Source organism: Lysobacter sp. K5869 (assembly GCF_018847975.1).
Lineage (GTDB): Bacteria > Pseudomonadota > Gammaproteobacteria > Xanthomonadales > Xanthomonadaceae > Lysobacter.
The window spans coordinates 2783938-2896876 of record NZ_CP072597.1; the positions used below are offsets into that span (position 1 = coordinate 2783938).

General features: G+C 69.2%; 105 protein-coding genes and 4 tRNA genes (2 of these 109 running past the window's edge). 69 read left to right on the forward strand and 40 right to left on the reverse strand.

Going from position 1 to position 112939, the window contains the following annotated elements; translation table 11 throughout:
* Both J5226_RS11935 and J5226_RS11940 read right to left on the reverse strand, forming a co-directional pair.
* On the reverse strand, window positions 1-961 hold the beginning of the coding sequence (locus tag J5226_RS11935; RefSeq protein ID WP_215840089.1) for an alpha/beta fold hydrolase. It extends 1175 nt beyond the left edge of the window; 961 of the gene's 2136 nt are visible here — the first part of the coding sequence; it begins with the start codon at window positions 959-961; the stop codon falls past the left edge of the window.
* Window positions 962-1213: 252 nt separating this feature from the next.
* Window positions 1214-1792 carry a Fe-Mn family superoxide dismutase gene (locus J5226_RS11940; protein WP_215840090.1) on the reverse strand — a complete coding sequence of 193 codons (579 nt, stop codon included), beginning with the start codon at window positions 1790-1792 and terminating at the stop codon, window positions 1214-1216.
* A gap of 206 nt (window positions 1793-1998) precedes the next feature.
* On the opposite strand from J5226_RS11940, the gene grxD reads away from it, so the two are divergent.
* From grxD to J5226_RS11970, 6 genes are all read left to right on the forward strand, one after another.
* A complete protein-coding gene (gene grxD / locus J5226_RS11945; RefSeq protein WP_215840091.1) occupies window positions 1999-2319 on the forward strand; it encodes a Grx4 family monothiol glutaredoxin in 321 nt (106 codons plus the stop codon).
* A complete protein-coding gene (locus J5226_RS11950) occupies window positions 2316-3074 on the forward strand; it encodes an SDR family NAD(P)-dependent oxidoreductase (RefSeq protein WP_255323064.1) in 759 nt (252 codons plus the stop codon). Before grxD ends, J5226_RS11950 begins: the two co-directional genes overlap by 4 nt.
* Window positions 3075-3084: 10 nt before the next feature.
* Window positions 3085-3678 carry a YhgN family NAAT transporter gene (locus tag J5226_RS11955; RefSeq protein ID WP_074872405.1) on the forward strand — a complete coding sequence of 198 codons (594 nt, stop codon included), beginning with the start codon at window positions 3085-3087 and terminating at the stop codon, window positions 3676-3678.
* 466 nt (window positions 3679-4144) lie between these two features.
* Complete coding sequence (locus J5226_RS11960; RefSeq protein WP_215840092.1) at window positions 4145-7369, forward strand: TonB-dependent receptor; 3225 nt, start codon at window positions 4145-4147, stop codon at window positions 7367-7369.
* A 209-nt stretch (window positions 7370-7578) separates the two neighbouring features.
* A complete protein-coding gene (ppnN, locus tag J5226_RS11965) occupies window positions 7579-8961 on the forward strand; it encodes a nucleotide 5'-monophosphate nucleosidase PpnN (RefSeq protein ID WP_215840093.1) in 1383 nt (460 codons plus the stop codon).
* An 89-nt stretch (window positions 8962-9050) separates the two neighbouring features.
* Window positions 9051-9127: transfer RNA gene (locus J5226_RS11970), tRNA-Asn, on the forward strand.
* On the opposite strand, the gene J5226_RS11975 is transcribed toward J5226_RS11970, so the two are convergent.
* On the reverse strand, window positions 9090-9803 hold the full coding sequence (locus J5226_RS11975) for a GspH/FimT family protein (RefSeq protein WP_215840094.1): 714 nt from the start codon (window positions 9801-9803) through the stop codon (window positions 9090-9092). The two genes, J5226_RS11970 and J5226_RS11975, sit on opposite strands and share 38 nt — an antisense overlap.
* Before the next feature lie 240 nt (window positions 9804-10043).
* Here J5226_RS11975 and J5226_RS11980 point away from each other — a divergent pair, with 240 nt between their 5' ends.
* The 9 genes from J5226_RS11980 (at window position 10044) to J5226_RS12020 (ending at window position 20098) form a co-directional block, all read left to right on the forward strand.
* Window positions 10044-10562: a GspH/FimT family pseudopilin gene (locus J5226_RS11980; RefSeq protein WP_215840095.1), complete on the forward strand. Its 519-nt coding sequence runs from the start codon at window positions 10044-10046 to the stop codon at window positions 10560-10562.
* A complete protein-coding gene (pilV, locus tag J5226_RS11985) occupies window positions 10559-11047 on the forward strand; it encodes a type IV pilus modification protein PilV (RefSeq protein ID WP_215840096.1) in 489 nt (162 codons plus the stop codon). Before J5226_RS11980 ends, pilV begins: the two co-directional genes overlap by 4 nt.
* Window positions 11044-12273, forward strand: a complete 1230-nt coding sequence (locus J5226_RS11990; RefSeq protein ID WP_215840097.1) for a PilW family protein — start codon at window positions 11044-11046, stop codon at window positions 12271-12273. The genes pilV and J5226_RS11990 overlap by 4 nt, the downstream gene beginning before the upstream one ends.
* A 32-nt stretch (window positions 12274-12305) precedes the next feature.
* Window positions 12306-12794, forward strand: coding sequence for a PilX N-terminal domain-containing pilus assembly protein (locus J5226_RS11995; protein WP_255323065.1), 489 nt, complete (start codon window positions 12306-12308; stop codon window positions 12792-12794).
* A 10-nt stretch (window positions 12795-12804) separates the two neighbouring features.
* The gene (locus tag J5226_RS12000) at window positions 12805-16683 is read left to right on the forward strand and encodes a PilC/PilY family type IV pilus protein (protein ID WP_215840099.1); all 3879 of its coding nucleotides are present in this window, start codon (window positions 12805-12807) and stop codon (window positions 16681-16683) included.
* A 12-nt stretch (window positions 16684-16695) separates the two neighbouring features.
* Complete coding sequence (locus tag J5226_RS12005; RefSeq protein WP_215840100.1) at window positions 16696-17148, forward strand: type IV pilin protein; 453 nt, start codon at window positions 16696-16698, stop codon at window positions 17146-17148.
* A gap of 125 nt (window positions 17149-17273) precedes the next feature.
* Window positions 17274-19304, forward strand: a complete 2031-nt coding sequence (uvrB, locus tag J5226_RS12010) for an excinuclease ABC subunit UvrB (protein ID WP_215840101.1) — start codon at window positions 17274-17276, stop codon at window positions 19302-19304.
* 136 nt (window positions 19305-19440) lie between these two features.
* A tRNA-Val gene (locus tag J5226_RS12015) sits at window positions 19441-19515 on the forward strand.
* Window positions 19516-19936: 421 nt separating this feature from the next.
* Window positions 19937-20098 carry a hypothetical protein gene (locus J5226_RS12020; RefSeq protein ID WP_215840102.1) on the forward strand — a complete coding sequence of 54 codons (162 nt, stop codon included), beginning with the start codon at window positions 19937-19939 and terminating at the stop codon, window positions 20096-20098.
* Window positions 20099-20294: 196 nt separating this feature from the next.
* Here the strand turns inward: J5226_RS12020 and J5226_RS12025 are convergent, their stop codons facing one another.
* On the reverse strand, window positions 20295-21416 hold the full coding sequence (locus J5226_RS12025) for an MvdC/MvdD family ATP grasp protein (protein WP_215840103.1): 1122 nt from the start codon (window positions 21414-21416) through the stop codon (window positions 20295-20297).
* A gap of 11 nt (window positions 21417-21427) precedes the next feature.
* Window positions 21428-23293 (reverse strand): ABC transporter ATP-binding protein/permease, encoded by a 1866-nt coding sequence (locus J5226_RS12030; RefSeq protein WP_255323066.1) that lies wholly within the window; start codon window positions 23291-23293, stop codon window positions 21428-21430.
* A 702-nt stretch (window positions 23294-23995) separates the two neighbouring features.
* Between J5226_RS12030 and thrS the strand changes: the two genes are divergently transcribed.
* The 13 genes from thrS (at window position 23996) to J5226_RS12095 (ending at window position 36314) form a co-directional block, all read left to right on the forward strand.
* A complete protein-coding gene (gene thrS / locus J5226_RS12035) occupies window positions 23996-25894 on the forward strand; it encodes a threonine--tRNA ligase (protein ID WP_215840105.1) in 1899 nt (632 codons plus the stop codon).
* Between the two features lie 102 nt (window positions 25895-25996).
* Window positions 25997-26521 (forward strand): translation initiation factor IF-3, encoded by a 525-nt coding sequence (infC, locus tag J5226_RS12040; protein ID WP_304414081.1) that lies wholly within the window; start codon window positions 25997-25999, stop codon window positions 26519-26521.
* 291 nt (window positions 26522-26812) lie between these two features.
* Window positions 26813-27010 (forward strand): 50S ribosomal protein L35, encoded by a 198-nt coding sequence (gene rpmI, locus J5226_RS12045; RefSeq protein WP_027083463.1) that lies wholly within the window; start codon window positions 26813-26815, stop codon window positions 27008-27010.
* Between the two features lie 12 nt (window positions 27011-27022).
* On the forward strand, window positions 27023-27382 hold the full coding sequence (rplT, locus tag J5226_RS12050; RefSeq protein WP_057948387.1) for a 50S ribosomal protein L20: 360 nt from the start codon (window positions 27023-27025) through the stop codon (window positions 27380-27382).
* A 195-nt stretch (window positions 27383-27577) separates the two neighbouring features.
* Window positions 27578-27967 (forward strand): hypothetical protein, encoded by a 390-nt coding sequence (locus J5226_RS12055; protein ID WP_215840107.1) that lies wholly within the window; start codon window positions 27578-27580, stop codon window positions 27965-27967.
* 16 nt (window positions 27968-27983) lie between these two features.
* Window positions 27984-28994, forward strand: a complete 1011-nt coding sequence (pheS, locus tag J5226_RS12060) for a phenylalanine--tRNA ligase subunit alpha (RefSeq protein WP_215840108.1) — start codon at window positions 27984-27986, stop codon at window positions 28992-28994.
* Window positions 28995-29139: 145 nt separating this feature from the next.
* Entirely contained in the window at window positions 29140-31536 is a 2397-nt protein-coding gene (gene pheT / locus J5226_RS12065) for a phenylalanine--tRNA ligase subunit beta (RefSeq protein ID WP_215840109.1), read from the forward strand.
* 45 nt (window positions 31537-31581) lie between these two features.
* Window positions 31582-31896, forward strand: coding sequence for an integration host factor subunit alpha (locus J5226_RS12070; RefSeq protein ID WP_036101930.1), 315 nt, complete (start codon window positions 31582-31584; stop codon window positions 31894-31896).
* A complete protein-coding gene (locus J5226_RS12075; protein WP_057948383.1) occupies window positions 31877-32233 on the forward strand; it encodes a MerR family transcriptional regulator in 357 nt (118 codons plus the stop codon). The genes J5226_RS12070 and J5226_RS12075 overlap by 20 nt, the downstream gene beginning before the upstream one ends.
* Before the next feature lie 131 nt (window positions 32234-32364).
* Window positions 32365-32441, forward strand: a tRNA-Pro gene (locus J5226_RS12080).
* 293 nt (window positions 32442-32734) lie between these two features.
* Entirely contained in the window at window positions 32735-32926 is a 192-nt protein-coding gene (locus tag J5226_RS12085) for a hypothetical protein (RefSeq protein WP_215840110.1), read from the forward strand.
* A gap of 185 nt (window positions 32927-33111) precedes the next feature.
* The gene (locus tag J5226_RS12090) at window positions 33112-33768 is read left to right on the forward strand and encodes a TetR/AcrR family transcriptional regulator (protein WP_215840111.1); all 657 of its coding nucleotides are present in this window, start codon (window positions 33112-33114) and stop codon (window positions 33766-33768) included.
* The gene (locus J5226_RS12095; RefSeq protein ID WP_215840112.1) at window positions 33765-36314 is read left to right on the forward strand and encodes a PEP/pyruvate-binding domain-containing protein; all 2550 of its coding nucleotides are present in this window, start codon (window positions 33765-33767) and stop codon (window positions 36312-36314) included. The genes J5226_RS12090 and J5226_RS12095 overlap by 4 nt, the downstream gene beginning before the upstream one ends.
* Before the next feature lie 110 nt (window positions 36315-36424).
* Here the strand turns inward: J5226_RS12095 and J5226_RS12100 are convergent, their stop codons facing one another.
* On the reverse strand, window positions 36425-37435 hold the full coding sequence (locus tag J5226_RS12100; RefSeq protein WP_215840113.1) for a TraB/GumN family protein: 1011 nt from the start codon (window positions 37433-37435) through the stop codon (window positions 36425-36427).
* Between the two features lie 326 nt (window positions 37436-37761).
* Here J5226_RS12100 and J5226_RS12105 point away from each other — a divergent pair, with 326 nt between their 5' ends.
* The 3 genes from J5226_RS12105 to J5226_RS12115 are packed head-to-tail and all read left to right on the forward strand — an operon-like array spanning window position 37762 to window position 40087.
* Entirely contained in the window at window positions 37762-38151 is a 390-nt protein-coding gene (locus tag J5226_RS12105; protein WP_215840114.1) for a hypothetical protein, read from the forward strand.
* A 12-nt stretch (window positions 38152-38163) separates the two neighbouring features.
* Window positions 38164-39741 carry a PepSY-associated TM helix domain-containing protein gene (locus J5226_RS12110; protein WP_215840115.1) on the forward strand — a complete coding sequence of 526 codons (1578 nt, stop codon included), beginning with the start codon at window positions 38164-38166 and terminating at the stop codon, window positions 39739-39741.
* Between the two features lie 13 nt (window positions 39742-39754).
* Window positions 39755-40087 carry a DUF3325 domain-containing protein gene (locus J5226_RS12115; RefSeq protein ID WP_215840116.1) on the forward strand — a complete coding sequence of 111 codons (333 nt, stop codon included), beginning with the start codon at window positions 39755-39757 and terminating at the stop codon, window positions 40085-40087.
* 211 nt (window positions 40088-40298) lie between these two features.
* Here the strand turns inward: J5226_RS12115 and dxs are convergent, their stop codons facing one another.
* From dxs to J5226_RS12170, 11 genes are all read right to left on the reverse strand, one after another.
* On the reverse strand, window positions 40299-42206 hold the full coding sequence (dxs, locus tag J5226_RS12120; RefSeq protein ID WP_215840117.1) for a 1-deoxy-D-xylulose-5-phosphate synthase: 1908 nt from the start codon (window positions 42204-42206) through the stop codon (window positions 40299-40301).
* Window positions 42207-42444: 238 nt separating this feature from the next.
* On the reverse strand, window positions 42445-43671 hold the full coding sequence (locus J5226_RS12125; protein ID WP_215840118.1) for a hypothetical protein: 1227 nt from the start codon (window positions 43669-43671) through the stop codon (window positions 42445-42447).
* A gap of 142 nt (window positions 43672-43813) precedes the next feature.
* Window positions 43814-44326 carry an HNH endonuclease gene (locus tag J5226_RS12130; protein WP_345778205.1) on the reverse strand — a complete coding sequence of 171 codons (513 nt, stop codon included), beginning with the start codon at window positions 44324-44326 and terminating at the stop codon, window positions 43814-43816.
* 302 nt (window positions 44327-44628) lie between these two features.
* Complete coding sequence (locus J5226_RS12135) at window positions 44629-45069, reverse strand: hypothetical protein (protein ID WP_215840120.1); 441 nt, start codon at window positions 45067-45069, stop codon at window positions 44629-44631.
* Complete coding sequence (locus J5226_RS12140) at window positions 45066-46856, reverse strand: acyl-CoA dehydrogenase C-terminal domain-containing protein (protein ID WP_215840121.1); 1791 nt, start codon at window positions 46854-46856, stop codon at window positions 45066-45068. Before J5226_RS12140 ends, J5226_RS12135 begins: the two co-directional genes overlap by 4 nt.
* A 150-nt stretch (window positions 46857-47006) precedes the next feature.
* Window positions 47007-47489, reverse strand: coding sequence for an LEA type 2 family protein (locus J5226_RS12145; protein WP_215840122.1), 483 nt, complete (start codon window positions 47487-47489; stop codon window positions 47007-47009).
* Between the two features lie 517 nt (window positions 47490-48006).
* Window positions 48007-48654: a response regulator transcription factor gene (locus J5226_RS12150; RefSeq protein WP_215840123.1), complete on the reverse strand. Its 648-nt coding sequence runs from the start codon at window positions 48652-48654 to the stop codon at window positions 48007-48009.
* A 48-nt stretch (window positions 48655-48702) separates the two neighbouring features.
* The gene (locus J5226_RS12155; RefSeq protein WP_215840124.1) at window positions 48703-49419 is read right to left on the reverse strand and encodes a sensor histidine kinase; all 717 of its coding nucleotides are present in this window, start codon (window positions 49417-49419) and stop codon (window positions 48703-48705) included.
* Window positions 49416-52781 (reverse strand): serine/threonine-protein kinase, encoded by a 3366-nt coding sequence (locus tag J5226_RS12160; RefSeq protein ID WP_215840125.1) that lies wholly within the window; start codon window positions 52779-52781, stop codon window positions 49416-49418. The genes J5226_RS12155 and J5226_RS12160 overlap by 4 nt, the downstream gene beginning before the upstream one ends.
* On the reverse strand, window positions 52778-53695 hold the full coding sequence (locus tag J5226_RS12165) for an FHA domain-containing protein (RefSeq protein ID WP_215840126.1): 918 nt from the start codon (window positions 53693-53695) through the stop codon (window positions 52778-52780). Before J5226_RS12165 ends, J5226_RS12160 begins: the two co-directional genes overlap by 4 nt.
* A gap of 70 nt (window positions 53696-53765) precedes the next feature.
* The gene (locus J5226_RS12170; protein ID WP_215840127.1) at window positions 53766-54659 is read right to left on the reverse strand and encodes a DUF6689 family protein; all 894 of its coding nucleotides are present in this window, start codon (window positions 54657-54659) and stop codon (window positions 53766-53768) included.
* Window positions 54660-55010: 351 nt separating this feature from the next.
* Between J5226_RS12170 and J5226_RS12175 the strand changes: the two genes are divergently transcribed.
* Window positions 55011-56402: a S8 family serine peptidase gene (locus J5226_RS12175; RefSeq protein ID WP_215840128.1), complete on the forward strand. Its 1392-nt coding sequence runs from the start codon at window positions 55011-55013 to the stop codon at window positions 56400-56402.
* Between the two features lie 534 nt (window positions 56403-56936).
* Here the strand turns inward: J5226_RS12175 and J5226_RS12180 are convergent.
* Both J5226_RS12180 and J5226_RS12185 read right to left on the reverse strand, forming a co-directional pair.
* Window positions 56937-57263: a hypothetical protein gene (locus J5226_RS12180; RefSeq protein ID WP_215840129.1), complete on the reverse strand. Its 327-nt coding sequence runs from the start codon at window positions 57261-57263 to the stop codon at window positions 56937-56939.
* 415 nt (window positions 57264-57678) lie between these two features.
* Entirely contained in the window at window positions 57679-58164 is a 486-nt protein-coding gene (locus J5226_RS12185; protein ID WP_215840407.1) for a DUF6491 family protein, read from the reverse strand.
* A gap of 198 nt (window positions 58165-58362) precedes the next feature.
* On the opposite strand from J5226_RS12185, the gene J5226_RS12190 reads away from it, so the two are divergent.
* A tRNA-Phe gene (locus J5226_RS12190) sits at window positions 58363-58438 on the forward strand.
* A 407-nt stretch (window positions 58439-58845) separates the two neighbouring features.
* Here J5226_RS12190 and J5226_RS12195 read toward each other — a convergent pair.
* From J5226_RS12195 to J5226_RS12205, 3 genes are all read right to left on the reverse strand, one after another.
* Window positions 58846-59412, reverse strand: a complete 567-nt coding sequence (locus tag J5226_RS12195) for a hypothetical protein (RefSeq protein ID WP_215840130.1) — start codon at window positions 59410-59412, stop codon at window positions 58846-58848.
* A gap of 252 nt (window positions 59413-59664) precedes the next feature.
* On the reverse strand, window positions 59665-60108 hold the full coding sequence (locus J5226_RS12200) for a hypothetical protein (RefSeq protein WP_215840131.1): 444 nt from the start codon (window positions 60106-60108) through the stop codon (window positions 59665-59667).
* A 135-nt stretch (window positions 60109-60243) separates the two neighbouring features.
* Complete coding sequence (locus tag J5226_RS12205; protein WP_215840132.1) at window positions 60244-61443, reverse strand: acyltransferase; 1200 nt, start codon at window positions 61441-61443, stop codon at window positions 60244-60246.
* Between the two features lie 606 nt (window positions 61444-62049).
* On the opposite strand from J5226_RS12205, the gene J5226_RS12210 reads away from it, so the two are divergent.
* The 4 genes from J5226_RS12210 to J5226_RS12225 all read left to right on the forward strand — a co-directional run bounded on the left by J5226_RS12210 (window position 62050) and on the right by J5226_RS12225 (window position 63926).
* Window positions 62050-62346, forward strand: coding sequence for a hypothetical protein (locus J5226_RS12210; protein ID WP_215840133.1), 297 nt, complete (start codon window positions 62050-62052; stop codon window positions 62344-62346).
* A gap of 8 nt (window positions 62347-62354) precedes the next feature.
* Entirely contained in the window at window positions 62355-62726 is a 372-nt protein-coding gene (locus tag J5226_RS12215; protein ID WP_215840134.1) for a hypothetical protein, read from the forward strand.
* A gap of 358 nt (window positions 62727-63084) precedes the next feature.
* Window positions 63085-63345: a YjhX family toxin gene (locus J5226_RS12220; RefSeq protein WP_215840135.1), complete on the forward strand. Its 261-nt coding sequence runs from the start codon at window positions 63085-63087 to the stop codon at window positions 63343-63345.
* 71 nt (window positions 63346-63416) lie between these two features.
* Window positions 63417-63926, forward strand: coding sequence for an N-acetyltransferase (locus J5226_RS12225; RefSeq protein WP_215840136.1), 510 nt, complete (start codon window positions 63417-63419; stop codon window positions 63924-63926).
* Between the two features lie 67 nt (window positions 63927-63993).
* On the opposite strand, the gene J5226_RS12230 is transcribed toward J5226_RS12225, so the two are convergent.
* The 5 genes from J5226_RS12230 to ftsY all read right to left on the reverse strand — a co-directional run bounded on the left by J5226_RS12230 (window position 63994) and on the right by ftsY (window position 68642).
* Window positions 63994-64239, reverse strand: coding sequence for a hypothetical protein (locus J5226_RS12230; RefSeq protein ID WP_215840137.1), 246 nt, complete (start codon window positions 64237-64239; stop codon window positions 63994-63996).
* 257 nt (window positions 64240-64496) lie between these two features.
* Window positions 64497-64766, reverse strand: a complete 270-nt coding sequence (locus tag J5226_RS12235) for an oxidative damage protection protein (protein WP_215840138.1) — start codon at window positions 64764-64766, stop codon at window positions 64497-64499.
* 39 nt (window positions 64767-64805) lie between these two features.
* Window positions 64806-65924, reverse strand: coding sequence for an A/G-specific adenine glycosylase (gene mutY, locus J5226_RS12240; RefSeq protein WP_215840139.1), 1119 nt, complete (start codon window positions 65922-65924; stop codon window positions 64806-64808).
* A gap of 7 nt (window positions 65925-65931) precedes the next feature.
* Window positions 65932-67221 (reverse strand): hypothetical protein, encoded by a 1290-nt coding sequence (locus J5226_RS12245; protein ID WP_215840140.1) that lies wholly within the window; start codon window positions 67219-67221, stop codon window positions 65932-65934.
* Between the two features lie 5 nt (window positions 67222-67226).
* Complete coding sequence (gene ftsY / locus J5226_RS12250) at window positions 67227-68642, reverse strand: signal recognition particle-docking protein FtsY (RefSeq protein ID WP_215840141.1); 1416 nt, start codon at window positions 68640-68642, stop codon at window positions 67227-67229.
* A gap of 82 nt (window positions 68643-68724) precedes the next feature.
* Between ftsY and rsmD the strand changes: the two genes are divergently transcribed.
* From rsmD to J5226_RS12290, 8 genes are all read left to right on the forward strand, one after another.
* Entirely contained in the window at window positions 68725-69417 is a 693-nt protein-coding gene (gene rsmD, locus J5226_RS12255) for a 16S rRNA (guanine(966)-N(2))-methyltransferase RsmD (RefSeq protein WP_255323068.1), read from the forward strand.
* A gap of 167 nt (window positions 69418-69584) precedes the next feature.
* Window positions 69585-70088 carry a pantetheine-phosphate adenylyltransferase gene (coaD, locus tag J5226_RS12260; protein WP_215840142.1) on the forward strand — a complete coding sequence of 168 codons (504 nt, stop codon included), beginning with the start codon at window positions 69585-69587 and terminating at the stop codon, window positions 70086-70088.
* Window positions 70089-70134: 46 nt separating this feature from the next.
* Entirely contained in the window at window positions 70135-70629 is a 495-nt protein-coding gene (locus J5226_RS12265) for a hypothetical protein (RefSeq protein ID WP_215840143.1), read from the forward strand.
* Window positions 70630-71039: 410 nt separating this feature from the next.
* The gene (locus J5226_RS12270) at window positions 71040-71288 is read left to right on the forward strand and encodes a YfhL family 4Fe-4S dicluster ferredoxin (RefSeq protein WP_074865699.1); all 249 of its coding nucleotides are present in this window, start codon (window positions 71040-71042) and stop codon (window positions 71286-71288) included.
* 38 nt (window positions 71289-71326) lie between these two features.
* Window positions 71327-73048, forward strand: coding sequence for a gamma-glutamyltransferase (gene ggt, locus J5226_RS12275; RefSeq protein ID WP_215840144.1), 1722 nt, complete (start codon window positions 71327-71329; stop codon window positions 73046-73048).
* A gap of 169 nt (window positions 73049-73217) precedes the next feature.
* Window positions 73218-73808 (forward strand): hypothetical protein, encoded by a 591-nt coding sequence (locus J5226_RS12280; protein WP_215840145.1) that lies wholly within the window; start codon window positions 73218-73220, stop codon window positions 73806-73808.
* Between the two features lie 214 nt (window positions 73809-74022).
* Complete coding sequence (locus tag J5226_RS12285; RefSeq protein WP_215840146.1) at window positions 74023-74913, forward strand: MBL fold metallo-hydrolase; 891 nt, start codon at window positions 74023-74025, stop codon at window positions 74911-74913.
* Window positions 74910-75698 (forward strand): TMEM43 family protein, encoded by a 789-nt coding sequence (locus J5226_RS12290; RefSeq protein ID WP_215840147.1) that lies wholly within the window; start codon window positions 74910-74912, stop codon window positions 75696-75698. The genes J5226_RS12285 and J5226_RS12290 overlap by 4 nt, the downstream gene beginning before the upstream one ends.
* Window positions 75699-76126: 428 nt before the next feature.
* On the opposite strand, the gene upp is transcribed toward J5226_RS12290, so the two are convergent.
* The 5 genes from upp to J5226_RS12315 form a co-directional block, all read right to left on the reverse strand.
* Window positions 76127-76762: a uracil phosphoribosyltransferase gene (upp, locus tag J5226_RS12295; protein ID WP_215840148.1), complete on the reverse strand. Its 636-nt coding sequence runs from the start codon at window positions 76760-76762 to the stop codon at window positions 76127-76129.
* Window positions 76763-76859: 97 nt separating this feature from the next.
* On the reverse strand, window positions 76860-77288 hold the full coding sequence (locus J5226_RS12300; protein ID WP_215840149.1) for a hypothetical protein: 429 nt from the start codon (window positions 77286-77288) through the stop codon (window positions 76860-76862).
* A gap of 233 nt (window positions 77289-77521) precedes the next feature.
* Complete coding sequence (locus J5226_RS12305) at window positions 77522-77833, reverse strand: hypothetical protein (protein ID WP_215840150.1); 312 nt, start codon at window positions 77831-77833, stop codon at window positions 77522-77524.
* A gap of 54 nt (window positions 77834-77887) precedes the next feature.
* A complete protein-coding gene (locus J5226_RS12310; RefSeq protein WP_215840151.1) occupies window positions 77888-78130 on the reverse strand; it encodes a hypothetical protein in 243 nt (80 codons plus the stop codon).
* A 111-nt stretch (window positions 78131-78241) separates the two neighbouring features.
* The gene (locus J5226_RS12315; RefSeq protein WP_215840152.1) at window positions 78242-79741 is read right to left on the reverse strand and encodes an aminotransferase class III-fold pyridoxal phosphate-dependent enzyme; all 1500 of its coding nucleotides are present in this window, start codon (window positions 79739-79741) and stop codon (window positions 78242-78244) included.
* Between the two features lie 437 nt (window positions 79742-80178).
* Here J5226_RS12315 and J5226_RS12320 point away from each other — a divergent pair, with 437 nt between their 5' ends.
* From J5226_RS12320 to J5226_RS12365, 10 genes are all read left to right on the forward strand, one after another.
* Window positions 80179-80394 carry a hypothetical protein gene (locus tag J5226_RS12320; RefSeq protein WP_215840153.1) on the forward strand — a complete coding sequence of 72 codons (216 nt, stop codon included), beginning with the start codon at window positions 80179-80181 and terminating at the stop codon, window positions 80392-80394.
* A 176-nt stretch (window positions 80395-80570) separates the two neighbouring features.
* The gene (locus tag J5226_RS12325; protein ID WP_215840154.1) at window positions 80571-81755 is read left to right on the forward strand and encodes a sensor histidine kinase; all 1185 of its coding nucleotides are present in this window, start codon (window positions 80571-80573) and stop codon (window positions 81753-81755) included.
* Window positions 81752-82354, forward strand: a complete 603-nt coding sequence (locus J5226_RS12330; protein ID WP_215840155.1) for a response regulator transcription factor — start codon at window positions 81752-81754, stop codon at window positions 82352-82354. The genes J5226_RS12325 and J5226_RS12330 overlap by 4 nt, the downstream gene beginning before the upstream one ends.
* A gap of 499 nt (window positions 82355-82853) precedes the next feature.
* Window positions 82854-83894 (forward strand): tRNA preQ1(34) S-adenosylmethionine ribosyltransferase-isomerase QueA, encoded by a 1041-nt coding sequence (queA, locus tag J5226_RS12335; RefSeq protein ID WP_215840156.1) that lies wholly within the window; start codon window positions 82854-82856, stop codon window positions 83892-83894.
* Between the two features lie 235 nt (window positions 83895-84129).
* A complete protein-coding gene (gene tgt / locus J5226_RS12340; protein ID WP_215840157.1) occupies window positions 84130-85236 on the forward strand; it encodes a tRNA guanosine(34) transglycosylase Tgt in 1107 nt (368 codons plus the stop codon).
* A gap of 268 nt (window positions 85237-85504) precedes the next feature.
* A complete protein-coding gene (gene yajC, locus J5226_RS12345) occupies window positions 85505-85843 on the forward strand; it encodes a preprotein translocase subunit YajC (RefSeq protein ID WP_215840158.1) in 339 nt (112 codons plus the stop codon).
* 58 nt (window positions 85844-85901) lie between these two features.
* Window positions 85902-87761: a protein translocase subunit SecD gene (secD, locus tag J5226_RS12350; protein WP_215840159.1), complete on the forward strand. Its 1860-nt coding sequence runs from the start codon at window positions 85902-85904 to the stop codon at window positions 87759-87761.
* A 15-nt stretch (window positions 87762-87776) separates the two neighbouring features.
* Complete coding sequence (gene secF, locus J5226_RS12355) at window positions 87777-88742, forward strand: protein translocase subunit SecF (RefSeq protein WP_215840160.1); 966 nt, start codon at window positions 87777-87779, stop codon at window positions 88740-88742.
* 223 nt (window positions 88743-88965) lie between these two features.
* A complete protein-coding gene (locus tag J5226_RS12360; RefSeq protein WP_215840161.1) occupies window positions 88966-89406 on the forward strand; it encodes a hypothetical protein in 441 nt (146 codons plus the stop codon).
* Window positions 89407-89427: 21 nt separating this feature from the next.
* On the forward strand, window positions 89428-90303 hold the full coding sequence (locus tag J5226_RS12365; protein ID WP_215840162.1) for a class I SAM-dependent methyltransferase: 876 nt from the start codon (window positions 89428-89430) through the stop codon (window positions 90301-90303).
* A gap of 84 nt (window positions 90304-90387) precedes the next feature.
* On the opposite strand, the gene J5226_RS12370 is transcribed toward J5226_RS12365, so the two are convergent.
* Window positions 90388-91236 (reverse strand): hypothetical protein, encoded by an 849-nt coding sequence (locus J5226_RS12370; RefSeq protein ID WP_215840163.1) that lies wholly within the window; start codon window positions 91234-91236, stop codon window positions 90388-90390.
* A 256-nt stretch (window positions 91237-91492) separates the two neighbouring features.
* A complete protein-coding gene (locus J5226_RS12375; RefSeq protein ID WP_215840164.1) occupies window positions 91493-92311 on the reverse strand; it encodes an inositol monophosphatase family protein in 819 nt (272 codons plus the stop codon).
* 96 nt (window positions 92312-92407) lie between these two features.
* Here J5226_RS12375 and J5226_RS12380 point away from each other — a divergent pair, with 96 nt between their 5' ends.
* The 3 genes from J5226_RS12380 (at window position 92408) to J5226_RS12390 (ending at window position 96670) form a co-directional block, all read left to right on the forward strand.
* Window positions 92408-93256, forward strand: coding sequence for an RNA methyltransferase (locus tag J5226_RS12380; protein ID WP_215840165.1), 849 nt, complete (start codon window positions 92408-92410; stop codon window positions 93254-93256).
* Between the two features lie 287 nt (window positions 93257-93543).
* A complete protein-coding gene (locus tag J5226_RS12385; protein ID WP_215840166.1) occupies window positions 93544-94521 on the forward strand; it encodes a phosphate/phosphite/phosphonate ABC transporter substrate-binding protein in 978 nt (325 codons plus the stop codon).
* A 10-nt stretch (window positions 94522-94531) separates the two neighbouring features.
* Window positions 94532-96670: an EAL domain-containing protein gene (locus tag J5226_RS12390; protein ID WP_215840167.1), complete on the forward strand. Its 2139-nt coding sequence runs from the start codon at window positions 94532-94534 to the stop codon at window positions 96668-96670.
* Window positions 96671-96748: 78 nt separating this feature from the next.
* Here the strand turns inward: J5226_RS12390 and J5226_RS12395 are convergent, their stop codons facing one another.
* Together J5226_RS12395 and J5226_RS12400 are read right to left on the reverse strand one after the other, a co-directional pair.
* The gene (locus tag J5226_RS12395; protein ID WP_215840168.1) at window positions 96749-97441 is read right to left on the reverse strand and encodes an exopolysaccharide biosynthesis protein; all 693 of its coding nucleotides are present in this window, start codon (window positions 97439-97441) and stop codon (window positions 96749-96751) included.
* On the reverse strand, window positions 97422-98756 hold the full coding sequence (locus tag J5226_RS12400) for a hemolysin family protein (RefSeq protein ID WP_215840169.1): 1335 nt from the start codon (window positions 98754-98756) through the stop codon (window positions 97422-97424). The genes J5226_RS12395 and J5226_RS12400 overlap by 20 nt, the downstream gene beginning before the upstream one ends.
* Window positions 98757-99200: 444 nt before the next feature.
* Between J5226_RS12400 and J5226_RS12405 the strand changes: the two genes are divergently transcribed.
* Entirely contained in the window at window positions 99201-99827 is a 627-nt protein-coding gene (locus tag J5226_RS12405; RefSeq protein ID WP_215840170.1) for a DUF47 family protein, read from the forward strand.
* 10 nt (window positions 99828-99837) lie between these two features.
* The gene (locus tag J5226_RS12410) at window positions 99838-100965 is read left to right on the forward strand and encodes an inorganic phosphate transporter (RefSeq protein WP_215840171.1); all 1128 of its coding nucleotides are present in this window, start codon (window positions 99838-99840) and stop codon (window positions 100963-100965) included.
* A gap of 205 nt (window positions 100966-101170) precedes the next feature.
* Here the strand turns inward: J5226_RS12410 and J5226_RS12415 are convergent, their stop codons facing one another.
* A complete protein-coding gene (locus tag J5226_RS12415; RefSeq protein WP_215840172.1) occupies window positions 101171-101575 on the reverse strand; it encodes a hypothetical protein in 405 nt (134 codons plus the stop codon).
* 40 nt (window positions 101576-101615) lie between these two features.
* On the opposite strand from J5226_RS12415, the gene J5226_RS12420 reads away from it, so the two are divergent.
* The 5 genes from J5226_RS12420 (at window position 101616) to J5226_RS12440 (ending at window position 105036) form a co-directional block, all read left to right on the forward strand.
* Window positions 101616-101951, forward strand: coding sequence for an MGMT family protein (locus tag J5226_RS12420; protein ID WP_215840173.1), 336 nt, complete (start codon window positions 101616-101618; stop codon window positions 101949-101951).
* 248 nt (window positions 101952-102199) lie between these two features.
* The gene (locus J5226_RS12425; RefSeq protein WP_215840174.1) at window positions 102200-102913 is read left to right on the forward strand and encodes a rhomboid family intramembrane serine protease; all 714 of its coding nucleotides are present in this window, start codon (window positions 102200-102202) and stop codon (window positions 102911-102913) included.
* A gap of 181 nt (window positions 102914-103094) precedes the next feature.
* Window positions 103095-104027 carry an RHS repeat-associated core domain-containing protein gene (locus tag J5226_RS12430; RefSeq protein WP_255323069.1) on the forward strand — a complete coding sequence of 311 codons (933 nt, stop codon included), beginning with the start codon at window positions 103095-103097 and terminating at the stop codon, window positions 104025-104027.
* A 179-nt stretch (window positions 104028-104206) separates the two neighbouring features.
* Entirely contained in the window at window positions 104207-104533 is a 327-nt protein-coding gene (locus J5226_RS12435; protein ID WP_215840176.1) for an OmpA family protein, read from the forward strand.
* Window positions 104534-104541: 8 nt separating this feature from the next.
* Window positions 104542-105036, forward strand: a complete 495-nt coding sequence (locus tag J5226_RS12440) for an OmpA family protein (RefSeq protein ID WP_215840177.1) — start codon at window positions 104542-104544, stop codon at window positions 105034-105036.
* A gap of 164 nt (window positions 105037-105200) precedes the next feature.
* Here the strand turns inward: J5226_RS12440 and J5226_RS12445 are convergent, their stop codons facing one another.
* From J5226_RS12445 to J5226_RS12455, 3 genes are read right to left on the reverse strand one after another with little or no spacing between them, the layout of a single operon-like run.
* Window positions 105201-106133 (reverse strand): tetratricopeptide repeat protein, encoded by a 933-nt coding sequence (locus J5226_RS12445; RefSeq protein ID WP_215840178.1) that lies wholly within the window; start codon window positions 106131-106133, stop codon window positions 105201-105203.
* On the reverse strand, window positions 106130-106609 hold the full coding sequence (locus J5226_RS12450) for a hypothetical protein (RefSeq protein WP_215840179.1): 480 nt from the start codon (window positions 106607-106609) through the stop codon (window positions 106130-106132). The genes J5226_RS12445 and J5226_RS12450 overlap by 4 nt, the downstream gene beginning before the upstream one ends.
* Window positions 106609-107973, reverse strand: coding sequence for an ATP-binding protein (locus J5226_RS12455; protein WP_215840180.1), 1365 nt, complete (start codon window positions 107971-107973; stop codon window positions 106609-106611). The genes J5226_RS12450 and J5226_RS12455 overlap by 1 nt, the downstream gene beginning before the upstream one ends.
* 273 nt (window positions 107974-108246) lie before the next feature.
* On the opposite strand from J5226_RS12455, the gene J5226_RS12460 reads away from it, so the two are divergent.
* The 4 genes in view from J5226_RS12460 to J5226_RS12475 are tightly spaced (at most 4 nt apart) and all read left to right on the forward strand, a layout consistent with a single transcriptional unit that may run on beyond the window.
* Window positions 108247-109410 carry an AAA family ATPase gene (locus J5226_RS12460; RefSeq protein WP_215840181.1) on the forward strand — a complete coding sequence of 388 codons (1164 nt, stop codon included), beginning with the start codon at window positions 108247-108249 and terminating at the stop codon, window positions 109408-109410.
* On the forward strand, window positions 109407-109826 hold the full coding sequence (locus tag J5226_RS12465; protein WP_215840182.1) for a hypothetical protein: 420 nt from the start codon (window positions 109407-109409) through the stop codon (window positions 109824-109826). The genes J5226_RS12460 and J5226_RS12465 overlap by 4 nt, the downstream gene beginning before the upstream one ends.
* A 4-nt stretch (window positions 109827-109830) precedes the next feature.
* Window positions 109831-111687 carry a hypothetical protein gene (locus J5226_RS12470; RefSeq protein ID WP_215840183.1) on the forward strand — a complete coding sequence of 619 codons (1857 nt, stop codon included), beginning with the start codon at window positions 109831-109833 and terminating at the stop codon, window positions 111685-111687.
* Window positions 111680-112939, forward strand: partial view of a bpX6 domain-containing protein gene (locus tag J5226_RS12475; RefSeq protein WP_215840184.1) — the start only. It continues 1512 nt past the right edge of the window; the window shows 1260 of its 2772 coding nt (coding positions 1-1260); it begins with the start codon at window positions 111680-111682; its stop codon lies beyond the right edge, outside the window. Before J5226_RS12470 ends, J5226_RS12475 begins: the two co-directional genes overlap by 8 nt.

Here is a 112939-nt window from a genome sequence, read left to right on the forward strand (position 1 = left end):
CGGGCACGAATTCCGGGGTTTCCCAACTCGCGTCCTGGATCCGCGGCAACGCGTACTTGCGCAGCGCCACCACCAGCTTGACCACCGACTCGTGTTCCTGGCGGTCGGGTTTGACGATGCTGATGTGGTCGGCGTCGGCGATGCCCGGCGGCGCTTCGTCGCAGAACCGGGTGGCGCTGCTCCACGGCACGATCAACTCGCCGTGGGTCTTCATCGTCTCGTACGCGCAGATCACCTTCGGCGCCTGGCCGCTGTTGCGCAGGTTCGCCCAACGGTCGCTGAGGTCCTTGAGGAAGTCGTTGCCGTCGGCCGGCAGCATCTGCCGGATCGCGTTGTTGGCGACCACGTAGCGGGCGATGCGGGTGATGTCCGAGCCTTCCTGCGGCGTGGCGAAGAACACCATCAGCGGCACCTTGGCGCTGAGCTCGGGGTATTCGGTCAGCGTGCGCATCGCCACCAGCCCGCCCATGCTGTGGCCGACGAACACGATCGTGTCGTATTGGGACACGCCGTGATAGTCGAGGTAATCGTGCAGCTTGATCGAGGCCTCGCGGATGTCCTGCGAGCCTTGGCCGAACATGCGCGAGGTGAAACCGAAGGCGTAGATGTCGACTTTGTCGCCGACGCCCGGCGCGCTGGCGAGGTAGTCGAAGAAGCTCTTGCCGTTGGCGTGGGTCCAGGTGCCGAGGGTGTCGCCGAAGATGCCGTGGATGAAGACCACGGCGATGCGCGCGTGCGGCTGCGATTGGCGGACCCAGCGCGGATCGGTCTGATTGACGCCGACGTCGGTCGAAGCCGCCGGCGTCTTGCCGTTGTCGTCCGCGCCATCGGGCTTCGCGCCGTCGCCGGTCGGCCGCTCGCAGCCGGCCAGCAAGGCCAGCGCCACGATCAGCGCGGCGATGCCCGCGCCCATCCACCCCAGGCGCCGGCTCCCGCCCGCGCCCGCCTGCCGCCTGTTCATGCCCGCGCCTCCGCTGCGTCGAATGTCCGTACTTCGGGCAACGCAATGCGGGCGTGGGACCGGACCGCGTAGCGCAGGGCGGCAACGAAAAACAGCCGGGTTTCCTCGACCGGCCGCTCAAACGGAAACGGCCGGGTTTCCCCGGCCGGCCGCTCAAACAGAAACGGCCGGGTTTCCCCGGCCGGCCGCTCAAATAGAAACGGCCGGGTTTCCCCGGCCGTTTCGGCATCGTCCTGAAAACCGCGCAGCGGCTTACTTCAGGTTCGAGGCCACGAAGTCCCAGTTGACCAGGTTCCAGAACGCCTCGACGTACTTCGGGCGGGCGTTGCGGTAGTCGATGTAGTAGGCGTGTTCCCACACGTCGCAGGTCAGCAGCGCGGTGTCTTCGCCGGTCAGCGGGGTGGCGGCGTTGGGGGTGCTGACCAGAGCCAGCGAACCGTCCGGACGCTGCACCAGCCAGCCCCAGCCCGAGCCGAAGGTGCCGACCGCGGTCTTGGTGAACTCTTCCTTGAACTTGGCGAAGTCGCCGAAGGCCTTGTTGATGAGTTCGGCCAGCTTGCCGGTCGGCTCGCCGCCGCCCTTGGGCGACAGGCAGTTCCAGTAGAAGGTGTGGTTCCAGATCTGGGCGGCGTTGTTGAACATGCCGCCCTGCGACTTCTTGATGATCTCTTCCAGCGACAGCGAGGCGAACTCGGTGCCTTCGATCATCTTGTTGAGGTTGTCGACGTAGGCCTTGTGATGCTTGCCGTAGTGGAAGTCGATGGTTTCGGCCGAGATGGTCGGTTCCAGCGCGGTGCGGTCGTACGGCAGGGCAGGCAATTCGATGGCCATTGGCGGGCTCCTGAAGATTCGAGGGGGCTGGCGAGCGGAGGGCGCCGCGGCCGGCGTGCCGGCCCGGGACCGCGCGGTCGTGGACCGTTGGGTTCCGGGAGCGGACGCGTCGGCGACGCCGCGAAGGCTTACAATTCATATTCTATCCCCACCCAAGGTTGCCGAACCGTCAAACTCGGCAACAAACCTTGTCAGGAGCAGTACCCATGTCGGTTATCGAACGGATCCAGACCGAGGTCGAGTCCCATCCGATCGTGTTGTTCATGAAGGGCACCGCGCAGTTCCCGATGTGCGGCTTTTCCAGCCGCGCGGTGCAGGCGCTCAAGGCCGCCGGCGCGACCTCGCTGCACACGGTCAACGTGCTCGAAGATCCGGAAATCCGCGCCAACCTGCCGCGCTATTCCAACTGGCCGACCTTCCCGCAGCTCTTCATCCACGGCGAGCTGATCGGCGGTTGCGACATCACCCTGGAGTTGTACGAGTCCGGCGAACTGGCGCGCATGATCAGCGAGACCCAGTCGCAGTGACTTCGGCCGCCGCCCGTTCCGACGACTCCGAGGCCGGCGCGCAGGCGCTGGCCGGGCGCGTGGTGCTGATCAGCGGCGCCGCCGGCGGGCTCGGTTCGGCCGCCAGCGTGGCGTGCGCCGCCGCCGGCGCCACCGTGGTCCTGCTCGGGCGCAAGCTGCCGAAATTGAACCGGGTCTACGACGCCGCGGCCCAGGCCGGGCCCGAGCCGTTGCTGTATCCGCTCGACCTGGAAGGCGCGCAGCCCGACGACTACGCCGAGATGGCGCAGCGGATCGAATCCGAACTCGGCCGTCTCGACGGCGTGCTGCATTGCGCCGCCGATTTCCCCGGCCTGACCCCGTTGATGCAGACCGATCCGGCCGCGTTCGCGCGCGCCGTGCACGTCAATCTGACCGCGCCGTGGTGGCTGTCGCAGGCGTGCCTGCCGCTGCTGGCCAAGGCCAGCGACGCGGCGCTGGTGTTCGCATTGGACGATCCCAAGCGGGTGGGGCAGGCGTACTGGGGCGGCTACGGCGCCGCGCAGCACGGCCTCGCCGCGCTGGTCGGGATCCTGCATGCCGAACTGGGCAATTCCAGCGTGCGCGTGTCCGGCCTGCGTCCCGGCCCCATGCGCACGCCGCTGCGCGCGCGCGCCTACGTCGAGGAAAGCGACCGCAGCGCGCGCGATCCGGCCGCCTATGCGGGCGCCTGCGTGACCTTGCTGTCGGCCGCCGGCGCCGCCCACCGCGGCGCGGTGTGGACGCCGGACGCCTGAGGCCGCCGCCATGACCATCGCTTCGGCCGCGCTGCTGCTCTTCATCATCCTCGACCCGCTCGGCAACATTCCGGTGTTCCTGAGCCTGCTGCGCGGGCTGCCGCCCAAGCGCCAGCGCATCGTGCTCGCGCGCGAGCTGCTGATCGCGCTGGGCGTGCTGATGCTGTTCCTGTGGGGCGGCAAGTACGCGCTGGAGCTGATGCACCTGCGCCAGGAGTCGGTGTCGATCGCCGGCGGCATCGTGCTGTTCCTGATCGGCATCCGCATGATCTTCCCGCCGCCGGAAGGGCTGATGGGCGAGATCCCCGACGGCGAGCCCTTCATCGTGCCGATGGCGATCCCGCTGGTCGCCGGCCCCTCGGGCATGGCCGCGGTGATGCTGATGGGCAGCAACGACCCCTCGCGCTTGGGCGACTGGAGCCTGGCGCTGATGATCGCCTGGGGCGCGACCGCGGCGATCCTGTTCTCGGCGACCATTCTTTATAAGTTGCTCGGCCGGCGCGCGCTGATCGCGATCGAGCGCCTGATGGGCATGCTGCTGGTGGCGATTTCGGTGCAGATGATCCTCGACGGCCTGGGCGCGTACCTGCCGGGGCCGCCGTAACGGCCGGGCGCGGTGGCACGGGCGCGAGGTCCGCGCCGGAGCCCGAGGTGTCTTGACGGCGCGGCGGGGAACCGCGCCGGTTCCGACGAACGGTTGCGCGAGCGCCGGCCCGGGCGGGCGAGGGCGGGGCGCTCGTTCGCGATTTCGAGTGGCGTTCCGGTGGACTGGCTGTGCTGGCCGACTTCCATTCGTACCCGCATGGCGAAAGGCCCGGACGCGGGTTTATACAACTTTGCGCTGCATGGCAGTTCATGTGTGGACGCAGTCACCGTGTGACAAGGCTTGATGCCGGTCACGTCTCTGTCACACACCCTCCCTAGCCTGTTAAACTGCTGTTAACCCCGGCGGCCAAGACGCCGCGCGGGTTCAGGGGCTAGCTAATAACGCAGGTCGGGACCGGCTGTGGCGCGAAGCCGCGCCGGTCGACCCACTCCGCCACGCATTCCACTGTACCGAGGCCATCGTAATGACCTATCAGAACCGCGTCCGCATGTCCAAGCTCACGCTTGGCCTGCTCGCCGTATTCGCCACCGCTCCGGTCTTCGCCCAGAGCAACGCCGCCGGTATCGCCGGCCGCGTCGTCGGTGCCGACGGCCAGCCGGTCGCCAATGCCGAAGTGACGATCACCCACACGGAATCGGGCACCGTCAGCCGCGCCACCACCGACGCCGACGGCCGCTACAACGCCCGCGGCCTGCGCGTGGGCGGCCCGTACACGGTCAACATCAACAAGGAAGGCGCCGGTACCGGTAGCCAGGATGGGGTCTACCTCAATCTGGATAAGGTCAACAACGTCGACCTCTCGCTGAACAACTCGGTCACCACCCTGGGCGCCGTCCAGGCGGTCGCCGCGGCGACCTCGGAAGTCTTCTCGGCCAACAAGATGGGCGCCGGTTCGGTCGTGACCCGTCAGCAGCTCGAGCAGATGCCGACGATCAACCGCAACCTGCAGGACTTCGTCCGCCTCGACCCGCGCGTGGTCCAGACCGACAAGTCGCGCAACGAAATCTCGGTCGGCGGCCAGAACCCGCGCTACAACGTGATCCGCGTCGACGGCGTCAGCACCAACGACTCCTTCGGCCTCGGCGGCAACGGCCTGCCGACCCCGAAGCAGCCGTTCTCGATGGACGTCATCGACGAAGTCTCCATCGACGTCGCCAACTACGACGTCACCATCGCCGGCGGCACCGGCGGCGTGATCAACGCCGTCACCAAGTCGGGCACCAACGAGTTCCACGGCTCGGTCTACGGCATCTATCGCGACAACGACTGGTCGGGCAAGAATTCGGCCAACGTGCGTCCGAAGCTGTTCGACACCGAAAGCACCTACGGCGGCACCTTCGGCGGCCCGCTGATCAAGGACAAGCTGTTCTTCTTCGCCAACTACGAGAAGTACACCGGCAAGGAACTGTTCACCGGCAACTCCAGCTTCGGTCCTCCGGGCTCGGGCGCCAACAACATCGTCAACATCACCCAGGCGCAGATCAACGAGATCATCGACATCTCCAAGAACGTCTGGGGCTTCGATCCGGGCGGCCTGGGCCTGCCGTCGCTCGACACCAAGAGCGAGGAATACGGCCTGAAGATCGACTGGAACATCAGCGATCGCCACCGCGCCAACTTCCGCTACGCGCAGAGCAAGCAGAGCACCGCGTTCCTGCAGGGCTTCGGCAGCAACTCGCTGGCGCTGAGCTCGTACCACTACGTGCAGGACTTCGAGTTCAAGACCTACACCGCGCAGCTGTTCAGCGACTGGACCGACAACTTCTCCACCGAAGCCAAGGTCTCGTACCGCGACTACTCCGCCGTGCGCAACCCGCAGTTCGACCTGCCGGCCATCGGCGTGCGCGTGGGCAGCAACACCCTGAACTTCGGCACCGAAGAGAACACCCAGGCCAACATCCTCGAGACCAAGACCTGGAACGGCTTCTTCGCCGGCAACCTGTTCCTGGGCGAGCACACCGTCAAGTTCGGCGCCGACTACGAGTCGAACGAGGTCTACAATCTGTTCGGCCGCCGCATCAACGGCGTCTACACCTTCAACTCGATCGCCGACTACCGCGCCGGCCGTTCGGGCCGTTACCAGTTGTTCGCCCCGCGCGGCGGCGACCTGGACAACATGGCCGCCGGTTTCACCCAGAAGAACCTCGGCCTGTTCGCGCAGGACACCTGGGCGCTCACCGACCGTTTGACCCTGACCTTCGGCGTGCGCTACGACCGCGCCATGGTCGACGACAAGCCGACCTACAACGCGGCCGCGTCGAACCTGTTCGGCGTGCGCAACGACAACACCATCGACGGCAGCGACCTGTGGCAGCCGCGCTTCGGCTTCAACTACACCTTCGACAGCGAGCGTCCGACCCAGCTGCGCGGCGGCATCGGTCTGTTCAAGGGCGGTTCGCCGACCGTTTGGCTGGCCAACCCGTACTCGAATAACGGCATCTCGTACACCGATTACCTGTTCACCAACGGCATCACCCGCTTCAGCCCGGATCCGGACGCCCAGTTGGGTCTGTTCAACCCGGGTACTGGCGGCCAGCAGTCGGTCGACTTCATCGAGAAGGACCTGAGCCTGCCGTCGGTGTGGAAGGCCAACCTGGCGTTCGATACCGAACTGCCGTGGTACGGCATCGTCGCCGCGGTGGAAGGCGTGGTGACCAAGGTCAACGACGCCCTGTACTACCAGCAGCTCAACCTCGGCGACGTGCAGCGCGTCGGTCAGGACGGCCGCAACATTTACTGGGACGCCGCCGGCCGTAGCCCGCTGAGCTGGAATCGCGACGGTTCCGCGTGCTTGAACGAAACCGGCCTCGTCGGCGGTCCGGCCTGCGTCAGCAGCCGCACCAACGCGCGCGCCGCCCGTTCCACCGCGTACAACGACGCGATCATCGCCCGCAACACCTCCAAGGGCGAAAGCCAGCAGTTCACGGTGTCGTTGAACAAGCCGTTCAACAACAGCGACTGGGCGTGGGGCGTTGCCTACACCTACACCCACGCCACCGAAGTCAGCCCGCTGACCAGCTCGACCTCGAGCTCGCAGCTGGGCAACGTCGGCGTGTTCCAGGCCAACGAAGAAGTCGCCGCGCGTTCGGCGTACGAAATCCGCGACCGCTTCACCGCCAACGTCAACTGGAAGCACGCCTTCTTCGGCGACTACAACACCATCGTCTCGCTGGTGTACGAAGGCCGCTCGGGCCGTCCGTACAGCTACGCGTTCGACAACGACGCCAACGGCGACGGCCGTCTGAACGACCTGCTGTACATCCCGAAGAGCATGGGCGACGTGCTGTTCCGCAACCCGGCCGAAGAGCAGGCGTTCTGGAACTACGTCAACGGCAACGAGTACCTGCGCAGCCATCTGGGCCAGGTCGCTCGCCGCAACGACGTGCGCGGCAAGTGGGTCAACCAGTTCGACCTGCACATCGCCCAGGAACTGCCGGGCTTCATGACCGGCCACAAGGCCGAGCTGGCCGTCGACATCATGAACGTCGGCAACCTGCTCAATAAGAAGTGGGGCCGCGTCGAAGAAGTGGCGTTCCCGGGCATGCGCGGCGTGGTCGAGTACGGCGGCGTCGATCCGGCGACCGGCAAGTACGTCTACCGCTTCAACACCCCGGATCCCGAGCAGATCTACGACGAGAAGGGCATCTCGCGTTGGGCGGCTCAGGTGAGCTTCCGCTACCGCTTCTGATGGCGGCGCGCTAGGATCCAAGACGACGGCCGGGGCTTCCCCGGCCGTTTTCTTTTTGTGGGGCCCGCGCTCGGCCGGGACGGTGTGCCGATCCTGCCGGCGACCGCGCGCGGACCCGGTGCGGCCCGTCTCAGCCTGCGCCGCAGCCTTGCGTCAAGCTGCTAGAGTCGTCCCCCTACGAATCGATGAAGAAGACAGAGAAAACCGCGATGACCGCAACCCCCACCGCGACCGTCCTGCCGACGGTCAACGCACGCATCTACCCCAAGGGCGGGCTCGACGTCCTGTCCCGCGACGAGGTCGCGCGCCTGCGCGACGCCTCCACCGGCATGCACGACCTGCTGCGCCGCTGCGCCCTGGCGGTGCTGACCAGCGGCAGCGCCTCCGACGACCCGCGCGCCGCGCGCGAGCTGTATCCGGACTTCGACATCGAAGTGCATCAGCAAGACCGCGGCATGCGCATCGACCTGACCCACGCCCCGGCGATGGCCTTCGTCGACGGCGAAATCATCCGCGGCGTGGCCGAGCTGCTGTTCGCCGTGGTCCGCGATCTGGCCTACACCGCGATCGAGCTCGGCAAGGGCGGCGGCCGCGACCTGGATTCCAGCGACGGCCTCACCGACTCGGTGTTCGGCCTGCTGCGCAACGCCCGCATCCTGCACCCGGCCGATCCGAATCTGGTGGTGTGCTGGGGCGGCCACTCGATCTCGCGCGACGAGTACATCTACACCAAGCAGGTCGGCTACGAGCTGGGCCTGCGCGGCCTGGACATCTGCACCGGCTGCGGCCCGGGCGCGATGAAGGGCCCGATGAAGGGCGCGACCATCGCCCACGCCAAGCAGCGCCGCCGCGCCATGCGCTACATCGGCATCACCGAGCCGGGCATCATCGCCGCCGAATCGCCGAACCCGATCGTCAACCACCTGGTGATCATGCCGGACATCGAGAAGCGCCTGGAGGCCTTCGTCCGCATGGGTCACGGCATCATCGTGTTCCCGGGCGGCGTCGGCACCGCCGAGGAGATCCTGTACCTGCTCGGCATCCTGCTGCGCGAGGAGAACGCCGGCCTGCCGTTCCCGCTGATCCTGACCGGCCCGACCGCGTCGGCGCCGTACTTCGAGCAGATCGACAAGTTCCTGCGCCTGACCCTGGGCGAGGTCGCGACCCAGCGCTACGAGATCATTGTCGGCGATCCCGAGCGCGTCGCCCGCGCGATGTCGCACGGCATCCGCAAGGTGCGCGAGTACCGCATCGAGCATAAGGACTCGTTCTTCTTCAACTGGTCGATCGACATTCCGCTGACGTTCCAAAAGCCGTTCGTGCCGACCCACGAGGCCATGGCCTCGCTGGATCTGCACCACGGCCGCAAGCCGCACGAGTTGGCCGCGGACTTGCGCCGCGCGTTCTCGGGCATCGTCGCCGGCAACGTCAAGGAGGACGGAATGCGCCGGATCGAGCAGTTCGGCCCGTTCGAAATCCACGGCGACCCGGACATGATGCAGTCGCTGGACGCGCTGCTGCGCGCCTTCGTCGAGCAGCGCCGCATGAAGATCGCCGGCGAATACCGTCCCTGCTATCGCGTGGTGACCTGAACGGGTATGATGGCGGGCTCCGGCGGCAACGCTAGTTCTTCACACAAGTGTTGACGCCGGGGCGCTGAATCAGCATCATATGCAGCCCCGCCCGAATAGCTCAGCCGGTTAGAGCACTTGACTGTTAATCAGGGGGTCGTTGGTTCGAGTCCAACTTCGGGCGCCATATTCGAGAAGGCCGCGAGCGATCGCGGCCTTCTTTTTTGCGCTTTCGCGATGAGCGCGCGGCGATAGCCGACGGTTTGATTGCGCCGGGCATTCGCCTTGGATGGCGGAAGGCAGTGGTGGATGTCGGTCGATGGGCGGCACGCGCTGGGGTCGCATCGCGCGAGCTCGGCCGCTTCCGCATCGCGCACATCGAACCCGCCCGTGTTGCGATAACGCAGGACCCAGGCGCGCGGCCCGCGCAGATCGCACAGCAGCAACGGGGCGTTGTAGCCGACGCGGCCGGTGCCGGGCTCGAAGCGGATCGGCCGGGGTTCGCCCAGCAATCGCAGGCGCAGATGCGAGGGCAGGGGAAGGTGCCGTCGCAGCAGGAAGTCGCCTTCGTTGAAGCGGCGGCCGCGGTCGTTGTCGGCGAAGCCCATCAAGCCCTGGCTCCAGTCGACGCTTTCGTCGCATTGGAAGTAGGTCCAGCGCACCGGGCACAACACCACCGGCACGGCGCGGCGGGCGGCGTGGTTCGCGGCTTGCGCGTACAGGCCGCCCAGGCCCTGCGCCAGGAAGTCGGCCGGCGATCCGTCGAAGCTGGCTTGCGGCGCTGGACTAACCAGCAGACTGAGCAGGTTCGCCAGCAGGAACGCGGCGAAGAATTCGTAAGCGTCCAACCTCTTGATTCGCATGGGGCCATCCTTGGCGGGCGTGCGAGAACTCGGGAGGCACAGCTTGGCCGGCCGCGGGTTTCGGCGACCAGCGGCGCAGGCAGCGACCGCCGGTAAGACTAAGTCGTGACGCCTGTCGGACTATTCCTAGGCTCAAAAACCACTGACCGACTCCGCCTGACCGCTCGTCGGTATGGCACCTTTTCTAGGTAATTCCGACTGTTAGCATCCCCAGCGTCTTCTATGGGGAAGAGATCGCTCATGATCAGGCGGCGCTCTGCCGGTTTCACGTTGATCGAGCTGCTGGTGACGATCGGGATCGGCGCGATCCTGGTCATGCTGGCGCTGCCTTCGTTCACCGAGGCCATCCGTTCCAACCGCGTCACCACTGCGGCCAATCAAATGCTGGCGACGGTCAACCTCGCCCGTGGCGAAGCCCTGCGCAGCAAGAGCAGCGCGCACGTGTGTCCGCGCAACGACACCGGTACCGCCTGCGGTTCGGACTGGACCAAGGGCATGCTGGTTTGGACCGACGAGAACGGCAACGGCAAGTTCGAGGAAGCCGAGGTCAAGCGCGTCGTCGAACCGCAGCAAGGCATCCAACTCAAGTTCGGCAATTTCACCGACATCGCTTTCGACGAGCGCGGCCGCCCGCAGCCGCTGAAGGCCTTCGCCTTCTCGATGCAGGCGAGCGTGTGCAAGACCAACGCGGAAACGCGGCGCGACTTCGCGATCAACCGCATGGGCCAAGTTTCCATGACCAGGGCCAAGTGCCAATGAGCGCCTTCCGAACCGTCCGCCGTTCCGCTCCGCGCGCGCCGGCGCGCCAGCGCGGCCTGAGCCTGATCGAAGTGTTGGTCAGCGTGCTGGTGCTGGGCATGGGCCTGCTCGGCCTGGCGATGCTGCAGGCGACCAACCTGCGCCTGGCGCAAAGCAGCAACCAGCGCACGATCGCGACCAATCTGGCCAGCGATCTGCTCGACGACATCCGCTCCAACCGCTTGTTGGCCGCGCAGTACGACGGCACCTATACCGCCTCGTCGGTCGCCGCCAACACCAATTGCGCGCAGCTCAACACCCTCACGCCGGCGCAGCGCAAGACCGCGTTCACCTGCCGCATGCGCGAAGCTTTGGGCGAAGGCGCCACCGCGACGGTGACCGTCAGCGCCAACCGCAACGTGAACATCGTCATCCAATGGGGCGACGCCCAGCGTTGGAACGCTCTCGCCGAACCGACCAAATTCCAGACGGACAGCGCGCTATGAATCGCAGGCAGCAAGCGGGTCTTTCGTTGATCGAACTGATGGTGGCGCTGCTGCTCAGCGGCCTGCTGATTCTCGGTCTGGTGCAGATCTTCTCGTCCTCGCGCGCTTCCTACCTGATGGCGCAGGGCTTGGCGCGCGCGCAGGAAAGCTCGCGCTTCGCCATCGACGCGCTGCAGCGCGACGCGCGCATGAGCGGCCATTTCGGTTGCGTGTCCGACCAGGGCCACTTCTTCGCCGGCAACGGCTTGTTCGGCGAGTTGTTCCTGTCCGACCGCAACGATTACGGCTCGATCCCCGCCGCGAACGAAGCGCTGCGTTTCGACTATTCGATCCGCGGTTACGAGGCCAACGGTACGGCTCCGGCCAGCACCTTGAATCTGACGACGGCGGCGGTGCCCGGCTCGGCGGGCGATTGGTCGCCGAACCTGCCCGCTGCCTTCGTCAATACCCTGAAGCCCACGCCGATCCGCGGCAGCGACATCCTGATGCTGCGCTTCCTGTCGCCGGAAAGCGCCGAGGTCAAGAAGTTCTCCGTCGTTCCCAGCGGCAGCATCGAAGTCGACAGCGATCAATGGAAGCGCGTGGCCGGCAGCGAAGCGCCGACCGAAAATCCCGGCTTGTTCGGTATCGCCGATTGCCGTTCGGTGGTGATGTTCCAGGCCAAGAGCGTGACGACGGCCGGTGCGGTCACCAAGCTCGCGGTCGCTCAGTCGGGCGTCAATAAGAGCGCCTTCGACGGCTCCGATACCTTCGCTTCCGGTCAGGCGCGCGTGTACCGCGCCGAGAGCTTCGTCTACTACGTGGGCATCAATCCCACCAGCAAGGAACCGACCCTGTACCGCGCCCGCTACACCGCCGCGCCGGACGTGGGGGCGGTGTCGCTGGACACCGGCGCCTCGGAAGAACTGGTGGAAGGCGTGGAGAACATGCAGTTGCTGTTCGCCCAGGACACGGTCACCGACCCGGCGCAGCCGCCGACCGGCGTCATCAACGGCGTGCGCACCGCCGCCGGCGTGTTGCCCGACAGCGCCAGCCAGGGCGGCTGGCAGCGCGTGGGCGGCATGCAGGTCGGTCTGCTGATCCGCAGCACCGAGCGCGCCACGGCCACGCCGCGCGCGAACTCGCCGCGTTCGCTGGGCACGACGCTGACTCTGCCGAACGACGGCCGCTACCGCTCCGTCTACGAAACCAACATCGCGCTGCGCAACCGGCTGTTCGGGAATTGAGGTCCGCCATGAGAAGCAAGGGTTTCCGTCCCGTGAGCTCCGCGCGCAAGCAGCGCGGCGCCGTCTTGTATGTGGCCCTGATGATGCTGGTGCTGCTGGCGCTGATCGGCATCACCGCGCTGCAGGTCACCGGCTTGCAGGAACGCATGACCGCGAGCTACCGCTCCACCAACCTCGCGTTCCAGAACGCCGAGGGCCGCGCCCGCGGCAAGGAAGCGGATCTGCAGCGGCAGGTGCAGAGCGGCGGCGGCGAAGCGATCGACATCGACGAGGCGTTTTGCGCTAACAGCTTCGATCCCTCGGCGTGGGCGAAGACGCTTAAGTACGCCAATCCGCTGCCGGCGAAGCTCAGCTACACCCGCCGCATCGACCAGTGCGTCTCCGGCGGTTCGGGCATCGGCATGGGCACCGCGCCCATCAGCGAAAACACCAATCTGATCTTCCAGGTGACGGCCTACGCGGTCGATCGGGGCAGCAACCCCGGTTCCGACTCGGTGATCGACACCATCTTCGTACCCTGAGGATATCGTCATGACGTCCCCCCGCGTTTACATCGCGATTCCGGTGTTGCTGGCGGCAGCCGGCGCCGGGTACTGGTATTACAACGCCCGCGCCATCCAGGCCGGCGGTTCGCTGTCGCAGGTGCCGTTGAACTCGGCGGTGACGGTGCCGCCTGCCTTCGTCATGGCGGTCGACGATTCGGGTTCGATGACGTTCCAGACGTTGTTCCCGGGTCAGGACGGCCAGGCGTACTGGGCGAAGTCCGGTGCGGCGACCAACGGCTACTTCACCGGCACCGGCGCGAACGCGCGCTTGCTGACCCAGAAGGACGGCGCCGATCTGGGCGGCTTCCACCACACCATTCCTTCGCCGGGTTATCGCATCGATACCCAGCGCAGGGCGATCGCGCCGATCGACAACTTCGGCTTCGCCCGCTCGCCCGACTACAACCCCGCCTACTTCAATCCGACGGTCAAGTACGTGCCGTGGAAGAAGCCGGACGGCAACAACGCCATCGTCGATTATCCGCAGGCGAGCACCACCGCCACCTTGGTCGATCCGGATAAGACGAACACGATCCAGTTGGGCGTGGCCGGAACCGACGCCACCGCCCTGGCCTGGGGCTGGGCCGCCAACGGCACCGCCGAAGAGTTCTTCGTGGTGCCCAACGGCGCGACGCTGCCGAAGGACACGGTGATCTATTACCGCAACGGCAACGGCAACAGCTGCGGCGGCATCGCCAGCAACAACAACTGGCGCGCGCTGACCGCCAACGCCACCCTCACCGCCGATTGCAACATCGCGATCAAGTACTACCCGGCGACGTTCTATTTGAAGACCGCCACCATCGTGCAGCCGGCCGATACCCCGGAAGACATGAAGGTCGGCTACACCGCCACCGCGAAAGCGATCAGCAACGCCTGCGGCAGCGGCTGCACGCTGTACAAATACGAGATCCGCGAAGGCAACTTCGCCTCCAAGGCCAAGTTCAACACCGCCCTGCAGAATTTCGCCAATTGGTTCAGCTTCTACGGCAACCGCAACCGTTCGATCAAGGCGGCGATGACCATTTCGCTGGCCGATACCGAGAAGATGCGGGTCGGCATGTTCACCATCAACAGTCGCGTCAACGGCAGCTACGCCGACGTGACCATGCGCGATATGTCCGTCGCCGCGGACAAGGCCTCGCTGTATACCAATCAATTGCTGAAGATCGACGCCACGGGCGGCACGCCCAACCGTTTCGCGGTCGATCACATCGGCTATCAGTTCACGCTGCCCCCCGCCGACAACTCCGAAGCAGCGCGCAATAAAGTTCCGGTCAAGTATGCCTGCCAGATCAACGCCGGCATGTTGTTCACCGACGGCTACAGCAATACCGGCGGCCCGGCCACGGGCTCGCAGGACGCGGACATGCCGGCGCCGTTGGCCGACACCTTCTCCGACACCTTGGCCGACACCGCGGCCAAGTACTACAAGATGAATCTGCGCGGCGATCTGCCGGCCGGCAAGGTCCCCGTTCCCGATGCGTGCAAGACCACGCCGGACGATCCCAAGCTGGATTGCCGCGCCGATCCGCACATGAATTTCTACGGCGTCACCCTCGGCGCCAAGGGCGACATCTACGGTCAGACCTACGATCCGACCACCAACACGCCCGATCCGTACAACGGCTGGCAGCCGCCGTGGCGCTCGCGCCAGGACGATGCGCCGAGCACCGTCGACGAAATCTGGCACGCGACCATGAACTCGCGCGGCAAGTTCATCAATGCGAGCACACCGGCCGACATCACCTCGGCGATGCGCTCGATCCTGGCCTCGGTCGGCGGCGGCGAAACGCCGTCGGGCACGATTGGCCTGACCGGCGCGCGCATCGGCGGCAACTCGCTGAGCGTCGAGCCCAAGTACACCTCGGCCAACAGCGGCACCGACTGGTTCAGTTCGCTGACCGCGTACAAGTTGACCGGCGACGTGATCACCGGCGTCATCACTCAGACCCAGAAGTGGGAAGCCGCGGGCAAGCTTGAGGGTGCCGGCCGCACCATCCGCTTCGGCAAGAGCATTTCGGGCAACGTGCGTCCGCAAGTGCAGGATTTCCAGGCCACCAACCTGGGCAGCGACGACGCGAGCGTGCAAGCCGCGCTGTGCAGCGACGCGCTGCAGAACTGCGCCGGCAAGTTCAGCCGCATCGCCGGCGGCGTCACCGGCGCCGAAGCGGTGAGCTATCTGCGCGGCGCGCGCAACAACGACGGCGGCAAGTTGCGCAAGCGCACCACGCTGCTCGGCGACATCGTCAACTCGACGCCGATCATTTCGTCCTTCGGCGACGACTACGGCTACACCGGCCTGCGCAGCAACGACGGCACCACCGCCGACGTGTTGAATTACACCAACTTCCTCAGCACCAAGCGCGCCCGCACCGGCGCCGCGCGCGAGCCGATGGTGTTCGTGGGCGCCAACGACGGCATGTTCCATGCCTTCGACGGTGCCGACGGCAGCGAGAAGTACGCCTACATTCCGGCGACCTCGGTCGGCCACATGGGCAACCTGCTGTTCCCGTACCGCGCCCAGGACCGCAACGATCAGGTGTTCCAGCACCGTTACTTCGTCGACGGCCTGGTGACGGTGTCCGACGCGCACGACGGTTCGGCGTGGAAGACCGTGGCGGTGGCCAGCGTCGGCGCCGGCGGCCGCGGCGTGTTCGGGCTGGACGTGACCGACCGCGATACGCTCAACGTGCTGTGGGAAATCAACGACAAGATCGGCGACGCCAACGGCGCCAAGGACATCGGCAGCGTGCTCGGCAAGATCGCGATCGTGCCGGTCAAGGACGCCGGCAACGTGATCAAGTGGAAGGCGATCTTCGGCAACGGCTACGACAGCGTGAACGGCAAGGCCGTGCTGTTCCTGGTCGACATCGCCGACGGCAAGGTCACCCGCATCACCGCGCAGGAGACCGGCGCCAATTTGCCGACCCGGGCCAAGAACGGCCTCGGCAATCTGGTCGTGATCGACCGCTACCAGGGCACCAGCGGCACGGTCGCCCGCGACGGCTTCGCCGACACGGTCTATGCCGGCGACCTCAACGGCGCGGTGTGGAAGTTCGACCTGCGCGACAACACCGTCGCCTTCGGCGGCAAGCCGCTGTTCGTCGCCCGCTACAAGGACGATTACACGCTGCGCCAGCCGATCCTCGGCGGCTTCGAGGCGACCATGGCCGGCGACAACGTCATGATCTTCTTCGGCACCGGCAGCTTCTCGTTCATCGACGACCCGTCCGACAAGGCGATGCAGAGCATCTACGGCATCCTCGACGACGGCAGCGCCCCGGTCGCCGGCCGCAGCGAACTGCAGGCGCAGTACGCCTACCAGGATCCGAGCACGACCGAGCGCTACATCACCAAGGACCGCCTCAACGCGACCAAACGCGGCTGGTACCTCAACCTGGGCGTGGACAGCGCGAAGGACGGCAACCCGGTCGCCACCGGCGAGCGCTTCGTCGGCAATCCGCGCATCCAGAACGGCACGCTGTTCTTCCCGACCTACGACCCGGTCGCCACCGACGGCTGCGCCACCACCGGCAACAACTGGCTCTACGGCCTCAACGCGCTCAGCGGCGGCGCCGATCTGTCCAGCGGCCGCCTGGCCTCGCCGACCGGCACGCGCTTGAACCAGAACACCGGCGCGATCAAGCCGGCGCCCGGCAGCGCGGGCAGCTCGACGGCGCCGAACAAGGACATCGCCGTGGTCGCCTCGAGCCGTTCGGACATCTTGCCGGTCAACGCGACCCAGCAGCAGATCCAGGATGCGATCGCCAGCAAGTGCTCGGTGATGGTGCAGACCGCGGGCGCGCCGCCGATCTACTTGCCGCGTCCGTGCGGACGCCAGTCCTGGCGCCAGATCCGATAACGAGGAATCGACATGAAGCAGTCGTTCGCCCCATCGCTGTCGCGCGTCCAACGCGGCTTCACCCTGATCGAGCTGATGATCGCGATCGCGATCATCGGCATCCTGGTGGGCATCGCGGTGCCCACCTACCAGGACAGCGTGCGCAAGAGCCGGCGCGGTCAGGCCAAGGCCGATCTGGTCCAGATCGCCCAGGGCATGGAGCGTTACTACACCGAAGGCAACACCTACGTCGGCGCGGACCTGAGCAAGATCTGGGGACCGAACCTGCAGTCGCCGAGCAAGGGCACCTCGCGTTACACGATCTCGTTCAAGGCCGCCACGACCGCCAGCACCTTCGTCTTGCAGGCCGTGCCGGTGTCCGGCGCGGGCCAGGACAAGGACAAGTGCGGCACGCTGACCATCGACAACGTGGGCCGCAAGACGCCCAGCGACAGCGGCAAGGAAGATTGCTGGAACATGAACTGACGGGGCGTCCGCCGTCGTGTTCTCCCGCGCCCCGGCCCTGGCCGGGGCGCGTCGTTTGAGGCCGGTCTCACCCGCTGAGACGGCATTCGCTAAACTGCCCGATTCGCACAAGCGCGGGCCGCACGATGGACGACACCCCCCAGTCCTCCGAATTCCGCCTGGTGGCGCCGTATGCGCCGGCGGGCGATCAGCCGCAGGCGATCGAGCGCCTGACCGCCGGTTTCGACAACGGCCTGGCCCACCAGACCCTGCTCGGCGTCACCGGCTCGGGCAAGACCTACACCATCGCCAACGTGGTCCAGCGGGTGCAGAAGCCGACCCTGGTGATGGCGCCGAACAAGACCTTGGCGGCGCAGTTGTACGGCGAGTTCAAGGCGTTCTTCCCGCACAACGCGGTCGAATACTTCGTCAGCTACTACGACTACTACCAGCCCGAGGCCTACGTTCCCTCCAGCGACACCTTCATCGAGAAGGACAGCTCGGTGAACGAGCACATCGAGCAGATGCGGCTGTCGGCCACCAAGGCCCTGCTCGAGCGTCGCGACGCCTTGATCGTCTGCACCGTCTCGGCGATCTACGGCCTGGGCGATCCGAACGAATACTTCCGCATGGTCCTGCACATGGTGCGCGGCGAGCGCATCGACCAGCGCGAGCTGATCCGCCGCCTGACCGAGATGCAGTACACCCGCAACGACACCGAACTGCGCCGCGCGACCTACCGCGTGCGCGGCGAGGTGATCGACGTGCATCCGGCCGAAAGCGATTCGCAGGCGCTGCGCATCGAGCTGTTCGACGGCGAGATCGAAAACCTCACCCTGTTCGATCCGCTGACCGGCGAGAGCCTGGAGAAGGTGCCGCGCTACACGATCTACCCCGGCTCGCATTACGTCACCACGCGCCGCACCGTGCTCGACGCGATCGAGACGATCAAGGCCGAGCTGCGCGAGCGCCTGGAGTACCTGTACGCCAACAACAAGCTGGTCGAGGCGCAGCGTCTGGCCCAGCGCACCCAGTTCGACCTGGAGATGCTGGCCGAGGTCGGCTACTGCAACGGCATCGAAAACTACTCGCGCCACCTCAGCGGGCACATGCCCGGCGAGCCGCCGCCGTGCTTGTTCGACTACCTGCCGCCCGACGCGCTGCTGGTGGTCGACGAATCGCACGTGACCGTTCCGCAGATCGGCGCGATGTACAAAGGCGACCGTTCGCGCAAGGAAACCCTGGTGGAATTCGGCTTCCGCATGCCCTCGGCGCTGGACAACCGGCCGCTGCGCTTCGAGGAGTGGGAAGGGCGCTCGCCGCGCGCGATCTTCGTCTCGGCCACGCCGGGCCCGTACGAGTTGCGCAAGTCCGAGGGCCAGATCGCCGAGTTGGTGGTGCGCCCGACCGGCCTGGTCGACCCGCAGGTGGAGATCCGCCCGGTCGCGACCCAGGTCGACGACGTGCTCGGCGAAATCCGCGAGCGCGTGGCCATCGGCGACCGCGTGCTGATCACCACGCTGACCAAGCGCATGGCCGAGAACCTCACCGAATACCTCGGCGAGCACGGGGTCAAGGTGCGCTATCTGCATTCGGACGTGGACACGGTCGAGCGCGTGGAAATCATCCGCGACCTGCGTCTGGGCAAGTTCGACGTGCTGGTCGGCATCAACTTGCTGCGCGAAGGCTTGGACATGCCCGAGGTGTCGTTGGTGGCGATCCTCGACGCCGACAAGGAAGGCTTCCTGCGTTCGACCGGCTCGCTGATCCAGACCATCGGCCGCGCCGCGCGCAACTTGCGCGGCAAGGCGATCCTCTACGCCGACCGCATCACCAACTCGATGCAGAAGGCGATCGAGGAAACCGACCGGCGCCGGCAGAAACAAGTCGAGCACAACGAGGCGCACGGCATCGTGCCGCAGTCGGTGGCCAAGGCCGTGGTCGACATCCTGGAAGGCGCGCGGGTCGATCCCGAAGCGCTCAAGGCGCGCGGCAAGGCGCGGCGGGTGGCGGAAGAGCAGGCCGAGTACGCGGCGTTGTCGCCGACCCAGTTCGCCGCGCGGATCAAGCAGCTCGAACAGCAGATGTACCAGCACGCGCGCGACTTGGAGTTCGAGCAGGCCGCGGCCGTGCGCGATCAGCTGCGGAAACTCAAGGACGCCGGTTTCGGCGCTTGATGCGGCGGCGTTCGAGCGGCCGGTCGGCGGCGCGCGCGGGTAGGCGGATTCGGGGCGCGAAAAAGCTTGTCCCGGATCGGACTCTGGGCTAGACTGCGCTCCCTTCGCCGGGGAGCTTCACGAAAGATTCGGCGACGGGCGATTAGCTCAGCGGTAGAGCACTACCTTGACATGGTAGGGGTCACAGGTTCGAACCCTGTATCGCCCACCAATTTAGAAAGCGAACGGCGGAGCCCTCGGGCTCCGCCGTTTTGCTATGCGCGAAGGCCGGGGCCGCGGTCGAGCGGGGAGTCCGCGGGCGGGCGCTTCGGGCTCATTCCGTGGGTGTGTCGAACTGCCCTGAAAACCTGTGCCGAGGTGGCTTGGGGCAAGTGAGCGACCGTTCGCGCAGGTGCGGAACGCCGTCACCTTTTGTTCACGTAATTTGTTCAGCGAACTGGTTGGCTTTGCCGAATTTGGCGTGCCGGAGCGCGCTCCAGGCTTTCGCTAACTCCCCGCCATGCTTGGTTTTTTTGGCGAGACCGGGGGCGCGCTGGCATAACCGACAGGTCCCCCGGTCTTGTCCGCCGCGAACGGCGCTTTCTATCTTGCCAACGCGGCGATCCGCCGCCTGGCTAAGGGAGTAGTAGGCAATGACCGAGCAAACCCGCCTGATCGGCCGCATGGTCGCGATCGAGTCCGAACAGATGGAAGGCGCCGCGCAGGACGCGGCGTTCGTGGCTGCGACGACCTATCGCCGCACCAGCCCGTTCAATGAGATCGACTCCGCCGACAACGGCGACGCGATTCCGTAATCCGGGACTCCCGGACTACGCAGGGGAAAACGGGCCGGGAGGCATCGCCTCCCGGCCCGTTCTTTTGTGGGGCGCGCGATGGCCGGCGAGCCCGGGTTCCGACATCGCAACAGACGAGCCGGCGTTCCCCGCGTCGGCTTTCCTCAAGCCGGCTCGCGTCGCATCGGCGCCATCCGCGCCGATGCGACGACGCCGCTCATTCGTGCATCTGAAACACCTGCGGCAACGGCACATGCCGCCCCGCGGGCGGCTCGGCCTCGCCGCGCTCGCCGCGCGACTCCCAGTAATCGCGATAGCGGTACACCGGTTCGCGCCAGTCGTAGACGAAGGCCGGATCGCGGCTGCGGATGAATTCGACCACGCAGTCCATCAACTGCAGACCCGGGTTGATCGCCTCCAGCCACATGAACTGGCCCATCTCGTTGACTTCGAGAAACACGTAGCGGCCGTCGCGGGTGACCACGATGTCGATGCAGCCGAACACCAAGCCCATCCGCGCCATCGTCTGCAAGCAGCGCGTTTCGACCTCCTCCGGCAGCGTGTAGCGCTCGCAGCCCATGCGCTCGTCGAAGTCGTTGGCGCGCCAGTCGGTGAGGTACTCGCCGTCGCGCTGCGAGTGCAGGCGCGCGGCGATCACGGTGCGGCCCATCACCGTCACCCGCAGTTCGTAGGCCTTGTCCAGCAGCGGCTGGTAGATGCCGGGCGCGTTCGACAGCGCCGCATCTTCGCGCAGCAGCTCGTCGGTCAGCGGCGTGGTGAAGGTGCCCCAGACCTTGTCCTCGCCGATCCACGCCGCGGCGGTGATCGGCTTGTAGATCGCGCGGCCGCCGTGTTCGCGATAGAACGCGCGGATCGCCGCGGGGTCGTTGGAGATCAGCGTCGGCGGCGTGTCCAGGCCCACGGCGGCGGCGTGGTGCAGCTGCACCGCCTTGCGGTCGGCCAGCGCCTTGGCCTGCACCGGATTGATCCAGAAGCGCTCGCGCTGCGCGTCGAGCAAGTTGATGGCCGCGCGCACGAACTCGGTGGATTCCAGCTGAGAGAAGCGCACGTCGGCCGGATGCAGCTGTTCCGACGGCGCGGGCTGATACCAGCGGCGCAGCCACACCGTGTCGATGTCGGCGGTGTCGACGTCGTGATCGTGGCGGAAGCAGTGCAGCGACACCGATGCCGCGCCGCCGCCGGTGCGCAGGCTGACGCCGTGCTTTTGCGGATAGTCGTGGGTGTACCAGACATGCACGCGCTCGCCTTCGTTCTCCAGCGCCCAGGCCGCCGAACGGGCGTGGATGTCCCAAGGGTCGGAGACAATCAAAATCGTCATGCGCGTGTCCTTCAGTCGGTAAGGGCGGTGGCGGAGGTGGATTCGGGCGCGCCGGCGTCGGCGCCGTCGGCTTCGCGCGCGGCGCGCCCGGGCGAGACCTGCGCGCGGCGCTGCTGCATCGCCCACAGCGCGGCGTAGCGGCCGCCGGCGGCGAGCAGTTCGGCGTGGCTGCCGCGCTCGGCGATGCGGCCGGCTTCCAGCACCACGATCAGATCGGCGTCGACCACGGTCGAGAGGCGGTGGGCGATCACCAGCGCGGTGCGGCCCTGCGCGGCCTGTTCGAGTTCGCGCTGGATCTCGTTCTCGGTGTGCGCGTCCAGGGCCGAGGTGGCCTCGTCGAAGATCAGGATCGCCGGCCGCTTGAGCAGGGTGCGGGCGATGGCGATGCGCTGTTTTTCGCCGCCGGACAGCTTGAGCCCGCGTTCGCCCACGCCGGTGTCGTAGCCCTGCGGCAGCGCCTGGATGAAGTCGTGGATGCGCGCGGCGCGCGCGGCTTCGATCACGTCCTCGCGGCTGGCGTCGGGGCGGCCGTAGGCGATGTTGTAGTACAGCGATTCGTTGAACAGCACGGTGTCCTGCGGCACCACGCCGATGCGCCGGCGCAGCGAATCGGCGGTCACCTCGCGCAGGTCCTGGCCGTCGATCAGCACGCGCCCGCCGTCGGGGTCGTAGTGGCGGTACAGCAGCCGCGCCAAGGTCGATTTGCCCGCGCCGGTGCTGCCGACCACGGCCACGGTGCGGCCGCTGGGGATGGTCAGGTCGATGCCGGACAGAATCTCGCGCTCGCCGTAACGAAAGCGCACGTTCTCGAACCGCACCTCGCCCGCGCCCACGCGCAGCGCCGGCGCATCGGGTTGGTCGCGCACGTCCACCGGTTCGTCGAGCAGCGCGAACATGCGCTCCAGGTTGGCCAGCATCTGCTTGCCTTCGCGGTAGACCACGCCCAGGTAGCTCAGCGGCGCGGCCATCTGCAGCAGGTAGGCGTTGACCAGGACCAGATCGCCCAGGCTCATGCGCCCGTCGACCACGCCCGCGGTGGCTCGCCACAGCAGCGCGGTCAGGCCCACGGCGATGATCGCGGACTGGCCGATGCCCATCAGCGAAGCGGCCTTGAGGCTGCGCACCGCGGTGTCTTCCAGTTCGCGCAGGCGGTGGTCGAAGCGCTGGGTTTCGAACGCCTCGTTGTTGAAGTACTTGACCGTCTCGTAGTTCAGCAGCGAATCGACCGCGCCGGCGCTGGTCTCGGTGTTGGCCTCGTTCATTTGCCGGTACCAGCGCAGCCGCCACTCGGTCATGCGGTAGGTGAAAGCCAGGTACACGGCGAGCGTGACCAGGGTGATCGCGGCGAACGAGAGGTCGTAGCCGACGATCAGGACCGCGGCGATCAGGCCCAGCTCGACCAGGGTCGGCACCACCATGTACAGCACGGTGTCGAGCAGTTCGGAGATCGAGCCCATGCCGCGTTCCAGGTCGCGGCCGACCGCGCCGGTGCGGCGGTCGAGGTGGAAGCGCAGGCTCAGCGCGTGCAGATGCTGGAACACTCGCAACCCGACCTCGCGCGAGCTGCGCGCCAGCACCCGCGCGAACACGATGGTGCGCAGCTCCTGCAGCAGCGAGGACGCCAGCCGCAGCGCGCCGTAGGCCATCAGCAGCGCGGCCGGCACGGTCAGCGCGGTCGGCTTCATTTCCAGCGCGTCGATCAGCTGCTTGAGCACCAGCGGGATCGCGACCATGGCCAGCTTGGTGCCCAGCACCAGCGCCAGACCGAGCAGCAGGCGGCCGCGGTAATGCCACACCGTCGGCAGCAGGCGGCGCAGGACGGCGAGGGCGGAACCGCTGGCGGTCGGGGCGGCGGGGGAGGGGGCGGACTCGTTCATCGACCTGCGCGGTACGGGGGCGGGGCGAGGGCGGGGCGGCGGACCGTGCATGCATCGCCGGCCTTGCGAGCCGCGGCGAGCAGACTGGCCGCGGGAGCGATCTCGGTGGCGCCGCCCGCGCGACGCGAGCGGCCCGGCGCGTGGCGAGGCTCGCCGCAGCCCGAGGCGCCGAGATCCGCGCGACCTTCGGCCCGACGGCCCTTGCGGTCGCCGCCGTCCATCCGCGCCGACCACAGCGCCCGGCAGCCGCGCGGCGCGCGGCCGGCTTCCCTGATTCCCATCACGTCCCCACGCAGATGGCGTCCTTGAAGCAGCCACAGTACCGCAGGCGAGCGCAATTCCCGTGTGCGCCCCGTCGCGGTCCGGCGGGCGACGAACGGTTGACTTGGCCCCGCCGCGTCCCCAACTATTAGCGACTGCGACGCGGCATCCGGCCGCATCCCCCAGAGTCTTTAGGTGGCCCGCGCCAACCCGCCGGCCGAGCGTGCGACATGGACACTACCCGCGCCCATCGCTGACCCCCGCCCAGGCCCCGCTCACGCAGGCGCCCCCGCGGCGCTTTTTTCTTGTCCGACGCGTTCCGCGGACTCCCGATTTCCCCCTGTAGGAGCGGCGCAAGCCGCGACCGCGCCGCCGCCCGCCGCGCCGCAACCGCGGCCGACCGCGCAGCCACCGACCTCACGCTCTGCGAACCACGAAGCCATGATCGCCATTACCCTCCCCGACGGCAGCCGCCGCGAATTCGACCACCCCGTTTCCGTCATGGACGTCGCCGCCTCGATCGGCGCCGGCCTGGCCAAGGCCACCGTCGCCGGCGAAGTCGACGGCAAGCTGGTCGACGCCAGCGACCGCATCGACCACGACGCCACGCTGCGCATCATCACGCCCAAGGATCCCGAAGGCGTCGAAATCATCCGCCACTCCTGCGCCCATCTGGTCGGCCACGCGGTCAAGCAGTTGTACCCGACCGCCAAGATGGTGATCGGCCCGGTCATCGAGGAAGGCTTCTACTACGACATCTGGTACGAGCGCCCGTTCACCCCGGACGACATGGCCGCGATCGAAGCGCGCATGATCGAGCTGATCGACAAGGACTACGACGTGATCAAGAAGGTCACGCCGCGCGAGGAAGTGGTCGCCGTGTTCCAGTCGCGCGGCGAGGACTACAAGCTGCGTCTGGTCGAGGACATGCCCGACGAGAAGGCGATGGGCCTGTACTACCACGAGGAATACGTGGACATGTGCCGCGGCCCGCACGTGCCCAACACGCGCTTCCTCAAGGCGTTCAAGCTGACCCGCATCTCCGGCGCGTACTGGCGCGGCGATTCCAAGAACGAACAGCTGCAGCGCATCTACGGCACCGCCTGGGCCGACAAGAAGCAGCTCGCCGCCTACATCCAGCGCATGGAAGAGGCCGAGAAGCGCGACCACCGCAAGATCGGCAAGCAGCAGGATCTGTTCCACCTGCAGGAAGAAGCGCCGGGCCTGGTGTTCTGGCACCCCAAGGGCTGGTCGATCTGGCAAGTGGTCGAGCAGTACATGCGCAAGGTCTATCGCGACAGCGGCTACGGCGAAGTGCGTTGCCCGCAGATCCTCGACGTGTCGCTGTGGCAGAAGTCCGGCCACTGGGACAACTACAAGGAGAACATGTTCTTCACCGAGTCGGAGAAGCGCACCTACGCGGTCAAGCCGATGAACTGCCCGGGCCACGTGCAGGTGTTCAACCAGGGCTTGCACAGCTACCGCGATCTGCCGATCCGTTACGGCGAGTTCGGTTCCTGCCATCGCAACGAACCGTCCGGCGCGCTGCACGGCATCCTGCGCGTGCGCGGCTTCACTCAGGACGACGGCCACATCTTCTGCCTGGAAGATCAGATCGAAGCCGAAGTGACCGCGTTCCATCAGCAAGCGCTGGCGGTGTACGGCGACTTCGGTTTCGACGACATCCAGATCAAGATCGCGCTGCGCCCCGACTCGCGCCTCGGCGACGACGCGACCTGGGACAAGGCCGAAGCCGCGCTGCGCAGCGCGCTGTCGGCGTGCGGCGTGGAGTGGCAGGAATTGCCGGGCGAAGGCGCGTTCTACGGCCCGAAGATCGAGTACCACTTGAAAGACGCGATCGGCCGCACGTGGCAGCTCGGCACGATGCAGGTCGACTTCATGATGCCGGGCCGCTTGGGCGCGGAGTACGTGGACGAAAACAGCCAGCGCCGCACGCCGGTCATGCTGCACCGGGCCATCGTCGGTTCGATGGAGCGTTTCATCGGCATTTTGATCGAGCACCACGCCGGCCAATTCCCGGCTTGGCTGGCGCCGGTCCAGGCGGCGGTGCTCAACATCACCGACGCCCAGGGCGATTATGTGGAAGACGTCCGGAAACTCCTTGCAAATCAAGGGTTCCGGGTCGAGGCCGATTTGCGAAACGAAAAAATCGGCCGTAAGATTCGCGAGCACACGCTGCAGCGCGTGCCGTACCTGCTCGTGGCCGGCGACCGCGAGAAGGAGACCGGCACGATCGCGGTGCGCACGCGGGGTGGGGAGGACCTGGGGACGATGACCGTCGCCGAGTTCGCTTCGCGTCTTATGAGCGAGCGAGCCTGACCCGGCCGGCCGCCACCCGCGCGCAGCGCTACGACCTCCGTCCCGGCCAAGCCGGGACGGCCCTAGACGCGTAACATCGCGTTTTCATTGGAGATTGCAACAATCAGTACCCCTGAGAAGCCGAATCGAAAGAACCAGGAAATCCGCGTCCCGCGCGTGCGCGTGATCGGCAGCGACGGCGAGATGATCGGCGTGCTCACGCGCGACGAAGCCCTGCGCATGGCCGAAGAGGAAGACCTGGATCTGGTCGAAATCCAGCCCAACGCCGATCCGCCGGTCTGCAAGATCATGGATTTCGGCAAGTTCCGCTTCGAGATGCAGAAGAAGGCCAACGAGGCCAAGAAGAAGCAGAAGCAGGTCGAGATCAAGGAACTCAAGTTCCGTCCGGTCACCGACGAGGGCGACTACCAGATCAAGCTGCGCAACATGCGCCGTTTCCTGGAAGAGGGCGACAAGGTCAAGGTCAACATCCGCTTCCGCGGCCGCGAAATGAGCCATCAGGAGCTCGGTCGCGAAATGGCGGCGCGGATCGAGGCCGACCTGGGCGAGGACATCGTGGTCGAGTCGCGTCCGCGCCTGGAAGGGCGGCAGATGGTCATGATGATCGCGCCGAAGAAGAAGACCTGAACCGGCCGCTTCCCCGTCCGCGGGGAAGCGCGCAGGTGCGGTCCGGGGTGGGACTGAGTTCCCAATCCCCTGATTTGCCTGAAAATATTTGCAAGCCCGGCGCCCAGCCCGCATACTATGCGGCCCGGTTCACCGGGTTTGTTGTATGCAGATGCACGGACCTGTCGTAGATTCTTTGTAAATCAGCGACTTACAAGCCGGCAAGGGCAGGACGGAAAGAGTGGCAGCACGCAAGCCGTGCCCCGCCACCGCCCAGGCCAGTGACATAAAACCATCCGAAAGGACATCGCAATGCCCAAGATCAAGACCAATCGGGCGGCGGCCAAGCGCTTCCGGAAGACCGCTTCCGGCAAGTACAAGTGCGGCCACGCCAATAAGAGCCACATCCTCACCAAGAAGGCGACCAAGCGGAAGCGCAACCTGCGGCAGACGAACCATGTTCGTGCCGAGGACGCGGGCCGTCTGGACCGCATGCTTCCGTATTTGTGAGGAGACTGAAAAATGGCACGAGTTAAGCGTGGTGTTACGGCGCGTCGCCGTCACAAGAAAATCCTGAAGCAGGCCAAGGGCTACTACAACGCCCGCCGCAAGGTCTTCCGCGTCGCCAAGCAGGCGGTGACGAAGGCTCTGCAGTACGCCTACATCGGTCGTAAGCAGAAGAAGCGCAATTTCCGTTCGCTGTGGATCACCCGCATCAACGCGGCGGCCCGCATCAACGGCATGAGCTACAGCCGTTTCATCAACGGCCTGCTGAAGGCCGGCATCACCCTCGACCGTAAGGTGCTGGCGGACATCGCCGTGCACGACGCGAAGGGTTTTGCGGCTCTGGCGGAAAAGGCGAAGAGCGCGCTCGCGGCTTGATGCGGGTCCCTCCGCAAGAGCCCGCACATCCATGTGCGGACTTTTGAAGAAGAGGAACCACAACGGCATGGGGAAGGGCGCGAGTCCTTCCCCATTGTCGTTTCTGGGCCCCGGAAATCGGGCCGTCGAACTCTCCAGGAGGACACGATGAAAGGAATCTCCAAGCGCGGCCGGCGCGGTGTCTGGACGCTGGCGTTGCTGGGCGGCATGGCGGGATCGGCGGCGGTCGCGGCGCAGGCGTCGGACGCGCGCGCGCAGCGCGACGCCGACGCGCTCCAGCGCTTCGGCGAAGTGATGCTGGCCAAGGGCCGCAACGAGCAATGCAAGGTGCTGGACGAATCGCGCACCCAGCGGTTCGACGACGACGTCGCGGCGATCATCAAGAAGCTGGAAAAGCGGGTGCCGGCTCAGCAACTGCTCGGCGTGGCGCTCAACGCGACGATCGCGACCGGGGCGCCGGAATCGGCGGCCGGTTGCGACGAAGCGACGAAGCGGATGGTCGAAGCGGGCAGCGAACAGGCGAGGACCTGGGCGGAGGAACTCCGCGGCGGTCGATCGCGAGGCAATTCAACGCAAGGCAAGTGAAAGGAAACCCGAGCACATGGCGCAGATCGAGCAACTGACCCAGCACGCGCTGGCCGACATCGCGGCGGCGGATTCTCCCGACGCCATCGAAGCGCTGCGCGTGTCCCTGCTCGGCAAGTCCGGCAGCGTCACCGCCCAGCTCAAGCAACTCGGCGGGTTGCCGGCGGACGAGCGCAAAGCCGCGGGCGAGGCGATCAACAAGGCGCGCGACGCGCTGACCGAAGCGCTGGCGCAGCGCAAGAGCGCGCTCGACGATGCCGCGCTCGACCTGCGTCTGGCCGCGGAAACCATCGATGTGACCTTGCCGGGCCGCGACGCCGCGCGCGGCGGCCTGCATCCGGTCAGCCGCACCATGGAGCGCATGGCCGACATCTTCGGCCGGCTCGGTTTCGAGTTGGCCGACGGCCCGGAAATCGAAGACGACTGGCACAACTTCGAAGCGCTCAACTTCCCGCCGCACCATCCGGCGCGGGCGATGCACGACACGTTCTACTTCCCGCACGACAGCGCCGGCGTCGCGCGCCTGCTGCGCACCCACACCTCGGGCATGCAGGTGCGCTACATGCTGCAGCACAAGCCGCCGCTGCGCATGATCGCGCTGGGCAAGGTGTACCGCAGCGACAGCGACCAGACCCACACGCCGATGTTCCACCAGTGCGAAGGCCTGCTGATCGACGAGCACTCCAGCTTCGCCGACCTCAAGGGCACCCTGGCCGAATTCGTGCGCGCGTTCTTCGAGCGCGATTTCGAGATGCGCTTTCGTCCGAGCTATTTCCCCTTCACCGAGCCTTCGGCCGAAGTCGACATCGCCTGGCAGCAGGCCGACGGCAGCACCCGCTGGCTGGAAGTGCTGGGCTGCGGCATGGTCCACCCGAACGTGCTGCGCAACGTCGGCATCGATCCGGAGCGCTACACCGGCTATGCGTTCGGCATGGGCGTGGAGCGGCTGACGATGCTGCGTTACGGCGTGGACGATTTGCGTAGCTTCTTCGAGAACGATGTGCGGTTCTTGAGGCAGTTCGCCTGAGGGGCCGGGACGAAGAGCGGGGTTGGGGGTTGGGGAACTGCGGTTGCGCAGTAGTTTCGATCCCGACGCCCTCCGGCTCTTTCGTCCCCACAGTTCCCTAACCCCGCTTCTTTCTTCCCGCTTTGCTTCCCCCGGTTCCCAACCCATGAAATTCAGCGAAAACTGGCTCCGCCAGCACGTCCCGACCGCCGCCACGCGCGATGAGCTCGCCGCGACCCTGACCGCGATCGGGCTGGAAGTGGAAGAAGTGACCGCGCTCGGCGCGGCGCTCGACGGTGTCGTCGTCGCCCGCATCGTCAGCGCCGAGCGCCATCCGGAGGCCGACCGCCTGCAGGTGTGCTCGGTCGATACCGGCCACGGCACCGTGCAGGTCGTGTGCGGCGCGCCGAACGCGCGCGCCGGCCTGATCGCGCCGCTGGCCACGGTCGGCGCGAACCTGCCCGGCGGCATCGCGATCAAGGCGGCCAAGCTGCGCGGCGTGGAATCGTTCGGCATGCTGTGCTCGGCCAAGGAACTCGGCATCGACGCCGACGCCTCCGGCCTGCTGGAACTGCCGGCCGACGCGCCGGTCGGCCAGCCGCTGGCGCAGTACCTCGGCCTGCCCGACGCCAGCATCGAAATCAAACTGACCCCGAACCGCGCCGACTGCTTCAGCGTGCGCGGCATCGCCTTCGACGTCGCCGCCGCCACCGGCAGCGCGGTGACGCCGCTGGCGATCGAGCCGGTGCCGGCGACGATCGACGCGGCGCTGACGGTCGAACTCGACGCCGGCGCGGACGTGCCGCGCTACTGCGGCCGGGTCATCGAAGGCGTCGACGCGACCGCGCCGACGCCGGTGTGGATGGCCGAGCGCCTGCGCCGCAGCGGCGTGCGCCCGGTGTCGTTCCTGGTCGACGTGACCCAGTACGTGATGCTCGAAATCGGCCAGCCGATGCACGCCTTCGACCGCGACACCCTGGCCGGGCCGGTCGGCGCGCGCCGCGCGCGCAAGGGCGAGGCGACCAAGCTGCTCAACGCCCAGGACGTAACGCTCGACGAGCAGTTCATCGTCATCACCGACGGCGCCGGCGCCGCCCAGCGCGTGGTCGCGCTCGGCGGGGTGATGGGCGGCTACGACAGCCGCGTCACCGACGCCACCCGCAACGTGTTCCTGGAGGCCGCGCACTTCGCCCCGGCCGCGATCATCGGTCGCGGCCGCAAGCTCGGCCTGCACACCGACGCTGGCCACCGCTTCGAGCGCGGCGTCGATCCGGAACTGCCGCGCACCGCGATCGAATACGCGACCCGGCTGATCCTCGACATCGCCGGCGGCGCGCCCGGCCCGCTGACCGAATCGGCGCTGCCCGAGCACCTGCCGCATCCGCGCCCGGTGACGCTGCGCCGCGCGCGGCTGGCGCGCGTGCTCGGCATGAGCGTCGCCGACGCCGAAGTCGAACGCATCCTCAAAGCGCTGGGCCTGAAGGTCGAGGCCAGCGACGACGGCTGGCGCGTGACCCCGCCGAGCCGCCGCTTCGACATCGCCATCGAAGAAGACCTGATCGAGGAAATCGCCCGCATCCACGGCTACGACGCGATCCCGACCACGTTGCCGGGCGGCGCCTCGCGCCTGATCGCGCCGACCGAGACCCGCGTCGACGCGCTCACCGTGCGCCGGCAGATGGCCGCGCGCGACTACCTGGAAGCGGTCAACTACGCCTTCGTCGACGCCGCGTGGCTGGAACTGTGGCAGGCGGGCGAGGGCGCGGTGGCGCTGGCCAATCCGCTCAGCGCCGAACTCGGGGTGATGCGCACCATGCTGCTGCCGGGGCTGGTCGCCGCGCTCGCGCGCAACGCCGCGCGCCAGCAGGGGCGGGTGCGCCTGTTCGAGCTCGGCAACGTGTTCCATGCGGTGTCCGGCGAAGCGCCGCGCGAGACCCCGCGCATCGCCGCCGCGGTCTGCGGCAGCGCCGGCGCCGAGCAGTGGAGCCGGGCGGCGCAGCCGGTCGGCTTCCACGACCTGCGCGGCGATCTCGACAGCCTCGCCGCGGCCGCCGCCGCGCGCCTGGAGTACCGCCCGACGGCGCCGTCGTGGGCGCACCCGGGCCGCAGCGCCGATGTCTGGCGTGTGGACGGCGGACGCGAGCTGCGCCTGGGCTGGATCGGCCAGTTGCACCCGCGCCTGCAGCGCGCGCTGGACCTGGACGGCGAGGTCATCGCGTTCGAGCTGGATCTGGCCGGGCTGACCGAGCGGGCCGTGGCCAAGGCCGGTGCACAGTCCAAGTACCCGTCCGTGCGCCGCGATCGCGCGTTCATCGTCGCCGATTCGGTGCCGTGGGCGGCCATTCAGGCGACCGTTCAGGCCGCCGCCGGCGCCAGCCTGCGTGAGCTGGTGCTGTTCGACCGCTACCAGGGCAAGGGCGTGGAAACCGGATTCAAGAGTCTCGCTATGGGCTTGATTCTGCAGGATGAATCGCGCACCCTGACCGACCGGGACGTGGATGCCGTGGTGGCCGAAGTGACCGCCGCGGTGGAACGCGAACACGGCGCCAAGCTGCGCGGCTGACGCCTCGCGCGACCGTCACGGTCCGGACGTTATTCAGAGGTCACCATGGCACTTACCAAAGCGGAAATGGCGGAGCGGTTGTTCGACGAAGTCGGACTGAACAAGCGCGAAGCCAAGGAGTTCGTCGACGCGTTCTTCGATGCGTTGCGCGAGGCGTTGGAGCAGGGGCGTCAGGTCAAGCTGTCGGGTTTCGGCAACTTCGATCTGCGCCGCAAGAACCAGCGCCCGGGCCGCAATCCGAAGACCGGCGAAGAGATCCCGATTTCCGCGCGCACGGTGGTGACCTTCCGTCCGGGCCAGAAGCTCAAGGAACGGGTCGAGGCGTACAGCGGAGGCGAACATGCTGGATCCGGGCAGTAACCGCGAACTTCCGCCGATTCCGGCCAAGCGCTACTTCACCATCGGTGAGGTCAGCGAGCTGTGCGACGTCAAGCCGCACGTGCTGCGTTACTGGGAGACCGAGTTTCCCACCCTCAACCCGGTCAAGCGCCGCGGCAACCGTCGCTACTACCAGCGCCACGAAGTGCTGATGGTGCGGCAGATCCGCGGCTTGCTGTACGAACAGGGCTACACCATCGGCGGCGCGCGCCTGCGTCTGGAGGGCGAAGCGGCGAAGGACGAATCGGCGCTGTCCTCGCAGATCGTCAAGCAGGTGCGGATGGAACTGGAAGAAGTGCTGCAGCTGCTGCGGCGCTGAAGTCGGAACGGGACATCGGCGATCGCTCCGAACTCGGCGATCCCTCAGTTCCCCAATCCCGATTCCCCATTCCCTGCTTCTAACCGCTATACTTGCCGCCCGCTCGCACGAGCGGACATCGCAATTCACGTCGGGGCGTAGCGCAGCCTGGTAGCGCATCTGCCTGGGGGGCAGAGGGTCGTCGGTTCAAATCCGGCCGTCCCGACCACTTGCGAAGTCGCGGTACCGAAGCCCTGGCGAAAGCCGGGGTTTTTCGTTTTCGGGGTTTGCGTCGCGTCGCCGACGTTCGCGAATGCGTCATCGCATTGGCGGCTGTCGCCGCAGGTCTCGCGGGGCGGCGTTCCGGCCCGCCGCTGCCCGCTCCGGCGCAGCGAAAACCTCGCGGCTTCCGCGCCGCATCGCAGCCTCTGCGAACCCCTCGCGCGATCATGACGGACAGGGCCGACGGCCGTGTCCCCGAACCGGCGGGGCTGGATGCCGGCGCTGCGAGGAAGCCTTCCCATGACCCCGACGCCGCTGGAACGCACCGGCGAATTCGAGCGCACCGACAACGGCTGGGTGCTCAAGTTCTGGATCCGCGAGGACGCCGGCCTGCGCCTGCGCCACGAAGTGTTCGACGACACCCCGGCGCTGCTGCGCCGGATCTACGAAGTGTTCGGGCGGGCGGGACCCGAGGCCAAGGCGGCAGGCTGACCGGCGAGGCGACGCGGTCGGGCGGGGCGGGCTCGGGCGGCCCGGAGCCGCGAGGGCGGGAAAGCCGCCGGCTTGAGCTTCCCCGCACGGGGCCGGCGAGCTGCGGTGTTTTGTCGCGGATCCGGGGTCTTGCGAATAATTGAACGACGTTCAAAAATGATCGTAGTTCAGTCAGGCGCCCTGCCATGCCCGCTTCCCCGACCGCCTCCGCCCCCACGCCCGGCCGCCGCGAACGCAAGCGCGGCCAGACCCTCGACCATCTCGCCGCCACCGCGTTCGCCCTGTTCGAGGCGCAGGGCTTCGAGGCGGTGACCATGGAGCAGGTGGCCGCCGCCGCCGATGTCGCCAAAGGCACGCTCTACAACCATTTCCCGCTCAAGGAAGCGCTGCTGGCGCACCAGTTCCATGCCGAAATCGCGCAGGCGATGGGCGCGGACCTGACCGCGAGCCTGAGCGCGCCGGAAGGCTTTACCGCGCGGCTGTCGGGCTGGCTGGAGGCGTCGGCGCGCTGGTGTGTGGGCCGTCGCGCGTACTTGCCGCATTACCTGCGTTACCGCTTCCTCAGCCTCCACCCGGGCGACCGCGCCGGCGACGGATCGCGCAGCGGCATGGAGCGCTTGTTCGAGGCGCTGATCGACGCCGGCCAGCGCGACGGCGAATTGCGCGCGGACCTGCCGGCCGCGCATCTGGCGGCGCTGTTGCAGCATCTCTACCTCGGCGCGCTGATGCGCTGGGTCGCGCTGCCGGCGCAAGACGGCGACAGCGCGCGCCTGGATCACGAGTTCGCCGCCATCGTCGAGCTGTTCGTGCACGGCGCCGGCCGCGCCCGGAACGGCGCGTGAGCGCGCTGCTGGATTGGCCCGCCGCCGCGCGCGCCGGCGCCGCACAGGCCGGCGGCAAGGGCTGGCAGCTCGCGCGCATGGCCGCGCTCGGTGTGCACGTGCCCGACGGCTTCGTGATCGCCGCCGACGCCAGCCGCGACCGCGCGCGCGGCGCGCAGGCGGCGGCGACGCTGCGCGCGGAACTCGCGGCCGAACTGCTGCGCCGCGGCTGGGGCGAGCGCGCGCTGGCGGTGCGTTCCTCGGCGCCGCACGAGGATTCCGAGCGCGCTTCGTTCGCCGGCATCCACCGTTCCTGCCTCAACGTGCGCGGCTTGGACGCCTTGCTGGACGCGCTGGTCGAGGTGTGGGATTCGGCGCACGAACCCGCCGCCGCGGCGTATCGCCAACGTTTCGGCGTCGCCGCCGACGACACCGCGATGGCGGTCGTGGTGATGCCGCTGCTGGCGGCGACGGCTTCGGGCGTAGCGTTCACCTGCGATCCGCTCGAAGGCCGCGACGACCGTTTGCTGATCAACGCGCATTGGGGCTTGGGCGAGGCGTTGGTCGGCGGTCAGGCCGACGCGGACGAATACCGGCTGCGCCTGCGTCCGATCGAGCGCACGCCGGAGCTGATCGAACAGCGCATCGGCGCCAAGCGCCGCTACAGCCGCGAACGCGACGGCGGCGGCACCGAGTTGGCCGACACGCCGGCCGCGCGCGCCGATGCCGCGGTGCTGCAACCGGCGCAGGCCGAGCGGGTGGCGGCGCTGGCGCTCGACGCCGCGCGCGCGCTCGACTTCGCCCGGCCGCGTTACGACATCGAGTGGGTGTGGGACGGCGCTCAGGTGTGGATCGTGCAGGCGCGGCCGGTCACCGCCGCGGCGCGCCACACCTACCCGGCGCTGCGCGCGCAACCGCGCTGGTGGACGCGCGGCAACACCCGCGAGATCCTGCCCGAACCGTTGTCGGCGCTGGATTGGTCGATGTATTCCATCGCCGCCGAACGCATGCTCGGTCTGGGCTACCGGCTGGGCGGTTATCGATCGCTCGACGGCGTGCCGCACGCGGCCTTGCATCACGGGCGCGTGTATCTGGACGCGTCGCTGATCCAGTGGGAAGGCTGCGACGCCTACGGCATCGCGCCGGCGGCGATGAACGAATTGCTCGGCGGGCGTCAGCCGGCGATCGCGGCACCGCCCCCAACGCTGCGCCAACGCGCCGCGCGCGGCGTTCGTCTGCTGCGTTATCTGGCGCGCTCGCCGCGCTATCGCCGCGACGCGTTCGCGCAATTGCGGCAATGGCGCGAACGCACGGCGCAGTGGCGCGCGCAACCGCTGGATCAAGGCAATCGCGCGCTCGCTGCGTTGTTGCGCGAACGCAGCGCGCAGGTGCGCGGCGCCGACGCGCTGTTTTTCCTGCAAGGCTCGGCCGGCGGTAGCCTCAGCGGCTTGGTCGGAATGATCGAGAAAATCCGCCCGGGCGAAGGCCACGCCTTGGCCGCGGCGCTGATGGCCGGCGGCGAGCCCAGCGTGACCGCGCAGCAAGGCTACGACCTGATCGAACTGGCGGGACTCGCGGCGAAGGACGAAGCGGCGCAGCGCTGGTTGCGCGACCCCGCGCGCGAGGATGCGGCTTGGCGCGAGCGGCTGCCCATGGGCTGTTTCCGCCATGCGTTCGAGGCGTTCCTGGAACGCTACGGGCATCGCGCCATCGCCGAGAGCTATCTGCGCCAGCCGCGCTGGCGCGAGGAGCCGGGGTATTTGTTCGATCTGGCGTTGTCGCTGCAAGGACGCGATGCCGCGGCGCTGCGCTTGCGCCAAGCCGAAGCGTCGGCGCAAGCCTGGGCGATCCTCGGCGCGGCCGCTCCGGCGTGGCAGCGGCCGTTGTTGCGCAAGCTGCTCGCCGACGCGATCCGCGACGGCAATCAGCGCGAAGCTGCGCGCAGCGCGCTGATGGCCTGTTTCGAGGGTTTGCGGCGCCTCGCGCTGCGCTTGGGCGAGCGCTTGCGGCAGCTTGGCGCTTTGGATTGCGCGACCGACGTGTTCGAGTTGGCGGTCGAGGAGATCGCCGCCGCGGCCGAGGGCGCGCTGGCGCCCGCGCATGCGCGCGAACGCGCGCGCGAGCGGCTGCGCACGCGCGAGCGTCAGGCCGGCGAGCGCGAGCCGGACGTGATCGCCGAATACGCCGATGCCGCGCACATCGCATCGATGCGCGAGGCCGACGAAGCTGCGCCGACGACGGACGCGGGCTGGCGCGGCACGCCGGTGGGTGCGGGCCGCGCACGCGGCCGGGTGCGGATCGTGCGCGATCCGCGCGACGGCGTCGCGCTGGCGGCGGGCGAGGTGTTGGTCGCGCAGAGCACCGATCCGGCGTGGACGCCGCTGTTCCTGCAAGCCGGCGCGTTGGTGCTGGAAACCGGCGGGTTCCTGTCGCACGGCGCGATCGTCGCGCGCGAGTTCGGGATCGCGGCGGTGGCGAATCTGCCGGGAATTCTGGCGCAGTTGCGCGACGGCGAGCTGGTCGAGGTCGACGGGTTCCGCGGCACGGTGCGGCGGGTGGCGGAATGAGCGCGCGCCGCGGTTGAGCTAAAGACATCGGGGCCGAGCCTCTCCCGCGCTCGCGCGGGAAGGGCTTCGGCCCCGATGCTCGCTGTTCGGATCGCCGGAAAACCGCGCGATCAAGGATCCTCGACGGTGTACCCCGCCGCGCGCAGCTTATCCAGCAAGCCGCCGTTCTCGAGCAAATCCGCCACCGGCAGCGACGCGAACGTGCTGTTGTTCTTGGCGATGGCCTCTTGCGCGCGCGCGAGCCAGTGGGCGGTCACGCGCTGGCGCAGGTCGCCGAGGTTGAGGCGCTTGGCCACGCCGGTCGCGGCCAGCGCGTCCAGGCAGGTGCGGTACTGATCGCCCTGCGGCAGCGTGCGCAAGGTCGCGATGTCGCCGACCGCCCAGGCGTTGCCGCGCGCGCGCATCGCTTCCAGGTCGGTTTCGATGCGCGAGAGCGTCTTGGAAAAACACTCGCGGTCGTCCATCGCGCTGTCGGCGAATTCCTTCAGCGTGGCCTTGGGATCGTCGATCTTCAGCGTCACCCGCGCCTGCGTGACCGGCACGCCGTGTTGCTTGGCGGCCTTTTCGATCACCGGTTGGACCACGCCCTTGAGCGACATTCCCGATTGCTTGATCGCCGCTTCGTAGAGTTCCTGCGCGGCGAAGATCGGCCGCCATTTCTCCACGCCGCCGTCGCGGCCGATGTAGCGCGCCTTGAGCGTCGACCAGCGCGCGTACAGATCGGCGGGCACCACTTCGTCGAGGGTCTTGCCGTCCGGATTCTTGCGCGCCTTCAGCGCGGTGGGAATCAGCAGCATCGTGCGGAACATGCCCAACTCGGTGCCGAGGCTGACCGACGGCGGGGCGATGACTTCCTGCGAATCGGCGATGGTCGCCTCGACCTGGCGCGACAGCCAGGTCATGTCCTTGGGCAGCGGGCTGACCGTGCCGAGGATCCACAGCACATGGCCGCCACGCATCACTTTCCACAGGCCGGGGCCGGGTTGTTCGCCGGTGACCACGAGGGTGTCGAAATCGCGGATGTCGCCGGCGGGCGGGGTCGCTGCGGCGGGCGGCGCGGTCTGCGCCGCGGCCGTCGGCAACAGCGCCAGCAAGGCGAGGGCGGTGAGGGCGCGGCGCATCCTTGGCGTTCCTGAGGTGGGGGAGGAGGAGCGTGGCGGATCGTAGCCGGTCCGGGGCGTCGCCGGTATGCGCCATCTGTAACGGGGTCTAACGGGCCGTGGCGTTTGCGCGGTGCCGGCTTGGCGATTTCGCGATGTCGCTTGGTTTGCAAATGAGAACCATTGGCAACTAGACTGGGCGGGCCGGCGCATCCGGCGCGGGCGTTCCGGCTCGCGTCGGGGGATTCGCCGCGATCGGCAGGCCGCTGCCGGCGCCTTCCGATCGGCAGGTTCCACCCGCTCCGGCCCGGCCCGTCGCCGGCCGCTTTCACGACCCGAAGCCCGCAATGACGCAAAGCTCCGCCCCTCCCGCCGCCGCCGCCGCGCGCGTCCACGCCGCTGCGCCGCCGCGCAAGCCGCGCGCGCCGCTGTCCTGGCGCTATCGCGGCGCCGTCGCGGCGCGCAGCTTCGCCGCGATCGTCGTCGGCTATTTCTTCGCCTACGCCTTCACCGCGTTCGCCAGCATGGCGCTGCCGTTCTCGCGGGTGGACAGCGTGATCGCGGCGAGCCTGCTGAGCTTCTTCGTCTGGGCCGCGGTGGCGATGTACGCCTTCGCCGCGCGCAGCGCCTGGCGCGCGTGCTGGGCGCCGGCGGCGATCGCCGCGCTGTTGTTCTGGGCGGCCAAGCTGTGCGGCGCGCTCGCCTTGTTTCCGGGCTCGGCCCCGCCCGCGGCCTGAGGCGCTCAAGAGATGAAGAACACTTTCTCGCAAGCGATGGCGTGGCTGCACACCTGGGCCGGGCTGACGATCGGCTGGCTGCTGTTCGTGATTTTCGTCGGCGGCACCATCGCCTGCTTCGACAAGGAACTCACTCACTGGATGCAGCCCGCGCTGCACGGCCACGAGCGCGGCGCCGACAGCGTCAGTCTCGACGCGGCGGTGGCGCGGTTGCAGAAGGTGTCGAAGGAACACCCGCACGCGTACTACCTCACCTTGCCCGGCGAGCGCAGCAAATCGCTGCAAGGCGGCGTGTATTACGACGCCGGCGATCCGGACTTGTTCGACCTGGACCCGAGCAACGGCGCCAAGATTCCCGAAACCGCCGGCGGCGAGTTCTTCTTCACTCTGCACTTCAACCTGCATTCGCCGACCTGGGGCATGTACATCGTCGGCATCGCCGGCATGTTCATGCTGATCGCGATCTTCACCGGCATCGTGATCCACAAGCGCATCTTCAAGGACTTCTTCACTTTCCGCCCGAAGAGCGGCGGCCAGCGCGCGTGGCTGGACGGGCACAACCTCACCGGCGTGCTCGGCTTGCCGTTCCATTTGATGATCGCGTACACCGGCGTGGCGATCTTCGTCGCCAACTACATGCCGGCGGGGTTGTTCGCCCAGTTCAACGGCGACAGCGAGAAGTTCTTCGTCGAAGCTTCCGACAGCTACGAGCGCCCGGAGACCGGCAAGCCGCTGACCCAGATCCATTCCATCGACGCCTTGATCCAGGACGCGCGCGCGCGCCTGGGCCAGCCGGTGACCTGGGTCAGCGTGCATCACCCCGACGACACCAGCGCGACGATCTCCTTCGGCGGCGACCACAGCAAGGACGTGGCGTGGAATTTCCGCCAAGCCTTCTACGACGCCAACGACGGCCGCTTCCTGCACATCAGCGGGCCGATGGCGGCTGGCTACAAGACTTACACCTTCCTCGGCGGCATGCACATGGCGCAGTGGGGCGGCAGCGCGTTGCGTTGGCTGTACTTCGTCATGGGCCTCGCCGGCTGCGTGATGATCGCCAGCGGCATGCAGGTGTGGGTGAACAAGCGCGCGAAGAAGATCGCCGAGGCCGGCAGCCTGTCGGGCTACGGCTTGGTGCAGGCCTTGAACCTCGGCGTGGTCGGCGGCTTGCCGCTGGCGAGCGCGGCGATGGTGATCGCCAATCGCTTGATCCCGGCCGAGGCGGCGGCGCGTTCCAACGCCGAAATTACCGTGTTCTGCGCGGTGTGGATCGCGGCGACGCTGTACGCGGCGATCCCGGCGGTGCACAAGCGCGGCTGGGGCCGGTTCTTCGCCCTCAACGCGGTCGCGTTCGCGCTGGTGCCGCTGGTGAATTTCGCCACCGCGCCGAACAGTCACTTGCTCGCGACGATCGCGCGCGGCGACTGGACGCTGGCGGCGGTGGATCTGACCGCGTTCGCGCTGGCGCTGGGGTTCGCGCTGCTGGCGCGGCGCAGTTTCGTCAAGGCGCGCCAGCCGGCGCCGGAACGCAAGCCGCGACGCGAGCGCGGCGAGCCTTCGGCGGCGAAGCCGGCGCTGGCCGATCGCTGAGGAGAACGCGCGCATGCTGTGGTTGGGATGGTGTCTGGCGCTGGCGGCGTGGTGCCTGCTGAGCCTGGGAATGGAGAAGCACCATCAACAGGTGTTCGCCGGCGCGTTCCGCCCGGCGCGCGCCCGCGCGCTGCGCGGCGCCGGTTGGGTTTTGCTGGCGCTGGATTTCGGGTTGTTCGCGTACGGCTGGGGCTGGGCGCAGGGGCCGATTTTCTGGACCGCGGCGTTGATCGTGTCGGCGCTGGCGTGGACCGTGTTGATGACGATGGCGCCGAAGGCGAGTACGAAGGTCGCGATGGCGGCGGTGGTCAGCGCGTTCGTGGCGATGCCGTTTTGGGTGAGTTGAGCGGCGCGGGGGAGCGGTCGTCGTAGTCGGATTGCCGCGGTCGCGGCTCGCGCCGCTCCTACAGTCGGATACGAACCGGCCGCAGTCCCTGTAGGAGCGGCGCGAACCGCGACCGCGACAATCCAACTACGACGAACCCACAAACCCGAACCGATAAAACCAAAACGCCCGGCGCGAAGCCGGGCGTTTTGCTGTTCGCGCTAATTGTCGCTCAACCCGCCGCGGACTGCGCCGGCTGCGCCGCCAACGACGGCCACCGCTTGATCACGCTGGCGCGGATCGACGCCGCGTCCAGGCCGGCTTCGGCCAGCAGTTGCTCGCGGCTCGCGTGATGCTGGAACTCGTCCGGCAGGCCCAGGTGCAGCACCGGCAACACCACGCCCTCGGCCGCCAGCAATTCGGCCACGCCGCTGCCGGCGCCGCCGGCGACGACGTTGTCTTCCAGGGTTACGAAGCCTTCGTGGCTCTTGGCCAGTTCCAGGATCAGCGCGCGGTCGAGCGGTTTGACGAAGCGCATGTTGACCAGGGTGAGCCCGAGTTCGGCCGCCACTTGCTCGGCCGCCGGCACGATCGCGCCGAAGGCGAGCAGGGCGATGCGCTTGCCGCTGCGGCGCAGTTCGGCCTTGCCGATCGGCAGGGTGTCCAGGTTCGCCTGGATCGCCGCGCCCGGGCCGGTGCCGCGCGGGTAGCGCACCGCGGCGGGGCCGCGGTACTGGAAGCCGGTGGACAGCATCTTGCGGCACTCGTCCTCGTCGGCCGGCGCCATCACCACCATGTTCGGCACGCAGCGCAGGTACGACAGGTCGAGATTGCCGGCGTGGGTGGCGCCGTCGGGGCCGACCACGCCGCCGCGGTCGATCGCGAACAGCACGTCGAGGTCCTGGATCGCCACGTCGTGCACGAGCTGGTCGTAGCCGCGCTGCAAGAAGGTCGAGTAGATCGCCACCACCGGCTTGGCGCCTTCGATGGCCATGCCCGCGGCCAGCGTCACCGCGTGCTGCTCGGCGATGGCCACGTCGAAATAGCGCTGCGGGTATTCCTTGCTGAAACGCACCAGTCCCGAGCCTTCGCGCATCGCCGGGGTGATGCCGAGCAGGCGTTCGTCGGCGGCGGCCATGTCGCACAGCCAGTCGCTGAAGATGTCGGTGTAGGTCGGCTTCTTGGCGCCGGGCTTGCTCACCAGGCCCTTCTCGGGATCGAACGGGCCGACCGCGTGATAGCCGATCTGATCGCCCTCGGCGAGCTCGTAGCCCTTGCCCTTGGTGGTGATGATGTGCAGCAACTGCGGGCCCTTGAGGCTCTTGAGCGTCTTCATCGCATGCAGCAGCGCCGGCAGATCGTGGCCGTCGATGGGGCCGGTGTAGTGGAAGCCGACTTCCTCGAAGAAGGTCGAGGGCACGAACATGCCCTTCCAATGCTCTTCCCAGCGGCGCACGAACTTGGCCGCGGGCTTGCGCTTGTCGCCGAGCAGCTTCTTGCCGCCTTCGCGGATCGCGTTGAGCGTGCGGCTGCTGGTGAGGCGGCCGAGCATCTTGGTGACGCCGCCGACGTTCTCGGAGATCGACATCTGGTTGTCGTTGAGGATCACCAGCAGGTTCGGCTCGGGATCGCTCATGCCGCCGGCGTGGGCCAGCGCTTCGAACGCCATGCCGGCGGTCATCGCGCCGTCGCCGATCACCGCCACGACCTTGCGCTCGTCGCCGCGGCGCTGCAGCGCCACCGCCATGCCCAGCGCGGCCGAGATCGAGGTCGAGCTGTGGCCGACGCCGAGGGTGTCGTACTCGGATTCGTCGCGCTTGGGGAACGGCGCGACGCCGTCCTTCTGCTTCACCGTGTGGATGGCGTCGCGGCGGCCGGTGAGGATCTTGTGCGGGTAGCTCTGGTGGCCGACGTCCCAGACCAGGCGGTCGACGGGCGTGTCATACAGCCAATGCAAGGCGACGGTAAGCTCGATCACGCCGAGCCCGGCGCCGAAGTGGCCGCCGACGAGGGCGACCTGCTCGATCAAATAGGCGCGCAATTCCTCGGCGATCGCCGGCAGTTCCTCTTCGGGAAAGCGGCGCAGGTCGGCGGGGACCTGAATGCGGGAAAGACGCGGGTAGCGCTGCGAATCGATCATTACGACCACGGGCGTTCAGCTGGTCGGGCATTGTCCCGCCGCCGTGTGAGGCGGGCAAGAAGTGTGACGATTCTGGGTTCAGCTGGGTGCCTGCGGCCAGATTCCATCAGGCCGGGGTGCGATCCGGGTCACAGCGCCGGTCGCGGCGGTTCGGCGCTGTTGCGCGACGTTGGCGCGGGTTGCGGGTCCGGGCCGGCGCGAGCGCCGCGGCGGGGCCGCGACGCTCGGACGCAGCCGCTCAGCGGCCGCGCAGACGCCCGAACAGCCCGCCGGACTTGGCCTGCTCGGCCGGCGGCGGGTCGCCCTCGGCCTCGGCGAAGCCGGTGGCGAGGTTGGCGTTGATGAAATCGGCGACCTCGGCCTCGGTCACGCCGCTGGCTTCGGCGATCTCGGCCAGATGCGCCGGCCCCTTCATCATCACCGTGGCGATGCGGAAGTGCTTGGGGTATTCGCGCTCGGTCTGCGGCCACTTGGTCATGCGGTAGCGGCGTCCGGCGTCGTAGCCCGGAGCGAGGCGGCCGCGGCCAGCGAGCAGGTTGCCGAACCACACCAGCCGCGCCAGCGGCATCGGCGCGCCCAGCTGCGCGGCGGCGGCGTCCCACTGCGCGGCCGGCAGCAGTTCGAATTCGGAGGACGCGAAGCCGCGCTCGAACAAGCCCGACAGCGGCTTGAGCGCGGCGGGGCCGTGGTAGCGGCGCTGGTCGGTGTCGATCAGCAGGCGTTCTTCGCCGCTGCCCACGCGCAGCAGGCCGCGCAGGCGGCCGGGGACGAGCCAGTCGAGCAGGCCGTCGCCGCTGGCGGTGACGGCGGCGACGGCGGGTTGCGGTTGCGCCGGAGCAGGTGCGGCCGGCGCGGCGGCGATGGGAGCCGGCGCCGGTGCGGGGGCCGCAGGCGTGGCCGGTGCCGCGGCGGGAGCCGGAGCGGGCGTCGCCGCGGCGACGGGCGCCGCGACCGCAGGCGTCGCCGGCGCCGCCGGCGCCGCTGGTACCGGTGCCGGCGCGACCGGCGCGGCCGCCTTGGCCTGGGCCAGATCGGTCTGCAGCAACTCCACCACCACGTCCGGCAGCGCCGCGGTCGGATCGGTGCGCGGCTGCTGCGGAATCTCCACCGGCTTGGGCGCGGCCGGCGGCGGCGCCTCGGCGGCGCTCAGCGGCTGGCCGTTCTGGCCGGCGATTTCGCCCAGCAGGGCGGCGATGGTGTCGGCGCTGAAAGGATGGCCGAGCAGGAAATCGGCCTGGGTGCGCTGCGCCGCGGTCAGCGCGATCACCGACTTGCCCGCGGCGTGCAGGCGCAACCAGCTCATCGGTCCGTACATGCTGTCCATGTCGACCACGACGAAGTCGGCTTGCGGCTCCGGCACCAGGGTCCAGCGGCCGCCCAGACGGGTGTTGGCCACCTTGAAAGCCGTCTGCAGCGCAGACTCCGTCGCCGGGTCCATACCGGTCAGACCGAGGGTTAAAGGCATCGCGAATGTGTCCGTAAGTCGATGGCGACGAGTGTCCGGGACGGCCGTAACGTCGTCAACGAGCGCAATGCGTCGCTTATGCGCGCGGCTCGGCACTTCGCGGGGGGGAACGGTCGCGATACTGCGACCGCGTTCACGACTTCTAAGCGTGGATGCGCGCGTTCTTCGGCAACTGATTCTTCAAGAACGCCATCTGGTCGGCCAGGATGTTCCTGTTCGACAGGATCAGATGCTCGACCCAGCTCGGCCGGTACGGCACCGCGAGCAGCGGCATGCCGGCCTGCTGCGGGGTGCGGTTGCCCTTGCGCGAATTGCAGGCGAAGCAGGCGGCGACCACGTTCTCCCAGATGTCGCGGCCGCCCTTGGACACCGGCACGACGTGATCGCGGGTGAGGTGCGGGCGGTGGAAGTCGTGGCCGCAGTACATGCACAGGTGGCCGTCGCGCGCGAACAGCGCGGCGTTGGTCAGCGCCGGGGTCGGGTCGAGCGCGCCGGGGCGCGCGTGGCCGCGCGCGGCCACGATGGGGTGCAGCTCGAGCACGCTGCGCTCGCCGGTGAAGCGGTTGATGCCGCCGTGCACCTGCAGGCAGGGGTCGCCGAGGGTCCAGGCGACGGCGCCGCGCGCGTACAGGCAGGCGGCGTCTTGCCAGTTCATCCAGTCGAGCACGCGCCCGTGCGCGTCGAGCGACAGCAGCCGCACCGAATTCAGGCGTTCGAGGGGATTGCGCGGCACTGCGCGGGGGCCGGTCCAGGGCGAGTAAGCCTCGCCGACACCGGAGGGTTCCGGCTCACGCTGAAGCATTTCAGCGTGGGTTCCGGTGCGGACCAGGCGGATCTTCGCTCTATCGGTCTCCATCGGAGAATGAGCTTATACCCTGTTGGTTACATTTTGTGTAGACGCCGCCTGCCGGCGGTCGGTGCGCGAGCGGCGCGGGGCCGGTGCGGGCGCGGCGAATCTCAGTTGAAAGCGAGCAGATACACGGTGTAGCGGTCGGGCCGGGAGACGTCGACGTCGAGCTGGTAGAACCAGCCCGCGAGCTGGCTCTCGCAGCGGCGGTGCGGGCGATTCGGAACCGGCGCGAACCACGCCGGATCGCCGGTTTCGGCGGCGCGAGGGGCGGTTTCGATCTCGCCCAGATTGCAACGCAGCGCCACCGTGAGCGCGGGCAAGCGCCGCGACGGCAGCTCGAAACGGTAGTACGCGCTCATGGTTCGGAACTGATCGTCTAGACGATCGTGCAGGTCGGTCGCCTCGGGCGGCACCGCGATGCCGCCGGGAAATTCCGTCGGCGGCGATTGCGGCCGCGAACAGCCCGCGAGCGACAGCATCGCCGCGACGGCGGCGAAAGCGCGAAGCCGCGATGCGGCCGGTTTCGCGCTTCCGCCGCGCGGGATCACGCGTCGAAGCCCTCCGCGGCCAGCGCCATCAGCGGCGCGACGCCGCTGTCGATCGCGGCCTTGTGCGCCTGGGTGCGCGGCAGCAGGCGGGCGAAGTAGAAACGCGCGGTTTCCAGCTTGGCGTCCTTGAACGCCTGGCTCTGGCCCGACGCGGCGGCCGCGGCGACGCTGCGCGCCCACCAATAGGCGAGGCAGACGTAGCCGGAATAGAACAAGTAGTCGTACGAAGCCGCGCCGACTTCGTCCGCGTTGGCCGCCGCGCGCTTGCCGACCGACATCGTCAGCTGCAGCCATTCGCCGGCGGCCTGGCGCAGCGGCGCGACGAACTCGGCCACCGCGGCGTTGTTCTCGTTCTGCGCGCAGAAGGCTTCGATCTTGGCCAACATCGCCTGCAAGCCGGCGCCCTGCAGCTGCATGACCTTGCGGCCGAGCAGGTCCAGCGCCTGGATGCCGGTGGTGCCTTCGTACAAGGTGGTGATGCGCGCGTCGCGGGCGAGCTGCTCCATGCCGTGCTCGGCGATGTAGCCGTGGCCGCCGAAGCACTGCAGCGCGTGGTAGGTGCATTCCACGCCCCACTCGGTGAGGCAGGCCTTGACGATGGGGGTCATGAAACCGATCAGCGCGTCGGCTTCGGCGCGTTCTTTTTCGTCCGGCGCGGCGTGGGCGATGTCGACCAGCAGCGCGGCGTCGTAGCCCATCGCGCGGCCGCCTTCGACCAGCGCCTTGCAGGTCAGCAGCATGCGCCGCACGTCGGGGTGGACGATGATCGGATCGGCCGGCAATTCGGGGAATTTCGGGCCCGACAGCGCGCGCATCTGCAAGCGGTCGCGCGAGTAGCGCAGCGCGTTCTGCAGCGCGCGGTCGCTCAGGCCCAGGCCTTGCAGGCCGACCGCGAGGCGGGCGGTGTTCATCATCGTAAACATCGCCATCAGACCCTTGTTCGGCTGCCCGATCAGATAGCCCTGAGCGCCGTCGAAGTTCATGACGCAGGTGGCGGAGCCGTGGATGCCCATCTTGTGTTCGAGGCTGCCGCAACGCACCGCGTTGGCTTCGCCGACGCTGCCGTCGCGCGCGACTTTGACCTTGGGCACGATGAACAAGGAAATGCCCTTGCTGCCGGCCGGCGCGTCCGGCAGGCGCGCGAGCACCAGATGGATGATGTTGTCGGTGAGGTCGTGCTCGCCGGCGGTGATGAAGATCTTGGTGCCGCTGATCGCGTACGAACCGTCGGCCTGCGGCTCGGCTTTGGTCTTGAGCAGGCCCAGGTCGGTGCCGCAATGCGGTTCGGTGAGGCACATGGTGCCGGTCCAGCGGCCTTCCACCAGCGGCTTGAGGAACACTTCCTGCTGCCACGCCTCGCCGTGGTGCAGCAGCGCCTCGGTGGCGCCGTGCGAGAGCAGCGGGAAGTTGCCCCAGGCCAGATTGGCCGCGTCGATCATTTCCTTGAGCGGCACGCCGGCCGCGTGCGGCAGGCCTTGGCCGCCGAACTGGATTTCCGCGGTGAGGCCGGACCAACCGCCATCGACGAACTGGTCGTAGGCCTGCTTGAAGCCCGGCGGCGTGGTCACCGCGCCGGTGGCCTTGTCGTGCTTGCAGCCGATCTGATCGCCGACCGCGTTGAGCGGCGCGAGCACGGTTTCGTTGAAGCGCGCGCCTTCTTCCAACACCGCGTCGAGCGTGTCGCGGGTGGCGTCGGCATAACCCAGGCGCTGGAACTGCGCTTCGGCGCCGAGCACGTCGAACAGGACGAAACGCATGTCGGTGAGGGGGGCTTTGTAGGTGCTCATGGGCGTCTGGGGATAGGGAATGAGGGGAATGAAGGGAAAGAGGGGAATGGCTGGAGCGGCGGGGGCGGGGAGGGCGAAGGGCGATGAAGTCGGACGCACCGCGTCCTCTCCATTCCCTTCATTCCCTTGTGTCCCTGTTCCCCTCGCTCCTCAGCGCATCACACCGGGCAAGCCGGGCGCCGGGCTCAGAGCGCTGCTGCGCTCGACCTGGAAGGTGCGCTGCTTGGTCTCGCTGGGAGTGGCGACGATGTCGCCCTTGAGGCTGTAAGCGACGCTGCGGCCGCCGGCGAGGGCGTCGGCGATGGCGAGCTTGGCGCCGGCGGCGGGCTTGAGCGCGACGGTGACGACGTCGGCCGATTCCGGGCCGATCGACAGCGCCGGCTGGGTCTGCAGCTGGCCGGCGGCTTCCTCGCCGAGCTTGACCTGCAGGTCGATGCGGTCGAACTGCATCGGGATGCTGCTGAAGTTCTCCAGGCGCAGATCCACCGACCAACTGCCGTCGGCCTTGACCGTGAGCTGCTGGATACGCGCGGCCGGCTCGGACACGCGCCGCACCGGACCGGACTTGCATGCCGCCAGCGAGGCCAACACCAGCGCCGCGCCGAACACCCGCACCCAGACCCCTGCCTTCATGCCGCCGCTCCGTTAAAACGCTTGTTGGGATGCCGAGGATACTACGGCGAATGGTGGGGCGGTCAGGGGTGGGGAGGGCGGTTTTGGGGAGGGTTGGGGCGGCGGTTGGGCGCGGTGGCGGGTGGGGGCGGTCGCGACGCAGGGTGGGCCGGGCGTCGCGCGGCGGGTGGAGCGTGCAGGCGGTGGCCGGAGATCCGTGGGGTAGGCGGGGGGCGCCGTGGGCGAGGTGGCGCGGTCGCGGCTTGCGCCGCTCCTACAGGGGGACACGGACCGGCCGCAGCGCTTGTAGGAGCGGTGTAAGCCGCGACCGCGAAAACTCAACTACGTCGCAGCTTCCGCAATCGCCGTCTTGTCGCGGTCGCGGCTCACGCCGCTCCTACACGAGCGATACGAAACGGCCGCAGCCCCTGTAGGAGCGGCGCAAGCCGCGACCGCGAAAACCCAACTACGCCGCAACTCCCGCAATCGCCGTGCTGCCGCGTTCGCGGCTAACGCCGCTCCTACCCGCGACGACGCCTCAATCCACCAACCCCTTGCGCGAGGCATACCGCACCAGCTCCGCGCTGTTGCGCACGCCGAGCTTGTCGAGCACGCGCGCCCGGTGGTTCTCCGCGGTCTTCACACTGATGGCGAGCCGCCGCGCGATTTCCTTGGTGGTCAGGCCGTCGGCGATCAGGTGGAACACCTCGCGTTCGCGCGCGGTCAGGCGGCCGTAGGGATCGCCGAGTTCGCGCTCGGGGTGGCGCAGTTGCTCGGCCAGCGCGCGCGCGGCCTGCGGGCCGAAGTAGCCGCGCCCGGCGTGCACGTCGCGCACCGCGGCGAGCAGTTCCGCGGCGGGGCTGTCCTTGACCACGTAACCGCTGGCGCCGGCGCGCACGGCTTGCAGGATGTATTCGTCTTCCTGATGCATGGTCAGCACCAGCACGCGCGGCGCGGGCGTTTGTTCGTGCAGGCGGCGGATCACTTCCAGGCCGTTGAGGCCGGGCATCGACAGGTCGGTGACGACCACGTCCGGATGCAGTTCCTGCGCGCGCTGCAGGGTCTCCACGCCGTCGGCGGCCTGCGCCACCACGTCGACGCCGGCGCCGCGCAGCAGGCCGGCGAGGCTCTCGCGCACCATGGTGTGATCGTCGGCGATGAGCACGCGCACGCTGGAGTCGGCCATGCCCGCAGGGTGCGCAGGGCGGCGCGGGGCGTCAAGCGGCGGGCGCGCTCAGGCGTAGTCCAGCGGCACCCGCGCGGTCAGGCGCAGGCCTTGGCCCGGGGCGCTGACCAGATCGAGCCGGCCGCCGTACAGGCGCAGGCGTTCGCGCATGCCGCTCAGGCCGTTGCCGCCGCTGGCGATCGCGGCGACCGGGTCGCAGCCGCGGCCGTCGTCGCGCACGTCCAGGTGCAGTTCCTCGCCGCGGCGCTGCAGGCTCAGCGTCACCTTCTGCGCTTGCGAATGGCGCGAGGCGTTGGCGAGCGCTTCCTGCGCGGTGCGGAACAGCAGGGTCTGCAGTTCGCCGTCGAGTTCGGGCAGCGCGCCCAGTTCCAGTTCGACCCGCGCGCCGCCGCGGCCGTCGTGGCTGCGCGCCAGCCAGCGCAGCGCGGATTCCAGGCCGAGATCGTCGAGGATCGGCGGGCGCAGCAGGCGCGAGAGTTCGCGCGTGTCTTCCAAGGTGTCGCCGCACAGCGCCAGCGCCTGGGCGAGGCCGTCGTGCAGCGCGGCCTGGGCCGGGTCGAGCGCGGCCTGCAGTTCGTGCAGGCGCAGCTTGAGCGCGGTGAGGTTCTGGCCGACGCCGTCGTGCAGCTCGCGGGCGATGCGGCGGCGCTCGTCTTCCTGCACCCGCCACACCGCGCGGCCGAGGCGGCGGAACTCGCGTTCGTTGCGCTGCAAACGTTGCAGCAGATCGCGGTAGAGCGCGCGCAGTTCCGACGGATCGCTCATGGCGCAGGCCGCGGTTTCGGCGCGGCGTTGGCCGCTTGCGCACGGGCCGGGTCGTAGCCGGCGCGCAAGGCCGGCGGCAGCTGTTCGTGCAGGCGCTGGCGTTCGGCCAGGGCGCGCGCGTCGCTGGCGGCGGCGTCGGTTTCGCGGCCTTGCGCGCGCTGCGCTTGCGCGGCCAGCGCGTGCAGCGCGCCGGCTTCCAGATGCTCGCCGCGGCGCAGCAGCGGCTGCGCGTCGCGGTAGGCGCGCAGAGCCACGTCGGCGTCGCCGGCGGCGAGCGCGAGACGCATGCGCACGCGCGCGGCCTGCAGGCGCAGGCCGGCGTGGCCGAGCGCGGCGATGCGTTGTTCGAGCGTGGAGTCCAAGCGGCCGTCGGCGTCGGCGGTTTGCAGCGCGACCTGCAATTGCAGCAGCCGCACGCCGGATTGCTCGGCCTCGCGCCGCGCTTGCGCCAGCGCGGCGCGTTCGCCGTTGCGGTCGCCGCCGGCGCCGTCGAGTTGCGCGCGCAGCAGGGCCGCGATGCCGCGTTGTTCGGACGAGGCATGTTGCAACTGCGGCGCCAGCGCGTCGAGGGTCGAGCGCGCCTGCGCATCGGCGCGCGCGGCGGCCAGCGCCTGCGCGCGCAGCAGGCCGACGTCGGCTTGGCCGCGCGCGTCTTCGCGCTGGCGGAACAGCGCGGCGGCGGCGTCGAGCTGATCGAGCGCGGCGCCGATGCGGCCCTGCATCAATTCCAGTTCGCCCAGATTGCGCCGGCCGACCGCGGCCTCTTCCATCATCTGCGCGGCCAGCGCGGCGTCGAGCGAGCCCTGCAGCGCTTCGCGCGCCTGCGGCCACTGCCCGCGCGCGCTCGCCAGCAAGCCGAGGTTCTGCGCGGTGCGCACCTTGCCGGTGTCGTCGCCGAGCTTGGCGTAGGCCTCGCGCGACTGCACCAGATAGGCCTGGGCGTCGTCGTAGGCACCGAGTTGGTAATGAGCGAAGCCGATGTCGTTGAGCGCCTGGGCGGTGCCGGCGGCGTCGCCGGCCTGCTGCCATGCCGCCAGCGCGCGCCGGAACGCGGCCAGCGCGGCGGGGTAGTCGCCGCGTTCCTCGGCGAGCAGGCCGAGTTCGTTTTCGACCGCGGCCAGGCCGTGGCGGTCGTCGAGCGCGGCATAGAGTTCGCGCGCCTGGCCGAGGCTGCGCGCGGCCTCGTCGAAGCGGCCGGTCAGCGCGAGCACGTTGCCGAGGTTGCGCAGGCTGGTCGCCAGCCCGCGCCGGTTGCCGACCGCGCGGCGCAGTTCGACCGCGTTGCGGTACTGCGTCAGCGCGTGATCGTTCTGGCCGAGACGGGCGTAGCCGATGCCGAGCGCGTTCTCGGTTTCGCCTTCGCCGTAGCGGTTGCCGCCGCGCTTGAACTGGACCAGCGCGCGGGTCAGGTAATCGTCGACGGCCGGTTGCGCCTGGCCGTGCAGGATCGAGAACTTGCCGAGCTCGAACCACGCGCGCGGGTCGTCGGGGTCGCGCGCGGTCAGCGCGCGCAGTTGCGCGATCGCCGCGGCCGCATCGCCGCCGGCGCCGAGCGCGCGCGCCAGCGCCAGTTGCGCGTAGGCGTCGTCGGGCGCGGCTTGGGCGCGTTTGCGCCAATAGGCGGCGACCGCTTCGGCGTCGCCGTCGAGCGCGGCGCGTTCGGCGGCGAAGCGCGCGCTCGCCGCGGCGTCGCCGGCCGCGGCGCCTTCGCCGCTTTCCAGCGCGGCGTAGGCGGCGTCGCCGTCGCCGGCGGCGTTGCGTGCTTCGGCCAAGGCCAGCCATGCGCCGGAGAACGAGGGCGCGGCGGCGCTGGCGCGTTCGAACGCGGCGACGGCGGCGGCGAGGTCGCCGCTGTCGCGGGCGTTCAAGCCGGCGCCGTAGGCCTCCAGCGCGTTCGCCGGAATCGTCGCCGCCGCGCTGTTCGTCGGCGCTGGCGTGGACGGCGCGCCGGCCGTTTGTGCGACCGCGCCGAGGCCGAGCGCCGCCTGCAACTGCGGCTGCGCGAGCAGTGCGGCCATCGCCTGCGCCGGGTCCGCGGCTTGCGCGGCGAATTCCTGCGCGGCCCCGTCGCCCGCGTGCAGGCGCGCGCGCAAGCGCCACTGCGCGCCCTCGCGCGCGAGCGCGAACCCGAGCACGCGGTCGGCGCGCGCGAGCCGGGCGAGTTGGGTCGCCGGCGGCGGCGCGGCGCCGCTGGGATCGAGTTGGCGCAGCGCTTGCTGGCTGCGTTCGTCGTCGACCACGACCGCGCCGCGTGCGGCCACGGCCTGACGCAGCGCCGCGGCGAGCGCGCGCGGATAAGCGCGCTCGGCGTCGCCGCCGGACGCGGCGTCGAGCGGCGCGATCAACAAACGATGCAGCGGCGCCGCGGCGGGCGCGACGCTCGCGCTGCCGGCGACGGACGGCGCCGCCGGCCGCAACCACCACGCGCCCGCCGCGACCGCGGCCAACGCGGCCGCGCCGGCCAAGCCGATCCACGCGCCGCGGCTCGGCCGCCAATCGCGCGGCACGTGGCGGCGGTCGATCGCCGCGATCACCGTGGCGGCGTCGGGCAGACGGTGCGCCGGCTGCGGGCGCAGCAAGCGGTCGGTCAAGCGCACCAGCCACGCCGGCGCGTCGGGGCGCAGGCGGCTCACCGGCGGCGGCGTGCGCAGCATGCGCTGGGCCAGCACTTCGCTGGCGGTGCCGCCGGCGAAGGGCATTTGCGCGCTGAGCATTTCGTGCAGGATCAAACCGAGCGCGTACAAGTCGCTGCGCGCGTCGGCGCCTTCGCCGCGCGCCTGTTCGGGCGAGAGGTAATCCGGCGTGCCGACGATCGCGCCGGTCTGGGTCAGGCCGCTGCCGGCCAGCGAGCGGGCCACGCCGAAGTCGGCGATCAGTGCGTCGCCGTTGCGGTCGAGCAGCACGTTGGCGGGCTTGAGATCGCGATGGACCACGCCGCGCGCGTGCGCCGCGGCCAAGCCTTCGGCGATCTGCCGGGCGATGCGCACGGCTTCGTCGACGGGCAGCGCGCCGTCGCGGTCCAGGCGCCGGTCCAGCGCTTCGCCGTCGATCCAGTCCATGCCGATCAGCCAGTGGCCGTCGTGGCGGAACAGGTCGTGGATGCGCACCACGCGCGGGCTCGACACCTGCCGCGCGGTCAGCAGTTCCTGGCGGAAGCGCTCGAACGCGTCGCCGCGCGCGGCCAGTTCCGGGCGCAGCAGCTTGAGCGCGACCTGGATGTCGAGCGTGGTGTCGAAGGCGCGGTAGACCTCGCCCATGCCGCCCAGGCCGATCATCGCCTCGATGCGGAAGCGCCCGGCCAGCAGGCTGCCGGGCGCGAGGCCGCGGCCTCCGTACAGGCCGGTCGCGGTGGTGTCGCTCACGAGGAGGTGGCCTGCGCGCCGAGAATGCGGGTCCAGCGCAGCGGCGCGGCCGCCGGTTCGAGCGCGTCGAACGCGCGCTGCGCGAGCAGCCACAGCGCGGCGCTGTCGGCGAAGGCGGCGAGCAGTTCCATGTCGAACTGGCTGATCGCCTCGCCGGCGCCGCGGCGGTCGGCGTAGACCGCGCCGAGGGTGCGGCCGGCGTGCAGCAGCGGCAGGCAGACCAGACTCTGCAGGCCGCCGGTCACCACCGAGGAGCGCTGCGACAGCCACGGGTCGTCGTCGATCCAGTTCACCACCACCGGCTGGCGCTCGTGCAGGCAGCGCTGCACCGCGCCGACGCTGCCGGAGAAGGCGCGGGCGTTGAGGTCGTCGCGTTCCAGCGACAGGCTGGCCTGGACCAGGAAGTCCTCGCCCTGGGCCAGCAGCAGGAAGCCGCGGCTGCAGCCGGCCAGTTCGACCACGCCGCGCAGGATGTCGCCGGCCAGATCGGCGTCGCCGGGCGCGGCGGCTTGAGCGTCGTCGTCGGCGGGCGGTGCGCCTTCCAAGCGGCGCGTCCACGCCGCCGACAGCGCGCGGCGTTCGCGCTCGCGCGCCTGCCAGACTTCGGCCTCGGCGTCCTCGTGCAGCGAGAACTCGCACAGCACGTCGCCGAAGCGCAGCCAGCCTTCGCTGCGGTCGAGCCCGGCATGGGCGACCTGCAGGCCGTCGACGTGGGTGCCGTTCTTGCTGCCGAGGTCGACCAGCCGCCAACCTTCGGCGTCGTGGATCAACTCGGCGTGCAGGCGCGAGATGGAGGGATGGTCGATGCGAAGCTCGCACGCGGGATCGCGGCCGATGCGCAAATGCGAACCGGCGGGTATCCATCGGCTGATGGCTGCGGCTTCGGGCGGGTAAACGATCAGGCGCGCCGGCATGGCCGCATCTTACGCGGAACTCTCGCGCTCGCGACGGCGCCGGCGCGAGCGCGCCGGCGCCGCGTCGGCATCAAGGACCGTAGTCGCGCAGGTAGGCGACGCTGAAGCGCAGCGTCGCCGCACCGGCGACCAGTTCGCCGGCATCGTTGCGGACGGTGCGAGTGGCCCGCCATTCGTTGTCGATGAAGCTGCCGCCGCGGGCGACGGCGCGCGCGCGCACCGCGTCGGCGGCGGCCAGCGCGGCGGCGTAGTCGGGCACGGCCAGCGCGGTTTCGACATCGTCGAGCAGGGCGTCGAAGGCCGGTTGCTCGCTCGGCGGCAGCAGGTCGACGCGCTCGCGCAGGCGCTGCAGCTTGGCGGCGATCACGACCGGGGTGGGACGCGCGTCGGCCAGGATCAGGAACTGCGAGAAACCGCCGTAGGTGCCGCGCGCACGCACGCTGCCGGCGGCGATCTCGTCGGTGACGTCGTAGAACGCGCCGCCCAGCGGCGCCTTGAACAGACGCAGGCGGGTGCCGGCGGCGTAGGGCAGCCAATGGGTGTGGATTTCGGCGCGGCCGCTGCCCTTGAAGCTGAGGCCGCCGGACAGCGGCGGCTGCACGGTGATCAGCATCGGCAGGCTGGCCGGCAGGGTGGTGAGGTCGGTGTCGGGCAGGCGTGCGAGCAGGTTCGGGTCGTACAGGCTGACGGTCTTGGCCGAGATGCCGAGGCTGGCCGGGCTGAGCCCGCTGGCGTCCTCGAAATCGAGCAGCAGTTCGGCCACGACCGGGCCGGGCCAACCCGGCAGGAACGGCAGGCGGACGGTGGCTTCGGCGTGGTCGCCGGCGGCGGCGACGGTCACCGGCAGCGGTATCTGCGCGGCGGCGGCGCCGGCGCCGAACAACAAGCCGGCGGCGGCGATCCAGGCGGCGAAGCGGGGCAGGGCGCGGCGCGCGGCGCGCCGGATCGGATCGGTGTGGCTCATTGGCTGGGCGTCCCCTGTGCGTCGTCGCGGGTGTGCGTTGCTGCGGTCGGTCTGGGTGGAGCGTATTGGGCGGAGCGTTCCAACGCGTCGATTCCAAAGCCTTCGCCGCGCCGGCCGTCGCGACGGTAACCCGGAACTCGTCGCGTCCGCATGAACCGGCGTCCGGCCCGGCGCCGACGGCCGCGCGGGCGGCCGGTTGCGACGCCGATCCGAGCCTACTGTGCGGCCGGTCGCCGGTCTGTAGGGGTTTTCCCCCACGCCGGCTGGGCGGTCTCCCGGATGTCGCCGCCGGTCGCGGCCGGGCCAAGGTGGCTCACCCGGCCGCCGGGCCGCGCAGGGAGTCCGCCCGCTATGCAACGCAACCGCCGCACCCTCCTCAAGCTCACCGCGCTGGCCCTGGGCCTGGCCGCCAGCGGCGTCAGCCTCGGCGCCGCGCGCCTGGACGCCGCCCTCGACCGCGCCCTCGCCACGGCCGACGCCGCCACGCCGCTGGAAGTGGTGGTGTCCTACAACCAGCCCGGCCCGCTGCGCGCGACCCAGGTGCAGGCGCTGAAGCTGCTCGGCATCGGCCAGGGCGTGAGCATGCGCGCGCTGCCGATCGCCGGCGCTCTCGCCACGCCCGCGCAGATCCGCGCGCTGGCCCAGCGCGGCGACGTGCTGTCGATCCATTTGAACCGGCCGCTGCGCTACTTCAACCAAGAGGCGCGCGAGTTGTCGGGCGTCAATCGCGTCCAGGCCAATCCGGGCGACTTCGGCCGCACCGTGCCGTTCACCGGCCGCGGCGTGGCGGTGATGATCAACGACTCGGGCATCGACGCCACCCACGCCGATTTGAAATACGGCCAGCGCGTGGTGCAGAACGTGCAGGCGCTGACCAACCTGCATTCGCTGTTCGATTTCCTGCCGGTGACGGTGCTGGAGAACCAGCTCAACACCGACATCAGCTCGGGCCACGGCACCCATTGCGCCGGCACCGTCGGCGGCAGCGGCGCGCAGTCCGCCGGTTTGTATCGCGGCGTCGCCACCGGCGCGGATCTGATCGGCTACGGCTCCGGCGCGGTGATCTCGATCCTCGACGCGGTCGGCGGCTACGACTACGCGATCTCGCACAAGAACAGCTTCGCCTCGCCGATCCGGGTGATCTCCAATTCCTGGGGCACGTCCGGCGCGTTCGATCCCACCGACCCGGTCAATCTGGCCAGCTACGAGGCCTACAAGAACGGCATCGTCAGCGTGTTCGCGGCCGGCAACGACGGCCCCAACGCCAATACCCACAATCCGTATGCGCAAGCGCCGTGGGTGATCTCGGTCGGCGCCGGCAACAAGGACGGCACGCTCGCCGACTTCTCCTCGCGCGGCAATCCCGGCGAGAGCGGCAGCTTCAGCATGCCCGACGGGCAGAGCTGGACCTACGTCAACGAGCCGACTTTGGTCGCGACCGGCGTGGACATCGTCTCCACCCGCGCGCTGACCGGCGCGCTGCCGCTGCTGGCCGCGCAGCAGGACGTTTCGCTCGGCGCGCGCGCGGCCTTCTACACGCATATGAGCGGCACCTCGATGGCGACTCCGCACGTGGCCGGCATCGTCGCGCTGCTGCTGGAGGCCAAACCGTCGCTCAAGCCGCTGGAGGTCAAGCAGATCCTCAGCCAGACCGCCAACCCGATGGCGGGGCGGCAGCGCTTCGAGGTCGGCAGCGGCCATGTCGACGCCTACGAGGCGGTGGGCGTGGCCAACGCCTGGTAGTTCAACGCCGGCCGGCCGCGCGGCGGGTGCGCGCGGGACCGGCCGGCCACAGGTTCGGGTGGAGTGGCGAACCCCGCCCGTACTTCGCCCGCGGCGCCGCGTCCCCGGCGCCGCGGGCGGTCTCTCCGTGAGCTGGATGCAGTGCAGCGATTGTCATGACGGATGCCCGGGAACGTGCGGGCATCCGTTTTTTTTTGTCTGCTGGCGGAGTGGGCGTGACGGTGCTGGGCGGCCGCGGGAGTGCGTGCCGGGGCGCGTGGAGGGCGGTCGCACGAGAGGGGCTGCGCGCGTAGGCGCGGAGCGTCGCTAAATGAGCCGGAACCCAGGCGCGGCAGGTCGGCGCGATGAGGTGGGCATTCGGATCCGCGCGATGCGCTCGATTCAGCCGCATCGAAGCGTTGTTTCGTAGCGTCGAGTACGACGACCTGCGACCTGCGACCTGCGACCTGCGACCTGCGACCTGCGACCTGCGACGAGCGAAAGGCATGCCGGCTAAGCGCCGAATCGCCGCTCCGACGAAATGCTATCGCACCGTCAGCGCTCGGTAGCCGAGAACGGCGTCTGCATCGCGCGCGAACGGCGCGAAGAGTCGGCATAGGCGGGCAGGCGCGAATCCGGCCGCAACGGCGCGGGCACGCCCGACTGCAGGGCGAAGGCCGGCGCCCAAGGCGCGGCCGCAGGCTGCGCCGCAAAGGGCGCCGCGTCTGCGGAAACGAAGGAGTCGGGGAGGGAAGAAGCGGAAGAGACAGAAGAAGGGACCGCCGCTCGGGCCAACAGCGCCAGCGCCGAGACGGCGGTCAGTACGAAGAGATAGCGCGGCAGCGCGCGGAACGAATCCTGGACCCAGATCGCTGCCTTCATGCACGCCTCCCGCGCACTCCTCGCGGGACCGACCGAGCGGCCGTCCTGGCCGTCGGCGCAACATCCTGTTTGCCGTGCATTCGACTACCCCAACTTCTGTAATCAGTGGCCCCAGCTCCGCAGCATCGCTTGCTCAAGGCGGCGGCCTCGTCCTTTGCTGAGCGGCGTCCGTGTCGTCGCATGGCCGTGCTGCCGGGGCCCGCACAGATTGCGCCCGGCGCCGGGGCGGCGCAGTAGGCCGACGGCGCGGCGGCGTGTAGGAATTTTCTGACAATCGTCACGCCGGGAATGCGGAGCCGGTCGGCGCTGCCTCCGGCGGGCGGCGAAGTACGGGTAGCCGACGGCGCGCGCGATCGAGCCTCGCCCGCCGTCGGCCGCGCACGGTGCGACGGCGAAAAGCGCGCCCTCGCCGCGATCAGGACTTCGGCTCGTCCGGCATCGTTCCGGCCGAACGCATTTCCTTCTGCGCCTGTTTGAGCGCCTTGACGTCGAGCGGCAGGATGCGGTCGATGAAGCAAGGAATCTTGATCGACTGCTGCCCGAGCACGATGACCTTGTCGAAGCGGCGATGCACGCTGCCCATCTGATTGGTCACGGTGATCGCCTGAGCGAAGTCGAGATCCTGGCAGCGGCCTTGCAACTCCAACAGATAGGCCCGGTTCGGCCGGGTCCACAGCGCCAGAGCGCTGTCGCCGAGCGGCGTCCAACCGTCGATGCTGCCGAAGTACTGGAAGTGATCGACCGGCGCGCCGGCATGCGCGCGGTACAGCGCAAGACGCTGAGCGTCGTCGAGCTTGGGCCCGGCGCTGGCGCAACCGGCCAACGCGGCGGCGGCCAGGGCCGCGGCCAACAGCGGCGCGAACCAAGCGCGCGGGCCGCGCGCGGACGCGCTTCGCGGCATCCGCGGACCTTGCGAAAACTGGCGTTTCATAAGGGTTTCCTTTGACGGCGACGCCGCCGATGGGGCTTGCGCCGCCATCATGCGCTCGCCGCGCGCGGCCGCCGCATCGGCGGCTCGAATCATTCAGCGTCGGGGAGGCTTGCCATCCGTCTCCAGCATCCGTATTATGCCGCCTCTCTCACGGGTTGCCCGTGAAATGGCCGGGTAGCTCAGTTGGTAGAGCAGGGGATTGAAAATCCCCGTGTCGGGGGTTCAATTCCCTCCCCGGCCACCATTTAAGAACAAGGGCTTAGCAGCGATGCTAGGCCCTTTGTTTTTATGCTTGCGCGGAAATTGCACGGACGTCGATCGAAGCGACTCGCGACGCTTCCAAAGCGAGATGATCCGGAGCGAGCTGCGCGTAGCGCATCGCCGACCGCAACGACTTCCGCCGCCAAGCTTCATCGGCGCGCGCAGGCTTGCGCGGGCGCTTGCATCGTGGAGCCTGAGATCCATCGTTTCTCGAAATTGAACGCTCGCTTCGTATCGGCGACACCCCAGGTCTTACCAGCCTCCAAGGGCGTCAAACAACTCAGCGGCCCGCGTCTTCGCGCATCGGATCGATAAAGACATCACGCTAAGTCCGACGGGGCGAGGCTGCCGGCGCATCGAAGCGGCCGGCAGCTCGGTTTGCCTCTGCGCCTACCAGACTGCCCGTACAGGCACGTTCGGTACGAGCTTCTGATTCGGCGCCGTCTGGAAGCCGCACGGGCCCAGCGCGGACTTGAAGACGATCGCTCCGCTGGAATCCATGTATGCGTTGATGGTGGCGGTGCTGAAGCTGCTGGGGCAGTCGGTGTTGAGAGGGGCGGGAGCACTGAGCCGAACCCCGCCGATCCGGATGAGGTGCAACGGGGCCGGCAACGTCGGCGCTCCGGCGAATGGCGGATTGACTCCGTTGTACTCGCTTTGCGATGTCGGCCAGGGCAAGTGCTGCGCGACGGTACCGGCGCACGAGATGGATCCGCTTTGCGTCATGCCGCTAAAACTGCCCGCCCCGTTCGTCAGTGTGAGCGTCCAGTCCGATATGCAGGGCATCACGATGCCGCCGGACGACAGCGTTACCTGCCCGGAGTAGCTGACGGTACCGGTATCGACCCAGGCGCCGGCGTTGTACAACTGGAGTCGTTTCTGCGCCGACGCCGCCGGCGACATCGATAGCGACGATGCGATCAAAAATGCGAAGAGAATTCTTCCGATGCTGGTCATTGCGTTGATCTCCTTGTAGGCGCCAACGATTCGTTGGGCTTACTTAGTCACGACGCAGCAGGGGCGTCGGATCCCGAACGACTATTCCGGGCGCCCTGAGCGTCTCGGCGGAATTGAGGCCGGCATTCAATCGGGAGTGTGACTCTGGACTTATGGGGCGCATGCCGCTCCATCTCCGCAGAGGCGTCGGCCGTCGCCGACATGCCGATCCGCCACTTTTGCGAGTGGCTTGGCCAACCTCATCGCACAGGCCTACTTGCCTCGCTCGCGCCGCCGCCACTTCGCTTCGGTGAGGGCTATGCAGGCTCCCTCCGCCAATCCGGTAGACAGGGTCAGCGCGGCCAACATTGCGAGCAGACACGCCAAAGCGCCGAGCCGCGATCCGGTAATGAAGCCGGCTGCAACGAAGGCCAGCCAGATCGCGCCGCACGCGGCCAAGCCGGTCCGGCGTTCTGAGCGTCTGGAAATTCCATGCCGCTGCTTTCGTTCCGGATTGAAGCCGTAATAGCCCGTGCGCTCAAGGATGGCGCGCCGATAGAGGGCGAAGATCGCCATGGTTATTCCGGCCCCGATGGCCGCAGCCATCCAGGTCAGCCGACCGATATCGAGCTCAACCGCCAGCCATCCAGCGCCGAGCGCGCAAGCGCAGCCGATCAGAAGATAGACGACCACCGCTTTTATTTGCTCTCGGTACATGGCCTATGGCGGCGGTCTTCATCGATGGTGGACGTCGGACTCGAATCTCAGCCCGTCCGGCCGCCAACGCTACCATGCGGGTCCCGTCGTTGCGCAGGCTCGAAGAGCCCGCCCACAAGCGCTCGCGCTCGCCTCTCAAGCGTTGACCCTGACGGCCTCCCTGGGAGCCATGAGCCGATCCCGCACCCAGTCCGAAAGGCCCCGCTCCAGATAGCGATGCGACAGCATGGCCAGCAGGATCGCGACGGCCGTGGTCAGGAACAGCATGGGGAAGCCGGCGTCGAAGTACTCCTGCTCCGACCAGCGAACGATGGCTTCCATCCGCTCTTGCGCGAGCGGGTGCAGCAAGTAAAGGGAGAACGAGATGTTGCCGAGCCACACCAACGGCTTCGGGGCTTCGATCTTGATCGACTTGCTCGCCAAGGCCAGCCCGAACACCAGCAGCAACGCGGAGAATCCTCCGGAGAGGATGCCGTGCTCCGCGCGATAGCCGCTGCTGTACTGGAAGGCCCATGCGAACAAGCCCGACAGGGCGAGGAACGGAGCCCAGAACTCGGACGGCCGCCAGCGGCTCAGGTAGATGCGGCCGATCAGAACGCCGCCGGCGAACAGCCATACCAACGGGCTGGCGGCCAGTTGCAGACAGGCCGGCAGAGAAGGGTAGAAGCTGCCGGTGGAGAGCGTGGGTTCGGCGCCCGCCAGCAGCGGGAGCGCGATCAGCGTCAGCGCGATCCAGCCCGCGAACGCCGCCCAGCGCCAGCGGCCGAACAGCAGGGACGCGCCGAAGACGGCATAGAAATACATCTCATAGTTGAGGCTCCAGCCGACTCCCAGCGCCGGGTATTGGATCGACGCCGGATGGATGGCGGTGATCGGAACGAAGGTGAGCGTGACCAGCAGTTCCTCGATGTGCCCGGGAAACCAGCCCCATCCCCACGTCGCCACGACGTACACGAGGGAGATCAACACATAGGTCGGCCAAACGCGCGACCAGCGCTTGATCGCGAACTTCAGCGCATAGGCGCGGCTGCCGTCCGATCCGGCCGTGGTATAGGCCATGATGAAGCCGCTGATGACGAAGAACAGATCGACGCCCATCGCTCCGCCGGCGCCGAACAAGCGAAAGCCCAGCCCTTCGCCGTAGGGGCTGATGAAGCGCGAGCCGTGATAGAGCACCACCGCCAGAGCGGCCGCGCCGCGCAACGCCTGGATGAAGTCCAGGTTCTTCTCGTCGCGGGCCGGCAGGTCGGCGCTGCTTGCGGCAAATGAGTTCTGTGTCATCGAAGCGGTTCCTTCTGCTCGACATTCGCGGGCGCGCTCGGTCTTTGCGTGCATGCTCTGCGAATCGTCGTCGGCGGGATTTGCAACGCGCCGCGGCGAACTCGTTCTTTGCGGCGCGCCAGCCGTCCTGGGCCGTGCATGGTGTTCAAATCCCGGGTTCGTCGCCAGAGCGATTCGTGCGCGGGAAGCTTGCTAAGTCGGGCGCTTTGTTCGCGGGCGTTGAGCTGGAGTCTGGACTCGACTCCAGACGTCCTGGGCAAGATCTTCGACCATTCTCGCGAACTGCATCCTTCGGATACCGCGATTCTTCTCATGGTTCCGCAACGAATGCGAAGACAAACTTGAGCTGCGGCGAGCGTAGCGCCTGCGGGACGACTCGGACCGTGCGCTGGATGCCGGATGCCCGCCGTTCCGAGCCGAAAAGCGCGCGGACCACGTGCGGACTTAAGGAGGATTCGACCAGTTGCTTCGATCGCGGCGCCGCTTGGCGAGGCCGGTCTTGCGTGAGCGGCCATCGCGTCGTCTGCGCCAGCGGTTTCGCCGCAGAACTGGCGCAACGCCGATGCAGGCGCCAAAACCAACCGCATCGCCGCTGCAGGCGCCAAAACCAACCGCATCGCCGCTGCCAACAACGCCAACAACGAAAGAATTGGCTCGTGGATGCTGATCATGCGTCCGCCTCCTGTTGCGTCGACCTGCGGCAGGCGCACGGATATCCGGGGCCTCAATGGGTTCAATCGCAAAACGACGGCGGACGCGGACGCGGTTTGGTCGCGCAAGCTCGGCGGTCTCTTGATCGGCGACCCTGTCGTGGCCGCGAACGAGCCCCCTATCGCAGAACAATGGCCGCCGAAGAAGCGGCGCGGGCGCGCTGAGGAGGGCGCTGCCACGGTGAGCCGGGCGTCGCGGCATTTCGGTTTGCTGCTATGGTTCGTCGCTGCAAGCAATCGGATCTAGGTGGGCCGATGTCCGATCTCGTCTCCGCGCTCAGCGTCGCCGCGATCGCCCTGTTGCCGGTGGGCGCGACGATGTATGTCGGCTATCGCTACGGGTATCGCCAGCGGATCGGGATCGCTGGCCTCGTCTGGCGGGCGTTGTTGCTGAGCGTCGCTCTCAGTTGGTCGCTGGTGGGCGGGTCCTCGCACGACGCAGGGTGGGGGTTGATTCTTCCCAACGTCCTGATCGCCGCGTTCTTCGGCGTCGCGAGCGCGCAAGGTTACGAGGTGCTGCCGCCGCTCTGGCTCGCGCCGCTGGCGCATCTTTTCGCGTACGCGCTTTCGGTGAGATACGGTTACAACAGCGCGGAGCGGGAGTACACGAAGCTGCCGCCGGCATGAGGGCGCGCAGGGTTCGACGTGCGCTGGCGTGAGCCGCGCGGCCGCCGAAGTGCGGGCCGGCGCGACGCTCGCCGCTTCGACCCGGTGCCGACTGAACGATCTCTCGCGCTCGCCAGCTCGGACCGCGAGGACATGAACGCGCCCGGCCGCGCGGTTGACACGCGCGCCGCCGCCCACTACGGTGCGCTTCCCCGCACTCCCGCCGACCGGCGGTTTCGATAGAGGGAAGCATGTCGGAGATTGTCGCCACCCGCTGACCTTCGCTGAGCGAAGGTAGGCAACGCGTCGAGTCAGTTCGCCGTCCGCGCAACGCGGATGCGCGTCGTCGCGTTCGTTTTGGCCACAACCGACTTGCCAAATGAATCTTTCCAAATCCGAGCAGCGCGTCTTGCACGCGCTGGCTCAAGGCGGCTGCATCCAGCACCGCCGGGCCGCCGACAGCGCGGCGATCTTCGCCGTGGACTGCTACAACCGCGACGGCTTGCGCCTGGTGGATTGCACCGTGGCGGTGTTCAAGAAACTCAAACGGCGCGGTCTGATCTGCTCGCTCGACGGGCAGCCTTACCGCATCAGCCATCTGGGCCGCGTCAGCGTGCGCCCGCAACACGACAATCGGTGACGGCCATGCTGAGCTTGTTGATGTTCGGCTCCGCTCTGGTTCGCGCCGAGCCGTCCGCACTGGAGGACGATATGCATATTCAAGAAGAAACCAAGGAACAGCGCGCGCAGGTGCACGCGCTCAACCGCGCCGCGTTCGGGCGCGCTGACGAGGCCGATCTGGTCGAACGCTTGCGCGCCGACGGGTTGGTGCGGCTGTCGCTGGTGGCGGTGGAGGACGACGACGTCGTCGGCCACATCCTGTTCACCGAATTGCCGACGCGGCTCGACGGCCGCGCGGTGAAGACGGTGGCGCTCGCGCCGATGGCGGTGGATCCGCGCCTGCAGCGCGGCGGCGTCGGTTCGGCGCTGGTGCGCGAGGGCTTGGCGCGGTTGGCGCGCGAGGGCTGCGAGGCGGTGGTCGTGCTCGGCCATCCCGCGTTCTACCCGCGCTTCGGCTTCAGCGCGCAACTCGCCGCCAAGCTCGCGTCGCCGTTCGCGGGCGAGGCGTTCATGGCGCTGGAACTGGTCGACGGAGCCTTGCGCGGCGAAGCCGGCAGCGTGCGTTATCCGCCGGCGTTCGGCATCGACGACGAGGCTTGAACCAAGCCGCGTCGCGGGCCCGGCATCGCGCCGGGCCCGCGATGTTGCTGCGTGCCGCCGAAGGCGATTACGGCAGACCGTCGCCGCAAACGACCTTGGTCAGGGTGAAGTAGCGGGTGTGCTCGCCCCAGTCGAAGGACTCGCCGCAATTGCCGTAGGAGCGTTCGCCGACGAGGTTGGTGCGCGCGGCGTCGGAGTAGTAGTGCTGGATGTAGCCTTCGCCCGGATTCGGATAGGGCAGCGCGCTGGCGCCCAGCGACAGCGCCATGCCGGCGGCGAAGGCGATCAGGGCGAGTTTGCTCTTGGACTGCATGTTCGACTCTCCTTGTGATGGAGCGCGATGGCGCGACGCAGCCGCCGGCTGCGGCGGTACGCCGCGTTCCTGCGCAGTTGGGAGGTCCGCCGAGGCTGGCGGACCGGGATTCCCGCGGCGCCGTGCCGATCCGTTTAAGGCGACGCCGTCGGCGATTCAACACCAAGCGCGCCGCGCGGCAACGTGCCTGCGGCGTGCGGTGGTTCGCAGTTTCGCGGTGCGCGCGTTCGCGCCCGCCGTTCAGGCGCGCGCGGCGCTCAGGCTTCGGGCACGTAGCCGGCCGGCTTGTCGGCGCCGCCGCCGAACAGGAACTTCTCCATCTCGGCTTCGAGGAAGGCGCGATGCTTCGGGTCCATCGGCGAGAGCCGGTTCTCGTTGATGAGCATGGTCTGGTGCGCCAGCCACGCCGCCCAGGCGGCCTTGCCGATGTGGGCGAAGATGCGCTTGCCCATCTCGCCCGGCCAGGGGATGAAGTCGAGGCCTTCGGTCTCGCGCTGTTCGTACTGGCAGAAAACGCTGCGGCTCATCGGGAATCCTGGTGCGTAACGGGGAGTGTGGAGCGCGCTTCAAACCGCGGCTTCGATCAGCTTGCGGATCGGCGCGGGAATGCCGAGCGCGGCCAGTTCGGCGCGCGCGACCCAGCGCAAGCCGTCATTGTCGCCGACCCGCGCGCGCAGCGCGACCGCGCGCCAGCGCCGCGGCTGCAGTTCCAGTTTGTAGTGGCTGAAGGCGTGCGCGACCGGCGCCAGCGCTTCGCCGTCGGCGTACTCGGCTTCGATGTGGGTCTCGAACCAGCGCTCGGCGGCTTCCTCGTCGTCGTGCTGCGGCAGCGTCCACAGCGCCGCCCACACGCCGGTCGGCGGCCGCCGCTGCAGCAGCACGCGGCCGCCGCGGTCGAGCAGCCACAGCACCTGCGCGTAACGCTGCGGCACCGCCTTGCCGGGCTTGGGCACCGGCAGTTCGGCGGTGCGGCCGTGGATGCGGGCGACGCAGTCGCTTTGCACCGGGCACAGGATGCAGGCGGGATCGGCGCGCGTGCACACCGTCGCGCCGAGGTCCATCTGCGCTTGGGTGTAGTCGGTCATGCGCGCGGGCGGCAGATGCGATTCGGCCAGCGCCCACAACTGCCGCTCCACCGCTGGTAGGCCGGGGAAACCGTCGACGCCGTGGTAGCGCGAGAGCACGCGCTTGACGTTGCCGTCGAGGATCGCGTGGCGGTCGCCCCAGGCTTGCGAGAGGATCGCCGCGGCGGTGCTGCGGCCGATGCCGGGCAGCGCGGTCAGCGCGTCGATGTCGCGCGGCAACTCGCCGCCGTGGCGCTCCACGCACAGCTTCGCCGCGGCGTGCAGGTTGCGGGCGCGGGCGTAGTAGCCCAGGCCCGACCACAGGCCGAGCACGTTGTCCTGCTCGGCCGCGGCCAGCGCGGGCAGATCGGGCAGGGTGGCGACGAAGCGTTCGAAGTAGGGCGCGGCGGTCTTGACCTGGGTCTGCTGCAGCATGATTTCCGACAGCCACACCCGGTATGGCGTGCGCGGGTGCTGCCAAGGCAGGTCGTGGCGGCCGCTGACGTCGAACCACGCCAGCAGGCGCGCGGCGAAGGCGTCGGCGGCCGTCGCCGGCGTCGTCGGCGCGGCGGCGGGTTTGCGGCGGGCGGAGGTTTTGGCGCTTTGGCTACGGGCGTTCATTGCGATGTCAGGAGCCCGGCGCGGCTGCGGCGGCGGGCGGGTCGTCTTCGATTTGCACTTCCACGCCTTCCAGCGCGGCGCCGGAGATTTCGATCTTCGGCGTACTCACCGCGCCGCTCAGCGGCGGCAGCGGCGAGCCGTCCTTGGCGTCGATCCAGGCGAGCATCTGCGGTAGGCGGAAGCGGCCGTCGAAGCTCGTACCGTCGCGTTGCGCGCGCAGCGCGACGGCGTCGGACAGATCGGCTTTGCCGTCGTAATCGAGCTGGAAATCCAGCGGCGTCTTCGATTGCCCGAGCGGCGGCGGCAACGCCGGCCAGACTTGCGGCCAGGCATGGATGCGGCCTTGCCAGTGCAATCCCAAGGCCGCGCCGAAACCGAAGCGGCCGCCGGCGTCGAGGTTGGGCACGGCGCTGTCGGCGGCGGCGCGCAGCGCGGCGCCCATCGGCGCGAGGCTCAATTCGCCGTCGCGATAACGCAGCGGGCCGGCGACGCCGTAAGCGAACGGCAGATCGGTGTCGCCGCTGCGGTAACGCGCGTCGGCGCCCAAACGCAGCGCGTCCAGGCCGAGGCCGTCGGCGCCGGCGTGCAGGCGCGCGCCGGCGCGCACGCGCATCGGCAAGCGCCAGTCCCGGGCTTCGACCGCGACCGCGCCGGACAGGCCGAGGCCGCGCGCCGCGGTGGGACGATGCAAGGTCGCGGCCAGATCGAACGGCACTGCGACGCCCGCGGTCAGCGCGCGTCCGCGCACGCGGCCGCGCAGCGGTTTGTCGGGATCGAGCTCGGCGAAATCCAGGCCGATGTTTTCCACCGACCAGCCTTCGCCGATGGCGCGTCCGTCGCTCACGCGCGCGCCGCGGCTCAGGCGCGGGATGCGCGTGGGGCCGGGCGAGGGCGGGCGCGTGGCGAGCCAGCGGTTGAGTTCGCCGATGTCGAGTTGCGGCGCGTCGAGTTCGATGCGTTCGATGTCGAGCACCGAGCCGGCGGCGCGGATCGTCGACCACGGTGCGGCCAGATAGACGCGGCCGGCGCGCAGCAGCGGTTTGTCGCTGCCGGGCACGCGCGCGACGAGGTCGCGCACTTCCAGCATCGGCGTGCCGCGCAGGCGGTATTCGCTGGCGCCGCTGGCGCTGATCTGAAGGCCGAGCGCGCGGCCGGTCTGGGCCAGCGCGATCCAGCTGATCTGGCTCGGCCGCGACACCCAGCGCAAGCCGATCAGCGCCGCCAGCAGCAGCGCCAGGACGATCCAGAGCCGCTTGCGCGAGCGGCGGGCGGGCGCCGTCGTATCGGCGGCGGCCATCGGCCTCAGCCGCCGAGCGCTTCGGGCAGCAAGGCGTCGACGAAGGCTTCGGCGTCGAACACGCGCAGGTCTTCCGGGCGCTCGCCGATGCCGGCGAAGCGGATCGGAATGCCGAACTCGCGCGCCAGCGCGAACACCACGCCGCCCTTGGCGGTGCCGTCGAGCTTGGTCACCACCAAGCCGGTGACGCCGACCGCGGCGTGGAACTGGCGCAGCTGCGACAGCGCGTTCTGGCCGGTGGTGCCGTCGATGACCATCAGCACTTCGTGCGGCGCGGTCGGATCGACCTTGCCGAGCACGCGGCGGATCTTGCCGAGCTCGGCCATCAGGCCTTGCTGGGTGTGCAGGCGGCCGGCGGTGTCGGCGATCAGCACCTGGGTGCCGCGCGCCTTGGCCGCGGCCAGCGCGTCGTAGGCGACCGAGGCGGCGTCGGCGTTCTGGCCCTGCGCCACCACCGGCACGCCGTTGCGTTCGCCCCAGGCTTGCAACTGGGCGACCGCGGCGGCGCGGAAGGTGTCGCCGGCGGCCAGCATCAGCGGGCGGTTTTCGTCGCGGAAGCGCTTGGCGAGCTTGCCGATGGTGGTGGTCTTGCCGACGCCGTTGACGCCGACGGTGAGCACCACGAAAGGTTTGGCGGCGGTGTCGATCACCAGCGGCTTGGCCACCGGCTGCAACATGCCGATCAAGTCCGCGCGCAGCGCCGTCAGCAGCGCGTTCGCGTCGGCGAACTCGCGCGACTTCATGCGCTTGCGCAGGTTCTCGACCAGCGCGGTGGTGGCGGTGACGCCGACGTCGGCGGTGATCAGCGCGGTTTCGATTTCGTCGAGCAGGTCGTCGTCCAGGCGCGGGTTGCGCGAGAACAGGCCGCCGAAGCTGCGGGCGAAGGCGCTGTTGCGCAGGCGTTCGCGCCAGCCGCTCTTGCCGGCGGGGGCGGCGGGCTTGTCGACGTATTCGATCGGGGTGGTTTCGATCGGGGCGGCTTCGACCAGCGCGGTTCCGACCGGCGCGATCGCGGGCGCGACGATTTCGGCCGGTGCGGCCGCGCTCGGTTGCGGCTGCGTGGGTTGGACGGGCGCGGCGGCGGCTTGCGCGGGCGCGGCCGGCGCGAGCGCGACGGCGGGAGCGGCTTCCACGCGCGCGGCTTCGGCGACGGGCGCGGCCGGCGAGGGCGCAGCGGCGGGTTCGGCGACGGACGCGACGGGAGCGGGCGCGACGGCCGGCGGCGCGGCTTCCGCGCGAGGCTCGGCGACGGCCGGCGTCGGCGCATCGGCCGGCGGCGCGGCTACGGGCGCTTCGGCGTTCGCCTCGGCACCGGCTTCGGACTGCGCGCCGGGAATGGCCGCGGCCAGTTCCTCAACGCTGTATTCGCGCTCGGACGGCTTGCCGGCGTCGGGCTTCTTGCGGCGGAAAAAACTGAGCATGAGACGGAAGATGGGGGCATGCGCGAGAATCCGCACATGCTAGCACCGCCCCCTCTCCGGCCCCGATGAACCCACGCTTCCCATGAACATGTCCAAGCGCGGCGGCCGCTCCGGCGCCAGACCTCCGTCGAATTCCGCCGCCGCCGGCCCAGGCAAGGGCGCGCCCGGCCGCGGCGGGCAGGCCGGCAAGGTCCGCATCATCGGCGGACGCTGGCGCGGCACCCGCCTGAACGTCGGCGACGCGCCGGGCCTGCGGCCGACCTCCGACCGGGTCCGCGAAACCTTGTTCAACTGGCTGCAGCCGATGCTGCCCGGCGCGCGCGTGCTCGACCTGTTCGCCGGCAGCGGCGCGCTGGGCATGGAGGCGCTGTCGCGCGGCGCGGCGCAGGCGGTGCTGGTCGAACGCGATCCGGCCCTGGCCGCGGAGCTGCGCGCGTTGGCCGCGCGCTTGCCCGGCGGCGAGGCGGCGCGGGTGGTTCAGGCCGACGCGCTGGCGTGGCTGGCGCAGCAAGCCGCCGCCGGCGATAGCGGCCCGGACCGCGGCGCGGCGGGCGAGGGCGCGCCCGGCTTCGATCTGGCCTTCGTCGACCCCCCGTTCGCGGCCGGCCTGTGGGACGCGGTCTGGCCGGCCTTGTTGCCGAGGCTGGCGCCTTCGGCCTGGCTGTACGTGGAGGCGCCGCTGGAAACCCCGCTGGCGCTGCCGGCGCCGTGGACGCTGCACCGCGAAGGCGCCACCCGCGAGGTCCGCTACGCCCTGTACCGCCGCGCCGGCTGAGCGCGGCGGCGGCGCCTGCGGACCTGCCGCATACGACCTGCCGCACAAGGTCCGATCGCGCCCTCCCGCGCGGGCTTCCCCGCGCGCGGACGGCTGCTACACTGCGCCGCAACCGGCGGGGGAGGCCTACCCGCTCCCGCTCTTTCCCGCGAAGAACGACCCTACGAATGAGCTCGGCCCGCCTGCGCACCGCCGTTTATCCCGGCACGTTCGACCCGATCACCAACGGCCACATCGACCTGGTCGACCGCGCCGCGCCGCTGTTCGAGCGCATGGTCATCGGCGTGGCCGAAAGCCCGGGCAAGGGCCCGGCGCTGCCGCTGGAAGTGCGCGTGGATCTGGCGCGCAAGGCGGTGGCCCATCACCCGCACGTGGAAGTGCGCGGCTTCAACTCGCTGCTGGCGCATTTCGTCGACCAGGTCGGCGGCGGCGTGCTGCTGCGCGGCCTGCGCGCGGTGTCGGACTTCGAATACGAATTCCAGCTCGCCAGCATGAACCGCCATCTGATCCCCGACGTCGAGACCTTGTTCCTGACGCCGGCCGAGCAATACGGCTTCATTTCCTCGTCGCTGGTGCGCGAAATCGCGCGCCTGGGCGGCGATGTCTCCGGCTTCGTGCCGCCGGCGGTGGTGCAAGCGCTGCAGGCCGAGTGGCAGCGCAAGCAATCCTGATCGCAACCTCCATTCCAAGTCACACCGATACCCAAGGGGCCTAACGATGAAAACTTCCTCCCGTCTGATGCTGATCGCCTGCCTGGCGCTGCCGTTCGTCGCCGCTTGCCAGAAAGAGGAGAAGAAGGAGGCCGTCGTCGAGGCCGCCCCGCTGTCGGCGCCGAAGACCGGCGACGAAAACGCCTGGAACGCCTACCTGACCGACGTCATCAAGCGCAATCTCGACGGCGTCACCGGCAGCACCTACGTCTACACCCTGCCGGCGCCGGACGCGCCGACCTTCCAGGGCGACTACGAGCGCATGCTGGAAAAGGCCCAGGCCGACATGAGCCGCGGCGTGCTGGAAGGCAATCTGGTCGCGTTCGGCTCGCCGGATTCGGCCAAGTCGGCCGATCTGGCCGTGGCCTCGTTCTCCAAGGTCGACCCGAACACCATGAAGGGCGTGAAGTTCATCTTCGTCGGCGCGTCCGCCGACAGCGAGCGCGTCAAGGCCGCGGTGACTCCGGCCGGCGTGAACTACAACTTCATCGAAGCCAAGTAAGCCCGCGTCGCGCCCGCGCGGCGCGGCTGCGGCCGAAGCGACGATGTGCCGATTCGGGCCGCTCATGAGCGGCCCGAATCTTTTTCGGGCGCCGGCGGCGCGTTCGCGGCCCGAATCTTCGCGCGTCGGCGGGCCGCTTACGCGCGATCCGGGTCTTGCGGGCGCCATCGGGCACCTTACGGGCGATCCGGGTCTTGCGGGCGCCGTCGGACACCCGGCGCGGCCGGGACTTTCCACGCCGGGCCGGCGGCTTTCGCCCCAAGCCCAAACCCCGCCGAACCGCGGGATTGCCCACTACGGCACGCAGCATCCCGGCGCGGCGCTATGCCCCGGGCCGGCGTCGGCCTAAACTGCCCGCTGAGCCGGCCACCCCCTTCGCGCCTTATCGCGCCGGCGCCTCAGAACCGCCCATGTCGCTGAAGATCAACGAACTCTGCGTCAACTGCGACGTCTGCGAGCCGGCCTGCCCGAATCAGGCCATCGCCCAGGGCGAGAGCATCTATGTCATCGATCCCGCGCGCTGCACCGAATGCGTCGGCCATTACGACGAGCCGCAGTGCGTGATGGTGTGTCCGGTCGAGTGCATCGACAAAGATCCCGAATTCGTCGAATCCGAAACGCAGTTGCTCGACAAGCTGCGCCGTCTACAACAGGAGTGAACCCGATGCGCAAGGCGCCGCGGCCGCGAGCCGGTCTGATGTCCCCCTGGTTGCTGGCCTCGCTGCTGCTGATCGCCGCTCCCGCGTATTGCGAAGCGCCGGCCAAGCCTGCGCGCGCGCAAGCCGCCAAGCCCGCCGCCGCGCATCCGCCGGGCACCGCCATCGCCAGCGCGCATTCGCTGTCCACGCAAGCGGGTTTGGAGATCGTGCGCCAGGGCGGCAACGCCTTCGACGCCGCGGTCGCGGTGTCCTCGACCTTGTCGGTGGTCGAACCGATCAGTTCCGGCATCGGCGGCGGCGGGTTCTTCCTGCTGCACGACGCCAAGAGCGGCCGCGACGTGTTCGTCGACGCGCGCGAAACCGCGCCGACCGCGGCCACGCCGGCCGCGTTCCTCGACGCCAAGGGCGAACTCAACCGCGACCGCGCCACCAACGGCCCGTGGTCGGCCGGCATTCCCGGCTTGCCGGCGGCGCTGGTGCACCTCGCGCAGAAGTACGGCAAGTTGCCGCTGAAGACTTCCTTGGCGCCGGCGATCCGCATCGCCCGCGAAGGCTTCGCGGTGTATCCGCGCCTGGAGAAGGGTTACGGCAGCCGGCGCGAAGTGATGGAGCGCTACCGCGGCACCCGCGAGGTGTTCCTCGCCGACGGCAGCCCGCCCAAGGCCGGCGAAATCCTCAAGCAGCCCGATCTGGCGCGCACGCTGGAACTGCTGGCGGCCAAGGGCTTCGACGGTTTCTATCGCGGCGAAGTCGGCGCCAAGCTGCTGGCCGCGGTGAAGGAAGAAGGCGGGCAGTGGAAGCCGGAGGAACTGTCCGGCTACAAGGTGGTCGAGCGCGAACCGCTGCGGCTCAAGTACCGCGGCTGGGACATCGTCACCGCGCCGCCGCCGTCGTCGGGCGGGGTGGCGTTCGCCGAAATCCTGCAGATGCTCGAAGGCTGGGACCTGAGCAAGCTCGATCCGGCCCACCGCACCCACATCATCGCCGAGGCCATGCGCCGCGCGTACCGCGACCGCACCATCTACCTGGGCGATCCGGATTTCGTGAAGATCCCGCTGCGCCGCCTGACCAGCGCCGACTATGCCGCCGGCCTGCGCGCCACCATCCACCCGGACAAGGCCACGCCCAGCGATCTGCTGCCGGGCCAGCCGGCGCCGCTGGAGGACGACGAGACTACGCATTTCTCGATCATCGATCGCGAAGGCAACCGGGTGTCGGCGACCCAGACGGTCAACCTGCTGTACGGCTCGGGCATGGTCGCGCCGGGCACCGGCGTGCTGCTCAACAACGAAATGGACGACTTCGCCCTGCGCCCCGGCACGCCCAACGCCTTCGGCGTGATGGGCTTCGCCGCCAACGCGCCGGAACCGGGCAAGCGCATGCTCAGCTCGATGACGCCGAGCTTCCTGGAATCCAAGGACAAGGTGATCGCGGTCGGCGCGCCCGGCGGCAGCCGCATCATCACCCAGGTGTTGCTGGCGGTGCTGGCTTACGACGCGGGGCTGTCGCCGCAGCAGGTCGCCGCGCAGCCGCGCATCCACCATCAGTGGATGCCCGACGTGATCTCCGCCGAAGCCGGCGCGCTCGACGCCGACACCGTGGCCAAGCTGCAGGCGATGGGCCACAAGGTCAACGCCGGCGAATCGACCTGGGGCAATCTGCAGACGGTGATGTGGGACAAGCGCGCGAACGCGCTGTCCGGCGGTACCGATCCGCGCAATCCGGTCGGGCAGGCGGACGTGGTGTTGAGCCGGCCCTGACGGGCCGGGGAATGAAGGGAAAAAGGGGAATGAAGGCAATGGAGGGGGCGGTGCGACTTCCATTGCCTTCATTCCCCTTTTTCCCCTCATTCCCGATTCCGCCTTCCCAGGTTAGATTGCGCCGCAGAAGCGCCGCATCCGGACGCGGCCGCACAGGGGACCCAAGGCAGTGAGCGACGACAACGACAAGCGCTGGTATACCCGCGTGCCCGCGATTTCGGTCGCGATGGTGGCTTTCCTCGTCGCCCTGACCACGCTGGTCAACAACGTGCGCGAGATCGGCGGACTCAAGGACAAGTCGCCGGCGACGCCGGCCGCGGCCGCGCCCGCGACGCCCGCGCCGGCGGTCAAGCCGGCTGCGCCTGCAGCGCCGACGCGCTATTCGGTGGTGTTGACCCTGGAGAAGATCGAAGTCGTCAACGACGGCACCAGCGGCAGCACCGCGTGGACCTTCGATGTCAGCGCCGGCGGCCAGGATCTGTTCGAGCTGCCCTCGCGCGACTACAACGACGCCGAGGACAGCCGCATCGCCACGCCGCGCACCAGCGATCCGTCGATGGGCCGGGTCACCCTGGTGCCCGGTCAGGAAATGCTGGTGAAAATCGCCGGCCGCTCCGGCGGCCTGATCAGCAAGCTCTCGGTCGCCGGCACCGGCACCTTGGTCGCCGAACGCGCGCTGGCGCCGATCAAGGTGGTCGCGGCGGATCCGCGGGATGGGGAGTTCGTGTTTTATTTCGGCACGGCGGCGACGGCGCAGTGAGGCCAGGGAAAGAGGGGAATCAAGGGAATCAAGGGAACCAAGGGAACCAAGGGAATGGACGGTGCGCGGGATCGCTCGTCGACCCAGCGCCCCCACCATTCCCTTGGTTCCCTTGATTCCCCTCTTTCCCGGCTCCCAACTAACTTCCCGCTTAACGGTCCTCCCCCTAAAATCGCCCCACACTCCCCCCGACGCCCGCGAGGGCGATGCAGCCATGAAACTCTGGTCGATCCTGGGCAATTCGCAGAAACTCGACGGCGGGGCGATGTTCGGCAACGCGCCGCGCGCGATGTGGGCCAAATGGGCGCCGCCGGACGAGCAAAACCGCATCGCGCTGGCCTGCCGCGCGCTGTTGGCCGCGCCGTTGGCGGGCAAGACGGTGTTGTTCGAGACCGGCATCGGCGCGTTCTTCGAGCCCAAGCTGCGCGAGCGCTACGGCGTGGTCGAAGAGCGCCACGTGCTGATCGATTCGTTGGCGCAGGCCGGCTTCCAACCGGAAGACATCGACGTCGTGGTGCTCTCGCATCTGCACTTCGATCACGCCGGCGGCCTGCTGGCGCCGTGGGCCGAGGGCGAGGCGCCGCGGCTGCTGTTCCCGAACGCGCATTACCTGGTCGGGCGCGAGCACTACGAGCGCGCGCGCCATCCGCATCCGCGCGACCGCGCCAGCTTCATACCCGAATTGCCGGCCTTGCTGGAAGCCACCGGCCGCCTGGAGCTGGTCGAAGGCGAATACTCCCAACTGCTCGGCGGCAGCGTGCGTTTCCACTACAGCGACGGCCACACGCCGGGGCTGATGCTGGCCGAGATCGTCGGCCCGGAAACCGTCGACGGACAAGCGCACGGCGGCGTGGTGTTCTGCGCCGACCTGATCCCGGGCCGGCCGTGGGTGCACGTGCCGATCACCATGGGCTACGACCGCAACGCCGAATTGCTGATCGACGAGAAGCGCGCCTTCCTCAGCGACAAGCTCGAACGCAACGTGCATCTGTTCTTCACCCACGACCCGCAGTGCGCGTTGGCGCAGGTGGTGCGCGACGACAAGGGCAAGTTCGGCACCGCGCACGAGGTCGCCGAACTGCAGGCCAGGGCGCTGGCGGCATGAAGCCCATCGCCGCGGCGCGCGCGTTGTTCGCACTCGCGCTGGCGGCGATGTTGGGCGTGGCCGCGCCGGCGGCGGCGCAGGACGAGGACAGCGGCGAACCGGTCGGCGAACCGGTCGCGGGCACGAGCCTGCGCGACCGCGATTTCGGCGTGCTCACCCGCCAGTTCGGCCTGGACCGGCGGGTCGAGATGTACCAATGGCGCCGCGCCGCCGATCCGTCCGCGGGGCAGGGCGGTTACGAGCGCATCTGGAATTCAGCGCCGATCGACTCGACCCACTTCGCGCCCGGCCACGTCAATCCGACCCGCCTGCCGCTGGAGAACCGGCGCTGGTGGTCGGATTCGGCGACGCTCGACGGCCGCGCGCTCGACAGCGAAGTGCTGCGCGCGCTCGGCGAATGGAAAGTGTTCCGGCCCAACTTCAGCCGGTTGCCGTCGAATCTGGCGGCGACGTTCCAGCCCGAGGGCGACGGCCTGGGCAGCTCGGAAAACCCGCTCGCGCCGCAGATCGGCGACCTGCGCGTGACCTGGCGCGAACTGCGTTTGCCGGCGTTGGAAGGCAAGCTGGAACTGCGCGACGCTGCGTGGCGGCTCAAGCCCGAGGCGGCCGCGGCGGCGCTGAATGCCGCACCGCCGCGTTCGAATGCGACGGTGTTGGGCGAGCGGCCGCGCGACGAGCGTTGGTCGTGGGGTTGGTTGGTCGCGGGCGTGGCTTTGGCAGCGGCGTTGTTGCTGTGGCTGCGCGGCCGGCGGCGGCGTGCGGCGCGGGTGGACTCGGCGTCGTAGGCGTGGGGTGGGGCGGCGTGGGGTAGCCGGTTGCGTCGTGGTTGGATTGGCGCGGTCGCGGCTTGCGCCGCTCCTACAGGGCTTGGGTGCGGCCCCGCCGACGTGCGCCGATCTCTTACCGTAAATCGGTTCACTACCTGTAGGAGCGGCGCAAGCCGCGACTGCGGGGTAGCCGTTCGCGCCGTATCCGCGGTGTCGCGGTCGCGGCCCGCGCCGCGCTTACAGGGCTCGGGTGTGGGTTCGCTTTGAACGGGAAAGGAAAAAGGCTCCGGCGAGAACGCGGAGCCTTTTCTTCGTGCATCGATTTCGCGCTGTCGGCCGGCGGACACTGGCTGTAGGAGCGGCGTGAGCCGCGACCGCAGGGCGGCCGTTTGCGCCGTAAGCGCGGTATCGCGGTCGCGGCTCGCGCCGCTCCTACAAAGAGCGGATCAGGTGTAGTGCTTGGTCCCGAAAATCTTGTCGCCCGCATCGCCCAAGCCCGGCAGGATGTAGCCGACTTCGTTGAGCCGCTCGTCGACCGAGGCGGTGAACACTTCCACGTCCGGGTGCTTGGCTTCCAGCGCCTTCAAACCTTCCGGCGCGGCGACCAGGAACAGGCCCTTGATGCGCTTGCAGCCGGCGTTCTTGAGCAGGTCGACGGTGGCGATCAGGCTGCCGCCGGTGGCCAGCATCGGGTCGAGGATCAGCGCGGTGCGCTCGTCCATGCGGCCGCTGAGCTTCTCGTAGTAGCCGACCGGCTGCAGGGTGTCCTCGTCGCGCTGCAGGCCGACCACGCCGACCTTGGCTGCGGGAATCAGCTCCAGCACGCCCGGCAGCATGCCCAGGCCGGCGCGCAGGATCGGCACCAGGGTGACCTTGGCGCCCTTGATCTTGCGGGTGACCACCGGGCCGGCCCAGCCGTCGACCACGGCTTCCTCGGTTTCCAGGTCCGCGGTGGCTTCGTAGGTGAGCAGGGTGGCCACTTCCGAGGCCAGTTCGCGGAACGACTTGGTGCTGTTGTCGGCGCGGCGCATCAGGCCGAGCTTGTGTTGGACCAAGGGGTGGCGGACTTCGACGATTTTCATGGGCGGGGCCGGACGCGGGAAGTGGGAGGCGATGGGCGCAAAAGATCGGCGCTTAGGCCGCCGCGCGCAAGCGCGCGGCGAGGCGGTTGGCGAAGTTTCAGCCCTCGTCGGGTTCCAGGCACAGTTCCTGGGCGACCTCGCGCAGACTGTCGCGCTTGAAATCCAGGACCTTCTTGGCGGCCTGCGCGTCGCCTTCGCCGACGAACCGGTCGTAGACCTCGAAGCTTTCGTCGTAAATGACGTTGCTGGCGTAGTTGGCGAAAAACGCCTTCGAGGCCAGCTGATCCGGCTTGAGCGCGGCGATGGCGTCCTGCGCCGTGCGCTTGCGGTCGCGCACGCGCAGATCGAATTCCTGCGCCGCCCAGTCGCCCGCGCGCTTGCAGTAGGCCGCATCGCGCCCGGGCTTGGCCGGGGCCGCGACGGCGGCGAAGCAAAGCGACGCGCCGATCAGCGCCGCGAGCGCGCGAGGCAGCCGGTGCGCGCTTGCGCGATGTCCGTTCGTGCGGAGGAAAAGGGCCGTTCTCATGCGCTTGGGTTCCTGGCTGCGGGGGCGCGGGCGGCGGGGCCGCGAATGGATGGAATCAGCGGCATCGCCGTGTGTCAATGCGGGATCGGCGCGGTGGCGGGCGCGTTCGGGCGTTGGGGCGGCCGTCGGGCCCGGACGCAGCGAGCGCGTCGCGCGGCCGGTTCGGCGCGCGGCGCAAGAATGGAGGGCCGGCGCCATCGTCGTCGACGGCCGCGCGCGGCCGATGCGGAGTTTCAATCGGCGGTGGCGTAGATATTGTCGCCGTCGGCGATGGCCTGCTCGACGAAGCGCGAAAACGCGCGGATCTGCGTGCGTTCGGTGAACTGGTCGGTCATCCCGTCCAGTTCCGCGAGCAGCCGCGGCAACTCGCCGAGCAGCAGCGTGGTGTCGGCGTAGTAGTCGCGCAGCTTGAGCAGCAGCGGATACTCGCGGCCCGGGCGCGCGCGGGCCAGCAACTGGGCGTGGAAACGTTCGTCGAGGGCGAAGCACTTGCGCGAGACGTGGATCTCGCTCTCGTGCCGGGCCTGGATCAGATCGAGCGCCATCGACGGGGCCGCGTTGGCCGGACCGCGTCGCCGCGGCCGGCCCACGCCTGGGCTTCAGGCCGTGCGCACGTACTGGATTTCGATGCCGTCGCTCTCGCCGATCGCCGCGCGCAGCACGGTGATCAGCGAACCGGCGTTGAGATGATCGATCTCGATCATGTCCACGGTGGCGTGGTCGATCCAGTAGTCCTGGTCCTGGCTGTCTTCTTCTTCCAGCGCCAGCACCAGGATCTGCAGTTCTTCCTCGCTGATCTCGCCGATGTCGGCGCCGGTTTCCTTGTTGGACAGACGGATCATGCGGTTTCCTTGGGAGCTGGAAGATAGAGAAACAGAATCTAGATAGAAGTTAGCGAAAGCAAGAGCGTTGCTTTTCGCTAACTCCTAACTCCTATTCGCTAACTCCCGTTCTTAGGCCGCCGCCGCCTGCTGCGCCCGCGGCCCTTCGCGCAGCGCGCGGCCGACCATCGACACCAGCAGTTCCAACTCGTCGCTGCCGATGGTGAAGTTCGGGGTGAAGCGCAGCGAGTTGGCGCCGCCGTGGATCACGCCGATGCCGCGCTCGCGCAGCCATTCCTCGGTGGAGCCGGCGCCGAAGCACTTGAACTGCGGAGCCAGTTCGCAGGAGAACAGCAGGCCGGTGCCTTGGACCTTGGTGATCAGGCCGCCGAGTTCGTGCTTGAGCTTCTCCAGCTTCTCGATCGCCTCGGCGCCGCGCGCGCGGATGTTGGCGCGCAGCTGCGGGGTGACCTGTTCGAGCACGGCGACGGCGACATCGAGCGCGCGCGGGTTGCTGGTCATGGTGTTGCCGTACAAGCCCTTGCGGTACAGCGAGGCCGCGCGTTCGCCGACGGCGAGCACCGACAGCGGGTACTGGCCGGCGTTGAGCGCCTTGGAGTAGGTCTCCATGTCCGGCGCGTCCAGGCCTTCGAAGCCCGGATAATCGACGATGGACAGCACGCCGTGGGCGCGCAGGCCGGCCTGGATCGAATCGACCAGCAGCAGCGAGCCGTGGTCGCGGGTGAGTTCGCGCGCCAGGGCGTAGAACGACGCCGGCACGCCGCGGCCCGGGTCGCCTTCGCCCATCACCGGTTCCAGGAACATCGCTTCGATGAACCAGCCCTTGGCGTCGGCGTCGGCGAAGGCCTGCTTCAGCGCTTGCGCGTCGTAGGGCTCGATCGCGATCACCGAGTCCTCGCCGCGGAAGCTGGCCAGGTGCTGGGTGTAGGCCTTGCGCGAGGAATCCGAGTACAGCGCCGGGCGCTCGGTGCGGCCGTGGAAGCTGCCCTTGATGACCAGGCGCTTGATCGCGCGGCCGGCGTGGCGGGCGCCGGCGTCGGTCATCAGCTTGCTGTTGACGTCGGCGATGCGCGCGGCCAGCGAGACCGATTCGGAACCCGAGTTGAGGCAGAAGAAGCGCTCGTACGGGCAGCCGCCGCGTTCCACGCCGATGGCCCCGCGCAGGGCGCGCTCGAAGCGCAGCTGCGACAGCGACGGGGTCATGATGTTGGCCATCACCTGCGGCTTGGCCATCGCGGCGATCACCGCCGAGGGGGTGTGGCCGAAACCGAGCATGCCGTAGCCGCCGGAGTCGTGCAGGACCGCGCCCTTGAGGGTGACGACCCAGGGGCCGCGCGCGGTCAGGGCGACGTACGGGTTGACGCCGTCGTCGGGGTAGAAATTGACGTAGCCGGCCTGGATGGCCTGGATCTGCGCGTCCTCGTCGAGGTCGAGCAGGTCGGCGTGGAGGTCGCGGATCAGCGCGTATTCGGCGGCGGCGGCGGCGATGGCCTCGCCCAGTTCCGGATGGGTGACGGCGAAGCGGGCGACGGTCTCGTCGTCCAGGCCGACGGTGCGGCGTTTGCCGGCGTGGGCGCGCAGCGGCGCGAGTTGGGCGAGCAGGTGGGTCATGGCGATCTCCTGTGGTCGGTGTCGTCGGCGTCCTGCCGGTTGTTGCGTGAGCAGACCGGTCCGCCCCCTGGCCGGACCCTCGCAGTTGCAGCGGCCCCCCAAGGGCCGCCAAGCGCCATCTCTCACAACGGGAATGGGTGGTTCAGCTAACTCCTTGAAACGCCGGAAAACCACGCAAAAATTTTGCGTAAGGCCTAGGCCTTTTGACGATTTTTCGTTTCATTTCAATGATTTATGGGAGTCTATCACGTCCGTTCGGGCTCGATAACCCCCTGGTCGGGCGTCCCGATTCGGCCGCCGCGGGCGGCGATTGGCGACGCTGATGACGCTTGTCACCGGCGATCGGTGGCTGCGCGCACTGCCGTGCAACGCCGGCGGAACCGACAGTGGCGGCGAACTTCGAGCCCCCAGCGAGCCGGCCCCAGCGAGGCAGCCCCATGAGCGCGATCCATCCTTTCCATAACGTCGTCGCCGCGGCCGCGCGTCAGCCGCGCCCGGCCGCGCCGGCGAAGCTGCCGGCGTATGCCCGCGCCGCCTGGAGCGCGGGCCGCGCGGCGGCGCCGCGCGCCGGCGAGCGCGAGGGCGCACCAGCGCGCGCGCGCCGCGTCGCGGCCGTGCGCGCCGACCCGGCCGCGCCGGCCGAACTCCGTTAAAGTCCGCATCGTTCGTGGCCAGCGTGCATCCGACCCGCTCATTTCCCGCTGACGCGCCGCGCACCGAGGAGGGATCGTCGGGCCGTGCCGCCTCCGCCGCGATCTTCGCCGCCATCGCCGCCCGCTATGGCGGAACGCAAGGCGCGCCGCGCCCGACTTCCAGGATCGACACCCTCATGCGCACGCCCGGCCCACCGCTCGACGCCCACGACAACTTGCTGGGTTGGCATCTGGCCTCGCTGCTGTACCTGAGTTTCGTGTTCATCCCGGTGTTCAACTTCCCGGCGCCGTGGTGGATCCTGGCCATGGCGGTGGCTTCGGTGCTGGTGTTCCTGCCGCTGTACTGGGCGTTCTATCGCGGCGGCGCGACCTTGCGGCTGTGGCTGGTGCTGGCGGTGGCGGGGCTGGGCTTCGTCACCGTGCCGTTCGGGATCGGCGGCGGCACCTATCTGATTTTCTCCGCCGGCATGATCGCCAGCTTCCTGCCGCTGTGGCGCGGGCTGAGCCTGACCGTGGCGCTGTTCGCGCTGTTCGCGGCCGAATCCATCGCCACCTTGCCGGCGCAGGGCGCGCCGGTGTTCAGCGTGCTGATCCAGTCGCTGGTCGGCGCGATCGTGTTCACCGGCGTGCTCGCCGCGCGCTCGCGCGAGCGCCGCAACGCCGAGCTGCGTTTGACCCAGGAAGAAGTGCGGCGCTTGGCCAGCCTGGCCGAGCGCGAGCGCATCGGCCGCGACCTGCACGATTTGCTCGGCCACACCTTGTCGGTGGTGGTGCTCAAGTCGCAACTGGCGGCGCGTTTGATCGAACACGACAAGTGCGCGGCGCAAGACCAGATCAGCGAAGTCGAGCGGGTCGCGCGCGAAGCGCTGACCCAGGTGCGCGAAGCCGTCGCCGGCATCCGCGCCAACGGCTTGCAGGCCGAACTGGCGGCGGCGCGGCTGGCGCTGCTCGGCGGCGAGATCAGCCTCGACCACCGGCTCGACCCGGTGGACCTGCCGATGGCGGTGGAAACCGCGCTGGCGCTGGCGCTGCGCGAATCGGTCACCAACGTGCTGCGGCATGCGCGCGCGCGCCGGGTCGAGGTGGAGCTGACCCAGGACGCGCGCGGCAGCATCGCCCTGCGCATCGTCGACGACGGCCGCGGCGGCGTGTCCGCCGAGGGCCACGGCCTGACCGGCATGCGCGAACGCCTGCGCTCGGTCGGCGGCGTGCTGGAAATCGAAAGTCCTCCCGGCGCGGGCACGCGCTTGAGCCTGCTGGTGTCGCGCGAGGCGCTCAGCGCCGCGCGCCGCCTGCCGGCTTCCGCCGCTCCGACCGGGTCCGTGCGCCAGCCGGCGCTGCTCGAACGAGGTACCGCATGATCCGTTTGCTGCTTGCCGAAGACCAAGCCTTGGTGCGCGGCGCCCTGGCCGCGTTGTTGAACCTGGAACCCGACATCGAGGTGGTCGCCGAAGCCGGCGACGGCGCCCAAGCCTGGGAGGCGGTCAAGCGGGTGCAACCGGACGTGGTGGTCACCGACATCGAGATGCCGGGCATGACCGGCATCGATCTGGCGATGCGGGTGCGCGATTCGGGCATGCCGACGCGGGTGGTGATCGTCACCACCTTCGGCCGCGCCGGCTACCTGCGCCGGGCGATGGACGCCGGCGTGCGCGGCTACCTGCTCAAGGACGCGCCGGCCGGGCAGTTGGCCGAAGCGCTGCGGCAGGTGCACCGCGGCGGCCGCGCCATCGACCCGCAGCTGGCGGTGGCGGCGTGGAGCGACGAGGACCCGTTGACCGAGCGCGAGCGGCAGGTGCTGCGGCTGGCCGGCGAGGGGCTGTCGACCGCGGAGATCGGCGAGCGGCTGCACCTGAGCCAAGGCACGGTGCGCAACTATTTGTCCGAAGCGATCGGCAAGCTCGACAGCAGCAACCGGATCGAGGCGTACCGCCGGGCCCGCCAGAACGGCTGGCTGTAAGTTCCCAGCGAATACGGCCGAAGCCCCTGTAGGAGCGGCGCAAGCCGCGACCGCGGGGTATCCGTTCGCGGCGAAAGCTCCGGTGCGAGCGGCGCAGCCGGCCTGGGCCTTCGCGCAATCGATTGAGAGTCAACGGCTCTACCGAAGACCGGGCGAACGGAACGCGAGCGAGGGTTCTCGCCCGGTTGGAGCGCTTCGGCGCTGACAGGGCCGCGTCGCGGCTTGCGCCGCTCCTACAGTCGGGAGTGCGGGGTTCGCGGCTGGGGGAGGCGCCAACGCGGCGTTTTCGGGGTTGGCGGGTCGCGGCTTACGCCGCTCCTACAGGGGGCTGGAGACCGAGCCCCGGCCGGGCTGAACTGCGGTTTTGGCGCTCGCGGGCCAGACCCGGGATAATGGCCCGTTCTCCTCCTCGATCCGATCCGGCCGCTGGGCCGGGATGGCGGCCGGTTGGCCGAGCTTCGGACGGGGCGGCGCTTCGCGCTCACACCTCCGGTTTCCTTTGAAAAAATCCGACTTCCATTACGACCTCCCGCCCGAGCTGATCGCCCAGGCGCCGCTGGCCGAACGTTCGGCCAGCCGGCTGTTGTTGGTGCCGCCGGCGCCGGCCGCGCTCGAGGACCGCACCTTCCGCGATCTGCCGCAGTTGCTGCAGCCGGGCGATTTGTTGGTGTTCAACGACACCCGGGTGATCCCGGCGCGGCTGTTCGGCAACAAGAGCACCGGCGGGCGGGTCGAGATCCTGATCGAGCGCCTGCTCGGTTCCAACGAAGCGCGCGCGCAGCTCGGCGTGAGCAAGTCGCCGAAGGAGGGCGCGCGCATCGCCCTGGACGCCGGCGGCGAGGCCGAGGTGCTCGGCCGCGACGGCGAGTTCTACCGCCTGCGCTTCCACGTGCCCGAATCGCTGGAGCAGTGGCTGCTGCACGCCGGCCGCCTGCCGCTGCCGCCGTACATCCAGCGCGAGCCGGGCCAGGACGATGCCGAGCGCTACCAGACCGTGTTCGCGCGCGAAGTCGGCGCGGTGGCCGCGCCGACCGCCGGCCTGCATTTCGACGAGACCTTGCTGCAAGCGCTGCGCGAGCGCGGCGTGCAGTTCGGCCAGGTGACCCTGCACGTCGGCGCCGGCACCTTCCAGCCGGTGCGCGCGGACGACTTGTCCCAGCACGTGATGCACAGCGAATGGCTCAACGTCGGCGCCGGGCTGGTCGAGCAGATCCGCCGCACCCGCGCCGCCGGCGGCCGTGTGGTCGCGGTCGGCACGACCGTGGTGCGCGCGCTGGAAAGCGCGACCCATCAGGGCGGCGGCGAATTGCAGCCGTTCGCCGGCGAGACCCGCTTGTTCATCCTGCCGGGCTACCGCATCCGCTCGGTCGATGCGATGGTCACCAACTTCCATCTGCCGGAAAGCACCTTGCTGATGATGGTGTCGGCCTTCGCCGGCAAGGGCCGGGTGTTCGAGGCCTATGCGCATGCGATCGCGCAGCGGTATCGGTTCTTTTCGTACGGCGATGCGATGTTGTTGTCGCCGAGCGACGCCGAGTAGCGCCGCGGCATCCCGAAACCGAGAACCCTCAAGCCGTCGTTCCGGCGAAAGCCGGAACCCATTTTGATTTTGCTTCGCGCCGTTCGAATCGAGAGCAACGGCAAAATGGATTCCGGCTTTCGCCGGAACAACGGTGAAAAAGGCGAGGGCGCGGAGACATCCGCGCCGCGCCCCGAACGAATTCCACTTACACGCGTGCCGCTGCAAGCGCCCGCCGCCAACCAGGAACCCGCGCATGAGCCGCATGTCCTTCCAACTCCTCGGCCAAGACGGCGCCGCGCGCCGCGGCCGTCTGACCTTCCCGCGCGGCACGGTCGAAACCCCCGCGTTCATGCCGGTCGGCACCTACGGCTCGGTCAAGGGCATCATGCCCGAGCACGTGCGCGACCTCGGCGCGCAGATCATCCTCGGCAACACCTTCCACCTGTATCTGCGTCCGGGCCTGGACGTGATCGGCGATCACGGCGGCCTGCACGGGTTCTCGCGCTGGAGTGGCCCGATCCTGACCGACTCCGGCGGTTTCCAGGTGTTCTCGCTCGCGCACCGGCGCAAGATCACCGAGCAGGGCGTGACCTTCGCCTCGCCGGTGGACGGCAGCAAGGTGTTCCTCGGCCCGGAGGAGAGCATGAACATCCAGCGCGTGCTGGATTCGGACATCGTGATGATCTTCGACGAATGCACGCCGTACCCGGCCACCGAGGAGGTCGCGCGCAAGTCGATGGAACTGAGCCTGCGCTGGGCCGAGCGTTCCAAGAAGGCCCACGAGGGCAACGACGCGGCGCTGTTCGGCATCGTCCAGGGCGGCGTCCACCACGAGTTGCGCACGCGTTCGGCCGAAGCGCTCAAGGCGCTGGAGTTCGACGGCTACGCCATCGGCGGCCTCGCGGTCGGCGAGCCGGAGGCCGAGCGCAACGAAATGCTCGAACACACCTGCCCGCAGTTGCCGCAGGACCGCCCGCGTTACCTGATGGGCGTGGGCCGGCCGGAGGATCTGGTCGAATCGGTCGCGCGCGGCGTCGACATGTTCGATTGCGTGATGCCGACCCGCAACGCGCGCAACGGCCATTACTTCACCGCGCAGGGCACGGTGCGGGTGCGCAACGCCAAGTACGAGCGCGATCTGCGCCCGATCGAGGAAGGCTGCGACTGCTACGCCTGCGCCAACGGCTTCAGCCGCGCCTACCTGCGCCATCTGGACCGCTGCAACGAAATGCTCGGGCCGATGCTGGGCACCCTGCACAACCTGCGCTACTACCAGCGGCTGATGGCGCAGATGCGCGCGGCGATCGAGCAGGGAACCTTTGCCGCCTTCCGCGAGTCCTTCTACGCCGCGCGCAGCTGATACGCCGTTCGCCCGCGCGGCGGGCGGACGCCCTGTCCGCCTCTCCCGGCCGCGGGAGAGGGCGGGGCGAAGGCCGTCGCCGCCACCGCCCGCCGCCCCCGGTCCAAGGGGGAGCGGGCGAGACCGGCCCCGGCCCGCCCGCGAAAACGTGCGCCCCGGCTCAGATCCGGCCTGGAATCCATCGATTCCGGGCCCCGATCCGGGCCGGCCGTAGCCCCGGCCCGGCCGTGGCATAATCCCCGGCTATTTTTAGTTCCAGGACTTCCAGATGAACCTGATCGACCTCCTGATCGCTCCCGCCTATGCCCAGGGCGCGGCTCCGCAAAGCGGCGGCGGCCTGACCACGCTGGTCCTGCCGCTGATCCTGATCGCGGTGATGTACTTCCTGATCTTCCGCCCGCAGATGAAGCGCGCCAAGGAACACCGCGGCATGCTGGAAAAGCTGTCCAAGGGCGACGAAGTGCTGACCAACGGCGGCATCGCCGGCACCGTCACCAACATCGGCGAGAACTTCATCACCGTCGAAATCGCGCCGAACGTGAGCGTCCGCATCCAGCGCGGCGCCATTTCCAACGTGCTGCCCAAGGGCACCTTGAAGTCGGCCTGAGCCGACGCCACGCCACTTTGAGAAGCGGCGGCCGGGGAGGCCGCCGTAGGGGTTATCGATGCTGACCTTCGCGCGCTGGAAATACTTCGCCATTGTGGCGGTCCTGATCCTCAGCGTGATTTACGCGCTGCCCAACGCCTATCCGCAGGATCCTTCGGTCCAGGTGTCCGCCGCCAAGGCCGGCACCACCGCCATCGACGCGCCGCTGGCCAAGCGGATCGAGGGCATCCTGGCCGAGGCCAAGATTCCGTCCAAGTCGATCAAGGTCGAAGAGCAGGGCAACTTGCTGGTGCGCCTGGCCGACACCGAACAACAGACCCGCGCCGCCGACTTGCTGCGCCCGCGCCTGGGCAGCGACTACGTGGTCGCGCTGAGCCTGGCCCCGACCGCGCCGAAGTGGCTGGAATCGCTGGCCGCCAAGCCGATGCCGCGCGGCCTGGACTTGCAGGGCGGCGTCCACTTCGTCATGCAGGTCGACCAGAACGCCGCGCTCGACAAGCGCCTGGACGCCTACGTCGAAGACATCCGCTCGACCCTGCGCGACGCCGGCGTGCCCTACACCTCGGTGGTGCGCCGCGGCAACGAAGCCCTGGTCGCCACGCTCGGCGTCAACGCCGACAAGGCCAAGGCCCAGCAGCGCCTGCGCGCCTCGTTCCCGAACCTGGGCCTGAGCCTCGACGGCCAGACCGTGACCCTGGACGTGCCGCAGTCCGAGCTCAACCGCATCTCGCTGGAAGCCATCGAGCAGAACCTCAACACCCTGCGCAACCGCATCAACGCCTTCGGCGTGGCCGAGCCGGTGATCCAGCGCCAGGGCACCGACCGCATCGTGATCCAGCTGCCGGGCCTGCAGGACACCGCCGAGGCCAAGCGCCAGATCGGCGCGACCGCGACCCTGGAGTTCCGCGCCGTGGTCGGCGACGAAGCCGCCGCCGCCGCCGCCGTGCGCGACCGCAGCGTGCCGCCGGACGCGCGCGTCTACTACACCGAGAACAAGGTCCCGCTGCTGCTGTCCAAGCGCCTGCTGGTGTCGGGCGATCAGCTGGTCAACGCCCAGCCGATGACCGATCCGCAGACTGGCCGCCAGGGCGTGTCGATCAACCTCAACAGCGTCGGCGGCCAGCGCATGCTCGACCACACGCTGGAGAACGTCGGCAAGCGCCTGGGCATCGTCTACGTCGAGCAGATCCCGACCACCTCCATCGTCGACGGCAAGGAAGTGCAGTCGATCCGCACCGACGAGCGCGTGATCAACTCCGCGACCATCCAGGGCGTGTTCGGCAAGAGCTTCCAGACCACCGGCCTGAGCGCGGAAGAGTCCAAGTCGCTGGCCAACCAGCTCAAGTCCGGCGCCCTGGCCGCGCCGATGGTGTTCGTCGAAGAACGCGTGGTCGGCCCGAGCCTGGGCGCGGAGAACGTCAAGCGCGGCACCACCGCGGTGCTGTACTCGTTCGTGTTCGCGCTGACCTTCTTCCTGATCTACTACCGCATGTTCGGCCTGATCACCTGTCTGGCGCTGCTGCTGAACCTGCTGATGGTGATCGCGCTGATGTCGCTGATGGGCGCCACGATGAGCTTGCCGGGCTTCGCCGGCCTGGCCTTGTCGGTGGGCATGTCGGTGGACGCCAACGTGCTGATCAACGAACGCATACGCGAGGAATTGCGCGCCGGGGTGCCGCCGCAGGCGGCGATCGCCACCGGCTACGACAAGGCCTCCGGCACCATCTTCGACTCCAACATGACCGCGCTGCTCGCCGGCGTCGCGTTGTGGGCGTTCGGCACCGGCCCGCTGCAGGGCTTCGCGATGACCATGATCATCGGCATCCTGACCTCGGTGTTCACCGCGGTCACCGTGTCGCGCGGCATCGCCACCCTGCTGTACGGCGGCCGCCGCAAGCTCAAGTCCATCGCGATCTGACGGGAGAACCCAGACATGAAGATTTTCCCGCTGACCCTGCTGCCCAACGACGCCAACATCGACTTCATGCGCCTGCGATGGGTCTCCATCGCGGTCGCCGCCATCATCATGTTCGTGGCGATCGGCGCAATGGGCACCCGCGGCTTCAACTACGCCCTGGACTTCACCGGCGGCAACCTGATCGAAGCGCACCTGGACAAGCCGATGCCGCTGGACACGGTGCGCGAGAAGCTCGCCGCCGACGGCTACGACAGCGCCCAGGTGCAGACCTACGGTTCGGGCAACCAGTTGCTGATCCGCCTGCAGCCGCGCGAGGGCGAGAGCGGCGACGTCGCCACCAAGCACGCCGCCGACGCGGTGAGCAAGGCGGTGACCGACGCCGGCAACAAGGCCCAGATCGTGCGCAACGAGTTCGTCGGCCCGCAGGTCGGCAAGGAGCTCGCGCTCAAGGGCCTGTACGCGCTGCTGTTCGTGGTGGTGGGCTTCCTGATCTACATCGCCTTCCGCTTCGAATGGAAGTTCGCGGTGGCGGCGATCATCACCACCTTGCACGACGTGGTCGTGGTCGCCGGCTGGTTCGCCATCACCGGCCACGAGTTCGACCTGACCGTGCTGGCCGGCATCCTGTCGGTGATGGGCTACTCGATCAACGACACCATCGTGGTGTTCGACCGCGTCCGCGAGAACTTCCGCTCGATGCGCGCCGACCCCGAGGCGGTGCTGAACAAGTCGATCAACCAGACCCTGTCGCGTACCGTCATCACCTCGTTCGTGGCCTTCCTGACCGTGGTGGCGCTGTACATCTACGGCGGCGGTTCGCTGCGCGGCATGGCCGAATCGCAGATGCTCGGCATCATCATCGGTACCTTGTCCTCGATCTTCGTCGCCTGCCCGCTGCTGACCCTGGGCCTGCTGAAGGTCACCAAGCAGGACCTGATGCCGAAGGCGAAGGACGAAGCGGCGCTGGCGCGTCGCCCGTAAGTCCTCTTTGTTGCCGCACTCCGGGAAAGGCCGCGCATCCGCGCGGCCTTTTTCGTTTTCGTCCGCGCGCCGAATGCCGTCGGCGCGGCCGGGAGCGGCCGCCCGCGGCGCCATGCCGCGCCGCGCCGCCGCATTCGGCACAGTCAGGCTCGCACTGCCGATTGACCCCGCCGCCGCCACGCGAAAGACTTCGTGGGTCGCGACCACACGAAGGATCATCGGTATGCGCTCGAACACCCAAGCCGCGCTGTGGCTCGCGCTGGTGCTGTCCGTCGGCGTCGGCGCCGCGTTCGCGCAGACGCGCGACGAGGCGTTCCTCAAGCGCGACATCGCCTATTTCCAGGAGCGCTCGGCGGTCAGCGTGCATGCGCGCCTGCTCGGCGCCGAGCCCCTCGGCGACCACGGCGCCGGCGAAGGCCTGGGGGGCTATCCGCTGTTCCGGGTCCGCGCCCGCGCGCTGGAAACCTTCAAGGGCGCGCCGCTGGGCGAGTTCGCGTTCGATGTCGCGCTGGAATCCCCGGGCCGCCCGCCCGAGGGCGGCGACTACATCCTCAACCTGAGCCGCACGCCCGAAGGCCGGCTGTATCCGACCGACGAGAGCGTCGGCTGGATCCGCGCCACGCCCGGCTTGCTCGCCCACGCCCGCCGCCTCCCGCGCCGCTGAGCGCCGACCCAGGAGATCGCCTTGAACGTTCCCGCTCCCGCCGCGCCGCCCAACGCCGAACAGATCGACTACTGGAACGGCCCGGTCGGCCAGCGCTGGCTGACCTACAACGATTGGCTCGACGAACGCACCGCCGCCTACGGCCGCGCCGCGTTCGAGGCCGCCGCGCCGCAGCCCGGCGAGGCGGTGCTCGACATCGGCTGCGGCGCCGGCGCGACCTCGTTCGAACTCGCTCGCGCGGTCGGCGCGAGCGGCGCGGTGACCGGCGTGGACATCTCCGCGCCGCTGCTCGGTCGCGCGCGCGAACGCGCCGCCGCGCAAGGGCTGGCGGTGGAGTTCCGCGAAGCCGACGCCAGCCGGCCGGGCTTCGCGCCGCAGAGTTTCGACTTGCTGTTCTCGCGCTTCGGCGTGATGTTCTTCGACGATCCGACCGCCGCCTTCGCCGAACTGCGCAAGACGCTGAAGCCCGGCGGCCGTCTCGCCTTCGCCTGCTGGCAGGGGCCCGAGCTCAACGATTGGTACGAACGGCCGCTGGCCGCGATCGCGCACATCCTCGAACGCACGCCGGTGGATACGCGCCAGCCCGGGCCGTTCGCGTTCAGCGATCCCGACCACATCCGCGAAGTGCTGACCGACGCCGGTTTCGCCGGCGTCGAACTCAAGCCGTTCGCCACGCCGTTCTACCTCGGCCGCGGCGCCACCCGCGAGGCGATGGCCGACGACGCGATGGAGCAAGTGTTCCGGGTCGGGCCGATCGCGCGCTTGCTGGAACCGCAGAGCGAGGAGATCAATGCGCGGGCGCGCGCGGCGATCCGCGCATCTTTGCTGGAACTGGCCGGCGATGACCGCCTCGAGGTCGGCGGTGCGGTGTGGGTGGTGACCGCGCGGGCGGGTTGAGCGGGCAGGCCGCATCGCGATGGCGATGCGGCCGCGTGCCGGGTGTTCGCGTCGGCTATCCGTGTCCGATGTTCGTGCCGGATTTCAGGGGCAGGCCGTCGGCCGCCCGTTGCCGGTCGGGTCGGCGCCGCAGGACGCCAGCGGCCGGCCGCCTTCGTTGAGCCCGACCAAGTCCAGGTAGTTGGTCGAGTGCTCCGGATCCACGGCTTTTTGCTGAAACTCGCTGTAGACCGTGGCCATGAACCGCCTCAGCGCCTCGGCATCGTAGCCGCGGGTGGCGATCAGGCCCTGGCACACCTGCGCATAGTTGCGTCCGCGCTGGCCCGGGTAGTCGGTCTTCCACTTGGCGATGATGTTGCGCACGATGGTGTCATACAGCGTTTCATCGCTCCGCTCGACGTAGATGTTGTACTGCGCGCCGACCAGCGAGGCCTTGCCGTTGCCGGTCAGCGCGCAGCCGACCACGCCGCCGTCGAGGCGGGAAATGCCGTTGCAATACGCGGTATTGACCTTCTTGAGCAAGCTGTTGGGGCCGGCGCCGGAGCTGCACACCGCGAAGAACACGCTGTGTGGCGTGGCCGGGCGGGCCGCGCGCAGGGCGATGGCGAATGCGTCGTGAGTCATCTTCGAAATGCTGTTGGAGGCGCCGTGGGCGGCGACAAACAGCTGCGGGTAAGCCGGCAGCCCGCGTGCGTCGGCGCCTTCGATCGGCGCGACGCTGCCGTCGTCGCGCATCAGGAACGCGGCGGTCACGCCGTGATTGGCGCGCGACCATTGGTAATCGAACACGGCCGCCGGGTCGTCGCACATGTCCGACATGACGATCATCGCCTGAGCGTCGGCGGCGCGCGGCGCGAGCGTGCCGAGGGCGAGGCAGGCGCTGGCCAGCAGGGACAGCAGGGGAAACGGACGCGAGTGCGATGCGACGGTCATGGCGAAGGCCTCGGCAGAAGGGGATGGGCGCGGAGCCGGGCGGCGCCCGCACACACCCCGTTCAACGTCGCCGCATCACGGCGGTGAAGCGGCTTTCATCCGCAGGCTCGGGCGCTGGCGGTTGCGCTGCCGATAAATTCGGGGCGATTCGCGCGCTCCGGCGAGTTCATGCCGACAAGCGCGCGCAAACGAAAAACGCCGCGACAAGCGCGGCATTTTCGGCATGCTCGGCAATCGCGCCGGCCGGCGCGCCGGTTCAATCGAACGCGGCGGCGTAACCGGTGTTGACGATGCGCTGCTGCAGCGCCTCGGCCAGACGCAGGTTGCCGGCGACGATCTGGCGCGGCTGCAGGCCGCGGTTGTCCATCGGCCCGGTCGGGCGGCCCTTGAAGTCGGTGACCTTGCCGCCGGCCTCGCGCACCATCAGCACGCCGGCCGCGACGTCCCACGGTTTCAGGCCGGCTTCGAAGTAGGCGTCGGCGCGGCCGCAGGCGACATAGGCCAAATCCAGCGCGGCCGAACCGGTGCGGCGCACGTCCTCGGCGTCGACCAGCAGATTGTCCAGGCACTTGAGGTGGGCGCTGGCGCGCGCGCGTTCGCGCGGCGGGAAGCCGGTGATCAGCATGGCGCCGCCCATCTCCTTGCGGTCGGCGATGCGCACGCGCTTTTCGTTGAGCTGCATGCCGCTGCCGCGGCTGGCGGTGAACAGGTCGTTGCGCAGCGGATCGAAGATCACGCCGTGGGTCGGTTCGCCGTTTTCGCACAGCGCGATCGACACGCAGAAATGCGGGATGCCGTGCAGGTAGTTGCTGGTGCCGTCGAGCGGGTCGATGACCCAGGTGTTGCGCGACTGGCCGAGCGGGCCGTGTTCTTCGCCGAGGATGGCGTAGTCGGGCGTGGCGCGGCGGAATTCTTTGATGATTTCGGCTTCGGCCAGGCGATCGACTTCGCTGGCGTAGTCCATGCGGTCCTTCTCCACCACGTTGAGCGCGTCCAGGCGGTGCATGTGGCGCAACAGGATGTTGCCGGCGGCGCGGGCGGCCTTGACCATGAGGGTGACGGCGGGTTTCTGCATGGCTTTACGGCCTCGAACGGATGAGGTGGGGACGGCTGACGGGGGGAAAGAACGGACCGGCGCCTGTGGCCGGGGCGGGGAGTTTACCATTTGCGCATGAACCACGATCCCCGCGAATCCGACGAAGGCGCCCAGGCGCCTCAAAACGCCAACTCACTTGAGGCAGCGTCCACCCCCCTTGCCGAGCCGGCCGACCCGGCGGCGGCCCGCATCCGCATCGTCCTGGTCGGCACCCAGCACCCCGGCAACATCGGCTCGGCGGCGCGGGCGATGAAGACCATGGGCCTGTCGCGGCTGATCCTGGCCGCGCCGGAAAAGGCCCCGGACCGCGACAGTTACGCCCTGGCCGCCGGCGCCGACGACGTGCTGGCGGCCGCCGCGATCGTTCCCGATCTCGCCGCGGCGGTGGCCGATTGCCACTTCGTGTTGGGTTGCACCGCGCGCAGTCGGCGCATCGCCCTGGAGCAGTTCGACCCGCGTCGGGCCGCCGCGCTGTGCGACGCGCGCGCCCGCGCCGGCGGCGAGGTGGCGCTGGTGTTCGGGCGCGAGCGCACCGGCCTGGAGAACGAAGAACTGCAGCTGTGCCACGCGGCCGTGCACATCCCGGCCAATCCGGCGTACAGCTCGCTGAACCTGGCCGCCGCCGTGCAGGTGCTGAGCTACGAACTGCGCATGGCCGCGCTGGCCGCGGCCGGCGGCGAGGGCGAGGCGGGCGAACGGCGCGAGCCGCCGGCCAGCCACGCCCAGATGGAAGGTTTCTTCGGCCAACTCGGGCAAGCGCTGGACGCGATCGACTTCCACAAGGGCCGGGTGCCCGAGGCGGCGATGCACAAGCTGCGCCGCTTGTTCCTGCGCGCCGAGCTGGACGAGCGCGAGGTGCGCCTGTTGCGCGGCGTGCTGGCCGATGTGGAGCGCACCGCGATGCTGGCCGGATTCCGCCGCTGAGGTCCGCCGGCGCGGCGTCCGTGGGCTTGGCTGCGGCGGTATTGGCGGCCGGCGCGCTTGGGCGAACGGATCGTCGGCGCGTTCGTCTTCGGCGCCGCCGCGAAGCGGGCCGCGCACGGGTGCGACGCGCCGCGTCCGCCGCCGCTGCGCCGCCGGCCGGCCACCGGCGCCGCGACCGCGCCGGCCCGCGCGTCCCAGCGTTGCGTCCGCGCGCCAGCCCCGAGGTATCGGCGCGGACGCGGTTTCGATTACGCTGCCGCTGCGGTTGGCCGATCCGCTCGGCGAGGATGAAGCGATTGATCGCTGCTAGGGCTTGGCGTTGGGGGTGGTTGTTCGGGCTGGCCCTGATCGGGGTCTTGGGCCCGGCCGTGGCGGCGCCCGCGCCGCACGAACGCGCCAGCCATTCCCACAGCGAGGACCCCGACGCCCACGTGCTGGTGCTCGGGCGGATCAGCGACGATCCCAAGGCCCATTACGAACAGCTCAAGCCGCTGCTGGACTACGTGGTCCCGCGCATGGCGAACGTCGGCATCCGCGAGGGCCGCATCCTGATGGCCAAGGACGTGCAGCAGATGGGCAGCTACCTGCGCCGCGGCCGGGTCGATTGGGTCAGCGAGACCGCCGGCACCGCGATGCTGCTGCACCAGCGCGCCGGCGCGCGGCCGCTGCTGCTGACCGAGCGCGACGGCGTCAGCCACTACCACAGCGTGTTCTTCGCCCGCCGCGACAGCGGGCTGCGCTCGCTCGACGACCTCAGCGGCCACAACGTCGCCTTCCAGCGCCCGTCCTCGACCAGCGCCTACTTCGTGCCCGCCGCGACCTTGCTCGAACGCGGCCTGCGCCTGGAAATCCTGTTGTCGCCGACCGACCGCATCAACCGCGGCGCGGTCGGTTATCTGTTCGCGCGCTCGGAGCTCAACATCGCCACCTGGGTGCACAAGCGATTGGTCGACGCCGGCGTCACCAGCAATCTGGATTGGGACAACCCGCGCCGCGTGCCCGAGGCGTTCCGCCGCGACTTCGTCCAGATCGGCCGCAGCGCCGACTACCCGCGCGCGCTGGAGCTGGTGCGCGGCGACATGGACGCGAAGGTCGCCGCGCGCCTGCGCGAGGTGCTGCTGGACGCGGCCGAAGATCCCGACGCCGGCGAGGCGCTGCTGCGCTTCTTCAAGACCACCCGCTTCATGCCGGTGGACCCGGCCTCGCAACGCGCGCTCGACCACATCGGCGAAGGCGTGGCGCGGGTGCGCGCGGACGTCGAATGAAGAGGCCTCGATGAAGTCGCCGCGCGGGTTGCAGGCCAAGTTCCTGGCGATCATGGGCCTGGCCTTGGCCGTGGTGGCGGTGTTGATCCTGTTGCTGCTGCACCGGCAGGAGCGGATCCAGAGCGAAGTGGTCGGCGTCAGCCGCGACGCCATGCGCGACAGCTTCGTCGCCAGCCTGCGCCGCCACGGCGAGGGCGAGGTCGCGCAACTCGCCGGTTCGCTGACCAACCCGCTGTACTACTTCGACCTCGACGCGGTCGGCGAACTCAGCCGCGCGGCGATGACCAACCCGGGCGTGCGCTACGTCGTGGTCTACGACAACGACGGCAACGTCGTCCACGACGGCAGCGAGGAGATCCCGAGCTACGGCAAGCGCATGGACGATCCGCTCGCGGCCAAGATCGTCGCCGCGCCGGCGCTGCTGGGGCAGTGGGGCGAGAACACCTTCGACGTGTCCGCGCCGATCAAGATCGGCCAGCAGCGCTTGGGCGGCGTGCGCGTGGGTTACGACCTCAAGGCCATGCGCGCGTATCAGGACAGCGCGCTGCAGGAACTGCGCCGGCGCCTGGACGCGCTCGGCCGCTTGCAATTGCTGTGGGTGGGCTTGCTGAGCCTGGGCCTGCTGGCGCTGGGCGCGGCGATGCTGTGGCTGATCCAGCGCTGGCTGGTCAAGCCGATCCGCGATCTGGCCGAGGCCGCGCACGCGATCGAGGACGGCCGCTTCGGCCAGTTCGACGATTCCGACGCGGCCCGTCACAACGACGAAGTCGGCGACCTGATGCGTGCCTTCAGCCGCATGAGCCAGTCGCTGGCGCGCCACGACCGCGACATCCGCCGCATGGCCTACACCGATTCGCTGACCGGGCTGGCCAACCGGCTGGCGTTCCGCGAAGCCTTGGACGAGCGCCTGCAGCAGTTCGGCGGCGGCCGCGGGCAGTTGGCGCTGCTGTTCGCCGACATCGACGATTTCAAGCGGGTCAACGACACCCTCGGCCACGACGCCGGCGACGAGGTGCTGCTGCAGTGCGCGCAGCGCATCGCCCACACCGTCGAGCGGGTCGGCGGGCAGCGCGCGCTACTGGCGCGGTTCGGCGGCGACGAGTTCGTGATTCTGGTCGAAGGCGGGCATCACCGCCCGGGCGAGGCGCGCCATCTGGCGACCCATCTGGCCGAAGTGCTGGTGACCGAACTCGGCCAGCCGATCGCCGTGCACGAGCGGCAGGTGTTCCTCGGCACCTCCATCGGCGTCACCTTGTATCCCGAGGACGCCAACGGCGCGACGTCGCTGATGAAGAATGGCGACATCGCCATGTATCAGGCGAAAGTCGCCGGCAAGAATTGCTATCGCTTCTACAGCCGGGCGATGGATCAGGCGGTGGAGCGGCGCGTGCATCTGGAACACGCGTTGCGCGGCGCCTGGGATCGCGGCGAGTTGAGTCTGGTCTATCAGCCGGTGTTCCGTTTGGGCGACGGCGCGATGGTCGGCGCCGAGGCGCTGCTGCGCTGGAAGCACCCCGAGCAAGGGCTGATCGCGCCGTCGGTGTTCATCGACGTGGCCGAGCAGAGCGGGTTGATCGAAACCCTCGGCCCGCAAGTGCTGCGCGCCGCTTGCGAAGACGCGGTGGTGTGGCAGCGCGCGCGCGCCGGCGGCGAGCCGCTGTTCGTGTCGGTCAACGTCTCGCCGCGGCAGTTGCGCAACGGCGATCTGCCCAACGTGGTCGCCGCTTGCCTGCAGGAAACCCGGCTGCCGCCGTGGCTGCTGCATCTGGAACTGACCGAGACCGCGGTGATCGGCGACGAAGTCCACGCCAGCGCCTTGCTGTCGCGGCTGCGCGCGAGCGGGGTGAAAGTCTGGCTGGACGATTTCGGCACCGGCTTCTCCGGCCTGAGCCATCTGCGCCGGGTGCCGGTGGACGGCGTCAAGATCGACCGCAGCTTCGTCGCCGACGTGCTGCGCGACCCCGACGATCTGGCCCTGACTACGGCGATCATCGCCATGGCCCATTCGCTGGGCGTGACCGTGGTGGCCGAGGGCGTGGAGAAGGAAGGCCAGTACGCGGTGCTGCGCGAGCGCGGCTGTGATCTGGCGCAGGGCTATTGGCTCGGGCATCCGGTGCCGGCGGGGGAGTTTTTGGCGTTGTTGGCTTGAAGCCAGGAGATAGCGGATAGGAGTTAGGAGATAGCAAAAGCGGCTCTTCGCTATCTCCTAACTCCTATCCGCTATCTCCTAGCCTAGCTTCGCTTGCGCCATCGCCACCCACTCCGCCACCGCCTGCACCAAGCTGCCCGACAGAATCCCGAACACCACCACCGCCGCGGCGCCCGCGGCCCAGGCGATCAGCATCAGCTTGCCGTCGCGTTCCAGCAGGGCGAAGGCGAACAACAGCAGCAGCGCGCCGAACAGGAAGTTGGTGAAGGGGATCGGCAGCGACAGCAGGACGCCGACCAGGACCACGAGCAAACCGGTCAGCGCGCTGGCGGCGCGGTGATCGAGCAAGGCCGGCAGGCGCGGGCTGACGAAGCGTTCCAGCCGGGTCAGCCACGGCGCCAGCAGATTGCGGAACTTGCCCAGCGCGCTGCGGTGCGGGCCGCGCTTGGCGATGAAGCCCGGCAGCCACGGCCGGCGCAGGCCGATCAGCAGTTGCAGGCCGACCAGGATCACCAGCGGCCCGCTGATCGCGCCGCCGACGCCCGGAATCGGAATGAAGGCGGGCAGGGTGGAGACGAACAGCAACATGCCGAACGAGCGGTTGCCCAGGCCGTTGAATACGTCGCCGAAGCGCACCGCCTCGTTCGGGTCGCCGGCGACGATGGCGTCGAGCAGGGCGCGGGTGCCGGCCTCGTGCGCGTCGCGCGCGTGGGAACGGCGGTCGCCGTCCCCACGCGGCGCGTCGCCGCGATCAGCCGCTGGTGGCGTCATCTTCGCCGGACTCCGCGGGCTTGGCCTGTTGCGGTTGCAGCAGCAGCTTGTCGATGCGCGGGCCGTCCAGATCGATCACCTCGATCCGCCAGCCCGGCCAGGAGAAATGCTCGCCCACGTGCGGGATGCGGCCGAAGTGGGCGATGACCATGCCCGCGGCGGTGTGGAAGTCGTGTTCGTCTTCGTTCGGCAAGCGGCCGCCGCCGACGGTTTCGCGCAGTTCTTCCAGCGGCAGCGCGCCGTCGACCAGATAGCTGCCGTCCTCGCGCTGCACCACCGGGCCGGGCTGGTCGTCGGATTCGGCGTTCTGCACGCGGCCGATCACCGCGCCCATCAGGTCGTTGACCGTGATCAGGCCGGTGACGTCGCCGTATTCGTCCACCACCAGCGCCAGCGACTGCTGTTCCTCGCGGAAGATCTCCAGCAGCTTCAGCGCGTGGGTGGATTCGGACACGAACAGCGCGTCCTTGAGCTGGCCGAACAGATCCGGCACGCGGCCCTGGACCAGATCGGCCAGCAGCGCCTTGGCCTCGAGCACGCCGAGCACGTCCTGATCGCTGCCGCGGTAGACCGGGAAGCGCGAGAACGGCGATTCGCGCATCGTCGCCAGGTTCTCGTCCAGCGAGGCGGACGCGTCGAGCCAGGCGATGCGGGTGCGCGGCGTCATCAGGCTGTCGGCGGTGCGGTCGCCCAGGCTCAGCACCCGGTTGACCATCTTGCGCTCGTCGGCGTCGATCACGCCCTGCTCGTGGCTTTCGCTGACCAGCAGGCGGATTTCCTCTTCGCTGATCTCGCTGCGCGCGTCGTCCTTGATGCCGAGCAGGCGCAGCACGAAGCGGTTGATCGTGCCCAGCACCCACACCGCCGGCTTGGCCGCGCGGGCCAGGCCGTTGAGCACGATCGCCACGTTGCTGGCGATGCGTTCGGGATTGGTCAGGGCCAGGCGCTTGGGCACCAGTTCGCCGAAGATCACCTGGGCCGAGGCGATCAGCACCACCGCGGTGCCGATGCCCAGGGTGTGGGCGTAGCGGGTGGCGTCGCCGGGCAGCAGGAAGTCGAACCAGCCGGCGATGATCAGGCCGATCGACTCGCCGCCGAACAGGCCGGTGAGGATGCCGATCAGGGTGATGCCGATCTGCACGGTCGACAGCAGGTTGTCGGGCTGCTCGGCCAGCGCCAGCGCGGTGCGCGCGCCCTTGCTGGTCTCGGCCATTTGCTTGAGGCGCAGCTTGCGCGAGGTCATCAGCGCCATCTCCGACATCGCGAAGAAGGCGTTGACGACGATCAGAGCCACGACGATCAGAAGTTCCAGCATCGGCAGTGCCTCCTGTGGCCGGCGGACCGCGGCGCGGTCGATTCACGGAAAGGGGCGGTGCGGTGCGGGATGGCCGGCAGTGCGCGGCCGGGCGGCGGTTTTGGGTCGTCGTCCATGGTGTGGTGCGGGGAAAGGAAGGGTCGCCGCGGCCGGCGCCTGGGGCGCGGGACGGGGCGGGGCCGATCTTAGCAGGCCCGCGCGGCGCCCCTTCGTGAAAAGCCGGCCGGCGCGCGGAACCGCCAACTCGGTGCGGGTCCATACCGACTTGGGGGCGGGCGGATGGCGCGTCAAGGTGGGCGGGCCGTCGTCAAACCGTCATAATCGCGCCCGCACGCCCCGTTCCGGCTTTCCGGCGCGGCCGCGCGCGGCGCCGGCCCGGCCGGTCGCCGACCCCTTTCGAAACCCGCCGGACGGCAGCGCCGCGTCGGCCCAGAGGCTCCCCGCATGTTCTCCCTGCAGACGATTTTCGGCCAAGGCAACCAGTTCTACACCCTGCTGGAGGAGGCGGCCGTCGCCGCCCACGACGCCACCCGGGCGCTGCACGAGATGCTCAAGGCCTCCGACCGCCAGCCCGCGCTGGACGCGTTCAAGCTCGCCCGCCAGCGCGAGCGCGAGACCTCCGACAAGATCAGCCAGGAGCTGGTCGACAGCTTCATCACCCCGATCGAGCGCGAGGACATCGAAGCGCTGTCGACCGCGCTGTACAAGATTCCCAAGCAGGTCGAGAAGTTCGCCGACCGCTACTCGCTGGCGACCCGCCACCTGGAACACATCGACTTCGCCCCGCGCGCGGCGATGCTGGAACAGGCCGCCGGCGTGGTGGTGAAGATGGTCCACCAACTGCGCCACCTGAAGCTGGAGCCGATGAAGGCGCTCAACGACCAGCTGCGCGCGCTGGAGAACGAAGCCGACCGGCTGATGCTGGAGCTGTACCGCGACATCTACTCCGGCCAGCTCGACAACCTGCAGATGTTCTTGCTGAAGGAGTTCTTCGAGATCCTGGAAAAGGCCATCGACCGCTGCCGCGAGGCCGGCGTGGTCGCCTATCAGATCGTCCTGAAAAACTCCTGAGGCGCGCGCGATGCTTACGCTCGTCCTGGTGGTCATCCTGGCCGCGTTGATCTTCGAATACGTCAACGGCTTCCACGACACCGCCAATTCCATCGCCACGGTGGTGGCGACCAAGGTGCTCTCGCCGATGCAGGCGGTGGCGCTGGCCGCTTCGACCAATCTGATCGGCGCGCTGTGGGGCACCGCGGTGGCCAAGACCATCGCCTCGGGCCTGATCGACGCCGGCGTGGTCGAAGTCGGTTCGCAGCTGATCCTGTGCGCGCTGCTCGGCGGCATCATCTGGAACCTCATCACCTGGTGGCTGGGCCTGCCGTCCTCGTCCTCGCACGCCTTGATCGGCGGCCTGTGCGGCGCGGCCATCGCCGCGGCCTCCAACAACTGGCACGCGGTGGTGTGGTCGCACCCGGCCGAACCGATCTGGAAGAGCGCCGGCGTGCTGTGGAAGGTGGTGGTGCCGATGTTCACCTCGCCGGTGCTCGGCTTCGCCGCCGGCTTCCTGGTGATGGGCGTGCTGTTCGCGATCATCTCGGCGATGGCCTCCAGCGGCGGCGTGTTGCGGCGGATGGCGCGGCCGCGCTGGGTCAACGGCTTCTTCGGCAAGGCGCAGCTGCTCAGCGCCGCCGGCATGGGCTTCGCCCACGGCATGAACGACGCGCAGAAGACCATGGGCATCATCGCCCTGGCCCTGGTCAGCGCGCAGCAGGCCGGCACCCTCGACAACCTGCCGGCGTGGCTGGCCTTCCTGCACCCCTCGCCGGGCGCGCTGGCCAACAACGACATCGACACCTGGATCAAGCTGACCTGCGCCGTGGTGATGGCGGCCGGCACCGCCGCCGGCGGCTGGCGCATCATCAAGACGCTCGGCCACAAGCTGGTCAAGCTGCACCCGATCCACGGCTTCGCCGCCGAGACCAGCGCCGCCTCGGTCATCATGGCCGCGTCCTCGCTCGGCATCCCGGTGTCGACCACGCACAACATCTCCGCCGCGATCATGGGCGTGGGCACGGCCAAGCGCTTCAACTCGATCAAGTGGACCGTGGTGGAGAAGATGATCTGGGCGTGGATCCTGACCATTCCCGCCGCGGGCGGTATCGCTTATGCGTTGTTCGAACTGATGCGGTTCATGGGCTGGATCTGAGGTCCGGCGATGGATACGAAAAAGGCCCGTGGATGCGGGCCTTTTTCGTTGCGCGGGATGGGAGGTCGCGTCGTTGTTGGGGGTTCGCGGTCGCGGCTTACGCCGCTCCTACAGGTAGCGCATGCGGCATCCGCAGCCCCTGTAGGAGCGGCGTAAGCCGCGACCGCGTATCCTCAACAACGACGAACCCGACCTTCGCGCGAAATCAGAGCAAATCGCCGTTCGCCGACAACACCCGCTCCATGCTGTCGCCGACACCGCCGATCTCCAGCACCAGCCGCTGCAGTTCGGCCGAGTCCAGCGTATCCAGCGGACGGTTCTCGCACAGTTGCAGATACGGCACGCCGTCGAGATTGCCGATGGCGAGATAGCCGACGTGGCTTTCCCAGTTGAACGCCAGCGCGCGGCGCGCGTCCAGGCCGGTGGTCGGGGCGATCGCGGTGCTCACGCGCAGGAAGCCGCGGCCGTCGTCGTCCTCTTGTTCGGACAGGAAGATCGACTGATGGCGGGTGCCTTGTTCGAGCGACAGCTCGACGCAGATCACGCTGTCGTGGACGGAAAGGCGGAACCCGGCTTGGGTGAGATGCTTTTGGATGTGGTCGAACTGCATGGGGGCGACTCCTGCGCGCAACAGGGCATATGCTACCGCGATGGACAGCGAAACTGCCGCCAAGCGGATCCTCGCCGCGATCCGCGCGATTCCCCGGGGCGAAGTCGCCGGCTACGGCGAGGTCGCGCGCCGCGCCGGACTGCCCGGACGCGCCCGTCTGGTCGCGCGCCTGCTCAGCGGGAACGACGACGCCCAGCTGCCCTGGCACCGGGTGCTGCGCTCCGACGGCCGCATCGCGTTCCCGGAAGGCTCCAAGCAGTGGCGCGAACAGTCCCAACGTTTGCGCGCGGAAGGCGTGAAGGTCGAGAAGGGGCGGGTGCGCGGCCAGCGCGCGGCGGCGACGATGGACGAGCAGATCTGGGGGCCGGCCGAGTAAGCCGGCACGCTAAGCCGGCCTGGCGAGCCGGCGCTCAGCCGGAGCGCCGAGCCCGCGTATCGGATCGGCGCATCGAGCGGGCCGCCGGAGCCCGGCGCGCCGAACGCGAGGCGCGCGCCGCGAACCGCCCGGCGGCGACCGCGACCGCGGCCACGTTCCGATCTGAACGGCCGGCGCGATCTGCACGCCGCGCTCACCTCGCGGCCCGGCGCGCGCGGCTACCATAGCGCCCGGTTCGAGGAGTCGCGATGTTTTCCAGTATCCCGCCGGTCACGCGCAAGCTGCTGATCGCCAACGTTGCCGTTTTCCTGTTGCAGTCCATCGCCAGCGCCAGCGAAACCGCGCGCCTGTGGCCGCTGTGGTTCGAGCTGTGGCCGTGGGTGCCTTCGCAGTTCATCGTCGACGGGCCGGGCTTCATGCCCTGGCAGCTGATCACCTCCGGCTTCATGCACGGCGGCCTCGGCCATCTGGTCTTCAACATGCTCGCCCTGGTGATGTTCGGCTCGTCCATCGAGTACGAATGGGGCGCGCGCCGCTACGCGATCTACTACTTCGTCTGCTTGCTCGGCTCGGCGCTGCTGCAACTGGTGGCGGCGACCTACGCCATCTACGAAGGGCAACTGATCCTGACCCTCGGCGCGTCCGGCGCGATCTACGGCCTGCTGCTGGCCTACGGCATGCTGTTCCCGAACCGCAAGGTGACCCTGCTGCCGTTCCCGATCGTGCTCAAGGCGCGCACCCTGGTGATCGTCTACGTCGCCGCCTCGCTGTTCTACGGCGTGTTCACCACCGGCACCGGCGTCGCCCACTTCGCCCACCTCGGCGGCATGATCGTCGGCTGGTTGCTGATCCGCTCCTGGCGCTCGCACCCGCCGCGCAACGGCGGCGGCCCGCGCCGCGACCCGCGCGCGGACGCGCTGCGCGAGCGGCGCAAGGCGTCGAAGTTGCGGGTGGTGAAGTAGCGCGCTCCTCGGGGATTAAAGATGGCCGCGACGCCGATGCCGTCGCTGCCGCCGCAATCTCTTTGCGGCGCATGAGGTTGCCGACTCAAGGATGAGTAGAAAATGAGCCTTGTTTTGGCGGATGCATCGAGGAATGATGTTTCCAGCGCATCGGCATCCGCCGATGTTCCAGGGAGGGGACATGAAAAAGGCCGCCGCGGGTTTCTCGTTCCTGTCGCTTCTGCTCGCGACGCATAGTGGGTTGGCGCAGACTACGATCGAATACGTCCATACCGATGCGCTCGGCAGCCCGGTAGCGGTCACCGATGCGGCCCAGAATGTGGTCGAGCGGTTGCAGTACGAGCCTTATGGATGGACGCTGGATGCCGTGGTCGATGGCCCTGGGTATACGGGGCATCTGACCGATGCTGCGACCGGGCTCGTATACATGCAGCAGCGCTATTACGATGCGTCGATGGGCATTTTCCTGTCGATAGACCCTGTGACGGCCCTGGCGGCCCCCTTAGTGGGCTTCAATCGTTATCGGTATGCGCTAAGCAATCCATACGGATTCAAGGACCCGGACGGGCGTTGGGTCTGCAACGGCGAATCCTGCGCCAAATTCGAGAAAGCGCTGGAGCGCGTCGTCGCAGCGGCCAGCAATCCTCGATTGACCGATGACCAGCGTGGTGTCATGCGGCAGGTGGTCTCGTTTTACGGTCCTAAAGGCGACGCCAACGTTCGAGTGTCGTTCAACGAGTCGATGAGTACCGACGGCTCCGCGGCCATGCGGAAGAGCGGCGGTCACGATATTCAATTCAATATGAGCAGACTCTCCCACCGCTCGGGCGATAACTTCATTCCGAATTTTGCCCGCCAGACTGCGCATGAAGGACAGCACGGGGTGGATGATATGGATCGCAGGCGCCCCGTCGCCACGCTTGCCGAGCGAAAAGCGACGGAGGTCAACTCCTATCGCGCAGCGGCGATCTACCAGAAGGCCGACCAAGTCGTGTTCAGTAGTGTCGATGGGTGGACTCCGTGGGGAGGCGTCAACGAACAGGCGATTCGCACGCAAGCGGACCTCTCTGTTGCCGCTGCTTGTCGGGGCGTCGCCGAAGGCAGTTGCCAATGAGCGGCCGGCGTCGGATGCGACTAGTTGCGTTTGCGCTATTCGTAGCCGTCTCGCTTTTGTGCGCTATCGGTTGTGCAAGTCGAGCGAGTCTTCTGGGAAACCAAGCGGCGACGTTGGGATCGGGTTGGGATCCGCCTTCTTTTTTCTTCAAGCCCGGGCTGCCAAAAGTGGGAGACCGCTTGTCCGGCTCCACCGACGAGCGTTTCACAAGAACCGAGGCGATGCTGCTCGATACGATCCGGATGATGAAGGCATTCCCGGATTGGCGCTTCGAGATCAGGGCGTCCACCGATAACGAGGAGTGCGTCGGGTCGGCCTGTGCCGAACTTTCGTTGCGGCGGGCTATCGTCGTGCGCGATTGGCTGCTTGAGCATGGCGCTCCGGCGGCGTCGCTGAAGCCATTGAAGGCATTGGGCTCGATGGAGCCGCTGGCGGACAATTCCACCGAGGACGGACGCCGCATCAATCGGCGCGTCGAGTTCGCGGTGGAATTGCCCAGCGGCTGATTTCGTCGATGACGGACAATCGAGCGCAGCTCCAGCCAATCGTAGGAACGTTTCTGGTTCTTCTTCTGACGGCTTGCGTCAACGGATCGGAGCGCCTCGGAAAAAACGGCGGCTTGGCGTCGGGGCCGGATCTGCCCCCGGTTTTTTTCAGGTCTGGTTTGCCGGCGAGCGAAGGTGGGTTGATGGATGCGCTGGACGACCGGATCACCGATCCGAGCGGGGCGCTCCGGAATGCTCTGCAGGCGGCAAACGCCAATTCCAAGGTTAAGCTCGAAATCGGCGGCCATGCCGACCTTGAAGAGTGCGAAACCACGGATTGCTACGCTTTGTCGCGGCGCAGGGCAGCGGCGGTCCATGCCTGGTTGGTCGGCCATGGGATTTCAGAGCGCGCGTTGTCGGCTCCGAAAGGATATGGCCATGACCGGGCCATTGCCGCGGACTCGACGGATTCCGAGAGGAGGTACAACCGTCGCGTCGAATTCAGTTTGGTTGGGCCCCGCTAGCCTTTGATGGCGACGTGCCGTTGCAAGATGGCTCGAACGAAGATGGCCGGTGCGCCAATCTTCGGGCGGAGCTGGCCGCCGAATGGCCTTGATCGATGGAACATGCGTTCGACGTTGCGGGTCGAAGCTCGCAACGTTCCATGCGGTCGTGCTGGCGGCGGCGATCAGAAGCCCGGCCGTAGTCGCACCTGCTCCAGTTCCTTGCGCACCGACCGCCAAAACAACGTCGGCGCGATCCAGGTATACGCGCAAAACACCAGCCAGCCGTACGACAGCGGACCGACCCACTGCGGCAACCCTTGCTGCGGCAGCGCGATCAGGGCGATGCGGTAGAGCAGGAACATCGCCAGCAGCAACACCACCATGCGTGTGCGCGAGCCGCCGCTGAGGAAGCTCTGCAAGCGCCACCACAGGCCCAGCAGCGGGCTTTGCCGCGCTTTGACCGCGGCCAGCAGGGTCAGCGCGTCGGCGTCGCCGGGATCGATCTGCAAGGCCCAAGCGGCGTGTTCGCGCGCGCGCTCGGGCTCGCCGCGGGCGAGTTCGCAGTGGCCGAGCACGCACAGCGCCTCGACGTGTTCGGGGTGCGCGCGCAGCACCTCGCGCGCGAGTTCCTCGGCGCGCGCGCGTTCGCCGCGGCGCAGTTCCAGCCAGGCCAGCAGGGCCGGGTAATCGGGATCGTCGGGGTCGAGTTCGCAGGCGCGGCGCGCGTGTTCCAAGGCCTGCGCGTCGCGGCCCCAGGCGCGGTAGAGGCGGGCGAAGGCGTCGGCGACCGCGGCCGATTCGGGCGCGAGTTCGCGCGCCGATTGTAGATGCGCCTGCGCGGCGGGAAAGCGGCGCTGGGCGATGGCGGCCACCGCCGAGGCCAGATGCGCGAACGCCGATTCGGGTTCCAGCTCCAGCGCGCGTTGCGCTTCCAGCGCGGCCGCGTGCAGGCGCTTGCGCTTGATCAGGCACAGGGCGAGGAAGGCGTGCGCGTCGCTGTGGTCGGCGTCTTCGCCGAGCAGGCGCAGCAGCGCGTCGATGGCCGCGTCGATCTGGCCGTGCGCGTAGTAGCGCTCGGCCATGCGGTAGCGCGCTTCGGACGAGGACGCGCTCATTGCAGCGCCGCGCGCAGCAGCGGCGGCAGCGCCGCCAGATCGAGCGCGCCGCGTCCGACCACCGCCAGCAGAACCATCAGCGGCAGGCCGTTGCGCGGCTCGCCGCCGTAGTGCTCCCACACCTCGAAGGTGTGTTGCTGCATCAGATACAGCGCGTAGGCCACCGCGACCTTGAGCGCCAGCACCGACAGCAGCGCGTACGGCGCCATCGCCGGCGCCAGCCAGCCGAAGCCGACGGCGATCATGACCGCCGCGGTCAGCGCGGGCGAGCCCAGCGCGCTCAGCGCGACGCAGCCCCATTCGCGCCAGCGCGTCGGGCTGCCGAGCGCGGCGGCGTTGAAGGCGAACCACAGCAGGCCGAAGCCGCCGCCGGCCAGCATCAGGGTCAGCAGCGGCCACAGCGGATCGGTGGCGTAGCGGCTGAGGCCCGAGGGCAAGGGTTCGTCGGGCAGACGGTAGTAAGCGCGTTGCGCCATCAGCCGGCTCCGTGGCGTTTGAGGAACTCCAGCACTTCGTCGTACTGGCCGCCCTGATTGGCGTAGCGCGCGTGGTTGCGCGCCGTGGTCAGCCATTCCAGCGTGGTCGCGCGGGTGTCCTTGAGCGCGGCGCGCAGGTGGGCCATGGTCAGCGGCGCTTCGCGGCCTTGTTCGATCGAGGCCTCGATGGCTTCGTCGATCGCGGTTTCGACCAGATGGCCGAGGTCGGCGCCGGAGAAACCCGAGGTCAGCCGCGCCAGTTCGCCGACGTCGATGTCGTCGGCGCACGGCCGTTCGCGCAGTTGCAGTTCCAGGATCGCGCGCCGCGCCGGTTCGTCCGGCGGCGGCACGAACAGCACGCGGTCGAAGCGGCCGGGACGGCGGAACGCGGCGTCGACCGCCCACGGCACGTTGGTCGCGCCGAGGATCAGCACGCCGCTGTTGTTCTGGGCGAAGCCGTCGAGCTCGGTCAGGAATTGGCTCACCAACTTCGCCGAGGCCGACTCGCGCGAGTACTGGCGCTTGCCGCCGATGGCCTCGACCTCGTCGAAGAACACCACGGCCGGCGCCTGCTTGCGCGCGGTCTCGAAGATCGCATGCAGCTTGCGCTCGGATTCGCCGATATACATGTCCAGCACATCGGTGATCGCGACGTTGAAGAAGCGCGCGCCGCATTCGCCGGCGGTGGCGCGGGCGAGCAGGGTCTTGCCGCAGCCCGGCGGGCCGTACAGCAGGATGCCGCCGCCGGAGCGGCGCTTGAAGCGCTCGAACAGCGAGGGCTTGAGGAACGGGGTGACGATGCGGCGGCGGATCTGCTGCTTGACCTCGTCCAGCCCGCCGACTTCGGCGAAGCCGATGCGCGCCTGCGCCGGTTGCAGCAGGCGGACCACGTCCTGCGCGTCGGTGTCGTCGTTGGCGATGCTGGTTTGCGCGCCCGCGCCGGGGCGGCGCGCGGCGGCGAGCGAGATCACCTTGCCGCTGAGTTCCGACGCCAGCGCCGCGTCTTCCAGCGCCGGGTTGAGCGCGACGGCCTGTTGATAGAGCGAGCGCGCTTCCTCGCGCGCGCCGTCGCCCAGGCGCAGGCGCGCGCGGGCGAACAGCGCGGCGGCCGAGTCGGGCGCGGCGACGAGCAGCACGCGTTCGTCGTCGCCTTGGCGCAGCAGCAAGGCCAGCGCAGCGTCGCGGCGGGCCGGGTCGGCGAGCAGGGCGGGGCCGGACAGGTCCAGCGCGCGGCCCAGCGCGGCGGCGTCCGGCGTGTTTAGGCAGGCGTCCACCACCAGCGTCGCCAGCGCCGGATTGGCCGGGCTGGCGGCGAGGGCGGCGAGCAGGCCGTCGAGCAATTCGTTCGGGGGCGTATCGGGCATGGCGGCATCCGGGCCGGCGAGGCGTGATCGAAAGGGCGGGGCGCAACGGGATCGCTAGGGTAACCAACCGCGCCGCCGGCCGGCGAGGCGCGCACAGCGCTGCGACGCTCACGATCCTAACGCGACGCGAGTTGCGGTTTCGCGCGGCCGGCGCCTACAGTGCGCGCGTGGCCGGCGCACGCGCGCGGCCGTTCCGATCAAACCCCAACGCCACGCCGCCGCGGCCGTTCCCGCCGCCGCCGCGCGCCGCCAAGGACTCAGGCCGCTCCCGTCATGACTTCCAGTTCCGCCGCCCCGAACCCGGCCGCTCCCGATTCCGCCGCCCAGCAAGCCGCGGCCCGCGTCCGCGACGCCGCGCACGCGGCCACCGCCGGGCTGGTCGAGCGCGAACAACTCGCCGAACTGATCGTGCTGGCGGCGGTGGCGCAAGAGCATCTGCTGATCCTCGGCCCGCCCGGCACCGCCAAGAGCGCGGTGGTGCGGCGTGTCGCCGCGGCGCTGGGCGGACGCTATTTCGAATACCTGCTGGGCCGCTTCACCGAACCCTCGGAACTGTTCGGCCCGGTCGATCTGCGCCGCCTGCGCGAGGGCGTGGTCGAGACCGACGTCAGCGGCATGCTGCCCGAAGCCGAGGTCGCCTTCCTCGACGAAGTGTTCCTGGGCTCGACCGCGATCCTCAACACCTTGCTCGGCGTGCTCAACGAGCGTCGCTTCCGCCGCGGCCACACCCAGATCGCGTGCCCGCTGCGCGTTTGCGTCGGCGCGTCGAACGCGCTGCCCGACGACGAATCGCTGGCCGCGTTCGCCGACCGTTTCTTGCTGCACCTGTTCGTCGAACCGGTGCCGGACCATCAGCTCGAAGCGCTGCTCGCCGGCGGCTGGCAGGCCGAGCGCGCGGCCTTGTCGCATCAGGCCGAACTCAGCGACATCGACGAACTGAGCCGGCGCGTGCCGATGGTGGCGATGGAGCGCGCGCGCGGTTTGTTGGCGCAGGCGATCCGCAAATTGCGCGGCGCCGGGCTGAGCTTGTCGGACCGGCGCATCGTCAAAGTGCAGCGTCTGATCGCCGCGGCCACGGTGCTGGCCGGGCGCGACAGCGCGAGCGAGGCCGATCTGTGGCCGCTGTTCTACGTCATGCCCACGCGCGAAGCGCAGTTGGCCGCGCAGGAGGTGCTGCGCGATTCGCTCGCCGCCGCCGCCAATCCGACCTTGCGCGCGGCGGTCGAACACGCCGCGCTGCAGCCGGTTTCGCGGGTGGCGCGCTTGCTCGAAGCCGCGCGCAACTGTCTGGCCGGCGCGGCCGACGCGCCGGGCGCCGGCGTCATCGCTGAGGCGTTGCTGCGCGAGATCGACGCCAACTTCGACAGCGACCGCCTGCCGGCCGAACTGGCCGCCGAGCGCGCGCGTCTGGCCGAACGGGTGACGGCGGCGGCATGAACTGGGAGTGGGGCCCGGAACCGGAACCGCCCGCGCCGCAGGGCGCGGCCGGCGTCGGCCGCGCCGTCTCGCGCGCGTTGCTGGCCGCGGTGGAAGCGTTGGAACCGGCGCGGCGCGGCAAGCTCATGCTCACCGCCAACGCCGATGTGCTGGTCGCCACCGGCCCCGCCGCGGAACTGCCGTGGTGCGAAGGCGTGCTCTACATCGCTCCGCGCGAACCCGCGCCGGCGCTGTGGTTGCCGACCACGCAGCGCCCGCAATTGCCGCTGGATTTGCTGCAACGCGCGCTGGAGCGCCGCCACCGGCCCTCGCCGCTGCTGATGCTGCGCGAACCGGCGCAACTGGTGCCGCTGCACCGCGCGCTGCCGGCCAGCGACGAACTGATCGCGCAGATCCGCGCGCGCTGGCAGGACTGAGCGCATGCGCCTGCCCGCGACCCTGGCGCCCTGGCGGCAGTGGCTGGACTGGTTCGACCCGGACCTGGCCGGCGCGCTCGGCGACGTCTTGCTGCGCCTGCATCCGTTGCTCGGCGCGTTCCGCCTGCGCGCGCTGCGCGGACGCAGCGAGCCCGAAGGCATCGACGACCTGCGCCGGCGCGGCAGCTACGAACGCCTGCTGCTCAGCGAGTGGGCGCTGGCCGACGCCGCGCCGGAAGAATTCGACCGCCGCGCCGCCGGCGGCGAGCATTTGTTCCTGAGCCCGAAACTGATCGCGCGTCAGGCCGACGCGCTGACCGTGGCGGTGTTCGACAACGGCCCGGCGCAACTCGGCGCGCCGCGTTTGTTGCATATGGCGTTGTGGATTTTGTTGGCGCAGCGCGCGCAGGCGGCGAAGGCGCGGTTCTTGTGGGGCGTGCTGAGCGCGCCGGGCGAACTGTTCGAGGCCGATTCGGAGGAGCGTTTGCGCGAGTTGTTGAGCGCGCGGACATGGCGGTTCGGCGAGAGCGCCGGCGGCTCGGCGCAGGCGCGCGCGGCGCTGGAGCAGGAATGGGCGCGTTGCCTGGATGGCTTGCAGCCGAGCCCGAGCGAGCGCTGGTCGATCGGCGCGCCGGGCGCGGGGCATGGCCTCGGCCATCGCGTCGGCATCGGCGCGGCGCAGACCGGCGAACTGACGGTGACGGTGAGCGCGGCCAGCGCGCGGCGCGAGGCCACGCTGGCCTTGCCCGATCCGGCGCGGGCGAAGCGGTTGCTGCACGGGCTGTTCGTGCTGCAGCCGGGGACGGTGGCGGCGGTCGATGAGATCGGGCCGGTGCGGGTGGTGCGGGTGGCGCGCAAGATTTCGCTCAAGCAGCCGCCGCTGTTGTCGCCCAACGGCTTGTCGGTGGCGGTGCCGCTGCTGAACGAGCACGCCGCGCACTTGCACCGGCTGGCGGGCCGGCGCCGGCTCGAAGAGCCCCACCATGCGCCGTACTTATGGTCGTTGGTGGCGGCGACCATCCACACGCACAGGCTCGGTGCGTGCTTGATCGGCGATCGCCAGGTGGAGTTCCGCTCGTTGCCCGGATTCGCCCGCGGTCCGTTGCCGCCGCAGCTGAATCACCGGCCCGAACGCGGGCGTTGGCTGCCGATGATCTGGGTGCAGCCGATGGACGCGCGCGCCAGCGGCCGGCACAAGCCGCAGCCGGAACTGTTCCTGCTCCACGCTGGCGCCCTGTGGCGTTGGCGTTCGCAGGACGCCGGCCTGGATCCGCAGACGTTCGCGCCGTTTGCGCGCGACGTGCTGGCGATCGCGCCGATGCACGAAGCCTGGGTGGACTACCTGCGCTTGCACGGCGGCAGCCTGCAGATCGGCACCAGCCGCAACGGTCACGGCCAGCGTCCGGTGGCCCAGGTCGATTGCGCCGGCGAGGCGCGATCGGGCTGGCTGGCCGTGCAGCGGGTCAAAGGCCTGTATCGCCACGTCGCGGCGGTGGAGCTGCGCGTCGGCGGCCACGGCGGCGACCGCGCCGGGGCGTGGCGGGTGCTGCAATGGGACAACGGCGCGGTCGCGGTGGATTTCGAGATCATCCTACCCAGCGAATGGAAGGTGATCGGCGTCGACGCGCCGCGCGACGGCGGACCCGCGCTGATCGCGATCAACCCCGACCGCACGGCGCTGCTGTCGCTCGGCGAGAAGGAGCGCCGCACCCTGTACCGGTCCGCGGCCCGGCTCAGCGTCGGCAGCGTCGCCGGCGGCGGCGAGACCATCGCCCTGATCGACCTCGACGGCCGCCTGGTGGTGTTGCACGAACGCGGCGCCAGCATCACGATCTACGCCGGGGGGGAAGGCGATGGTTGATGCGTCCGGCGCGCAAGTGCGTTATCCGGTCTGGCGCGGCCAGCAGGCCGTGGCCGGGCTGTGGCTGCCCGCGGATTGGCTCGACGCGCGACAGCGCGGCGAGCGCCTGCTGCGCTGGTGGGCGCCGGGCTGCCGCGCGTGGCGTTTCGAGAGCGGCGCGGCGCGCGGCGATCTGCTGCGCTTCGAGGGCGAACGCGCCTTGCACTGCGAACGCATCGGCGCCACGCCGTTGTGCCGGATCGGCGCGCACGGGCTTTACGCGGGGCCGCTGACCGAACGCGAGCGCGAAGGCTTGGCGCCGGCCGATGTGCGTCTGGTGCTGGGCGGGCGGTCGGTCGCGTTGGATTTGAGCGAAGGCGAGGCGTTGGATCCGTCGCTGGCGATCGATCTGGACGCTTACGCCTTGCACGACACGTTCGCCTGCGATCGCGCGCTGCCGAAGTTGGGCGCGGACCTGCTCGCCGGCAAGAACGTGCGCGACGTGCTCGGCGGGCGCATTCCGCCGCCGAGCGAGGAGCGCAAGCGCTTCCTGCGCGCGCTCGGCCGCGACGGCGGCGGCGACGGGCCGACGAGCGTGGGCGAACGCGCGGTCGCGTGGCGCGACGGCGCGGCGGCATGGCTGTTGCGTCGGTTTCCCGGATTGGCCGGCGACAGCGCGAGCGGCGCGGGGAAAGCGAACGCTGCGCAAGCGTCCGGCGGCGGCGTCGCCGCGCGCGCGCAGTCGCCGCGCCCGCAGCGTTGGCGCGCGGCGCTCGCGCGCATGGCCGCGGCGAGCGGCGCGGCGCGGTTGATCGGCCTGCGCCAGGGCGCGTACCTGCGCCGCCTGATGGAACAGTTCGACCGCGGCGACCTCATGGAAGCGCTGCGCCATGCCTTGCCCATCGACGGCGACGGCGGCGATTCGCTCGGCCAAGCCTTCGGCACGCCGGGCCGGCGCGCGGATCTGCGCATCGGCGCGCAACGCGGCGCCGGCGCGAGCATCGGCGCGGGCGACGACATCCGCGAGTCGCTGCGCCAGCGTTATCGGCAAGCGTTCGAGCGCCTGGACCGGCAAGGCCGCGTCGACGAAGCGGTGTTCGTGCTCGCCGAATTGCTCAGCGCGCGCCAGGAAGCGCTGGATTACCTGCTCAAGCACGAACGCGCGGCGCAGGCCGCGGAACTGGCGCTGGGCTGGGACATGCCCGCCGACACGATCATCCGCCTGCTGTTGTTGGCCGGCGACCGCGAGCGCGCGGTGATGGTGGCGCGCCGC

Coding starts and splice junctions, on each gene's coding strand:
- J5226_RS11940 (WP_215840090.1), bottom strand. CDS start 1,792: ATGGCCATCGAATTGCCTGCCCTGCCGTACGACCGCACCGCGCTGGAA.
- grxD (WP_215840091.1), top strand. CDS start 1,999: ATGTCGGTTATCGAACGGATCCAGACCGAGGTCGAGTCCCATCCGATC.
- J5226_RS11955 (WP_074872405.1), top strand. CDS start 3,085: ATGACCATCGCTTCGGCCGCGCTGCTGCTCTTCATCATCCTCGACCCG.
- J5226_RS11960 (WP_215840092.1), top strand. CDS start 4,145: ATGACCTATCAGAACCGCGTCCGCATGTCCAAGCTCACGCTTGGCCTG.
- ppnN (WP_215840093.1), top strand. CDS start 7,579: ATGACCGCAACCCCCACCGCGACCGTCCTGCCGACGGTCAACGCACGC.
- J5226_RS11975 (WP_215840094.1), bottom strand. CDS start 9,803: ATGCGAATCAAGAGGTTGGACGCTTACGAATTCTTCGCCGCGTTCCTG.
- J5226_RS11980 (WP_215840095.1), top strand. CDS start 10,044: ATGATCAGGCGGCGCTCTGCCGGTTTCACGTTGATCGAGCTGCTGGTG.
- pilV (WP_215840096.1), top strand. CDS start 10,559: ATGAGCGCCTTCCGAACCGTCCGCCGTTCCGCTCCGCGCGCGCCGGCG.
- J5226_RS11990 (WP_215840097.1), top strand. CDS start 11,044: ATGAATCGCAGGCAGCAAGCGGGTCTTTCGTTGATCGAACTGATGGTG.
- J5226_RS12000 (WP_215840099.1), top strand. CDS start 12,805: ATGACGTCCCCCCGCGTTTACATCGCGATTCCGGTGTTGCTGGCGGCA.
- J5226_RS12005 (WP_215840100.1), top strand. CDS start 16,696: ATGAAGCAGTCGTTCGCCCCATCGCTGTCGCGCGTCCAACGCGGCTTC.
- uvrB (WP_215840101.1), top strand. CDS start 17,274: ATGGACGACACCCCCCAGTCCTCCGAATTCCGCCTGGTGGCGCCGTAT.
- J5226_RS12020 (WP_215840102.1), top strand. CDS start 19,937: ATGACCGAGCAAACCCGCCTGATCGGCCGCATGGTCGCGATCGAGTCC.
- J5226_RS12025 (WP_215840103.1), bottom strand. CDS start 21,416: ATGACGATTTTGATTGTCTCCGACCCTTGGGACATCCACGCCCGTTCG.
- J5226_RS12030 (WP_255323066.1), bottom strand. CDS start 23,293: ATGAACGAGTCCGCCCCCTCCCCCGCCGCCCCGACCGCCAGCGGTTCC.
- thrS (WP_215840105.1), top strand. CDS start 23,996: ATGATCGCCATTACCCTCCCCGACGGCAGCCGCCGCGAATTCGACCAC.
- rpmI (WP_027083463.1), top strand. CDS start 26,813: ATGCCCAAGATCAAGACCAATCGGGCGGCGGCCAAGCGCTTCCGGAAG.
- rplT (WP_057948387.1), top strand. CDS start 27,023: ATGGCACGAGTTAAGCGTGGTGTTACGGCGCGTCGCCGTCACAAGAAA.
- pheS (WP_215840108.1), top strand. CDS start 27,984: ATGGCGCAGATCGAGCAACTGACCCAGCACGCGCTGGCCGACATCGCG.
- pheT (WP_215840109.1), top strand. CDS start 29,140: ATGAAATTCAGCGAAAACTGGCTCCGCCAGCACGTCCCGACCGCCGCC.
- J5226_RS12070 (WP_036101930.1), top strand. CDS start 31,582: ATGGCACTTACCAAAGCGGAAATGGCGGAGCGGTTGTTCGACGAAGTC.
- J5226_RS12075 (WP_057948383.1), top strand. CDS start 31,877: ATGCTGGATCCGGGCAGTAACCGCGAACTTCCGCCGATTCCGGCCAAG.
- J5226_RS12085 (WP_215840110.1), top strand. CDS start 32,735: ATGACCCCGACGCCGCTGGAACGCACCGGCGAATTCGAGCGCACCGAC.
- J5226_RS12090 (WP_215840111.1), top strand. CDS start 33,112: ATGCCCGCTTCCCCGACCGCCTCCGCCCCCACGCCCGGCCGCCGCGAA.
- J5226_RS12100 (WP_215840113.1), bottom strand. CDS start 37,435: ATGCGCCGCGCCCTCACCGCCCTCGCCTTGCTGGCGCTGTTGCCGACG.
- J5226_RS12105 (WP_215840114.1), top strand. CDS start 37,762: ATGACGCAAAGCTCCGCCCCTCCCGCCGCCGCCGCCGCGCGCGTCCAC.
- J5226_RS12110 (WP_215840115.1), top strand. CDS start 38,164: ATGAAGAACACTTTCTCGCAAGCGATGGCGTGGCTGCACACCTGGGCC.
- J5226_RS12115 (WP_215840116.1), top strand. CDS start 39,755: ATGCTGTGGTTGGGATGGTGTCTGGCGCTGGCGGCGTGGTGCCTGCTG.
- dxs (WP_215840117.1), bottom strand. CDS start 42,206: ATGATCGATTCGCAGCGCTACCCGCGTCTTTCCCGCATTCAGGTCCCC.
- J5226_RS12125 (WP_215840118.1), bottom strand. CDS start 43,671: ATGCCTTTAACCCTCGGTCTGACCGGTATGGACCCGGCGACGGAGTCT.
- J5226_RS12130 (WP_345778205.1), bottom strand. CDS start 44,326: ATGAACTGGCAAGACGCCGCCTGCCTGTACGCGCGCGGCGCCGTCGCC.
- J5226_RS12140 (WP_215840121.1), bottom strand. CDS start 46,856: ATGAGCACCTACAAAGCCCCCCTCACCGACATGCGTTTCGTCCTGTTC.
- J5226_RS12145 (WP_215840122.1), bottom strand. CDS start 47,489: ATGAAGGCAGGGGTCTGGGTGCGGGTGTTCGGCGCGGCGCTGGTGTTG.
- J5226_RS12150 (WP_215840123.1), bottom strand. CDS start 48,654: ATGGCCGACTCCAGCGTGCGCGTGCTCATCGCCGACGATCACACCATG.
- J5226_RS12155 (WP_215840124.1), bottom strand. CDS start 49,419: ATGAGCGATCCGTCGGAACTGCGCGCGCTCTACCGCGATCTGCTGCAA.
- J5226_RS12165 (WP_215840126.1), bottom strand. CDS start 53,695: ATGCCGGCGCGCCTGATCGTTTACCCGCCCGAAGCCGCAGCCATCAGC.
- J5226_RS12170 (WP_215840127.1), bottom strand. CDS start 54,659: ATGAGCCACACCGATCCGATCCGGCGCGCCGCGCGCCGCGCCCTGCCC.
- J5226_RS12175 (WP_215840128.1), top strand. CDS start 55,011: ATGCAACGCAACCGCCGCACCCTCCTCAAGCTCACCGCGCTGGCCCTG.
- J5226_RS12180 (WP_215840129.1), bottom strand. CDS start 57,263: ATGAAGGCAGCGATCTGGGTCCAGGATTCGTTCCGCGCGCTGCCGCGC.
- J5226_RS12185 (WP_215840407.1), bottom strand. CDS start 58,164: ATGCCGCGAAGCGCGTCCGCGCGCGGCCCGCGCGCTTGGTTCGCGCCG.
- J5226_RS12195 (WP_215840130.1), bottom strand. CDS start 59,412: ATGACCAGCATCGGAAGAATTCTCTTCGCATTTTTGATCGCATCGTCG.
- J5226_RS12200 (WP_215840131.1), bottom strand. CDS start 60,108: ATGTACCGAGAGCAAATAAAAGCGGTGGTCGTCTATCTTCTGATCGGC.
- J5226_RS12205 (WP_215840132.1), bottom strand. CDS start 61,443: ATGCACGCAAAGACCGAGCGCGCCCGCGAATGTCGAGCAGAAGGAACC.
- J5226_RS12210 (WP_215840133.1), top strand. CDS start 62,050: ATGCTGATCATGCGTCCGCCTCCTGTTGCGTCGACCTGCGGCAGGCGC.
- J5226_RS12215 (WP_215840134.1), top strand. CDS start 62,355: ATGTCCGATCTCGTCTCCGCGCTCAGCGTCGCCGCGATCGCCCTGTTG.
- J5226_RS12220 (WP_215840135.1), top strand. CDS start 63,085: ATGAATCTTTCCAAATCCGAGCAGCGCGTCTTGCACGCGCTGGCTCAA.
- J5226_RS12225 (WP_215840136.1), top strand. CDS start 63,417: ATGCATATTCAAGAAGAAACCAAGGAACAGCGCGCGCAGGTGCACGCG.
- J5226_RS12230 (WP_215840137.1), bottom strand. CDS start 64,239: ATGCAGTCCAAGAGCAAACTCGCCCTGATCGCCTTCGCCGCCGGCATG.
- J5226_RS12235 (WP_215840138.1), bottom strand. CDS start 64,766: ATGAGCCGCAGCGTTTTCTGCCAGTACGAACAGCGCGAGACCGAAGGC.
- mutY (WP_215840139.1), bottom strand. CDS start 65,924: ATGAACGCCCGTAGCCAAAGCGCCAAAACCTCCGCCCGCCGCAAACCC.
- J5226_RS12245 (WP_215840140.1), bottom strand. CDS start 67,221: ATGGCCGCCGCCGATACGACGGCGCCCGCCCGCCGCTCGCGCAAGCGG.
- ftsY (WP_215840141.1), bottom strand. CDS start 68,642: ATGCTCAGTTTTTTCCGCCGCAAGAAGCCCGACGCCGGCAAGCCGTCC.
- rsmD (WP_255323068.1), top strand. CDS start 68,725: ATGAACATGTCCAAGCGCGGCGGCCGCTCCGGCGCCAGACCTCCGTCG.
- coaD (WP_215840142.1), top strand. CDS start 69,585: ATGAGCTCGGCCCGCCTGCGCACCGCCGTTTATCCCGGCACGTTCGAC.
- J5226_RS12265 (WP_215840143.1), top strand. CDS start 70,135: ATGAAAACTTCCTCCCGTCTGATGCTGATCGCCTGCCTGGCGCTGCCG.
- J5226_RS12270 (WP_074865699.1), top strand. CDS start 71,040: ATGTCGCTGAAGATCAACGAACTCTGCGTCAACTGCGACGTCTGCGAG.
- ggt (WP_215840144.1), top strand. CDS start 71,327: ATGTCCCCCTGGTTGCTGGCCTCGCTGCTGCTGATCGCCGCTCCCGCG.
- J5226_RS12285 (WP_215840146.1), top strand. CDS start 74,023: ATGAAACTCTGGTCGATCCTGGGCAATTCGCAGAAACTCGACGGCGGG.
- J5226_RS12290 (WP_215840147.1), top strand. CDS start 74,910: ATGAAGCCCATCGCCGCGGCGCGCGCGTTGTTCGCACTCGCGCTGGCG.
- upp (WP_215840148.1), bottom strand. CDS start 76,762: ATGAAAATCGTCGAAGTCCGCCACCCCTTGGTCCAACACAAGCTCGGC.
- J5226_RS12300 (WP_215840149.1), bottom strand. CDS start 77,288: ATGAGAACGGCCCTTTTCCTCCGCACGAACGGACATCGCGCAAGCGCG.
- J5226_RS12305 (WP_215840150.1), bottom strand. CDS start 77,833: ATGGCGCTCGATCTGATCCAGGCCCGGCACGAGAGCGAGATCCACGTC.
- J5226_RS12310 (WP_215840151.1), bottom strand. CDS start 78,130: ATGATCCGTCTGTCCAACAAGGAAACCGGCGCCGACATCGGCGAGATC.
- J5226_RS12315 (WP_215840152.1), bottom strand. CDS start 79,741: ATGACCCACCTGCTCGCCCAACTCGCGCCGCTGCGCGCCCACGCCGGC.
- J5226_RS12320 (WP_215840153.1), top strand. CDS start 80,179: ATGAGCGCGATCCATCCTTTCCATAACGTCGTCGCCGCGGCCGCGCGT.
- J5226_RS12325 (WP_215840154.1), top strand. CDS start 80,571: ATGCGCACGCCCGGCCCACCGCTCGACGCCCACGACAACTTGCTGGGT.
- J5226_RS12330 (WP_215840155.1), top strand. CDS start 81,752: ATGATCCGTTTGCTGCTTGCCGAAGACCAAGCCTTGGTGCGCGGCGCC.
- tgt (WP_215840157.1), top strand. CDS start 84,130: ATGAGCCGCATGTCCTTCCAACTCCTCGGCCAAGACGGCGCCGCGCGC.
- yajC (WP_215840158.1), top strand. CDS start 85,505: ATGAACCTGATCGACCTCCTGATCGCTCCCGCCTATGCCCAGGGCGCG.
- secD (WP_215840159.1), top strand. CDS start 85,902: ATGCTGACCTTCGCGCGCTGGAAATACTTCGCCATTGTGGCGGTCCTG.
- secF (WP_215840160.1), top strand. CDS start 87,777: ATGAAGATTTTCCCGCTGACCCTGCTGCCCAACGACGCCAACATCGAC.
- J5226_RS12360 (WP_215840161.1), top strand. CDS start 88,966: ATGCGCTCGAACACCCAAGCCGCGCTGTGGCTCGCGCTGGTGCTGTCC.
- J5226_RS12370 (WP_215840163.1), bottom strand. CDS start 91,236: ATGACCGTCGCATCGCACTCGCGTCCGTTTCCCCTGCTGTCCCTGCTG.
- J5226_RS12375 (WP_215840164.1), bottom strand. CDS start 92,311: ATGCAGAAACCCGCCGTCACCCTCATGGTCAAGGCCGCCCGCGCCGCC.
- J5226_RS12380 (WP_215840165.1), top strand. CDS start 92,408: ATGAACCACGATCCCCGCGAATCCGACGAAGGCGCCCAGGCGCCTCAA.
- J5226_RS12385 (WP_215840166.1), top strand. CDS start 93,544: ATGAAGCGATTGATCGCTGCTAGGGCTTGGCGTTGGGGGTGGTTGTTC.
- J5226_RS12390 (WP_215840167.1), top strand. CDS start 94,532: ATGAAGTCGCCGCGCGGGTTGCAGGCCAAGTTCCTGGCGATCATGGGC.
- J5226_RS12395 (WP_215840168.1), bottom strand. CDS start 97,441: ATGACGCCACCAGCGGCTGATCGCGGCGACGCGCCGCGTGGGGACGGC.
- J5226_RS12400 (WP_215840169.1), bottom strand. CDS start 98,756: ATGCTGGAACTTCTGATCGTCGTGGCTCTGATCGTCGTCAACGCCTTC.
- J5226_RS12405 (WP_215840170.1), top strand. CDS start 99,201: ATGTTCTCCCTGCAGACGATTTTCGGCCAAGGCAACCAGTTCTACACC.
- J5226_RS12410 (WP_215840171.1), top strand. CDS start 99,838: ATGCTTACGCTCGTCCTGGTGGTCATCCTGGCCGCGTTGATCTTCGAA.
- J5226_RS12415 (WP_215840172.1), bottom strand. CDS start 101,575: ATGCAGTTCGACCACATCCAAAAGCATCTCACCCAAGCCGGGTTCCGC.
- J5226_RS12420 (WP_215840173.1), top strand. CDS start 101,616: ATGGACAGCGAAACTGCCGCCAAGCGGATCCTCGCCGCGATCCGCGCG.
- J5226_RS12425 (WP_215840174.1), top strand. CDS start 102,200: ATGTTTTCCAGTATCCCGCCGGTCACGCGCAAGCTGCTGATCGCCAAC.
- J5226_RS12430 (WP_255323069.1), top strand. CDS start 103,095: ATGAAAAAGGCCGCCGCGGGTTTCTCGTTCCTGTCGCTTCTGCTCGCG.
- J5226_RS12440 (WP_215840177.1), top strand. CDS start 104,542: ATGACGGACAATCGAGCGCAGCTCCAGCCAATCGTAGGAACGTTTCTG.
- J5226_RS12445 (WP_215840178.1), bottom strand. CDS start 106,133: ATGAGCGCGTCCTCGTCCGAAGCGCGCTACCGCATGGCCGAGCGCTAC.
- J5226_RS12450 (WP_215840179.1), bottom strand. CDS start 106,609: ATGGCGCAACGCGCTTACTACCGTCTGCCCGACGAACCCTTGCCCTCG.
- J5226_RS12455 (WP_215840180.1), bottom strand. CDS start 107,973: ATGCCCGATACGCCCCCGAACGAATTGCTCGACGGCCTGCTCGCCGCC.
- J5226_RS12460 (WP_215840181.1), top strand. CDS start 108,247: ATGACTTCCAGTTCCGCCGCCCCGAACCCGGCCGCTCCCGATTCCGCC.
- J5226_RS12465 (WP_215840182.1), top strand. CDS start 109,407: ATGAACTGGGAGTGGGGCCCGGAACCGGAACCGCCCGCGCCGCAGGGC.
- J5226_RS12470 (WP_215840183.1), top strand. CDS start 109,831: ATGCGCCTGCCCGCGACCCTGGCGCCCTGGCGGCAGTGGCTGGACTGG.